The 81,085-nt window shown below is 44.8% G+C and carries 62 protein-coding genes, 2 pseudogenes and 2 riboswitches; of the genes and pseudogenes, 35 read left to right on the top strand and 29 right to left on the bottom strand.

Annotated elements, in window-relative coordinates; genetic code table 11:
• The first annotated feature begins 55 nt into the window (after positions 1-55).
• From QZ076_RS08980 to folE, 14 genes are all read left to right on the top strand, one after another.
• Entirely contained in the window at positions 56-1,405 is a 1,350-nt protein-coding gene (locus QZ076_RS08980) for an FGGY family carbohydrate kinase (protein WP_293712590.1), read from the top strand.
• Between the two features lie 165 nt (positions 1,406-1,570).
• On the top strand, positions 1,571-2,506 hold the full coding sequence (locus QZ076_RS08975) for a DMT family transporter (protein WP_293712589.1): 936 nt from the start codon (positions 1,571-1,573) through the stop codon (positions 2,504-2,506).
• Between the two features lie 392 nt (positions 2,507-2,898).
• Complete coding sequence (locus QZ076_RS08970; RefSeq protein ID WP_293712587.1) at positions 2,899-4,521, top strand: hypothetical protein; 1,623 nt, start codon at positions 2,899-2,901, stop codon at positions 4,519-4,521.
• Positions 4,522-4,718: 197 nt separating this feature from the next.
• Entirely contained in the window at positions 4,719-5,048 is a 330-nt protein-coding gene (locus QZ076_RS08965; protein WP_293712585.1) for a hypothetical protein, read from the top strand.
• Positions 5,049-5,085: 37 nt separating this feature from the next.
• Positions 5,086-6,039: a DUF4848 domain-containing protein gene (locus tag QZ076_RS08960; protein WP_293712583.1), complete on the top strand. Its 954-nt coding sequence runs from the start codon at positions 5,086-5,088 to the stop codon at positions 6,037-6,039.
• A 2-nt stretch (positions 6,040-6,041) separates the two neighbouring features.
• Positions 6,042-6,620, top strand: a complete 579-nt coding sequence (locus tag QZ076_RS08955) for a DUF4827 family protein (RefSeq protein ID WP_293712581.1) — start codon at positions 6,042-6,044, stop codon at positions 6,618-6,620.
• A 101-nt stretch (positions 6,621-6,721) separates the two neighbouring features.
• A complete protein-coding gene (locus QZ076_RS08950) occupies positions 6,722-7,177 on the top strand; it encodes a hypothetical protein (protein WP_293712579.1) in 456 nt (151 codons plus the stop codon).
• Between the two features lie 38 nt (positions 7,178-7,215).
• Positions 7,216-9,312, top strand: a complete 2,097-nt coding sequence (gene recG / locus QZ076_RS08945; protein WP_293712577.1) for an ATP-dependent DNA helicase RecG — start codon at positions 7,216-7,218, stop codon at positions 9,310-9,312.
• 209 nt (positions 9,313-9,521) lie between these two features.
• A complete protein-coding gene (locus QZ076_RS08940; RefSeq protein WP_293712575.1) occupies positions 9,522-10,775 on the top strand; it encodes a peptidoglycan DD-metalloendopeptidase family protein in 1,254 nt (417 codons plus the stop codon).
• Between the two features lie 93 nt (positions 10,776-10,868).
• Complete coding sequence (locus QZ076_RS08935; RefSeq protein WP_028728255.1) at positions 10,869-11,414, top strand: DUF1599 domain-containing protein; 546 nt, start codon at positions 10,869-10,871, stop codon at positions 11,412-11,414.
• 3 nt (positions 11,415-11,417) lie between these two features.
• Positions 11,418-12,695 (top strand): BT_3928 family protein, encoded by a 1,278-nt coding sequence (locus QZ076_RS08930; RefSeq protein ID WP_293712573.1) that lies wholly within the window; start codon positions 11,418-11,420, stop codon positions 12,693-12,695.
• Between the two features lie 39 nt (positions 12,696-12,734).
• Positions 12,735-13,490: a triose-phosphate isomerase gene (gene tpiA, locus QZ076_RS08925; RefSeq protein ID WP_028728257.1), complete on the top strand. Its 756-nt coding sequence runs from the start codon at positions 12,735-12,737 to the stop codon at positions 13,488-13,490.
• Between the two features lie 75 nt (positions 13,491-13,565).
• Positions 13,566-14,069, top strand: a complete 504-nt coding sequence (locus tag QZ076_RS08920) for an SPOR domain-containing protein (protein ID WP_293712570.1) — start codon at positions 13,566-13,568, stop codon at positions 14,067-14,069.
• Positions 14,070-14,086: 17 nt separating this feature from the next.
• On the top strand, positions 14,087-14,680 hold the full coding sequence (gene folE / locus QZ076_RS08915; RefSeq protein WP_129730282.1) for a GTP cyclohydrolase I FolE: 594 nt from the start codon (positions 14,087-14,089) through the stop codon (positions 14,678-14,680).
• Between the two features lie 130 nt (positions 14,681-14,810).
• Here folE and QZ076_RS08910 read toward each other — a convergent pair whose 3' ends face one another.
• From QZ076_RS08910 to QZ076_RS08895, 4 genes are read right to left on the bottom strand one after another with little or no spacing between them, the layout of a single operon-like run.
• Complete coding sequence (locus tag QZ076_RS08910; protein WP_293712568.1) at positions 14,811-16,340, bottom strand: FGGY-family carbohydrate kinase; 1,530 nt, start codon at positions 16,338-16,340, stop codon at positions 14,811-14,813.
• Positions 16,337-17,029 (bottom strand): deoxyribose-phosphate aldolase, encoded by a 693-nt coding sequence (gene deoC, locus QZ076_RS08905; protein WP_293712566.1) that lies wholly within the window; start codon positions 17,027-17,029, stop codon positions 16,337-16,339. Before deoC ends, QZ076_RS08910 begins: the two co-directional genes overlap by 4 nt.
• A gap of 13 nt (positions 17,030-17,042) precedes the next feature.
• Positions 17,043-19,406, bottom strand: a complete 2,364-nt coding sequence (locus QZ076_RS08900) for a hypothetical protein (RefSeq protein WP_293712565.1) — start codon at positions 19,404-19,406, stop codon at positions 17,043-17,045.
• 26 nt (positions 19,407-19,432) lie between these two features.
• The gene (locus tag QZ076_RS08895) at positions 19,433-20,233 is read right to left on the bottom strand and encodes an IclR family transcriptional regulator (RefSeq protein ID WP_293712564.1); all 801 of its coding nucleotides are present in this window, start codon (positions 20,231-20,233) and stop codon (positions 19,433-19,435) included.
• Between the two features lie 183 nt (positions 20,234-20,416).
• Here QZ076_RS08895 and QZ076_RS08890 point away from each other — a divergent pair, with 183 nt between their 5' ends.
• Both QZ076_RS08890 and QZ076_RS08885 read left to right on the top strand, forming a co-directional pair.
• A complete protein-coding gene (locus QZ076_RS08890) occupies positions 20,417-20,905 on the top strand; it encodes a sigma-70 family RNA polymerase sigma factor (protein WP_293712563.1) in 489 nt (162 codons plus the stop codon).
• Positions 20,906-20,919: 14 nt separating this feature from the next.
• Positions 20,920-21,507, top strand: a complete 588-nt coding sequence (locus QZ076_RS08885) for a hypothetical protein (RefSeq protein ID WP_293712562.1) — start codon at positions 20,920-20,922, stop codon at positions 21,505-21,507.
• Here QZ076_RS08885 and QZ076_RS08880 read toward each other — a convergent pair.
• Positions 21,504-21,776: pseudogene (locus tag QZ076_RS08880) on the bottom strand (type II toxin-antitoxin system YafQ family toxin). The gene QZ076_RS08885 and the pseudogene QZ076_RS08880 sit on opposite strands and share 4 nt — an antisense overlap.
• Before the next feature lie 169 nt (positions 21,777-21,945).
• Here QZ076_RS08880 and QZ076_RS08875 point away from each other — a divergent pair.
• A complete protein-coding gene (locus tag QZ076_RS08875) occupies positions 21,946-22,617 on the top strand; it encodes a hypothetical protein (protein WP_293712561.1) in 672 nt (223 codons plus the stop codon).
• Positions 22,618-22,648: 31 nt separating this feature from the next.
• Here QZ076_RS08875 and QZ076_RS08870 read toward each other — a convergent pair whose 3' ends face one another.
• From QZ076_RS08870 to QZ076_RS08850, 5 genes are all read right to left on the bottom strand, one after another.
• On the bottom strand, positions 22,649-23,857 hold the full coding sequence (locus QZ076_RS08870) for a hypothetical protein (protein ID WP_293712560.1): 1,209 nt from the start codon (positions 23,855-23,857) through the stop codon (positions 22,649-22,651).
• A gap of 51 nt (positions 23,858-23,908) precedes the next feature.
• Positions 23,909-25,762, bottom strand: a complete 1,854-nt coding sequence (locus QZ076_RS08865; protein WP_293712559.1) for a DUF349 domain-containing protein — start codon at positions 25,760-25,762, stop codon at positions 23,909-23,911.
• Between the two features lie 225 nt (positions 25,763-25,987).
• Positions 25,988-27,223 (bottom strand): sodium ion-translocating decarboxylase subunit beta, encoded by a 1,236-nt coding sequence (locus QZ076_RS08860; RefSeq protein ID WP_293712558.1) that lies wholly within the window; start codon positions 27,221-27,223, stop codon positions 25,988-25,990.
• Positions 27,223-29,118: a biotin/lipoyl-containing protein gene (locus QZ076_RS08855; protein WP_293712557.1), complete on the bottom strand. Its 1,896-nt coding sequence runs from the start codon at positions 29,116-29,118 to the stop codon at positions 27,223-27,225. The genes QZ076_RS08860 and QZ076_RS08855 overlap by 1 nt, the downstream gene beginning before the upstream one ends.
• A 22-nt stretch (positions 29,119-29,140) precedes the next feature.
• The gene (locus tag QZ076_RS08850; RefSeq protein ID WP_293712556.1) at positions 29,141-29,416 is read right to left on the bottom strand and encodes an OadG family protein; all 276 of its coding nucleotides are present in this window, start codon (positions 29,414-29,416) and stop codon (positions 29,141-29,143) included.
• A 522-nt stretch (positions 29,417-29,938) separates the two neighbouring features.
• Between QZ076_RS08850 and QZ076_RS08845 the strand changes: the two genes are divergently transcribed.
• The 10 genes from QZ076_RS08845 to QZ076_RS08800 all read left to right on the top strand — a co-directional run bounded on the left by QZ076_RS08845 (position 29,939) and on the right by QZ076_RS08800 (position 43,562).
• Entirely contained in the window at positions 29,939-30,904 is a 966-nt protein-coding gene (locus QZ076_RS08845) for a tetratricopeptide repeat protein (RefSeq protein WP_293712555.1), read from the top strand.
• Between the two features lie 167 nt (positions 30,905-31,071).
• A complete protein-coding gene (gene rpmH / locus QZ076_RS08840) occupies positions 31,072-31,224 on the top strand; it encodes a 50S ribosomal protein L34 (protein ID WP_075555701.1) in 153 nt (50 codons plus the stop codon).
• Between the two features lie 123 nt (positions 31,225-31,347).
• Entirely contained in the window at positions 31,348-31,971 is a 624-nt protein-coding gene (locus QZ076_RS08835) for a PASTA domain-containing protein (protein ID WP_293712554.1), read from the top strand.
• Positions 31,972-31,973: 2 nt separating this feature from the next.
• A complete protein-coding gene (locus QZ076_RS08830) occupies positions 31,974-33,050 on the top strand; it encodes an RluA family pseudouridine synthase (RefSeq protein ID WP_293712553.1) in 1,077 nt (358 codons plus the stop codon).
• 2 nt (positions 33,051-33,052) lie between these two features.
• Entirely contained in the window at positions 33,053-34,042 is a 990-nt protein-coding gene (locus tag QZ076_RS08825) for a D-alanine--D-alanine ligase (RefSeq protein WP_293712552.1), read from the top strand.
• A gap of 12 nt (positions 34,043-34,054) precedes the next feature.
• On the top strand, positions 34,055-35,215 hold the full coding sequence (locus QZ076_RS08820) for a 1-acyl-sn-glycerol-3-phosphate acyltransferase (protein ID WP_293712551.1): 1,161 nt from the start codon (positions 34,055-34,057) through the stop codon (positions 35,213-35,215).
• Between the two features lie 259 nt (positions 35,216-35,474).
• Complete coding sequence (locus QZ076_RS08815; protein WP_293712550.1) at positions 35,475-37,409, top strand: hypothetical protein; 1,935 nt, start codon at positions 35,475-35,477, stop codon at positions 37,407-37,409.
• Between the two features lie 110 nt (positions 37,410-37,519).
• Positions 37,520-38,761: a FimB/Mfa2 family fimbrial subunit gene (locus tag QZ076_RS08810; RefSeq protein ID WP_293712549.1), complete on the top strand. Its 1,242-nt coding sequence runs from the start codon at positions 37,520-37,522 to the stop codon at positions 38,759-38,761.
• Complete coding sequence (locus tag QZ076_RS08805) at positions 38,758-40,578, top strand: fimbrial protein (RefSeq protein ID WP_293712548.1); 1,821 nt, start codon at positions 38,758-38,760, stop codon at positions 40,576-40,578. Before QZ076_RS08810 ends, QZ076_RS08805 begins: the two co-directional genes overlap by 4 nt.
• Positions 40,579-40,595: 17 nt before the next feature.
• The gene (locus QZ076_RS08800) at positions 40,596-43,562 is read left to right on the top strand and encodes a hypothetical protein (RefSeq protein ID WP_293712547.1); all 2,967 of its coding nucleotides are present in this window, start codon (positions 40,596-40,598) and stop codon (positions 43,560-43,562) included.
• 26 nt (positions 43,563-43,588) lie between these two features.
• On the opposite strand, the gene QZ076_RS08795 is transcribed toward QZ076_RS08800, so the two are convergent.
• A complete protein-coding gene (locus QZ076_RS08795) occupies positions 43,589-47,548 on the bottom strand; it encodes a hybrid sensor histidine kinase/response regulator transcription factor (RefSeq protein ID WP_293712546.1) in 3,960 nt (1,319 codons plus the stop codon).
• A gap of 226 nt (positions 47,549-47,774) precedes the next feature.
• Here QZ076_RS08795 and QZ076_RS08790 point away from each other — a divergent pair, with 226 nt between their 5' ends.
• The 3 genes from QZ076_RS08790 to rocF all read left to right on the top strand — a co-directional run bounded on the left by QZ076_RS08790 (position 47,775) and on the right by rocF (position 51,359).
• On the top strand, positions 47,775-49,010 hold the full coding sequence (locus QZ076_RS08790; RefSeq protein WP_293712545.1) for an MFS transporter: 1,236 nt from the start codon (positions 47,775-47,777) through the stop codon (positions 49,008-49,010).
• 234 nt (positions 49,011-49,244) lie between these two features.
• Positions 49,245-50,453 (top strand): ornithine--oxo-acid transaminase, encoded by a 1,209-nt coding sequence (gene rocD / locus QZ076_RS08785; protein ID WP_293712544.1) that lies wholly within the window; start codon positions 49,245-49,247, stop codon positions 50,451-50,453.
• Between the two features lie 9 nt (positions 50,454-50,462).
• Positions 50,463-51,359: an arginase gene (gene rocF / locus QZ076_RS08780; protein ID WP_293712543.1), complete on the top strand. Its 897-nt coding sequence runs from the start codon at positions 50,463-50,465 to the stop codon at positions 51,357-51,359.
• 71 nt (positions 51,360-51,430) lie between these two features.
• On the opposite strand, the gene QZ076_RS08775 is transcribed toward rocF, so the two are convergent.
• The 3 genes from QZ076_RS08775 to QZ076_RS08765 are packed head-to-tail and all read right to left on the bottom strand — an operon-like array spanning position 51,431 to position 57,149.
• A complete protein-coding gene (locus tag QZ076_RS08775; RefSeq protein ID WP_293712542.1) occupies positions 51,431-52,801 on the bottom strand; it encodes a TolC family protein in 1,371 nt (456 codons plus the stop codon).
• Positions 52,791-56,018, bottom strand: coding sequence for an efflux RND transporter permease subunit (locus QZ076_RS08770; protein ID WP_293712541.1), 3,228 nt, complete (start codon positions 56,016-56,018; stop codon positions 52,791-52,793). The genes QZ076_RS08775 and QZ076_RS08770 overlap by 11 nt, the downstream gene beginning before the upstream one ends.
• A gap of 15 nt (positions 56,019-56,033) precedes the next feature.
• A complete protein-coding gene (locus QZ076_RS08765; RefSeq protein WP_293712540.1) occupies positions 56,034-57,149 on the bottom strand; it encodes an efflux RND transporter periplasmic adaptor subunit in 1,116 nt (371 codons plus the stop codon).
• Between the two features lie 247 nt (positions 57,150-57,396).
• On the opposite strand from QZ076_RS08765, the gene QZ076_RS08760 reads away from it, so the two are divergent.
• Entirely contained in the window at positions 57,397-58,308 is a 912-nt protein-coding gene (locus QZ076_RS08760) for a helix-turn-helix domain-containing protein (protein ID WP_293712539.1), read from the top strand.
• A gap of 55 nt (positions 58,309-58,363) precedes the next feature.
• Here QZ076_RS08760 and nrdG read toward each other — a convergent pair whose 3' ends face one another.
• From nrdG to QZ076_RS08700, 12 genes are all read right to left on the bottom strand, one after another.
• Positions 58,364-58,864, bottom strand: coding sequence for an anaerobic ribonucleoside-triphosphate reductase activating protein (nrdG, locus tag QZ076_RS08755; protein ID WP_293712538.1), 501 nt, complete (start codon positions 58,862-58,864; stop codon positions 58,364-58,366).
• A gap of 229 nt (positions 58,865-59,093) precedes the next feature.
• Positions 59,094-61,301 carry an anaerobic ribonucleoside triphosphate reductase gene (locus tag QZ076_RS08750; RefSeq protein ID WP_293712537.1) on the bottom strand — a complete coding sequence of 736 codons (2,208 nt, stop codon included), beginning with the start codon at positions 61,299-61,301 and terminating at the stop codon, positions 59,094-59,096.
• Positions 61,302-61,527: 226 nt separating this feature from the next.
• Positions 61,528-62,385 (bottom strand): F0F1 ATP synthase subunit gamma, encoded by an 858-nt coding sequence (locus QZ076_RS08745; protein WP_293712536.1) that lies wholly within the window; start codon positions 62,383-62,385, stop codon positions 61,528-61,530.
• A gap of 16 nt (positions 62,386-62,401) precedes the next feature.
• Positions 62,402-63,991 (bottom strand): F0F1 ATP synthase subunit alpha, encoded by a 1,590-nt coding sequence (atpA, locus tag QZ076_RS08740; RefSeq protein WP_293712535.1) that lies wholly within the window; start codon positions 63,989-63,991, stop codon positions 62,402-62,404.
• A 13-nt stretch (positions 63,992-64,004) separates the two neighbouring features.
• Positions 64,005-64,547: a F0F1 ATP synthase subunit delta gene (locus QZ076_RS08735; protein WP_293712534.1), complete on the bottom strand. Its 543-nt coding sequence runs from the start codon at positions 64,545-64,547 to the stop codon at positions 64,005-64,007.
• A 3-nt stretch (positions 64,548-64,550) separates the two neighbouring features.
• Complete coding sequence (atpF, locus tag QZ076_RS08730) at positions 64,551-65,051, bottom strand: F0F1 ATP synthase subunit B (protein ID WP_293712533.1); 501 nt, start codon at positions 65,049-65,051, stop codon at positions 64,551-64,553.
• Between the two features lie 14 nt (positions 65,052-65,065).
• Positions 65,066-65,320 carry an ATP synthase F0 subunit C gene (gene atpE, locus QZ076_RS08725; RefSeq protein ID WP_007655657.1) on the bottom strand — a complete coding sequence of 85 codons (255 nt, stop codon included), beginning with the start codon at positions 65,318-65,320 and terminating at the stop codon, positions 65,066-65,068.
• 48 nt (positions 65,321-65,368) lie between these two features.
• Entirely contained in the window at positions 65,369-66,427 is a 1,059-nt protein-coding gene (atpB, locus tag QZ076_RS08720; protein WP_293712532.1) for a F0F1 ATP synthase subunit A, read from the bottom strand.
• The gene (locus QZ076_RS08715; RefSeq protein WP_293712531.1) at positions 66,408-66,836 is read right to left on the bottom strand and encodes a hypothetical protein; all 429 of its coding nucleotides are present in this window, start codon (positions 66,834-66,836) and stop codon (positions 66,408-66,410) included. Before QZ076_RS08715 ends, atpB begins: the two co-directional genes overlap by 20 nt.
• Before the next feature lie 11 nt (positions 66,837-66,847).
• Positions 66,848-67,087, bottom strand: coding sequence for a hypothetical protein (locus QZ076_RS08710; protein ID WP_293712530.1), 240 nt, complete (start codon positions 67,085-67,087; stop codon positions 66,848-66,850).
• A gap of 6 nt (positions 67,088-67,093) precedes the next feature.
• Positions 67,094-68,611, bottom strand: a complete 1,518-nt coding sequence (atpD, locus tag QZ076_RS08705) for a F0F1 ATP synthase subunit beta (RefSeq protein ID WP_293712529.1) — start codon at positions 68,609-68,611, stop codon at positions 67,094-67,096.
• A 285-nt stretch (positions 68,612-68,896) separates the two neighbouring features.
• Positions 68,897-70,234, bottom strand: a complete 1,338-nt coding sequence (locus QZ076_RS08700; protein WP_293712528.1) for a threonine/serine exporter family protein — start codon at positions 70,232-70,234, stop codon at positions 68,897-68,899.
• A gap of 44 nt (positions 70,235-70,278) precedes the next feature.
• A riboswitch (cobalamin riboswitch) is annotated at positions 70,279-70,474 on the bottom strand.
• A gap of 60 nt (positions 70,475-70,534) precedes the next feature.
• Positions 70,535-70,739: riboswitch (cobalamin riboswitch) on the top strand.
• A gap of 33 nt (positions 70,740-70,772) precedes the next feature.
• Here QZ076_RS08700 and QZ076_RS08695 point away from each other — a divergent pair.
• From QZ076_RS08695 to QZ076_RS08680, 4 genes and pseudogenes are all read left to right on the top strand, one after another.
• On the top strand, positions 70,773-72,773 hold the full coding sequence (locus QZ076_RS08695; RefSeq protein ID WP_293712527.1) for a TonB-dependent receptor: 2,001 nt from the start codon (positions 70,773-70,775) through the stop codon (positions 72,771-72,773).
• 19 nt (positions 72,774-72,792) lie between these two features.
• Positions 72,793-74,184 (top strand): DUF5074 domain-containing protein, encoded by a 1,392-nt coding sequence (locus tag QZ076_RS08690; RefSeq protein WP_293712526.1) that lies wholly within the window; start codon positions 72,793-72,795, stop codon positions 74,182-74,184.
• 21 nt (positions 74,185-74,205) lie between these two features.
• The gene (locus QZ076_RS08685; protein ID WP_293712525.1) at positions 74,206-75,330 is read left to right on the top strand and encodes an ABC transporter substrate-binding protein; all 1,125 of its coding nucleotides are present in this window, start codon (positions 74,206-74,208) and stop codon (positions 75,328-75,330) included.
• Between the two features lie 409 nt (positions 75,331-75,739).
• A pseudogene (locus tag QZ076_RS08680) lies at positions 75,740-75,850 on the top strand (arginase family protein); the annotation flags it as partial.
• A gap of 106 nt (positions 75,851-75,956) precedes the next feature.
• Here the strand turns inward: QZ076_RS08680 and QZ076_RS08675 are convergent.
• From QZ076_RS08675 to QZ076_RS08665, 3 genes are all read right to left on the bottom strand, one after another.
• Positions 75,957-77,330, bottom strand: coding sequence for an FAD/NAD(P)-binding oxidoreductase (locus QZ076_RS08675; RefSeq protein ID WP_293712524.1), 1,374 nt, complete (start codon positions 77,328-77,330; stop codon positions 75,957-75,959).
• A gap of 205 nt (positions 77,331-77,535) precedes the next feature.
• The gene (locus QZ076_RS08670) at positions 77,536-79,611 is read right to left on the bottom strand and encodes a transcriptional regulator (RefSeq protein WP_293712523.1); all 2,076 of its coding nucleotides are present in this window, start codon (positions 79,609-79,611) and stop codon (positions 77,536-77,538) included.
• An 86-nt stretch (positions 79,612-79,697) separates the two neighbouring features.
• Positions 79,698-81,085, bottom strand: a 1,388-nt coding sequence (locus QZ076_RS08665; RefSeq protein WP_293712522.1) for an ATP-grasp domain-containing protein, incomplete at its 5' end; no start/stop codon positions are given.

Here is an 81,085-nt window from a genome sequence, read left to right as displayed (position 1 = left end):
AAGATAGGGTTTTCCTGAATATACATTTAATGATTAGTAATTAAAGAAATAAAATATGTGCTATATTGGAATAGACATCGGAACCAGTTCTATCAGCAGTGTTGCTTATGATCTGAAAAAGAACAAAATAGAATCACTCACAATCGCCAACGACTCAGTGATTGTTTCGGAGGTTCTTTGGGAGAAAATCCAATCTCCGGACAGAATCATCGGGATTGTGGAAGAAATAATGGAGGATTTCTCTTCCCGTTACCCGGATATTAAGGGAATTGGTGTTACGGGGCAAATGCATGGAATACTTTATTTGAATGAACAAGGCGAAGCGGTCAGTCCGCTTTATACCTGGCAAGATGGAAGAGGTAACCAGTTATATCGTGAGAATAAGACCTATGCAGCTTACTTATCCGAAGAAACAGGCTATGCGCTGGCAACAGGTTTCGGTCTGGTGACGCATTTCTATAACCAGGTAAATGGGCTGGTTCCCGACGATGCAAAACAGATCTGTACGATCATGGACTATGTTGTCATGAAGTTATCCGGACAGAAAACACCTCTTACTGATTATTCGAATGGTGCAAGCATCGGCTTTTTCGATTTGGAAAACCTGTGTTTTGATCATGCCGCTCTGGAAAAGGTGGGGATCGATCTTTCTATTTTACCGGAATTGTCGGAATCTGCCACTTGCTGTGGTTATAATAAGCGGCAGATACCCGTATATTCTGCGATAGGAGATAACCAGGCCGCTTTCCTCGGATCGGTAAAGGATATCCATCATTCTATTCATATAACCGTAGGGACAAGCAGCCAGATCTCTGTCTACTCCGATAAGTTTATAAAAATACCGGAACTGGATACAAGGCCTTTCCCCGGTGGTGGATATATATTGGTGGGAGCCGCTCTTTGTGGCGGTCAGGCATTTGTTATGTTGAAAAACTTTTTTGAGCAGACTCTGCGGGCTTTTCTACCGACGTTATCAGATGAACAGCTCCAGGCCGGCGGTTTGGATCTTTACCAGGTGATGACTTCTGTTTCTTATAAAGAAGACGTTTGTGATCTTCCCATCGTTGAAACTCTATTTGACGGAACCCGTTTTGCTCCGTGGAAACGTGGTCATATTGAAAATATATCTCTTTCCAATTTTACTCCGGAAAATTTGATATTGGGTTTTCTGAAAGGTATCAGTCGTGAACTGCATGGTTTTTATCAAAGGCTACCGGAGAATATCCGTCATGAGAAAGATGTTATTGTTGGTTCGGGGAATGCGCTCAAGAGAAATCCGCTCCTGTGTCAGGCATTTGAAGAATTATTCGGATGTAAGTTATCTTTTTCTTTGTATCAGGAGGAGGCAGCTTTTGGCGCTTGTCTGAGTGCAGTTAAAGGAGGAGACAAATGTAAAATTGCTTAAAGAAAAATGAAGCAGAAGGATCGATTCTTTTAAGAGGAGGAAAAAGTATAAATTGTTGTCAGGATGTTTTTCTGAAAATATCGTTTAATGCTATTGTGTATGTAAAAAGTACATTCTACATTTGCCGGCCATTATCGATATATTAATCAGCAAATATCTACTTATATGAATGCAAAGGTGAAAGGATACATGCTGGGAGCCATAGCGGCTGCCACTTATGGTATGAATCCTCTTTTTGCTCTTCCTCTTTATAAAGCGGGGATGGATCCTGACTCTGTTTTGTTTTTCAGATACCTGTTTGCCATTCCGGTGCTGGGTATTATGTTGAAGGCGAGAGGGCGGAATTTTAAGCTATGCCGGAGAGATTTGGTGCCGTTGATTGTCCTGGGATTTCTGGTAGCTTTCTCTTCGCTTGCTTTGTTCCAAAGTTATAATTACATGGAAGCCGGCATTGCATCGACCTTGTTGTTTGTTTATCCGATCATGGTTGCGTTGATCATGTCGATACTTTTTAAGGAGAAACTGACCTTGCAAACCGTCCTTTGCATAATGCTCGCATTAGGTGGCATAGGGTTGCTTTATCAAACCGGTAGTGGTGCAACGCTCAACACGATTGGTGTCCTTCTGGTCATGGGATCGGCACTCAGTTACGCTATTTATATCGTTGGTGTGAACCGGCCGCGACTGAAGGATATAGCGACTCTTAAACTGACTTTCTATGTCCTGCTTTTCGGTGTTTTGCTCTTCCTGATCCGTGTGGATTTCGGGCATAGCTTGCATATTCCCAACGACTGGTACTTGTGGGGTAATCTGATCGCTTTAGCAATCTTTCCCACTGCCATATCCTTCCTGTGTACCACGCAGGCCATACAATATATCGGTTCTACTCCGACAGCCATACTCGGTGCTCTCGAGCCTTTGACCGCTGTCTTTTTCGGTGTTACCATCTTCGGTGAAGTGCTGACGCCCCGGCTGGGTTGCGGCATTGTGATGATCATTCTGGCTGTCACACTCATTATTGCCGGAAGCAATGTTACGGCTTATCTGATCCGCTTCAGAAAGCTGTTTCCCCGACTTCCACTCAAGAAAAAAAATAGTTGAATGTATTTGTAAATACAGGAAATTTGTATATCTTTCATCTCTCGAAATAGACCTTAGTTATCAGGTGTTTATCCCATTCTGCCTTAAATAATCTCCTATTCAAATTAATGGTTGATAATTGTCAGCCATACGGTCGATAATTATCAACCATACGGCTGACGGTTATCGGCCAATCGGCTGATGGCTATCAACCGTTGATTAGTCGCCGTACTAATTTGAATTAGTACGTATAGTAGTTCAAAATAGATCGGCAGAAAAGTTTAATTTCTTCGGTAGATAATTTAGAGTGGCCACTAGCTGTCAATAATCTTTCAGAGAATCCCCTCTCATAATTTACATACTTATTATTTTTATTTGTATTTTGCACTCCAAACAACACACAAGTATTAATTATGAAAAACGCCGTATTACTATTCCTTCTTTCCTGTTTTGTCTTCGGCTGTAAGAACAACAGTGAAATCACCTTGAAAGTAAAAGACGCAGAGAAACTTCTGCTGTCCGAAAATCCCGATAGTGCTTTTGTTATACTAAAAAGCATCACAAATCCGGATGTTTTGGACAACAAGACTTTTTCCCGCTGGTGTCTGACTTGTGCCGCTGTATGTGAAAAATTGGAAGAGGATATGCCATTTGTCCCTCAGATGGAAAGGGCTAATGAATATTATGAGAAACATGGATCGCTGGATGAGAAGATAAATATTTTGATGTACCTGGGAATGTCTTACGAGGAGGAAACAGACTTCGAATGGGCGATGAAATCGTATTTGCAAGTAGTGGAAATGGCAAAAAAGGAAAAAAAATATTTGTTGTTGGTAGGGAAATTGTATAATAAAATGGCATGTCTGTATAGTTTTGATAATGATTATGATAAGGCTCAATACTTCTATCAATTAAGCGGAGAGTCTTATCTGAAAGGAGGTGATAGCCTGAACTATATTTATTCTATTCGTGATATTGGCTGGATTTATACATTAAAAAAAGAATACGTAGCGGCTTCGGAGTCATTCTTGAAGGCGTATAAGTTTGCTTTAAATCTCAACGACTCTTTATTGTTGAGTTCTCTGACTAACCGTTTAGGGATTAATTATAAAGAAATGAATAATTATTTATTAGCAGAGGAGTATCTGTTGCAATCGATTGTTTATGATAAGGCAGGTAGTGCACCTACTTTTTTAGCATTAGCAGATTTATATACATCCGGAAAAGAATATAAGAAGGCACAAGATTATATAAATATGGCAACTCGGCTTAGTTCGGATAATCAAATGTTTAAAGGGGGATTATTGTATCGACTCTATATTTTGGAGAAAGAGCTTGGGAATTATAATCTTTCATTAAATTATTATGAACAGTATACAAGCTTTGCAGATTCTATTTCAAACCTACAAGAAAGAACGAATATTTTGAAAGTTGAAAAACGATATGAGTATGAGCATTTATTGAATGAAAATAACAAATTGGATATAAAAAATCAATGGATAGTAATTCTATGTTGTTGTTTGGTTATTCTTTGTTTATTGCTAATTGTTCTATATAGACATCGTATTACTAAGAAAGAAAAATATATAATTAAGCAACAACAGATTATTCAAGATAAGCATTCTTTATTTATGGAAAAAGAAATTGATATGAAAGGTTTAAGTTCTATAGTTATGGAAATTCGAGAAAATGTGTTAACAAGTACAGATGTTTATAAAAGGATTATTGAGATTTCTCAATCTATAGAAAAAGCGAAGAATTATCCTTTGACCGATAAAGAATGGATCGCATTAAAAGAATGTGTTAAATCTACCTATGTATTATTCTTTGAAAATTTGCAGAAAAACTTCCCTAATATGACGGAAGAAGATATTCGTTTTTGCTGTTTGCTAAAAATCGGATTGAATAGTCAGCAATTAGCGATCTTATTAAAGATTCAATCTACATCAGTTAGTAGAAGACGTAGTCGTATTATGATAAAAGGTGGATTTGAAAATACAAATACTACATTGGAAAAGATTATTGAAAAGTTGTAATTTGTTTATATAAAATTGAAGTAAAAAGGCTCTTGTACATATGGTTTTGTATGTACATGGCCTTCAATGTTGTCTGTATTAGTTAATTAGCTTATGTGGGCATAAATATTGCTGTACATGCCTTGATATGAAATTATAGCACTCTTCTCAAATGGCTCCTTACCTTTGCAGCAGAAATAATTTAATGATTGTAATTTATGTATAAAGTATTATTGATTGCTATTTTATTCTGTATTGCAGAAACGGGTTTTGCGAAAATGCAAATTGATTTGCAAGCTCAAACTCGATGTCCAATAACTCCAGTAGAAGTTTTTTTTGATAGCCAAACGTTAGACGTTGGTATTTTGAGTCATATTGGAATTATCGATGTCGTTATTGAAGATCATTTTGGAAATGTCGTTTTTAGAACATCTTTAAATGGAACTCCAGGGATTGTTTCACTAGGGATAGGATTGAAAAAAGGTGAATATGTTATTTGGATTAATTCTTTAGGTTATAAGGCTAAAGGTGACTTTTTTATTGAGTAATATTATTAGTATTTATTTTATAAACAAATTTCAACTTATGAAAAGAAAATTAGTAAAGTTTATTAGTGTTGCATTTGTATGCACATTAGTAGCATGTACAAATGAAGAAAGTTTAAAAGATCTTGAAGTGAAAGATCAAAGTGAATCATCGGTTAATCTGTGTGGTGTAAATGTTGAAACAAAAAATGGAACTCTTGTATTTGAAACAGAAGAGCAAATGAAAGAATTGTCTTTACAGTTGTCAGGTGTATCAACTCCTGTATATTTGATGAAGAGTGTTTCTTCGTTTACTAATATGACTCAAATAAATGCATTACGAGAAGCTGGTTTTCGGTCAATGTATGATGTTTTTGTAGAAGCAATGAATGAGGCTGAGTCTTATTATGATAGAGAGGGCGGATATGAAGAGTTTAAAGAAAAATATTCTTCTTTATATTTCCCTGAAGAAGGTGATGATTATTCAGCCTATTTGCCTATTAGTGATAAAGAATTAGCTAAAATTGCTGATAAAAATGGGAATGTTATTGTTGGTGGAAAAACTATCTCGTTGATAGATATTAATTCATACAAAGAGCTAGAAGATTTAGGTCTAACTCCTCCAAGTGAAAATAATCTAAGAGCGACTTCAGGTACAAATAGTATTGCTGAAGAAGAAGTTGGGAAAAATAAAGTATGGGTAAAATGTAAAAATACAAGTGATAAAGGCATACCTATAATTCAAGTTGAAGTTTGTTTTAGAAAGAAAAATTTTGTAGGCATATGGTATAATCATAATTCAGGAACAAGTGCTAAACTTGGTGCAGGATTTGGTGTTGCTGAATATGGAGGAACAATGCTAGAATGCTTTGGATTTTCTTCGCATGATTATAAATATGCAAGAGCATCTAATGGGATTGATAAACTTCCTGTTGCTAGGACTGTGATAATAAGACATAATGGTACAGGAAGAACATTAACTTTGAAACTTGACTATCCTCAAGAACTTTTATAAAAATGAAACGGATAAAAAAATACTTTGATTTGTTGTTACTTTTTTGCGGTTTGATCTTTCTCGTTGCTTCTTGTGAAGCAGAGAAAACAACTTATCAGGATGTTAGGGACAAAGAACAGGCCATAATCGATAAATTTATTGATGAAAACGGATTGGTGGTATTGAAAGAATATCCGAAGGATAGTATTTTCGGAGAAAAGGAGTTTGTACTGCTTGATAATGGTGTTTATCTGCATGTCATTGATTCCGGAAATGGAAATCGTCCGGTTCAGGATACTAAAATCCAGTCTGTTGCAAAAGGGTTGTTTTTAGGAAGAGAAGAAGGTGACGTTTCTTTTGATGGATTTCAGGCTGATGACGAATGGGCGAAATGGCCACTTAAATTTAAGTATAGCGAGACTCAACAAGCTTATCGTGACGAAAATTTCCTTTGTGAAGGATATGTCAGCGTAATGGAATATATTGGTGACAATTCATCAGTGAGTATGATTGTCCCCTTTACATGTGGAAGTGTATACCAACACTCCTCCTATTTACCGATTTATTATGAAAAAGTCGATTTTACTTTTGTGAAAGAGTGATAAAACTTTTTTCGGCAAAATTAATAGAAGTGCTTGCATAATAAGAATACCAGTGTCCCGTTCTATATGAGACACTGGTATTAATTTAAGGAAATATTTTTATGAAAAGCATCTTATTATCGTTGATGATCGTGTTATGTACTGTTGGGAATGCAAAAGGGATCGAGTTGGAACCTCGTATCGGTGTCAGTTATTCGGAAGTTTGGGGACTTCATTTAGGGGCAATGGCGTCTTTTAAGATGTCGGATCTGTTTTATATTCAACCGGGGGCTTTGATTAATACCGTTAGTGGTACTTATAAAAAAACCGGCGATTGGAACTTTGGCTTGGATATCCCTCTGTATGCCTCTCTTCGGATACCTGTAAATAATACCTTGAAAGTTCGTTTGAATGCAGGGCCTTTTATCGGATTTGCTTCTCCTCTAAATTTAGGAACAGCTGTAGAAGGTGGCGTTAAATATCACAAATATTATGTCGGCGTTTCCTGGCTTCAAAACTTTATCAATCAAAATTGTGCCCGTCTGCATTTCTCTATCGGCTATAAATTTGCATTGTGACCATAAAAATAATAAATTCGCTGTCCAAATAGACAGCTATGCTCGATCTCGATAAACGATCCCTCATGTATCTGCCGGGCGTAGGCCCGAAGAAAGCGGAGATATTACGGAAAGAAGCCGGAATATCTTCGTATGAAGATTTGTTGTTTTATTTTCCATATAAATATATTGACCGTAGCCGCTTTTATAAGGTGGCCGAGATAACGGGAAATATGCCTTATATTCAATTGAAAGGGCGTATTTTGTATTATGATACGGTGGGAGAAGGGCGAACCCGCCGTCTGGTGGCTAAGTTTACAGATGGGACCGGGACGATCGACCTGGTTTGGTTCAAGGGACTTAACTATGTGACGGATAAATATAAGACAGGGACCGACTATATTGTTTTCGGTAAGCCCGCCGAGTTCGGACATATCTATAATATTCCCCATCCCGATATCGATCCGGTAGAGCAGGCAGAACAGGTAGCTGGCGGTCTGACACCTTTCTATAATACATCGGAGAAGATGAAAAAGTCGTTCCTCAATTCGAGGGCGATACAGAACCTGCAATATACCTTATTAAGTGCGTTGAACTGGGAGTTACCCGAAACGCTTCCCCCGGATGTGCTATCGCGTATCCGTATGATGCCGTTGAAAGAAGCGATCCGGAATATCCATTTCCCGGAATCGGCGGAGAAATTGAAACAGGCACAGTTGCGCCTGAAGTTCGACGAACTTTTCTTTATACAGTTGAACATTCTCCGTACGGCGAGTCTTCGGAAACTAAAACTGAAAGGAATCGTTTTTCCAACCGTCGGGGACTACTTCAATACATTTTATAAGGAGTATCTTCCTTTCGAACTGACCGGGGCGCAAAAACGAGTCGTCAAGGAAATCCGCGCCGATATGGGAAGTGGACGGCAGATGAACCGCCTTTTGCAGGGTGATGTGGGAAGCGGAAAGACATTGGTCGCATTGCTTTCCATGCTGCTGGCTGTCGATAACCATTGCCAGGCCTGTATGATGGCACCGACCGAAATACTTGCCACCCAGCATTACGCTACTGTCATGGAGTTTCTGAAGGATATGGATATCCGTGTCGCGCTGTTGACTGGTTCGACAAAGAAGAAAGAACGGAATGAACTGCTTCCGGCTATTGCCCGGGGAGAAATACAGATCGTGATAGGGACGCATGCCCTGATCGAAGAGACTGTCGTTTTTTCCTCGCTGGGACTGGCCATCATTGATGAGCAACATCGTTTCGGTGTGGAGCAACGTTCGCGCCTGTGGAAAAAGAATGCTGTTGTTCCGCACGTGCTGGTGATGACGGCAACGCCCATTCCCCGGACATTGGCCATGACTCTATACGGCGATCTGGATGTCTCCGTGATCGATGAGTTGCCTCCCGGACGTAAACCGATCCAGACGATGCACCGGTACGATAACAAGAAAGCTCAGCTGTATGATTTCCTGCGTAAGGAGATCGGATTGGGGCGTCAGGTCTATGTCGTTTATCCGTTGATCGAAGGAAGCGAAAAGCTCGATTACAAGAGTCTGGAAGACGGCTTTGAAACTTTTAAGGAAGTATTTCCGGAGTATAAGGTCTGTATGGTTCATGGAAAGATGAAGGCGGCAGACAAGGAGGCCGAAATGCAGAAGTTCATATCCGGAGAAGCACATATCTTAATGGCAACGACCGTGATCGAAGTAGGTGTGAATGTGCCGAACGCTTCCGTGATGGTGATTGAAAGTGCCGAGCGTTTCGGGCTTTCGCAGTTACATCAGTTGAGGGGACGTGTCGGGCGTGGTGCGGAACAGTCCTATTGTATTCTGGTCTCCTCCTATAAATTGAGCAACGACACCCGTAAACGTCTGGAGATTATGGTAAACAGCAATAACGGTTTCGAAATAGCGGAAGCCGATCTGCACCTTCGCGGGCATGGCGACCTGGAAGGAACCCAACAAAGCGGGGAAGGGCTTGACCTGAAAATAGCCAACCTGGCAGCCGATGGGCAGATCCTTCAATATGCACGCGATATCGCAACGGAAGTTTTGGACAAAGACCCGGAATTGTTGTCCGAACCTAACCGGATTTTGAACGAAAGACTGAAAACGCTCTTTTCCAGAAAGATAAATTGGAGCATGATTAGTTGATATGTTGTGAAACATGTTTCTTTTGAAGCTCTTGTTTTTCAATAAGAATGCAGGCCGCTTTTGAATTTCTTCACTTTCATTGCGGAAATTTTTCCGGATTGTGTTTTGTCAACTTGCTCAAAATAACGAACTTTGGTCGATTTGTAAAAAAATAGGGTCTGTTTCACGACTTATTTTACCCCTGTATTCTATTTCGAAAAATGATAAAAATGAAGATAAGAGCACTACTTTTTATTTGCTGTACCTCCCTGATGGTATCGGCTGTATCGGCCAAAGATCCTGAAGGAAAAGATACACCAAAGCAGACAATCCATATCGTAAAGATGGACAAGCGCGTGTCGGAACTGATGGCTGACCGCGTAACGATCCGGAAAGATATGGGACTGAAAGAATTAGCAGAGATTAATGCGAGAGTGGATGAATCACTTGCCGCAAACGAAGATTTATTGTTCCCGGCAGATGAATTATACGGCTCAAACTGGGATACCCGTTGGGTAGATCCTTTCCGCGGAGGTTCCAAGATCGAGATGCCTGACTCTTGTGCTATCGATTGTTCTGCTTTTACCCTTCCTATCGACAGTCAGATTAAAGTAACTTCCAAATATGGTCCCCGTCGTCGCCGTATGCATAAAGGTATCGACTTGAAAGTTCAGGTAGGTGATACGATCCGTGCAGCATTTGACGGTAAAGTTCGTATCCGTAATTTCGAACGTCGCGGATATGGTAATTATCTGGTGGTTCGCCACCCGAACGGACTGGAAACAGTTTATGGTCACTTATCCAAATCGCTTGTAGATGTAAACGACATTGTACGTGCTGGAGATCCGATCGCATTAGGAGGAAATACCGGACGTTCTACCGGTTCTCACCTCCATTTCGAAACACGCTTTTTAGGTCAGGCTCTCAACCCCGCCGATATTATTGACTTCGAGAACGGAGTTCCCCACCAGGACACTTATGTATTCCATAATATAAAGATTAACGGTCGTAAGAGTAATATTTATACTTCTTCAAGCGACCAGATGGTTTATCACCGTGTGAAATCCGGCGATACATTAGGTAAGATAGCTCGTATGTACGGAACAACAGTGAACGAACTTTGCCGTCTGAATGGTATCAAGAGTACTACCATGCTTCGTCTGGGACAGTCTATCCGTTGCAGTGCCGGCAAAGAAGTAGCTGCAGCTAAGCCTGCTACAAAACAGACTACGGCAAAAACTACGACAACAGCGGCTAAGACTACTAAAACAACTACTGTAGAAGCTGTGACTCCTGTTGCTTCACTGACTGGAAATGCTTCAACAGCTCAGGCAGCAGAACCTGTTTATCACCGTATCAAAAGTGGCGATACGCTGGGAGCTTTAGCTTCTAAATACGGAACAACTGTCAGCAAGTTGTGCGAAATGAACGGAATATCTAAAACAACCGTGTTAAAATTAGGTCGTTCCATCCGTTGTAAATAAGTTATTTTTAAGATAAAGGAAAGGCGCGGATGAAATCATACATCTGTGCCTTTGTTGTTTTTTTACTATCTTTGCGGCATAATAATGTAGGATATGGCTGATACGAAAGAACAGTTTGAGAAAGTGATCTCCCAATGCCGGGAGTTGTTCGAAAAGAAGTTGAAAGATTACGGTCCATCGTGGCGGATCATGCGTCCCCAGTCATTGACCGACCAGATATTTATTAAGGCGAACCGTATCCGCAGCCTCGAGATAAAAGGGGTAAGTATGGTGGATGAAGGGATACGTCCCGAGTTCGTGGCCATCGTTAATTACGGGGTGATCGGATTGATCCAATTGGCGAAAGGTTTTTCGGATACCACCGATATGACGAACGAGGAAGCATTGGCATTGTACGACAAATACATTACAGAGACCAAAGAGTTGATGTATGCCAAGAACCATGATTACGACGAAGCCTGGCGCAGTATGCGTATCAGCTCTTACACCGACCTGATCCTGATGAAGATTTACCGAACGAAGCAGATCGAAAGCCACGGCGGTAAGACCATCGTCTCGGAAGGTGTGGATGCCAACTATATGGATATGATCAATTATGCCCTGTTCGGTTTGATCAAACTGGAATACGGCGAAGAATAATATATGAACTATAAAGAGACTGTAATAAAAATACTGACAGAATGCAGCCGCCTGCTGATCGGGGTAGTGTTTATCTTTTCCGGTTTTGTGAAGGCGGTCGATCCGATGGGAGGAGCCATTAAGATTGGGGATTACCTTACTTCTTTCGGCCTTGATTTCCTGCAGCCTTTTACCGTTCTAGCCTCTTTTGTCCTTTCTGCGGCCGAGTTTGCGATGGGGGTTTGTATGTTGCTCGGCGTATATCGCCGTTACAATTCCTTCCTGGTTTTACTTTTCATGGCATTTATGACGCCGCTGACGTTATATCTGGCCTTGTTCAATCCGGTTTCCGATTGTGGCTGTTTCGGCGATGCCGTCGTTATCTCCAACTGGGAGACCTTCTTCAAGAACCTGGTGTTGTCCGCCGCCGCCATTATGGTGTTTATGAATTCCGGGAAGATGTTTCAGTGCTTTACCTTTAAAGTGTATTGGTTTGTTGCCCTGTTTTCTTACTTCTTCGGTATCGGATTCGCTTACTGGAACTATAACCATCTGCCGGTTATCGATTTCCGTCCGTATAAGATCGGGGCGAATATCCCATCGCTGATGGCTATCCCTGACGGAGCGCCGGAAGACGAATACCGTTATACTTTTGTTTATGAGAAAGACGGTGTCAAGAAAGAATTCTCGCTGGAAGACTATCCGGAGAATGACAGTACCTGGACTTTCGTGGAGTCGAAGACCGAACTCCTGAAGAAGGGATATGAACCGCCGGTGGCCTCTTTCAATATCTATAATGCCGAAGGAGACGATGTCACAGACGATATATTGCATAATCCGGACCCTGTTCTTTTGCTGATCGCCCCGAAGCTGGAAACAGCGGACGACGAACGTATCGACGAGATCAACGGTGTGTATGATTATGCCCTCGAATATGAATTGCCGTTCTATTGTGTCACGGGCTCTTCTCCGGAGATGATCGACGAATGGAGCGATAACACCGGAGCCGAATATCCGTTCCGTATGGCTGATGAAGTGCTGCTGAAAACGATTATCCGCTCCAACCCCGGCCTGGTCTTGCTGAAAGACGGTACGGTACTGGCTAAATGGCATTACAACGACATCCCCGATGAGGAACATATCAAGGCCGAAGTAGAGAAGCATCTCGACGTAAATAAAACAAAAGAAAAAGAAGATGGCTGGCTAATAACCATCTTATTAACTTTTACCGTACCTTTGCTGCTCGTTTGGGTTTACGACTTCTTTCGTTTTCGCCGGAGACGGAAAGACAAGGCAGAATAAAAAGATTTTATAGTATTTATATATTTAATTAATTAAGTCATGAGAAAGAATATTGTTGCAGGAAACTGGAAGATGAACACTACTCTTCAGGAAGGCCTGGAATTAGCAAAAGGATTAAACGAAGCCCTGAAAGGCAAAGCTATCAACTGTGATGTAATCATCGGAACTCCGTTCACTCACCTGGCAAGCATCGCTGCTGCTATCGATACTGATAAGATCGGTGTAGCTGCTGAAAACTGTGCAGATAAGGAAAAAGGTGCTTACACTGGTGAAGTTTCAGCTGCAATGGTTGCTTCAACTGGTGCTAAATATGTGATCCTCGGCCACTCTGAAAGACGTGCTTACTATCACGAAACTCCGGCTATCCTGAAAACTAAAGTTGAACTGGCTCTGGCTAACGGTCTGACTCCGATCTTCTGTATCGGTGAAGTATTGGAAGAAAGAGAAGCCGGCAAACACTTCGAAGTGGTAGACGCTCAGATCAAAGAATCTTTGTTCGATCTTTCTGCTGAAGATTTCGGTAAGATCGTTCTGGCTTACGAACCGGTTTGGGCTATCGGTACTGGCAAGACTGCTTCTGCAGAACAGGCTGAAGAAATCCACGCTCACATCCGTGCTACACTGGCTGCTAAATATGGCAACACAGTAGCTGACGATTGCACAATTCTGTATGGCGGTAGCGCAAATGCAGGTAACGCTAAAGAATTATTCTCTAAACCGAACGTAGACGGTGGTCTGATCGGTGGTGCTTCTCTGGCTGTCGATAAATTCATGCCGATCATCGAAGCATTTTAATGACATTATGAGTAGAGACCGTCCCCGTGTCAAGCACGGGGACAAGTCTCTCTTTTAAACAAAACAACAATCACAATGAAGAATTTCCCTTGTATCATTTTATTATTCATGTTGCTGGCCTGTGTGACCGGAGCGTCTGCACAGACAAGTGTCGACGGATCGGTTCAGACAATCTTCGATGATCTCCAGACCTCGAAGCCGGGTAAAGGAGATGTGATAATCAACCAGCCCCAGGCTCTCCGGGATTTAGTAGGAGTACGCTTGTCGGGTGATAATGTTGAGAAGACGGACAGCACTGCTTTCCTGAAGATACAAGGTTTCCGGACACAGGTTTTCTCCGGTAACAACCAGCGCAAGTCGAAAGACGAAGCGTTTGATAAGGAGAAGAAGGTCAAAGAACTTTTTCCTGATGTTCCGACTTATGTTACCTATACCGCTCCGTTCTGGAGGTTGCGTGTAGGTGATTTCCGTTCGCACGAAGAAGCTTATCACATGCAGCGCCTGCTGATGACAGCTTTCCCTTCGTTCGGAAAGGAAATGTATATTGTTAGAGAAGAAGTAAAGATCCCTCTGAATTAACAGGTGCGAAAACAGAAATGATAGAAGAAATAAACGACAAGACCTTGGCGGCACGTGAAGAACTGGCAGGCCATTACAAAGGAATACTCGGTTTGCTGGGTGAGGATGCCGAACGTGAAGGTTTACTTAAGACGCCGGAACGCGTAGCGAAGGCTATGCAGTTTTTAACTAAAGGATATAACGAAGACCCTGCAAAAGTATTGGCTTCCGCCATGTTTCAGGAAGAAGATTACAAGCAGATGGTAATTGTGAAAGATATCGATTTCTTCTCTCTTTGCGAGCATCATATGCTTCCATTCTTCGGGAAGGCACATGTCGCTTATATTCCTAAGAAATATATTACGGGACTGAGCAAGATTCCCCGCGTAGTGGATATCTTTGCCCGCCGCCTGCAGATACAGGAACGCCTGACGATGCAGATCAAGGATTGTATCCAGCAGACACTCGATCCGCTGGGTGTAATGGTCGTGATCGAAGCACAACACATGTGCATGCAGATGCGTGGTGTGGAAAAGCAAAACTCCCTGACTACTACTTCCGATTTCACAGGCTTCTTCCAGCAGGCAAAGACCCGCGAGGAGTTTATGAACCTTATTAAGAATAACAGATAGTTGTCATACTAAAGACAAAGCTCTGCCATGCCTATGGCACAATCCTGCCATGCTAGTGGCACGACTCTGCCAACCGCATGGCAGAATGCCTTTGAGCGCAAGACGGGGCGGCTTGTTGTCGGTATTCCTGTTACTGCCTGGCGAGTGCCGCTAAAGAAGCAATACTCTCTGCAAGCGCCTTGAAACTCTCGAGGGCTACATGGTAGGTAGCTTGTTGTGCAGGGTCGGGCAGGAACCGGTGTTGTATTCGGTGCAAGTCGTCGATCCGCTCATAATCTTTCCAGATACCCGTTCCTTTCAATGCCAATGCGGCAGCCCCCAAAGAGGCAGCTTCCTGCCCGATATTCGTCTTTTGTATTTCCAGTTCGTAGATGTCTGCGAATAACTGCATCCAGAAATTACTTTTTGTACCTCCTCCCACGAAGAGCATTTCGCTGAATTCGGCATGGTATTTCCTGAACAGGTCGAGGGCAATACGGAGGTTGAGGGCAATGCCTTCCAGGGTGGCACGTATCAGGTCGCCACGGGTGTTGCCAAGTCTTAACCCGGTGAAGGCGCCGGTCATATCGGGGCTGGGCTCGATACTGGAACCTCCTGCCAGGCTGGGGTTAAAAAGAATACCGTTTGCTCCGGCCGGAGAGGCTTCGGCCAGTTTGTTCATGGCTACGTAGGCATCTTCCCCTCCTTCTTTCTCTGCGGCCAACAGGTCGGGGCAGAGAGTATTACGTACCCATTGAAGGCTGCTTCCTGCCGAGAAGATGCAGGTGGCAGATGCATACATGCCTTTGATGACGTGAGCGAATACGTAGGGCTTCTTCTCGTAGTCGAGTATCGGATTGTCTGATATCAGGGCTATCCAGGAAGATGATCCCAGCGAAGTGTAGATGCGGGAGGGTTTGATCCCTTTGCTGCCCAATGCCATGCAAGAGTTGTCTACCCCACCGCAGATCACCTGTACATGTTCCGGCAGGCCGGTTTCGAGGGCTGCTTCGGGAGTGATTGTTCCGGCAAGGGCATCCGATTCGAGTATCTCCGGGAGCATTTCCGGACGGATACCGGATGCCTGTATGTATTCCTCTTTGTATTGCCAGTTTTGCAGGTCGAAGACTCCGCTACCAGAAGCATAGGAGTAATCGGTGCATAACCTTCCGGTGAAACGATAGTTACAATAGTCCTTGGTGCCGATTACCTTGCCGGTTGCTTCGTAACATTCCGGGTGATGCGTTTTATACCACATGATCTTGAAGATAGAATAACATTCCGGCGGAAAACCGTTGCCGGTTGTTTCGTACCAGTCTCTTTGGTCGATGCGGGTAAAAAAGTCCGCCGCTTCATTTACGGCCCGGCGGTCGGACCAGATCGGGGTAGAGGCGAGCAGTAAGCTTCCGTCCTTACCTATCGGTACGACTCCCAGGCTATGGCCGGAGATAGCGAGGGCGACGATTTCGTTTTTATCTATCTTTGTTTCGTCGAGTAATAGACAGGTGGAGCGGATAATGGCTTGCCACCAGTCGTCGGGAGCCTGTTCCTGCCATCCGGGATGCGGATAGGAGGTAGCATAGGGGATGAAGACGGAATGCAGCGTCTGCCCTTCACGGTCGAAGAGGGAGGCCTTTATTCCGCCTGTCCCCAGGTCGTAGGATATTACTTTCTCATTCATGACTTTTCCCGGTTGATACATTCTTCCATTATACTCAGTGCCGATTTGTAACCGATGCCGAAACGGCTGACGCCCATTCGGTACATCTCCAACAGGGTGTCGAGCGTGCGTACTCCTCCCGCAACTTTCAGCCGGATCGCCTCACCCACCGTATCTTTTATCAGGTGGATATGGTGGAGTGTGGTGGCTCCTGCCCATCCGGTTCCGGTCTTGATATAATCGGCTCCGGCTTTCAGAATGATGCTGGAGGCTATCCGGATTTCTTCATCGGTGAGCAGGACTACTTCTATAATCACTTTTAAGGGCAGGGGAGATACGACGGCTTTGATACGGCGTATCTCGTCTGCTACATCATCCGACATACCGGACTTCAGTTTGCCGATATTCAGTACCATATCGATTTCCGTGCAACCGGCTTTCTTCAACTCTTGGGCTTGTGCCAGCTTGCTTTCGGTTGTCTCCCCGCCGGAAGGGAAGCCGACTACGCCTCCGATACCGATTTGCGGGTGACCTTTTAACTTGTCGAAGACAACGGGCAATAGTCCCGGCATCGGAAAGACGCAGATGAAATTGTATTTCAATGCACCTGCAATAATGTCTTCTACATCCTGCCGGGTAGAGTCTGCCCGTACGGCGCTGATATCGATCAGGCGCGCAATCTCTTGTGAGGTAGGGTTAGTGTAATTCATCGTCTTATTGTTTTTACTTGTCGTATACTTTGCCGTGTTCCCCGATGACCGAGCAGTTCTGCTGTTCTATCTTAAGCCTTTCGGCATATTTGCGGAGTTGCGCCTTATGCCGCTCGCAGGGAACAAGGTCTTTTTCGATATCGCCACGCGGCGTAGCTTTCAGGCGCTTCTGTCCGGTCCGGATGATCTCGACAGCACGGGAATACTTTTGTTTATCGTTCCGTATGCCATCCAGGCAAGGGCTGGCTTCCGGACGGTCGAAGGATATTTGCGCGGTCAGTTTTCGTCCGTGGTGGTTCAGATCCCATATGTTTACATTGGTCAGTTGTTTCAGTTCTTCTATTTCCTGATTATAGAGCGGACTTCGTCCCGCCAGTGTCGAGTCGAATGCCGACTCATAAACCGGGTAGTAAACGCCGTTCAGGTCCATCCAGGTATAAAGGATCTCCTTGTCTTTGGTCGATAGCTTTACACCGTGATGGTCGCCGTCGATCACTTTGGTCAGTTTGCTGGCATGCGATCCCCAGGTGTAAGGTTCCTGTATCGGGGCCGGGCCGCCACCTACCAACGTAATTTCTTTCTTGACGTACAAGTTTACGTAAGCAGCATTAAAGAATGGGTTCTTGTCTTTTGCCAGTACGAGCTTGTCGCGGTTCTTCGGATCGAAGTCGTGACAACGGACGCAACTTTTATCCAGGATGGGTTGTACCTGTTCCATGAACGAGAAGTTCTTTGGGGCTTTACCCATCCAGCCGCTCAATTTGACCGGCGCTTTCTTCAGGGCCAACGGGGTCGGTCCCATGTTGCTCGGTATGCTCAGGCGGTCTTCGTGGCAGCCGATACAGCCGTTCACCTCACCCGGCATAAGCATTGTACCGCTTCGCATGGACTGGATCATCTTCTTGTCTTTGTCCAGCAACTGGAAGTAAACGAACGTGCCGGAAGGAACTTCGAAGTTGGCGGAACCGTCGGCTTCTACGGGGACTTCGCCCAGTATCCGCTTGTTCTCGAAGCTATGCCAGTTTACAGCAGGAGCTTGCTCGCCTTGTCCGCCCCAGCCACTTTGTGTCCAGGTTCTTTTCTCCGGTGATTCGATGATTCTCAGATATTTTGCGGTACCGGGCTCTATGCCTTTCATGTGTGTACCTTGATAAACGTTCTGCACATAGAAGGTTCCTTTCTTGTCTGTATAATTCCTGTTCGAAGGAATGGCGTGCGGTTTGGGACGCGGCTCGATGATCATCGGATCGAAGAGGCTCTGGTTGCCTTCAAGGATAAGCTCCTGTGTACCGTCTCGGCCAACCAGATAGATACCCGATTTAGAGTCCAGATGCATCCATCCGCCGGGCTTTGCCCAGATCGTGCGTGAGGTCAGGAAGAAGTTCTCATTGAGTGGATAAGGGTCTTCGAAGAAGTATTCGATCCATTTGAAAGAGTCCAGGTCGCCTTTATCCACCAACTTCAGGCTTTCTTCCGGCCATATTTGCAGGACTGGTTCTACGCCGTCCACTCCCTTTTTGCGATCGATAATAGCCAGTGCACCCCAGGGGCGGTCGTGGCAGGAACCGAAGATGCAGATCACCTGGTCGGTTCCGGGGATTTGCCGGGCATCGATTACTCCGCCGGGCGATTGGGTGTTGTTGCCGTAATAGATGGAATGTTTGGTGCCGTCGGGGTTTACCGTCCATAATCCCTGGGCGTCGCCGAAGTTGCGGTCTACATATTCCCAGCGGTCGTACAATATTCTTCCGTCGCTCAATAGAGAAGAGTGACCTTCGAATAATGTACTGACACCGATCTGTGTGATGTTGGCGCCGTCGGCTTCCATCCGGTAGAGGTTACACATAATATGGCGGTTGCACATACAGTATTTCGGTTGGCGGGTAGAACTGAATATGATTCCTCCATCCGGTAGGTAAAGCGGATCGATATCGGAAATACCTTCTGCAAAAGTGAGCTGTTTCATGCCGCTTCCGTCTACATTCATTTCATAGATATGATAAAAGTCATCTTTGTTCTTCCGCATGGAGAAGATGATCTTTTTCCCGTCGAAAGATAACTCCGGATCGCGGACCACACCATCTTTCAATTCTATCAGTGTCGTGATATTCCCGCTGTCGACATCATAGATACGCATCGCTCCTCCCGGAAAGAAACTGCTCTCGTTGATCTCTCCTTTTTGGAACATAGTGGCCGTGTTGTGGTGATCCGGTGCATACTGTTCCCGCTCTACATAAAGTATTTGCTTGCCGGTCAGTTGCTCTTTTGCTTTTGGGGTCAGTGTAATTCTTTTTGGGGCCATCTGTTCGGCGGAAAGCAACATGCTTCCTCCGCAAATGAAGGCCAGAAGAATAATTAATTGGTTGTAGTTTCTCATGATATGGTTATTTAAAGAGTGACGATTTATTCAGGAATATATCCCAGGTTAGCGGATATCGTATGAGCAGTCCGGATCAGTTCTTTCGAAATCTCCGGGAATTTATCTTTTGACAACCTGCCGGACGGGCCGGAAGTCCATATCGTAGCAGCAATAGTTCCGAATTGGTTGAAGATAGGTGTTGCGATACAATGAACACCCGCCATTTCTTCTTCCAGGTCTACTGCATATCCAACCTTTTTTATATGTGTCATTTCTTTCCTCAACTGTTTCTCGTCGGCAATCGTATGTTTGTTGAAGACCGTATATTGAATACTTTGTATCGCCTTTTCCCGTTCTTCTTCCGGAAGGTAAGTGGTAAATATCTTACCAGGAGCCGAGGCATGCAGGCAGAAACTTGTCCCCGGACGCAGAAGAAAAGTGAAGTTATGCGATCCCAATACCTGTTCCAGTAATACAACCCGATTCTCCATGAATACTCCCAGCATAATACTTTCTTTTATCGTGTCACGCAGGGCACGCATAGGGGCAAGCGACTGTTCTACGATATTCGACTCGCCCAGAGCCGCCAGACCCAGCTTGAGAAATCTTTTGGATAAGGAGAAACGTTGGGTATCGATGTCTTTCGTCAAATATCCCATATTGGATAAAGAATTGAGCAGTCTATATATGGTTGTTTTAGGTGTATCCAATAGGTTGACCATCTCCTGCATAGTTAAACCACTGGGGTAATTGACCAACAACTCCAGGAGCTCGAAGCTTTTTTCAAGCATGGGAATGTTATACTTTTCAACACTTTTATCTTTTATTTCTTCCAGAACTATCATTACATTATAGGTTATATTGTTGTTTCTTATTTGGAACTAAGTTTCTTATTTGGAACAAATGTATGTATTTCTGATAAACGAGCCCTATTTATTTTGTTAATTAATAATATAATTTTTTCTCTCCGTTGTAATTATCCATATTTGTATACGACTGATATAGTAAACAATACGAGAGCAAACTAAATGGATGTACAGCAGCAAGAGAAGGATTTTATAGCACTTGTAGAGAATTATAAGCAGGTGATATATAAGGTATGCTATATTTATGCTACCGATCCGGATAATCTGAACGACTTGTATCAGGAAGTAGTGATCAACCTGTGGAAAGCTTTTCCCCGCTTCCGGGGCGAGTGTAAGGTTTCGACCTGGGTGTATCGTATCGGACTGAATACTTGTATCTCTTTTTTTCGCAAATCCAAGTTCCGACCGGAAGTGGTGCCTATCTCGGTCGACCTGGAAGCTGTAGCTGAGGATGAAGATAAAACGGCGCAACTTCGTGAACTTTACCGGATGATTAACCGGCTGGGACATTTGGAACGTGCACTGATCCTGCTCTGGCTGGAAGAAAAAAGCTACCAGGAGATGGCGGATATTACCGGTATATCCCGCACGAATGTAGCCGTTAAGCTGAATCGTATTAAGGAGAAACTGAGAATCATGTCGAACAGTTAAAATCAAAGAAGAATATGGAATTGGAAGAATTAAAAGCTGGTTGGGGTGTATTGAACGAGCGCTTGGAACAGAATGAGATATTGAATAAGCGGATCATTAAAGAGATGATAACGAAGCGTACGGTTGCGGCTCGAGACCGGTTGGTTCGGTGTTGTGCCGGTGGTATTGTCTTTCTTCTGCTTGTGGGCATTGTTATCCTTATGACAAGGGGAAAGACGATTGTTCGTCCGGAAGCGGAAGTGATTGTTTGGTCTGCCATAATTTTAGCGTTTGTTTATAGTATATTGTCCTATATATTTTTATCCCGATTTGATTTGGAAAGATGCTCGCTTATAGAATTGAAAAAGTGGACAATTAAACTGAAACGGATGTTACGGTTAGAATTTATCTTTACGATTGTTTTTGTTTGCGTAGCGTTTGTCTCAATCTTTTTCATTCACCATCATTACCGGAGTGTTCAGCAAATACTCGTGGATGTTATGCTAATTTTGCTGATAACCGTGGGAGGATACTTGGGATATAAAAATGTAGATAAGAAATCTGTAGATGAGATTGAGAAAGGCCTGGAAGAACTGAAAGAATTCGAGGAAGAAGCGGATTAGAACAAATCCGCATGCGTCCCCGTATCAGTCATAATCAGGATTAATTCCGTGTCATTTTGTTGCCATATCAGAAGCCAGTCGCCTTTGATATGGCATTCCTATAGACCGGCTAGTTTACCGCTGAGTTTGTGGGGACGATATTGGGCAGGTAGTTCTCCTTTTTCTTGAAGAATATCAATTGCTTCCTGAAAAAGTCGCAGATTATAACCTCTTTTTTTGCACCTTTTAAGGTCTTTCTCAAAGCTGTTGGCATATTCTAACTCATACATGCTATCCAAGTATTTGTTTGAACATCTCTTCTGCATTTTTAGCTTTGCGAACTCTTCCTGCTGCACCCGTATAATAAAAAATCCCCTGTAGTCGTCCTAAATATCCCCTGTTGATATACGAAACTCTTTCTGCTGTCGTTTAAATATCATAACAAATTAAATACAAGTTATGAAAAATAAGAGTTGTGTGTGGTTAGTGTGTGCGTTGTTGTGTATTGCGGCAATAGGTAAAGCACAGGTGGTTACGTTGGAAAATGGTTTTGGTATTTCTTCTATGCGATACAAAGGTATTGGTCAAGCGCTGGATAAAATATATCCTTATCATGTTTCATTGGGTTTGCAATATCTGGATAAAGGTTGGTTTAATTTATCAAGTAATGTTGGTTATTTGAGGAGAGGAGAACAGGATAAGGAAGATTCTGGCGTATGGGAGGGTAGTTATCAGGTTATAGGTATAAATCTCCATTATCTGACGGTAAATACAACTTTCGATTTAAAGGAAATGAGTCGTGATGGTTATACCTGTTTTATCGGTATAGGACCCAGAATAGATTTTCTCTTAAAGTCATCAGCAGATCTTTATGGTGGTAATAATAATTATGCTAAACAATCAATAGATGGATACCATTCTGTTCTATTCGGTTTAAAATGTGTAGGAGGTATCCGGAAGGATTTTGGCAATATGCAGATTGGGCTTAATTTTGCTTACTTACCAAGTTTCACTCGTTTGAATCCGGCTACTCGCGACAGAACATTTACTTTTGGCCTATCTTTGGGATATAAACTGGGTGCAGGTAAGGAAAAGGCGGAAACTATACGTTCCGTTCGCCGGCATAAATAATATCAATCAGTTATGTAGGTAGCAAAACTATCTACATAACTAATATATAGGCCCTGTAACGTGTCTCCTTAGTAACCGGGCATAACGATAAATATCCTTCTTTTATTTTTCCGTTCTCTATAATTAAAGGATAAGTTTCTTTCATGAAACGATGGCGTTCATACGTTTCTCCCTCCCGGCTCTCATAGGTGACATGGAAATCTCCGACTGCTGAAGGAGCAAGATATTTCTGGCTGAGGCGCAGGGCCACCATTCCCATCGTATAGCGCATATTGATCTCTATGCAGGGATGAATGGCATAAGCACCTTTGGTCGTTTTATAAACGATCATGTCTACTCCCAGATATCCCCGGTAAGTATTCCCGTAGAAGCTTTTTAATACATCGGTGACGGCCTTCTGTATTTGATCGTACATCTCTTCGTCGACCCGCAGCGTGATCTGTCTGCGTAAATATTCCTGATTACCCAGCATATTGCCGGAATAACTACCCTGTTGCTCCGTGCCGAAAACCGAAATACCTTCGTAGGTAACATTCCCTTCTCCGTCGGAATAGAATTCCATTGCAAAATCCTGTACTTTGTCCAGGCCGCATTCGATACTGACAGTGCCTTGTTTGTTTATCGCCCCTTCTATCCATGTACGGTCTTTGGGTGTCAGTTTGCGTTCGGGTATCCAATGCAGGCCACGTCCGGATGAAGAATAGGGCGTTTTTAATACAAAAGGAGCATTTTGCAGGATAAGGTATTTCTCCACTTCCTTGATTCTCCTGCAGAATTTAGGTGCAACAGGAATCGGTAGATCCGGTAATTGTTGACGGAGCAGTTCGAGACATTCCGCGGCAGTCTGGCGACCGGTCAGCCCGGAATATTCTTCTTTCCAGGAAGGGACGGATAAATTCAGCCGGCAATTCTTCTTTAATTCATCGAACAGATGCAGGCTATGAGGAGACAAACCCCAGGGAGCGGCTGCCATTTCCGGTAAAGAGGCTCCTTTCTGCTTTAGTTCCTTTCTGGAAATAAGCGTAGCAAACGGCCTGAACTCTTTTGGTTGTAAAGAGAAAAAGCGGGGAGAAGTGATCTCTTCCGTAAAAACAAAATCATTACTGTTGGCATACCAAACGGGGAGGCACGATAATTCTTTTATCATCCTCTGTACATTAGTAGGCGGAGTATAGTTTTTCGACCCTAGTAAAACTGCGGTTTCATGTCCCGGATTAAAATAGTGTATTTGAGATATCATAAGTATAGAAACAGCGAAGCCGTCTGTTTGGGAGACGGCTTCGTTTTTTATTTATTCGAGATTTTCATCTATCGCATCGATTTTTTTGATGATGAGCGCCATCTCATCTTTCAGCTTTTCGATCTTACGCTCCATCTCTTTGACAAGACCGCCTCCGCCTTTCGAGGAGATGCTGAGGAAACCGATGTTGTTTTCGTATGTCTGAAGTTCGTTCTTCATCCGTTCAAACATTCTCATCAGCTTTTCACGTTCGCCGTAGAGTTTGCCTTTTCCGCGTTCGCCACCTGCCATGTCGCTGAGGTTGCTGCGGAAACTCTGCATCTTACGGTCGCTTTGGTCTACTTTCAGACGATCGAACTGGCTGTCTACTGCTTCGTGATATTCCTTATAGATCTTATCTTTTTCTTTGAAAGGAACATGACCGATCGCATTCCATTCAGCCATCATCGCTTTCAACTCAACCATCGCATCGTCAGCACCCAGTGTCTCGTCTAAGTTTTTGATCTTTTCGATCAACTCTTTCTTGGCTGCCAGGTTTGTCTGTTCTACGTTCTTTTGAGAAGAAACGTTCTTGTTCTTTTGTTCGAAGAAATAGTCACAGGCAGAGATGAAACGTTTCCAAACGGCATCCGAATGCTTGCGTGCCACTGAACCGATTGTTTTCCATTCCTTCTGAAGTGCGATCATCTTCTCCGTAGTGCTCTTCCATTCTGTACTGTCTTTCAAAGCTTCTGCTTTTTCGCATAACGCTTTTTTCAGTTCCAGATTCTTCTCCATATCTTCCTTGATACTCTTGTAGAAGGCACTTTTCTTATTGAAATAAACGTCACAGGCAGCGCGGAAACGTTCGAATATCTTTACATTCGATTTTTTCGGGGCAAAACCGATTGTTTTCCATTTTTCCTGCAAAGCGATCACTTCTTTGTTCTTGTCTTCCCAGTCTTTGAATGTTTTCAAGGCATCGAAATCAATACCTTCAATTTCTTCGCAGATAGCTGTCTTTGCGATCAGGTTTTCCTGCTCTTTCGATTTCAACGATTCGAAATGCTCCTGATGGCGTTTGTTAATCACTGTTGAAGCCGCTTTGAAACGTGCCCACAGTTCTTCACGTAATTCTTTTGCTACCGGACCTATTTCGCGCCATTGCTGATGCAGCTTCTGTAACTGGTGGAACGCAGATACCACATCCGGTTCTGTTTGCAGTTTTTCAACTGTTTCGCATAAAGCGGTTTTCATTTCCAGATTCTTCTTGAAGTCATAATCGCGGAACTGATTATTGATCTTGATTATGTCGTAGAATCTTTCTGTGTAAGTCTGGTAACTTTTCCACAGTTCATTCGCATGTTCCTGTGGTACGGCTTTAATTTCTTTCCATCTTTGTTGGATGTCTTTAAAGTCGTTGTATAGTTTATTGAAGTCGTCCTGACTTTCAGTCAGGGCTTTTAACTGGTCGATCAATTGGAGTTTTAGTGCGTAGTTAGCAGCTTTCACCCGTTCTTCTTCTGCCAGGATTGCTGCTCTTTTTTCTTTGTAAACAGCCAGCAACTCTTTCAGTTTATTTTCATCTTCGTCTTCGGGAACTACGAAATCCTTTTCTTCTCCTTCATTTTCGAGGAATGTCTTTTTCAATTCTTCTACTTCGGCTCTATGGATTTTATAGAATGCCTGCTTCAACGCTTCCACTTCGTTGCGTGTCGCTTCCGCAGCAGCATTTACCAGTTCGGTCAATTTTTCCAGAATTTCTTCTTTTGATAATTTACCGACTGCATTAGCAGTTGCTTCTTCCACTGTTTCGGTTACTTCAACTTCAGCCGCAGTGTTTTCCGGAGTTACTTCCGGTGCTTTAGTTTCTTCCAATTTGCCGGTTTCTTCAGCAGGCAAATTAGTTTCATGAGTGTCATTCATATTCAATCACATTTAAGAAAAGGATAAAAACATTCCTATATCAAGTCACAAATTAAAGTAATTATTTTTGGATTACAGCATTTGATGGCAATTTATTTATTAGAAAAGGTTAAAATATCCTCGAAAAGGCTGTAATGCCTAATACCTGTAGTCGGTTTCACATATAAAAATCCCTGTAACTGGTTTTAACCGGATTACAGGGATTTTTTATTGTCTATTTATGGGTTATCCCAGGAACGAGATCAATACCCCTGCTGCAACAGCGGAGCCGATCACTCCGGATATGTTGCTGGCCATGCAGTATTGAAGCACATGGTTCTTCGGGTCGTATTTCAGGGCTATATCGTTGGCTACGCGTGAAGCCATCGGTACGGCACTCAGTCCGGTCGCGCCGATAAGCGGGTTGATTTTTTTCTTGGTGAACAGGTTAAACAGTTTCACAAAGAAGATTCCTCCGGCGATGGATAAAGCAAATGCCAGGAATCCGCCTATTACGATACCGATCGTTGTTATGTTGAGGAAGGCTTCGCTGGTCATTGTGGCTCCTACCGATAAACCGAGGAATATCGTAGCTGCATTCATTATGCTGTTAGAGGCAGCGTCGAATAAGCGGAATGTATTAGTTCCGATTTCCTTAACCAGATTACCAAACATCAGCATACCGATCAGGGGCACCGAACTGGGGACGAATAAAGCGACAACTGTAGTTACCACAATCGGGAATATGATTTTAAGTACCCGCATATTTTTGATCTCTACGGTAGACGGATACTTTTTCTCCTGTTCCTTCATGTTGATGCAGAGTTCCTTTTTGGAACATAGCGCCTTAACGACCAGAGGGATAATGACGGGAACCAATGCCATGTAGGAGTAAGCTGCAATTGCAATCGGCCCCAGTAAATGCGGAGCCAGTTTAATTGTCGTAAAGATGGCGGTAGGGCCGTCGGCTCCTCCGATGATACCGAGCGAACCGGCCTCTTTCGGCGTAAATCCCATCAGGATAGCTACTAATAATACGGTGAATATACCCAGTTGGGCAGCCGCACCGAAAATAGACAGGCGCAGATTACGGAGCATCGGGCCGAAGTCGGTCAAAGCTCCCACACCCATAAAGATGATAGGCGGTAAAAACCCGGTCTTGATCAGCATGTAGTAGATGAAGTTCATTATCCCCAGTTCGTGCGCGATGTCGTGCAAAGGCATTTCCCAGATATTTTTCATCACCCCGTGTACATCGATCAATCCGTTTTCGTCAGCCTGGATCACACCCATATCGCCTCCCGGAAAGTTGGCCAGCAACACCCCGAAAGCGATAGGTACGAGCAGCAATGGCTCATATTGTTTCTTGATACCCAGATAGAGCAATATGAAAGCGATTGCATACATAACCAGGAACTGCGGTTCAGCAATAATGTTGCTGAACGCAGTCATATCGTACAGATTTTGAAATATCTCGTTCATTACTGTATTGTCATTAATACGTCATCTTCCGAAACCGCATCACCGGCTGCATAGTTGATAGATGTAACCGTTCCGCTAAATTCGGAACGTACGGCATTGTATGTTTTCATTGCTTCTACATAGCAAAGTACATCACCTTCTTTCACTACATCGCCCACTTTTACGGGGGTGTCGGATGCATTTTTTACAAGGAAGAATTTACCTTCTAGTGGCGAAAGGAGTTCGTTTCCTGCTCCGGCCGGTGCAGATGCGGCTACCGGTTTTGCTGCCGGCTGGGCAGGAGCCGCTGCGGGTGCAGCATTCGCTGTTTCTCCGAAGGCTACGGTTACGCGGTAAGGTTGTCCGTCTACATCTACGGTCAGCACCTGTGGAGTAGTAGGCAGAGCGACGGAGTTTGTTGCGGCAGGTGCTGCCGGTGCACTCTTCTCATGCAGATCCGCTTTCTTTTTAGCCACATCGGCCAGGAATTCAACTTTCGCTTTTCCTGAACGGTAGGCTTCATACTGGGCCGGATGCATGGCATATTCGAATAATTCTTCGTCGTCTTCGCCTGTTTCCCATTGTTTCTCGTTCATCATCTTACGATATTTGTCGAGTGCGTCAGGATAGTTGTCCTGCGGGTTTCCGGTGAAGAATTCGCGTCCTTCGGCTTTCGCTTTTTCGATGATTTCAGGTGCAAGCGCTCCCGGCAGTCTTCCAGCTTTTCCGAGAAGCATATCCCAGATATCATCTGCGATCATACTCCAGCGTGCTTTCCCTTTTTCCATCTGCATCACATTCATCAGGGCCAGATTCTTGACATACTGGCTGAACGGTGTTACCAGTGGGGGATAACCGACGCGAGGCCATACATAAGCCACTTCGTCGAACAACTTGATAAGCAACTGGTCCTGCGACATCAGCGGCTTGTTGTTCTTTATATTGTTTTTGTTGATAGATTCCAGATTCTTTTCCAGGTCAGACATCAGGCTACCCATCATGCCTCCGGGCAGTCCGGGACCGATCAGCAGGGAGTTCATCAAGCGGTTTTTCGGGCTGATATACAGGCCTAAGAAATCATCCATGAATTCCTGGATCATACTGCGCACTTTCATATAGGCTTCCATATTGATCTCCGGCACTTTATAGCCAGCATCTTTCAACATGGCCTGTACGGTCAGCAGGTCGGCATGGCCTGTACCCCATGAAAGAGGTTCCATACCAACGTCGATATAATCGCAACCGGCATTACAAACTTCCAGGATAGATGCTACATTGAATCCGGGGCCTGCATGGCTATGGTATTGGATAGGTATCTCCGGGTGTTTCGCTTTGATGTTGGTAACGATCTGTCCCAGTGAATAAGGACGGCCGATACCTGCCATATCTTTGATACAGATCTCATCTGCTCCCAGCTCGATCAGTTCCATGGCCATTTTTGTGTAATATTCGACCGTATGGATCGGCGAGTGGGTGATACACAAGGAACATTGGGAGATCATTCCGGCCTCTTTCGCATACTTGATGGATGGAGCGATGTTGCGTACGTCGTTCAAACCGCAGAAAGTACGTGTAATATCTGTGCCCTGCGCTTTTTTAACTTTGTAGAAAAGCTGGCGTACGTCTGCAGGAACAGGGCTCATACGAAGTCCGTTCAGTGCACGGTCAAGCATGTGTGTCTGGATACCTGCATCATGGAATGGCTTCGTCCATTCGCGTACGGCTTTATTAGGATTTTCTCCGAATAGTAAATTAACTTGCTCGAATCCTCCACCATTGGTTTCAACACGGGCAAAACAGCCCATCTCTACAATCGCGGGGGCAACTCTGGTTAGTTGGTCTACTCTGGGGACATATTTACCGGCAGACTGCCACATGTCTCTAAAGACCAAACTGAATTTGATTTCTCTTTTCATGATATTTTATGTATAGCTAGTATTATATTTTTTCAATTTTGGTGACCTTTCCCTGTCCGCCGGTTACCATGCTGACTGCTGCTACAATAGCGGTGGTTGTCTTTCCGGGTATACTTCCGGTCTGTGTTGTGGCAGCTTGTGCTGTTGCTACTTGTTTTTTTACGATGACTTCTTCCGGTGCGTATTTGTTTACCAGTGCGATTAATCCTTTGCCCAGGTTGATAACGATCAAAAGAATTGCAAATACCGTGGTCATTCCGACAATCATTAATAAAAGTCCAGTTTCTATGTTTTCCATAATCTAATTTGTGTGTGACTAAGTATCTTTATTATTTTTAGAGAAGCAATCAAAACAATCTCCGCCAAGTTATAAATTGATTGCAAATATAACAAAATATCGTTAGCCTGTATTTTTTTGTTTTATAAAAAATAGTAAAAGATTGAAATGTTTTGCGCTGTATATGTTTTGTTTCGTAAAGTTATTGTGTGGTTTTTATAATAAATGAAAGTTTATATTGTTCATTACTATTGTAATAAGACAGATCTGTACCTGATTGTTTATTCGTAAAATCTGCTTTTTACATTTTGCTTGTATAATCCGTCTTTTTCTGTCAGCATGATGTGTTAAAGAATATTAGTCTTAATACTAATTCAATTTAGTCGCTCTATTAATCCTGATTAGTCGCTATACTAGTAACATTTTGTCACCAGCGAAATTCTTGGGCTGATAGGAGTCCTTTTAACTATGATCCGGAGCGATAGTTTATGACTAATTCAAAATAATCGGTATCTTTGCCCTCCGGAACATAAATAAATAACCATGGGAAATTTCTTTACATCCTTGTTCTCTTCTTCTAAAAAAAAGGAGGATACAGTAGAAGAGAAAGTGAAAAACGATCAGAAAAACTTCGACATATTAAAATATGACGGCGTTCGTGCCCAGAAAATAGGGCAGGTGGCTTATGCTATTAAATGCTTTACCGAAGCGTTGAATATCGAAGAAGATTTTGAAACAATGAATTATCTGGTGTCGGCTTATTCCATGACCAATGAAACCGGAAAGGCATTGGATGTACTGAATCGTATGGTTGAGCTCGAACCGGAACATGTCAATACGTTGTTGGCAAGGGTCAGTGTCCTTTTCATGCTGGATAAGGATCAGGAAGTGATTGCCGATTGTATGCGCGTGATTGAGCTCGACGCCGCGAACCATCTTCCCTGGTTCCTGATGGCGAAAGCTAAAAGAACGACCGGTGATCCGCTGGGTGCTATTGCCGACCTGACAAAAGCGATCGCCCTGAAAGATGATTTTACAGATGCTTACCTCCTTCGTGCAGAGATACTGTTGGATATGATGCAGGGAAAAGAAGCATTGCCCGATATCGAAAAAGCGATCTCGTTGGCTCCTGAAGAGGAAACAACCTATCTGATAAGAGGAAAAATCCATGAATCCCTGGGCGATCTGGAAGCCGCCGCCGATGATTACCAGCAGGCGCTCGACCTGAACCCGTTCAACGAAGATGCCTGTATCCTGAAAGGAACCCTTCTGATCACGAAAGGGCAATTGGATGAAGCCATCGCATTCTTCGACGACGCCATCGATATTAAGTCTGATTTTGCCAAGGCTTATGCCGAACGAGGACGGGCCAAGAACCTGAAAGGGGATAAAGAAGGTGCTTTTGAAGATCTGAAGAAATCGATCGAGCTGAATCCGGAAGGAGAGGAAGCGAAGAAGTTTGAAGGACAGCATGCTAATTTTGAGAATAAAACGTATATGCCTTTTTGATTTGAATGTACATATATATTTAAGGTACGTCATAAAGTTGGCTTTCAGGCTGTGGTAGAGCAACAAAAAGTGAGAAAAAAGGGTTCAACTCTTTGTTTATTAAAAAAAAGCCTCTATCTTTGCAGCCCGAATTGGTATAAGATAATAATAAATAAATATATAGAAAGATGAAAAGAACATTCCAACCTTCAAACAGAAAAAGAAAGAACAAGCATGGTTTCCGTTCAAGAATGGCAACAGCTAATGGTCGCAGAGTATTAGCTTCTCGTCGTGCTAAAGGAAGAGCTAAGTTATCAGTTTCTGACGAATACAACGGATAATCAGCCCGTTTTAAAGAAATTATTCATAAAGAAAGTAGAGGTTTTTGCTAAAAAGCCTTTACTTTCTTTGTTTTAACGGCTTTGTTTTCTACTTTTGATCCCGCCTACAAACACAAAATAGAAATGAATAACTTTTTTGTTAAACTGATAAAGAATCCGTACGTCTTGAACTTGCTGCTGGCAGTCGTCGTGGCATGCGGTTTGATCTATGGCACCCTGATATGGCTCGATAAGTATACGAGGCATAATGAAGCTGTTGTCGTACCGGATGTGAAAGGCCTGAAAGTGGAAGAAGCTGCTGAATTCTTCAAAAATAACAACTTACGTTATAATGTGATCGACTCTGTGTTTTCTAAGGAGGTCAGTCCCGGAGCTATCGTAGAGTTGGTTCCTTCGGCAGGTTCGAAGGTGAAAGAAGGACGGATCGTGTTTATTACGGTAAATGCCATGACTTCCCAAATGGCTACCATACCGGAAGTGGAAGACTTGTCGTTCCGCCAGGCGTATGCATTGCTGCGGGCCCGTGGGTTTGAAAATGTGGAGATCGAATATGTGCCGGGCGATTTTAAAGATCTGGCAGTCTCTGTCGATTTGCGTGGAAGGACTTTGAGTAAAGGTGAACATGTCCCGCTTACGGCTCCTCTGATTCTGAAGGTGAGTAGTGGCGAGGCCGAAATTCTATCTGAAGACTCGCTGTCGACCATGCCTGTCGAATCGTTGGATAGTGAAGAAGAAAACTGGTTTTAACTATGGATGATTTTTTTGACGAAATGGATGATGAACAGGCCGACGGCCTGTTAGGACAGGAAGAGGAGGATGGGACTCCCCGACTGTATGAACATTTCCGCTTCGTTGCCGATCGCGGACAGTCTTTGTTGCGGGTAGACAAGTTCCTGGTAGACCGTATGTTCGGATCGACCCGCAATCGGATACAGCTAGCTGCCGAAGCGGGATGTATCCTGGCTAACGGAAAACCGGTAAAAAGTAATTACCGTGTGAAGCCCGAAGATGTGGTGACGATCGTTATGACGCGTCCGCGTCGTGAACTGGAGATCGTTCAGGAAAATATCCCTCTTAAAATAATATATGAAGATGACGACTTGCTGGTGGTGGATAAACCGGCAGGTTTGGTTGTGCATCCCGGACACGGCAATTATACCGGTACACTGGTAAATGCATTGGCCTGGTATCTGAAAGACGATCCGACCTATGATCCTTCCGATCCGCGATTAGGATTGGTTCACCGTATTGATAAAGATACTTCCGGTCTGTTGGTGGTTGCCAAGAAACCGGAAGCAAAGGCAAATCTCAGCCTGCAGTTTTTTAATAAGACTACCAAGCGCGAATACCGTGCATTAGTCTGGGGAATTGTGCAGGAAGATGAGGGACGCATAGAAGGAAATATCGGACGCGATCCGCGCGACCGGATGCAGATGACGGTCTTTCCCGAAGGAGATCAGGGAAAAACTGCCGTTACCCATTATTCCGTGCTCGAACGTTTGGGCTATGTCTCGCTGGTGAAGTGCCGCCTCGAAACAGGACGTACGCACCAGATACGTGTACACATGAAATATATCGGTCATACCCTCTTTAACGATGAACGGTATGGCGGAAATGAAATTCTTAAAGGAACGACTTTTACCAAGTATAAACAGTTCGTACAGAACTGTTTTGCCATTTGTCCCCGACAGGCACTGCATGCCAAAACGTTGGGATTTGTGCATCCTACTACCGGTGAGGAAATGTTTTTTGATTCCGAAATTCCCGCTGATATGGCACAACTGATAGAGAAGTGGCGGATATATGCAAACACTAAAGAAATATAAAAATGAAAAAGAACATAGCTATTGTAGCCGGGGGAGATTCTTCCGAGATTGTTGTTTCATTAAAAAGTGCAGAAGGAATCTACTCTTTTATTGATAAAGACAAATATAATTTATATATTGCAATCGTTAAGAAAGGCGAATGGGCGGTTAAACTTCCTGGCGGGGAATATACACCAATTGATAAAAATGATTTTAGTTTCCGGGAGAACGGTGAGGTGAAGCATTTCGACTTTGCTTACATTACTATTCATGGTACTCCGGGGGAAGACGGTCGGTTGCAGGGCTATTTTGATATGATCGGGATGCCTTACTCTTCTTGTAGTCAGTTGGTCAGCGCTCTTACCTTCAACAAGTTTGTTTGCAACAACTATTTGCGTAGTTTTGGTATCAATGTGTCCGACTCTATCCGTTTATTCAAAGGACAGACAGTGACAGAAGAAGAGGCGATCACCCGGTTAGGACTGCCGATCTTTGTGAAACCCAACGATGGGGGAAGCAGTTTCGGAGTGACCAAGGTTAAGGACGCTTCACAATTGCAACCGGCTATTGCAAAGGCATTTGCCGAAGGCGACGAGGTCATGCTGGAAAGTTTTATTTCCGGAACGGAGGTGACTTGCGGTTGTTATAAGGTAAAAGGAAAAGAAGTTGTCTTTCCGCTTACCGAAGTGGTTACGAAGAACGAGTTTTTTGATTTCAACGCGAAGTATAACGGCGAGTCCGACGAGATCACTCCCGCCCGTATCTCTCCCGAACTGACGGAGAAAGTACAACGCGAAGCATCAAAGATTTATGATATATTGGGCGCCAAAGGACTCATCCGGGTCGATTTTATTATCGAAGCAAACGGGAAACCGAAAATGCTGGAAGTAAATACGACACCGGGTATGACGGCTACCAGCTTTATCCCGCAGCAAGTTCGGGCTGCCGGATTGGATATCAAGGATGTTATGACAGACATCATTGAAAATGAACTGCAAAAGGTAGGTAAATAATAATAGAAAGATATGGATACAGAAGTTTCCTATAATTTTGACGACATTCGTCCGCTGAATAATGACGAGGTGAAGGATGCTATTGAAGCACTGGTAACCAACGAAGATTTCGAGCGGGCCTTCCGGTATATCAAACCGGATGTGAACTGGGAAGAGTTTTCTGAAACGATGCGTTCGTTCAAGACAAAAGAAGACTTTAAATCGAAGCTGGCTTACGAAGCGGTGATGATGGTTGCCAATAAGACGACCTTTTCATTGACGATCTCCGGACGAAGCCGTCTTCCGAAAGATAAGAAGCCTTGTACATTTATTTCCAATCACCGCGACATTGTACTGGATGCCTCATTCCTGAATGTAATGTTGTATGATGTGGGATATGGTATGACGCAGGTGGCGATAGGTGACAATCTGATGATCCGTCCCTGGATCGAGACGCTGGTTCGCCTGAATAACAGTTTTATCGTAAAACGCGGAGTTTCTGTTCGTCAGATGTTGGATGTAAGTAAGAAGCTTTCGGCTTATATACGCCATACGATCAATGAAACAAAAGAATCTATCTGGATCGCACAACGTGAAGGTCGTGCCAAAGATTCGAACGACCGCACACAGGGTAGCGTCCTGAAAATGTTGAATATGAGCGGGGATAAGGGTATCGTTTCCAATATCATGGATCTGAATATCTTCCCGGTTGCTATCTCTTACGAGTACGATCCGTGCGACTTCCTGAAAGCAAAAGAGTTCCAGATGAAACGAGATGATCCTGACTATGTAAAGAGCCAGCGCGACGACCTGTTGAGCATGGAAACCGGCATCCTGAATAATAAGGGCCGTGTTCATTTTACGCTGACAGAACCGATCAACGATCAATTAGCGACCCTCGACAGAAGTATGGAAAAGAATGAACTGGTTGCCGCTATCGCTTCCATCATCGATAAGGAAATCTACAAACATTACCGTTTTTATCCCTGCAACTATGTTGCTTATGATATGCTGACTGGTACTAAGCGTTTCAGTGGCAATTACGGACTCAGAGATAAGAAACATTTCGAAGAATACCTGCAGGGACAACTGGATAAGATTGTCTTGCCGAACAAAGACGAAGCATTCCTGCGCACGAAGATACTTGAAATGTATACGAATCCTTTGAAGAATCACCTGGCAAACCAGGAATAAGAAAAATAGAATTTGATATGGAAAAGGGGCTGTCTCATTAAAGACAGCCCCTTTTATTTGTACATTTTTATACACAAAATTGACCAAAAAGTACAATGAAATGGCCTCTCGATACAATAAGAGAAAGTTACAATTACTTAATTTTGTCTTACACAATCAAAGTTCTATCGATGACCTTAAAGCTACGGAAAGTAAGAGCTGGAACATGGAGATAGATGTAGAACAAAAAAGGTATAATAACATCTAAAATGAAATGTGTATGAAAAAAATTATTTTTATGACCCTTGCGGTCGTTGCTCTCTTTTCGTGTAAAGAGGATGAAGTAATAGATAATACGGATGACAGCGAATCGCTGGTCGTGTTGAATATTAATGTACAAGGGAGGAATGGAACTCGTGCTGTTGAGCCTGGACATGAGGTCGGAACAGGGACAATTAATCCTACTGTACGTACAGTCACTTTTATGGCGTATGACGGTTATGATAATTTGCTTACATCGATTCTTTTGGATGATGATCAAATGAAAGCTGCTTTGTATGGGGCATATAATAAAGTAGATGGAACTCCTGGGGAGACACAAAAACCTGTAGAAGGAGCTACGATCGGTGTTCCGAAAGGAACTACTAAGGTTGATGTAGTGCTAAATGCTTATTCCAATGATGATAATGTAACTAATATTAATTTTTTCAATTATAAAGATGGAAAAAATGGATCGAATGTTGCTTATCCTACGGGAATGGAATATAGTTATGATCGGGTGCCGTTGGTGTCAAAGACTGGTAAAGTGTCTCTTGCAACTTCGAGTATAAAACCGAATGCAGGGTCTAAAGTTCTTACTTATGTGGTCGATTTTGAGGTTCTTCCTTCATTTGCTCGTTTCGAAGTTCATGGTGCTATTGATGTTAAAACACCTGAAAAGTGGGAGGATTTTTGGGGGAATCATTGGTTTACGATGACACTTGGTGACTTTAGGGCTTTTGTTGATGGTGAGTTAGCGAATGTTAAAATAGGACCTATTGATTCTGATGGAGTTATTAATCTGCATAAGCCAAATGACATGACAAATCCTACCGGCCCTTATGACTATGGATATTGTGGAGCGATTGCTGGTACACTGACTAATGGCTTTGCTGATACAGATGATATCACAGATGATAAAACTATAGTCTATCTTCCTGAATATTTTTATATACATGGTAATACTCATGTTACTCCTACTGTTGGCTCTGCCGGTACTCCCAAGATTGATCCATTGACTAACGTTGTCTTATTAAATGCAGCAGATGCAAATGCTGCTGGCAAATGGCTCAAGAATCCTTATGTTGAGGGTAAGAACATAACTTGGCTGACATGGAATCCGAACGCTTATTATGCAGTTGATGTAGAAGAAATATTTATTAATAATATAAAAGTACGTTCTTCATCAGATCCCGTTTTTCTGATGGCTTGGCCTGGAAGTGAATCTAGTTCGTATTGGCCGAACTGGTATAAAGCTTATCATTTAAATGGTTGGCATACAGCGGGAGTATCTAGTGGACACACTTTTTTGTGTATGGGAAATATGTGGGATAGAATCGCTATAAATGCAACAGGAGATGCCGGATCAATAGATGTTCCGGGAATTGATCTAACAGGGGGATCTTCCGGTCATACGGACAAAATGCCGGTAATAACTAAAAAGGCGGCAGCATTTGCTGGTAAATCTGAGTATTACTCAACAGATCGAAATCTGGGTGTTGCAAAAAATAAAGCAGCCGGTTATCAGATTTTTCCACAATCAACAAACATAACAGACATTGATGCTAATAAGGATCAATTGGGTTCTGTTTTGCCGCATATTATTGTTAAAGTGAAGGCGTATAAGACTGCCGCAGATTATCAGACGAATTCAGATAGCTATGTAAAGGATAAACAATTTGTGACTTTAAAATTGTTTAAGAGTGGTTCTACTAATCATGTAACAAGTTTTGCTATAGGAAATATCTATCGTTTGGATTTATCCACTTTGCTAAGTAGTATGGTTGGTACTACTCCTATCCCTGGTGGAACCCATCAACCAGATCCTACTGATCCAACTAAACCTATCCAACCCAAAGATCCTTTTGACCCGGATCCTGAAATGCCTGGTGCAAATGTGGAGGTGACAATTAATGTGATTCCATGGACGATCCAAAATATCACACCGGATATTTAATTTGGATTTTCTTTTCATAATGAGGTGAAAGTTTCCGGCAAAAAGGATTTTCTCTTGCCGGAAATCATCTTTTCTAAACAATGAACCGATATTTATAAAGAGAAACTGGCATGCGGATAAAAGGTGTTTTTTATTTGTTGGCAACTTGTCTCATAACGGTGATATACAGTTGTATCGACGAGGACATATCCCCATGTCCGCCCAACGGAGTGCAGTTGCAATATGACTATGTATTAAACATGCAATATGGTAATGAGTTTGGCAGGCAAGTTAAGGATTTGAAAACTTTTATTTTCGATGAGGCAGGTGTGTTGCAGGATACCTTATCTCCTCAAATCATGGGTGGAGAGCTGAGTGATAACTGGACAAGGAATGTAGAACTAGCTCCGGGTAAATATACCTTGGTGTCGTGGGCTAACAGTGTATCCTGTGATCAGCATTTTAAGATCACCCATAATAATGATCCGCTAACTCCGTCTTCGACAGGTGTTGTCATAGGGCAAACTAAACTGGATGATCTTCGAACATTTTTACGTTATAATCTCGATCCGGCTGACAACGACCAGGCTACACCACAAACCGATGCTTTTAGTGACCTGTTTTATGGTATTGCGCAAAATGTAGAGGTGAAATCGATGGAGATGACTACAATCCATACTTCTCTCATCAAGGATTCGAAGACAATTCGGGTAAAAGTGATAAACCTATCGGCAATAAGTAAGCCGGCACCTGTTGCTAGACAGTTCACTTTTAAGCTTACCGGTCGTAATGCCCATTATAAATGGAACAATAAGACGGGGGAATCGAGTTATCTGGTGACCTATACTCCCCATACAGTTGCGATAGACCATGATACTTTGCAGGCTGATATTAAGACTTTGCGTTTGCAACCTTATGATGCGGGTAACCTCTTTTCGGCTCCTGTATTGTTGGAAGGAAGTTGTGGTTCGCTGAAGTTTTGTAAAGAATTGGATGTGGTCGATTTGATACTGAAAAGTAAGATACCTTCCCGTGATTCAAGGGGACAGATTCAAAAAGAGGCTGTCGGCGACACTATTTGGGTTTATCCTACTTTGGAATATCTCGATCGACAAGATATTTTTGAGATAACATTCGTGTGTTCAGGTGGTGAAGAACCTGATCCTGGTCCCGGACCAAGCCCTGATCCAGATCCAGATCCCAGTCCTGACCCTGGTCCTGATCCTGGGCCCGCCCCCGACCCTAGTCCAGATCCTGGCCCTAGTCCCGATCCCGATCCAACTCCTGACCCTGATCCGGATTTGAATCCGAAAGTTGTAATTACAATATACGTGAACGGCTGGAAAATACAAGATATTGTTCCGGATTTATGAAGAAAGGCGATATGGCTAAAATAAGGAATAATCGAATCAAATGGATAATCTTGTTATTCGGTTTGGTATCGTTGTTATCAATAGGATGCAGTGAAGAGCAGGCGATTGGTACTCCGACCGTCGATGCCTCAGGAAACGCTGTGATGCGTATCTCGGTGCGTGCGGCCGGCGTTTCCACTGAAGTAGGAAATGTAGCTGAAAACGCTATACGTTCGTTGAGGGTGTTTTTCTTCACTCAAGATAACAGTCTGTTTGCCACTCAATATTATGAGGATAAAGACTTAATGTCCTCATTGCCGACTGATCCTAAAAAAGCATATGATTATTTTATAAAAGATGGAGATTCGTACGTCATATCTAAACTGTTCAAAAAAGAAGTTCCATTGAAAATAATCGTGGTGGCAAACGAACTGAGTTCTCTGACTGGGGTTACTAAGATAGACGATATCAAAGGAACCGTGCTGCGATATTATGATAATTATAATAGCAATGGTAAACTGGATATTAACATTGCAGGCTCCGGTGGTACTAACCGGGGATATATTCCGATGTATTCTGAAACAGGGTTAATGTCTGTTTATGAGTGGGATGCATCAAATGGGAAAGATGTAAAAATGAATTTGGAACGTGCTTTGGCAAAGGTAACTTTGAAAATAAAAAAGGGAGATACATTCTCGGATGTGTCTGGAAAAGGTAAGTTGGAAATTGCTAGTGCATCTATAGTCAATGTTCCCCGACGAGCTTGGCTGGATAGATCGGATTTGGGATATTCCGATACGTATGTTTCTACCTTAGCAAAAAATTTTGGAACGCATCTAGTCATTGAGCCCACTACCACAGGGGATGTAAGTACGGATGTGCTGACTTTCTATATTCCTGAACATAATTTGGTTGAGGCCGCCTTTAATAATGGAATTTATACTTATATCCAGGTGAACGGGGAGTTTACCGAGGCAGATGGTTCTACTAAGACAAATACAAGTTATCAGATTCCCCTAGGAGATGGTGTCTCTGCGTATAATGGAGGTTCTATTGATGTAGGCAATTTGTCTTTGAAAGATTTGCATATATCTAAAAATACCTCTTATCAGGTGGTGGCAAGCGTGGCTACGAAAGGAAAACTGGAACGATTTGAAGTGAAAGTTACACCGAAAGAGTGGGAAAACCCTGAAAATATAGAAGCCAATCTGGGAATCCCTTATTTGAATGTGACGAGTTTGCATGTGGATATGTCGGAGAAAAGGGTTAATGTCTATTTCTGGACAAATCAGGACAAACCTTATATAGGTGAAGATGGTGTCATGAAAGATGAGAATCAATCCGAGAGTCTTATAACTGTGAATACGGTATTTAAGGATCTTTCTTGTTCTTTGGGAAATACGACAACTCATTTTGACTATAAAGCATTATCAAAAGGTGGATATACTGGTTCTATGATTTTTGAATTTGATAATGATGACAGATATGAAAACATAGCGACCTATAAATTGACATTGCATGCCGGGGAACTGACTCGAACAATAGAAGTTAATTCGAATCCAATTATTGGAAAAGTCGTATTTGACGGTAATGGAGGTAAGATTGAATCGGAGGATACTTATATGAAAGAAATCAGATATGCAGATTGGCCAGGAACTACATTTTTTGGAGGAGAGTATGAAATAGCCTCGCCTAGTTATACGTCTCCGGCTGCTGATAAAGAATTTCTTATGTGGGTCTATTCCGGTGATGAGAGACAGGTTGATGTAGATAATGATGGAAAACTGAAGATTATTATTGGTGGATATATTACGGGAATCAAAGCTTTGTGGAAATAAAAAATAAGTAAATGTCTATGAAACGATTCGCTATAATAGTACAGATCACGCTGTTTTTGATGTATTTGTGTACGTCATGTGTGGATGAGACTCTTGTTAAATCAGGAACTTCGGATGTGCAATTTCGGTTTACTATATCGACTGCAGAAGAAGGTGTTGTAGATGTTAAAACGAAAGGGGATACTTCGGCAGATATTAATGATATCTGGGTACTTGTGTTTAAGGGTGATGATAAAAAGATTTCCACTTCTGTAAAGGCTACTTCTGTAGGAAATAATGCTTATTATGCCAATTTGGATAAAAATGATTTGGAGAATTCTGAGTTATTGGTATTGGCTAATATTGAAAGAGTGATGGCTACTAGTGCTGGTTTTGGAACGACTTACGGTGAGCTGCAATCAAAGTTGGTTGTGCAATTAAATAGAAATAAAGAAGGTTTGATTGTACAGGATGCCTCTCCAATATCTATGGTGTCAGATTTGAACTCATATAACGGTCTAAGTCTTGATTTTGAGCTTAATCGTTCTGCTGCAAAAGTGACAGTTGAAGTTGATGCTAGTAATACAAAATATAAACTGTTGGGTATTAATTTGGCACATGTTGCATCAAGAGGTGCTGTGTTTGAGGAGAATACTCTGACGGACTATGGCGTTGGAAATTATGCCGGTATAGTTTCCGGTGATACTTATTCCACAGATGTGATGCTTAGTGAATCGACTGATGGACTAACAACATCACCTCTATATGTGTTTTACACTCCCAAGGATAATCAACCTTCGATTATTGTAAAAGGAGAGTTTGATGGAGTAGAAGGGTATATCCGGTTGGCTCTTTGGAAGGCTAGAGATGATTATTATGACATAACACGTAATCATCAGTATATCGTCAAAATGAAGAGTATATCCATTGCGGGGTATCGCACTGCCGATGAGGCGATAAAAAATGCTCCATCGAACGAATTGGTAGGTGCTGAAATTTCAGTTATTGATCCTAGTGCACATGATATAGTCTCCAATGGTGAACAGTATTTAGGTGTATCTAACAGCTCTCTAATTATTTATAATGGAGGAGAAGTAGATAATCTTTTGGCTACTGTTTGTACCTATACATGTGCAAATGACTGGATAAATAATGGTTCTCAAGGATTTATTAGGGTTACTGGAGATGGATTGACTTTGGCCGATGGTAATAAGGAGAAGCAGTTTGCTTTAAATTCCACCTCTACTAAGGAAGCTACTGAGGATGTGAAAATAAACTGTGATAAAGATTTTCAGACCGGAACGTTGACATTGCATATTGGTAATTTGAGCAAGGTAGTTCATATTGAAAAACGGGATAGTCTATCGGCTACTCCTGATGAATTATTATTTGAAGGAGTGACGGTCGGTGACCAAAAAGAAAGTGCAGTACGTGATGAGATTCAATTTGCTGAAGAATCTGGAAAATATGAGCTGGAAAGACAACAAGGAAATTTGTTTTTTAGCAATACAGGAAAGCTTTATGTTTTGGTTTCTGCTAATGTCGGCTATGGTACAAATTTGCGTGACCGTGAAGGTGAGTTTTTTGTTGCAAGTTCCGAAGACGACGGACGTACTAAGGTTGTCTTTACCCAAAAGAAACTGGATGTATACTCCGAGTTAGCCCAAATCCGTCCTTATACATTTGTCGGAACATTTCATCGTGCGAATGAGACAGCTGAGCGTATCATTCGTATCAAGACAACAGACAAGGTCGGAAGTAAGTGGAGAGCGATAGTCGTGGTGGGACAGGATTTTATTGAATTGGATAAGAATCCTAGTCCAGATCTGGGGATTACCAGATATGCTTATGGGGTAGAAAATATTGATAAGCCGGATGGAAGTGCGAAGGATAAAGCAAATTGGACTACTGCTGCTGAGGTTGAGAATAACTGTCAGTTTAGAGCTGACGAAAAGGGGAAAATACTCATTTCAGGTGAAGTAACGACTGATACTCCCAGTATTTATTTCCGCGTCGGCATGAAAAGTCGGTTGCCAGGAGGTGCCATCGGAGCTCCCCGTTATGGGTTAATAGCTCTTATTCATGCTACAGGTACACATCTGATTTATGTTCGTCAGGGAGAATCTGACGATTATTTATTGCGTCCCAGCGATCCCATACCGGGAGGAGAGGCTCCTGGACAATCTCGTGTGATGGCAAAGAAGATATCACCATTCAATCTGACTTTGACAAAGGATTTGAGAGATAAATTAACAAAATGGTTTGATTTCTCTAATGGCGAAAAGGCCGATTTTACAGATTATCCGTCTCAGGGAGGCTACTTTTTTCAAGCTTATCCATCGCGCGCCTACTATCCGGTAGGGTCTGTAACCGATGTTAATTGGCAAAAAACGTCCAAAGAAGAAGCTAAAGAAGTGTTCCCTGATAAATATCGCCTTCCAAAAGATGGGGTTGATAATAATTTAGGATCAGTAGTTGGCTCTGAAATGCGTCAGTCATTTTGGTTGAATCCATTTAATGGGAAGGAGAGGTCAAGTTATGATAATATGTTACGTGGTTATATAGCAGATGGGTATTATGACAGGAGGCCTATGCGAGTACCTAATACTCAAAATCATCAGAACGAGGGGGCTGCGAATATTTATGAATTTGAGACGGTTGATGGAGTGACTTATAGAATTCCTACATTGGTGGGTGAAGGTGCTGAAATAGGATATGCTGGGATATTATTATATAATCCTTATAATTTTGCGTCTATATTTATTCCTGCCAACGGTTCTCGCTTTGGATCTCTGGAAAATCTAATTTGGGGTCAAGTGCAAGGAACCGGAGCAGAATCTAATCTGTGGTCCGGGACTTATTTCAACTCTAACGCTTGGTATTTAGCAACAGGATATTACAATACGCCTAATGCCTCTTGGGTTTATTCATGGAAATTTGTTTTAGATAACTATAGATCATCTGTAAATGAGGCATTTTCTTTACGTTGTGTAAAAGACAATTAGTCTTTTCCCGAATTTGTTTATGGCACTTACCTGTTCTCCTTCGCATACTTCGACGGGCTCATACCGAACTGTTTGATAAAGGCAGACCAGAAATAAGATTGCGAGCTGAAGCCTACCGCTTCTGAAATTTCGTAAATCTTCATGTTTCCTTGCAGGAGCAGTTCGGCGGCCTTCTTCAGACGGCTGATCTTGATCAGGTCGTTCGGAGTCAGATCCGAGATAGCGCGTATCTTGCGGTATAAGGTCGGGCGGCTCAGGTGCATCAGGTCGGCGATTTTATTGACATCGAGTTCTGGATTACCGATGTTGTCATTGATAATTTCGTTCAGTTTTTCGAGGAAACCTTCGTCGGCCTTTGTATAGGCCATCGACTTCATATTGGCGATCGGCGAATTGAAGTAGAACTTGCGGATATTATCCCGGTTGGAAAGCAGGTTGGATATCTGTGCCATCAGCAGGCTGGTGGAGAACGGTTTTTCGATGTATGCGTCTGCTCCCAGTTCCAACCCTTCCAGCCGGGCCTGCATAGTATTCTTGGCTGTCAGCAGGATGACCGGGATATGGCTGAATTCGATATCTGTCTTTACGCTCTGAAGCAAGGCGAAACCGTCCATGACAGGCATCATCACGTCGCTAATGATCAACTGGATACTTTCCTTCTTAAGTTGTTCCAGCGCTTCGGAGCCATTGCCGGCGATCAATACGTTGTAGCTTTCGTTGACTTCGTCGGCGATGAAAGCACTCATTTCCTTGTTATCTTCGACGATCAGGATGGTGGGGCGGCCTTCTTCCCGGGTATAAGCGATCTTCCTGGATTCGGGTAGCGGCTGGACATCCTCTTCAGCTGTCTTGACGGCGCCGGCCAGTTTGACGGGCAGGGTGATACGGAACAGGGTCTGGTTACCCGAAGTCTCTGCCAACTCGAGCGTGCCGTGATGCATTTCAGCCAATGAGCGTGCCAGCGGTAGACCTAGTCCTGTACCCGGTTTATCTTCATTTCCTTTGATACGGTAGAAAGGTTCGAATATTTTCTCTCTCATTTCTGCCGGAACAGGAGTGCCGTCGTTGATAAAGTCGATCGTGAAAGTCTCGTAGTCGGCAGACGGCTGCAGGCGTACGACAATGCTGCCGGCCGCATATTTAACGGCATTCGAGAAAAGATTGCTCATTATTTTGGTGAGCGCTTCGCGGTCGACAAACACATAAAGTTCCTGGACGGTCAGGTCGAGGTTCAGCAACAGATTGTTTTCTGTAGCTATCTCCTGGAAACGTTTAGCCGTTTCGGTCAGCAGCGAGACGACCTCCGTACGGACAAAGTTCAGGCGGTAACCTTCTATCTCCGTCTTTCTGAAATCGAGTAGCTGGTTGACCAGCGAGAGCAGACGTGATACGTTCTTGTCCATCAGTGTCAGCGAGTTATTCTCTTTCTCACCGATCTTATCCGATCTTAGCAACCGTTCGAGCGGGTTCTTTATCAGCGTCAGCGGCGTGCGTATTTCGTGAGCGATATTGATAAAGAAGTCGATCTTGGCCTGGTAAAGCTCTTTCTCCTTTTTGCTTTCGAATATCTGCATGTTGTAAGCCATGGTACGTTTGTTCTTTCGTCGCCAGTAGAAGATAAGGAAGATAATAACGGCCAGGGCAAAGATAGAATATATAATGTAGGCAGTCGTGGAAACCCACCAGGGCGGAAGTACCGTGATATGCAGGCGGGTGATTTTGTCTTCCCAGTTGTTCGATAAGTTGGCGGCCCTGACTTCGAATGTATAGTCGCCGGGATGCAGCTCGGTGAAATAGACAATGTTACGTTCTCCCAGCGGTATCCAGTCCTTGTCGAGGCTTACCATCCGGTAGGCATATTGTATAGACTTCGGAGCGATGAAGTTGAGAGAAGAGAAATTAATATTGAAGGTCGACTGACCGTGGTTCAGCGTGACCCTTTTTACCTCCGAGGAGGAAGAACTGTTGATGATCCGTCGTCCTCCTATCCCGTTCTGTATGTCGAGCGAACTGATATGCACATCCATCTTTTCGGCTGCCGGTCTTACGTCGCTAGGTTTGAAATGGATAAAGCCTTTTACCGTACCGAAGTAGAGCGTTCCGTCGTCGTCTTTAAATGCCGAGTTGTAATTGAACTGGCGGGTGACAAGGCCGTGCGCCTCGGTATATGTCATGATCTTTTCCGTTTGCGTGTTGAGACAGACCAAACCATTGGCCGTACTGATCCACAGGCAGTTATTTTCGTCCGGCAGGATACGGAAGGCCACGTTACTCGGCATTCCGTTCTTTACGGTATAATGCAACGACTCGCCGGTTTGGAAATCATATTTAATAACGCCCTCGACGGTGGCGAACCACATATTCCCGTCCTTATCTTCGCAGGCATCGTTCACGGTGTTGTGCCGTTGGGTATTGAGTTTGTCGTATTGCAGATACATGCCTGTGTTGCTGGTGTTGTTGAAGTAGTAGCTCCGGTTGAACATGCCGAGCCATATCTTCCCCGCACGGTCTTCGTACAGGCTGTTTACGGCAAAAGGCGGGAACTGGGAGGCATAGACAAAGCGGTCGTTGAGATAGTCGTAGCGAAAAATACCGTCTTCCGTACCGACCAGTATATCTCCCTCGCGCAATACTTTGATACAGCGCACCGTGCTGTTTTTGACGGTATGATTATCTTTCAGCAAATCATAATGCTTGACGACCTTCCTGGTCTTTATGTCCATCAGGTCGATGCCATGTATCACATGTCCGATCCACAGGTTATCGCCCGAAGCGGCCAGTCCGCGTATATTAGTATGGGAAAGGCTTTTCATACCGGGAACAGGCTGGTAGTTGGTAAATGTTTCCGTTTTCTTTTCCATGCAGTTCACACCCGCGTCTTCCGTACCGATCCACCGGTTTCCATAGGCATCGCTACAGATATCGCGTATCACTTCGCCTTTCAGCGAATGTGTCTCGTTCCAGGGATAATACACATTGAAGGGGCGGAAGGGGGAGTAGTAGTTCAACCCGTTCTGATGGAAACAGATCCAGACGCCTTCTTCCCGGTCTTCAAACAGGGCAGAGACGAAATGGCTCGAAAGTGCATACGGGTCGAGCAGGTCTTGCCGGATCCGTTTGCAGGTACCCTGTTGCAGATCATAGATAAACAGGCCCGAGTCTGTCCCTATCCATAGCTCTTCTTTGTCTTTTTCAAGGAAACAATTGATCAGGATGGTCAGTTGGTTTTTCTCCTGGATGTTCAGATCCTGGTATGTTTTAGTAAGTACGTTGAATATTTTCACGTCGTCATGTTCGAATGCTACATATATATTATCCGACGAGGGCGATCGATAAAGCATGGATAGCTTCCGGGAGGTCGTAGCCGGGGAATGTGCGAAGAGATCATATGAGTCGAGCGTGCCGTCTTCCGGATTCAGCAGGGAGATGAAGCCTTCCGAGTCTCCCAGCCAGAGGGAATTGTCGGGCATGATACAGAAAGACGTATAGGTCTGTCCGTTGTTTCCGGCAAAGATGTGAAACTGTCCGTCGGATATATTATATTGTATCAGGGTTCCGTCCATCAGTAGCCATAACAGGTTATTCTTATCGAACTGGAAGAAGTCGATCCCTTTGTTCTTGGTAAAGGGTACGTGAAGGAACGACTCTTTCGTTTCGTTGTACTGATACAGGCCGGAGAGTGTTCCGACCCACAGATTGCCGTCGTTATCGCAGTTGAGGTGGGTGATCCAGTTGTTACCGAGCGACTCGGCATCGTCGGGATCGTTGCGGAATACTTTAAAGGTATACCCGTCGAAACGGTTCAGACCGTCACGCGTCCCGATCCATATATAACCGCTTTTGTCCTGCACGCAGCCCGTCACCATATTATCGCTTAACCCGTTTTCCACCTGGTAATGGCGAAAAAGATAATTGCTTTCGTCGGCAAACAGCCAGAGGGAACAAGACAGGAAAAGTATAGATAAGATCAACTTCAGATAGCTCATAAATAAGTTTGTTGTTTGACACTGCAAGATATATAAAATTGTATTACGGGTTTTCATTTATTGTATCACGGTTTTAAAAAATTGTATCATACCCACTGAGAATAGCGTAGAATGAGATAAATACGGGAATTAATGCAACCGGAACGGACAGACGTTCTCTTGGGGAAGGAGTACTTTTGATCAACGAAATTGGAAAACACGACAAGTAACCTTTTTATTTACTATCATGAGTACACAACATTCTAATACAGGAATCGGAACAAAAGTTCAGCTATGTTTGATGATGTTTCTTCAGTACATGCTGAGTGCCGTCTGGTGGGTGCCGCTGGCAGCCTATCTTTCACACACGCTCAAGCTGGAAGTGTATCAGGTTTCCTTAGTATTAAGTGCAATGGCTATCGGGGCAATGGGCTCTTCGTTTATCGGAGCGATTGCCGACCGCTACTTTGCCGCAGAAAAGATATTGGCAGTTTTGAATATTTTCACGGGAGTCTTCCTGCTGCTGGCCGCCCAGCAGCAGGATTTTCCTCCTCTGATGTTCTTTGTCGTAATGGCTATGCTTTGCCACATGCCGACACAGAGTCTGACAAGTACGATCGCTATGAGCCATGCTCCGTCCGAGCAGTTCCCGCGTATACGTATGTTCGGTTCGGTAGGCTGGGTGGCTTCCGGTATTTTTAGTATCGTAGCGATCCACCTGATGGGTATGGAGGCGTTCGACGATACGAACCTGCCGATGTATTGCGGTGCCGGCGTTTCTTTCGTAGCGGCTTTTGTCAACCTGACGCTTCCGCATACTCCGCCTTCCGTGGCGAAAAGTTCGAAGATATCGGTGATGGATATAACCGGATTTTCCGCCTTCTCGCTGATGAAAGATAAGAATTACCGGGTGTTTATGATCCTTACGTTCCTTTCGATCATCCCGTTTACCCTGTATCATGTATATGGTTCCATGATCCTGGCCGACGAACAGGTTCGTAATATAACGGTGACGATGAACTTCGGCCAGCTGGCTGAAATGTTCTTCCTGGTTATCACTACAACGATCCTTGTGAAGTCGGGGATCAAGAACACGCTGATCTTTGGTATGGTAGCCATGTTGGTTCGTTACGGGGCCTTCTTTTTCGGTGCCGAAACCGGACAGCAATGGTTCTATTATATCGGGATTATCGTACATGGACTGATCTTCGGGTTGTTCTATGTGGGCGGACAGGTGTATACGGATAATGTTGCTCCGAAGGAGATGAAAGCACAGGCACAGGGGTTGCTTTTCTTCCTGGTCTGGGGCGTCGGCTTCCTGATCGGAACGTTATGGAACGGATGGCTGATCGGATTTTTCCGGGATGGTGACAAATGCGACTGGCCGGTATTATTCCTGATTTCTTCGGTTTGCACGGCAGTGCTGCTATTCCTGTTCATCTTCCTGTTCAAGCCGGTGAGCCTGAAGACGACAGATAAATAATACGCATTTAATTCTCAAGACTATATATATTTTTTACGCCAAACATGAAAAAGGGGATGACGAGGGTCATCCCTTTTTTAGTATCCGGATGGCAGTAATCAACCGGAAAGAACCGTTTTCTGTGTTTCTTAACATATATCTTCCGGTGACATACTGTCACTTCAAATTCCTATCTTTGGCTCATTGGCTGTATGAAACGCTTACAGTCTGTCAAACAATTAAATCTGAAATAGTATGAGACCGGAAGATTACATCACCCGTGAGGGGAAGTTTGGTGCACACAACTATCATCCCCTGCCTGTCGTTCTCGAGAAAGGAGAAGGCGTATTTGTTTGGGACGTGGAAGGCAAACGTTACTTTGATTTCCTGTCCGGTTATTCCGCCCTGAGCCAGGGGCATTGCCATCCTAAAATCATCCAGGCATTGACCGACCAGGCGCAGAAGCTGACGCTGGTGTCGCGCGCTTTCCATTCGGACATTTTGGGCGAATACATGGAGTTTACCTGCAAGTTCTTTGGCTACGACAAATTGCTGCCGATGAATACCGGGGCAGAGGCAGTCGAAACCGCCCTCAAACTGGCGCGCCGCTGGGGGTATCGTATCAAAGGCATCGCTTCCGAACGTGCTAAGATCGTTGTTTGCAGCGAGAATTTCCACGGACGTACAATCACGATCATTTCGATGAGTACCGATCCGAGTTCGTATGAAGACTTCGGGCCATACACTCCCGGCTTTATCAAAGTACAATATAATAATGTAGACGCATTGGCTGAGGCATTGAAAGACCCGGATGTTGTAGGCTTCCTGATAGAGCCGATCCAGGGAGAGGCCGGTGTAGTAGTGCCCGACGACGGTTATCTCCGCCGCTGTTACGACCTCTGCAAACAACATAATGTCCTGTTCATTGCCGATGAGATACAGACGGGCATCGGACGCACCGGGAAACTGCTGGCCTGCGATTACGAGAATGTTCATCCCGATATATTGATATTGGGTAAAGCCCTCTCCGGTGGTGTCACTCCTGTCTCTGCCGTACTGGCAAACGATGAGATTATGCTGACGATTGCGCCGGGCGAACATGGCTCTACGTATGGCGGAAATCCGTTGGCTGCTGCTGTCGGTATTGCTGCCCTCGAAGTAGTGAGGGACGAGAAACTTTCGGAGAATGCCTTTGCCATGGGTGAGTTGTTCCGCAGTGAGATGGAAAGGATCGATAATCCGATGATTAAGCAGGTGAGAGGAAAAGGGCTTCTGAATGCCGTAGTCACTGAGCCGCATGACGGGAAGGTTGCCTGGGACATCTGTCTGGCCCTGAAGGAAAACGGACTGATTGCCAAGCCGACACACGATCATATCATCCGCTTCACTCCGCCACTCATTATCACTCATGATCAGATGATGGAGGCGATAGCTATTATAAAGGAAACGTTTGCGCAATTTTAAACGGACAGTATGAAGATTAATGTAATAGGAGTCCCCCTCAACCTCGGTTGCGACCGGGAAGGCGTAGAACGTGCCCCGAACCATCTGCGTGAGCGGGGATTGATGAATTTGATTCGTAAGAACGGGCATCGTGCTTTCGACCTTGGGAATCTGTATGTTCCTCCCGTTTCCGAAACGGATAAATTTGCCAGGGGCAAGAGCATGAAGTATCTGGACGCTATCGTCGAGGTGAATAATAATCTGGCAGAGCTGGTGTATGATACCTTACGTGGCGGGGCATTCCCGCTTGTTATCGGTGGCGATCATTCACTTGGTCTGGGAAGTGCTTCCGGTGTAGGGAAATGTTTCGACGATTTCGGAATCATCTGGTTGGATGCGCATGGCGATATCAACACGAATGAAACATCCCCCAGCGGGAATATCCACGGAATGCCATTGAGTGCTCTGATGGGGATGGGAAGCGAAGAACTTGTCAATATCTATGCTCCCGGCAATAAGGTGAATCCGCAGAATGTGTTCCTCGTTGGAACCCGCAGCCTGGATGAAGGCGAACAGGCTCTTATCGACCGGGAGCACCTGAGTGTTTACACCATGGATACCATCCATCTGAAGGGAATCAATTTCGTGGCCGAAGATATCAAGCGGAAGCTGAAGGAAAGGAAAATACGTAATGTCCATTTCAGTATCGATGTGGACAGTCTCGATCCGCGGTTTGCTCCGGGTACAGGTACGCGAGTGAGCGAAGGACTGACTCCGGAAGAGTTTAAAAATTTTGTCGAACATATGTTGTCGACAAACTTGATAAAGTCAATGGATTTGGTCGAACTGAATCCCGATTTGGATACGAATGATCTGACAACCAATCTCTGTCTGGATATTATCGATTATATAACAGCCAAACTATAATAAAGCTCCGGGCTCCAGTTTTTTTATATACGGTTGTCGTATACGCTCGCATACGGCAACCGTATAAAAAGTTACTCTTCCTGTCCTCCCCCTAATGCATGATAAAGGTTGATAACCCCTTGTATCTCATCGAAACGATCGGCAACCAGCGAGAGTTCCGCCTGCAACAGACCTTGCTGGGCAGTCAGTACCTCCAAATAAGTGGTGTTTCCGTGTTGCATCAGTAACCGGGTGCTTTTTACGGCCTTTTGTAAGGCTGTAATCTGTTGATCGGCCAGTTGGATGCGTCCGCGTGCCGTCTGCCATTGTGTCAAAGCGTTGTTTACTTCGCTTCCGGCATTTAATAGGCTTTGCTGGAAAGCCAGGGAAGCTTCTTCCTGTTGTGCCTTGGCTATTTTCAACTGGGCGATGTTGGCTCCTTTGTTGAATAGCGGTTGTGTCACCGAGCCTATCGCCTGCAACAGCCAGCCGCCCGGATTGGTGATGATCCCCGTTCCGTTATTGGTCCATCCGGTTACACCGCTCAGGGTGATGTTCGGGTAGAAGGCACTACGTGCACCGTTGGTAGTATAGAATGCCTGTGCCAGCGAGTATTCGGCTTGTCTTACATCCGGGCGGTTGCTTAGCAGCGAAAGCGGGACTCCGACAGACAATGTCCGGGGAAACTCCTGTCGGTCGATGTTGCCTCTTTCTATCCGGCCTGGAACTTCTCCGAGCAGGTTCGACAGGCTGTTCTCTACCTCGTTGATCTGCTGGCGCAAGGTCAGGAGGGAGGCTTCCACACTCAGGCAGTTGGCTTCCGACTGGGAAACGGCTGCTTCATTCGTCAGTCCCGCCTTTTTTAATGCATACATCGCCTGCACATTCTCTTTCCAAAGAGAGGCCGTCCGTTCACTGATGACAAACTGTTTGTCGAGCAATAATAAAGTGTAATAGGAATTGGCTATAGTGGCTATTAGCTGTGTCTGGACGGCCTGTTTGTATGACTTGGTTTGTTCGAGGGCTGCCTGTGCGCTTCGTTTTGCATTGGTCAACCGACCGAATATATCGATTTCCCAACTGGCAGAGGCGGCCAGCTGATAACTCTTGGCGGCTTTCGAACCGTCGAAGCTGCTGATCGTACCTTGCGGGGTCAGGTTCAATGCCGGAAGGTAAGCCAGACGTGAAGTCATCAGGGCGGCTTCGGCCTCCTGTACCCTCAAATGGGCGGTGCGCATGTCGGTGTTATTTTCCAATCCCTTATCGATCAGAACTTGCAGCTGCGGGTCGGAGAACAAATCCCGCCAATCGAGGTTGCCGATACTGGTGGTATCTGTAGCCGGCGTATCCTCCCTGAACAGGTTATCGGGAACGGAGGTCTCCGGTTTATAGGATTTGTAAATGCCGCACCCACTCAGTAACGAGAGGGTGGCGACGGATAATAGAATGATATTATTTTTCATCTGATTGATTTCCTTTCTTTTTACTTTCGAGATATTCATTCCGCTCGGCAGTTACTTCTACTACTTCTTCCTGTATCTGCCAGTCACGTGCCGGTTCGAACTGTATCGGACGTACTTTCTCTTGTAGATACTGGAATACGATGAACAGGGAAGGCACGACGAACAGCAGCGCCAGTGTACCGATCAACATACCGCCGACGGCACCTGTACCTAACGAACTGTTACCGTTTGCACCTACGCCGGTCGCTACCACCAGCGGCAGCAGACCGAAAATCATCGTTAATGCCGTCATGAGGATCGGACGGAGACGTACTTTGGCGGCAGACAGTGCGGCAGATGTCAGGCTCATACCAGCGGCGCGGCGTTCGGCGGCATATTCAGTCAGCAGGATGGCTGTCTTAGCCAACAGGCCGATCAGCATGATCAAACCGGTTTGCAGATAAATGTTATTCTCCAGCCCCATGATCTTGGCGAACAGGAAGCTACCCATCAGGCCGAACGGTACGGAAAGGATCACAGCAAACGGGACCAGGAAGCTTTCATAGAGCGCACTCAGGATCAGGTAGATCATCAGGATACAGATCACAAAAATTACAGTTGTCGTATTGCTTTCCTGGTTCTCTTCGCGGGTGATACCGGCAAAGTCGTAGCCATAACCTCTCGGCAGACTGGTTGCCGCTACTTCCTTCACGGCATTGATCGCATCACCGGAACTGTAACCTGGTGCAGGCATGGCGTTTACCCCGATCGAGTTGTACATATTGAAGCGGCTCAATGATTCGGCACCGTATACCTTTGTCAGGTTGACGAACTGGCTTAACGGAGCCATTTCGCCGTTAGCCATACGTACGAAGGTATTATCCAGTGAGGATTCATCCAGACGATAATTGGGCGAAGCCTGTATCATTACTTTATATACTTTCGAGAAACGGTTGAAATTGGATACATACTGTCCTCCGTAATAACCGGACAAGGTGCTCAGTACGGCATCCGGAGTGATACCGGCACGCTTACATTTAGCTGCATCTACCGTCACTTCCCATTGCGGGTAGTTGATGGAGAAGGTTGAATAGGCGGCTGCAATTTCCGGGCGTTCGCGCAAGGCTCCCAGGTATTGTTGTGTCGTATTGAAGAAATCAGTCAGATCGCCTCCCTTTTTATCCTGCATATACATTTCCAATGCGTTACCCATACCGTAACCGGGAATCATACCCGGCGACATGGCGAAGATAGTCGCATCCTTGATATCGGCAGTCCGTCCGTACACCTGGTTGATAACCGATTGTACGTGGTCTTCCTTATCTGTACGTTCATCCCACGGTTTCAATTTGATGATGAACATACCGAATGAGTTCCCTTGTCCGGAGATCAGCCCATAGCCGGATACTTTATTGTATTCCTTTATCTGCGGCAGGTCTTTGATACGGTTTTCTATGTTGGTCATGACGTCGTTGGTCGTTGCCAGCGAGTTACCGGCTGCCGTTGTTACGTTGACAAACAATACACCCTGGTCTTCGTCAGGCACCAGACTGGTCTTTGTCGTTTTCATCAGGAAAAACAGCAGAACAATCGAGCAAGCCAGCATCGACCACATCAGCCATCTGCGTTTGATAAAGAAGAGTACGCCTTTCTTGTATTTCGCGATTAGGACGTCGAAAGCTGTATTGAATGCTTTACGGAAGCGAGAGGCGAAATTGTTCTTTTGCGTACCGTCTTCGTTTATATACGGCTTCAGGATTAGTGCGCATAATGCCGGACTCAGCGTCAATGCATTGATCGCCGAGATACCTACGGCAACCGCCATAGTCAGACCGAACTGTGTATAGAATGTACCGGAAGTTCCGCTTATAAACGATACTGGAATGAACACAGCCATAAACACCAGTGAAGAAGAGATAATGGCGGCACTGATCCCGTTCATGGCATCCATACTCGCCATGTACGAAGATTTATACCCGACGTCGAACCGGGCCTGTACCGCCTCGACGACGACAATGGCATCATCGACCACCGTACCGATTACGAGAACAAGTGCAAACAAAGTAATCAGGTTGATACTGAATCCGGCAATCGACATGAAAGCGAATGTACCGATCAGAGACACGATGATACCGACCAACGGGATCAGTGTCGAACGGATATCCTGCAGGAAAATGTATACCACCAGGATAACCAGCAAGATCGCTTCGATCAATGTCTTTACCACCTCGTGGATGGAGGCGAATAGGAAGTCGTTCGAACTCATCATCTGTACGATCTCAACACCTTTCGGCAGGTCTTTGCGTGCTTCATCGAGGAAAGCGTCGATTTGCTGGTTTACCTCGGTTGCGTTGGAACCGGCTGTCTGGAATACCATACAGGAAACGCCGACATGCCCGGTCAGCTCACCGATGTAGGAGTAGTTTTCACGTCCCAGTTCTATTTCAGCTATATCTTTCAGCATCAGTACTTCGCCGTCTTCGGTCGAACGGATCACGATATCTCCGAATTCTTCCGGCTGTATCAAACGGCCTTTGTACTTCATCGTATATTGGTAGGTCTCCGTAGAGTTCTCGCCGAATGCACCGGTTGCCGATTCTATATTCTGTTCGGCCAGTACGGCAGTCACGTCTGAAGGGATGAGGTTATATTGCGCCATCACATCCGGCTTCATCCAGACACGCATACTGTAATCGCCACCCATTACCATTAGCTCTCCAACGCCTGAGATACGGAGGATTTCCGGCTTCAGGTTAATGCTCAGGTAATTGGCCAGGAAACTTTCATCGTATGAATCGTCAGGGCTGTATATCGAGAAGATCTGTAGCATACTGGTCTGACGCTTGGTGGTTGTGACCCCTACTTGTGTCACTTCTGCCGGCAACTGCCCGGTGGCTTTGGATACACGGTTTTGTACGTTGACGGTTGCCATATCCGGATCTGTCCCCTGTTTGAAGTAGACCATAATGGATACGGTACCTGCATTGGTCGCCGTAGATGTCATATAGGTCATATCTTCTACACCGTTGATGGCTTCTTCCAACGGGGCGATTACACTCTTTTGAAGGGTTTCCGCACTGGCACCGAAGTAGGTTGTACTCACCATAACGGTAGGTGGGGCAATATCGGGATATTGTTCGACGGGCAGACTGGTCAGCCCGATAATGCCCATAAATACTATCACGATAGAGATAACGGCTGATAGTACCGGGCGTTCTATAAAGGTTCTTAATTTCATATTCCGTTCTTCCTATTATTGTTTAACTTGGATCGGAGTTCCTTCGCGCAGCAAACCTACGCCTTCGGCAACGATCACGTCACCGGCTTTCAGACCTTCATTCACGATGTATTCCTGTCCGCCGTTCACACGGGTTATATTCACCGGGGTGGATGTCGCTTTGCCGTCTACCACCTTGTAAGCATATACTTTATCCTGTATTTCGAAAGTGGCTGTTTGTGGGATCACGATACTGCCCGATTTCTCGGTAGAGAGAATAATATTACCGGAGCTGCCGCTGTAAAGGATTTCTTCTTCGTTCGGGAATACGGCGCGTAGACTGACAGTCCCTGTGTTGCGATCGATGACTCCACTGATCGTTTCTACTTTTCCTTTTGCCGGATAAACGGATTTATCATTTAGTTGCAATTCGACTTCCGGCATCATTTCCAAAGCTTTCTGCTTGGAGCCGTATTGGCGGGTGAGAGCCAGCAGTTGATTTTCTGTAAGGGAAAAGTAGACATACATGTTCGAATTATCTGAAACGGTTGTCAGCGGTTTAGGAGAATTGGCACTGACCAACGCTCCGACACGGTAGGGAAGTGTTCCGACTACTCCGTTGGACGGGCTTTTTACCTCTGTGTATGAAAGGTTGTTGTGTGCGTTCAGTTCCAGCGCTTTCATCTGTGCCAGTTGAGCCTTGGCACTGAGCCAGGCGTTTTCAGCAGTTTGCAGGTCGAAAGCTGATACTACATTTTGTGCATGCAGTTCTTTTTTACTGTCGAACGTCAGTTTTGCCGTGTTCAGTGCAGCCTGTGCCGCTTCTACATTGGCAATTGCTGTTTGCAGTGCCGCCTGGTAAGGGACCTGGTCGATGACAAACAATAGTTGGCCTTTTCGTACGGCCTGTCCTTCTTCTACGCATAATTGGGTGATGAATCCTGATACCTGGGGATAGATGTCGATATCCTGCCGTCCGCGTATGGTGGCGGAATAAAGGCTACTCAGGGTTTTGTCGGTTGTAGATACTTTCAGTACTTTGTACTCGTTGTTTACCATCATGGCGGGTTGTTCCTTACATGAGCTGGCAACAAGGCAAAGAAGCCCTACCCCGATGCCGCTCAGGCATCGGACAATTAAATTTGTCTTCATTTCTTCGTAATTGTTTTATTTATATCCCGGCAGCGGATTGTTCCAAAATCAAAACATCAATAGGGTGATATTCAAATGGGAATAGTTTGTTACTCTTTGATATTTACTGCCTTAACTAATAACCGGTGCAAATGTCCGACTTTTCGCCCGATAGCGTGTGGTTGAAAATTGAATATTGTTGTTCCAAAATTGAACAGGATCGGTTTAAGATATATTTGTTATCTTTGCCGACTCACAAAAGGTATTCATGGAACAATCTGTATTACAACTCAGTATTGAGGATTTGCTGCGCTATAATTTGATTTTTAAGTCCTATCAGGATAAGTTGATCATTTCTATGATAAATGGCGAAGGTCATGAAAATCCGGGATTTAAGGAAGGTGTTTCCATTCGCTTGGATGCATTTTCTATTTTTCTGGTGCGTCAGGGTAAGATAGAGATTACCATTGATGATTTTACCTATTATCTGGCGGATAATGTGCTGCTGGATATTATGGATATGCATGCGGTAAAGGATTTCCGTTTATCTTCGGATTTCAGAGGATACCATCTGATTATCGAAAGGAACCTGTTTGCCGAAATCATGCTGAACAGTCGCCGTATGCCCGCCGCTTATATCGCTTCGCGTCATAGCCGCCCGATTCAGAAACTGAATGAAGAAGAAGGCGCCCTGCTGGAAAATTGTTTGTTGCGAATCGAACGGAACATGGAACGTACCGATCATGCCTGGCAACGGGATATCGTCTTGAACGAACTACGAGGCTTTCTGCTGGAAATGAATAATATCATTTACCAGGCCAATCGGGGAAAAGTAAGCCCGAACCCGCCCAGCAAAGATGTGCTTCTGTTTCTTTTCATCCAATTGCTGAATAAACATTGCCGTACGGAACACTCCGTCTCTTTCTATGCCGGCGAACTCTGTATCACCCCTGAATACCTGTCGCGTATAATGAAAAGTTTCAGTGGAAAAACTGTCAACCAATGGATCAGCGAGGCCTTGATGCGTGAAGCAGAAATGACTTTGCGTAACCCGGAACTGACTATTCAGCAAGTTGCCGATATGCTGAACTTCTCCGATCAGTCGTCGTTTGGGAAGTTCTTTAAGAAGCATCGGGGAATGTCACCTTTGGCTTTCAAAAAACAGTTTGTAAGGGAGTAGAACCGGACTGATTGGTTTCTACGGCTATTCTCCCATGAGAAATACATGCAGATCGCTAAATAAACGGGTTGTATTTATAGAAAACGACTTGTTTCTCTTTGAGTGATTTTTTCACATCGATCAATCGCTGATTACTGCTGCCACGGAACAGAAGACTTTCGTCGCGGAGGGCTTGTTTGAATTTTCCGTCTACCAGGACATCGATGTATTGGAGCAAGGCTGCCTGTTTAGGGTTTTCCAATAATTTCTCGAACTGATATCCGGTGTAACACCAGATATTCTTTTGGCTTTTCTCTTTGATCGCACGCGCCAGTTCTGTGAAACCTTCGGGTTGATACATCGGATCGCCGCCACTGAAAGTAACGTCGGCAAACTCGTCTTCGAGCACCTTTTCCAGAATATCTTCGGTCGGAGTGGGGCGTCCTTTCTTTATATCCCACGATTCCGGATTATGGCAGCCCGGGCACTGGTTCGGACAACCAGCAGCGTAGATTGCAGTCCGGAAGCCCGGACCATCTACTGTTGTATCTTCAATAATGTCAATAATAGATAACATTGTTTTTAACTATTCGAATTCGATATTTGACAGATTAATAATTATCAGCATCTTTTGTCCCTATCATCATCAGGACATTTTGACATATCTTCTATGATTCTTTTGTCATACCTGGGTGTAAATAAATTTAGACGTACCTCTAAATGAATTTACACCTACCTCTAAATCGATTTAGACGTACTTCTAAATAAAAAGACATCAGGTACGTTTTCCCAATAGTTCAGCTATTCTAATTATGAATAATACGATCATTCAACTCTGCCAACTTGGCATTATTCCAACGGTCAGTAGTGCCGACCAGGTAACCGGTGATGCGCTGTAGTTTATCCAGGTGTTGGCTACCGCATTTCGGGCAGGTTTCCAGGTTGGTATCAGCATTTTCGTAGCCGCAATCCAAGCAACGGTTGCGGTTATGGTTTACCGAGCCGTAACCGATATTATATTTATCCATCATATCGACCACTTTCATGATTACTTCCGGATTATGGGTTGCATCGCCGTCTATTTCGACATAGAAAATATGACCGCCACCGGTCAATGCGTGGTAAGGCGCTTCGACTTCTGCCTTATGGCGGGCGCTGCATTTGTAATATACCGGAACATGGTTGGAGTTCGTATAATAGTCGCGGTCGCAGATACCGGGTAACGGGCCGAATTTCTTACGGTCTCTTCCTGTGAATTTGCCGGAAAGACCTTCAGCCGGAGTTGCCAGCACGCTGTAATTATGCTGATATTGCTCCGAAAACTTATTTACACGGTCGCGCATATAAGTTACGATCTTCAAACCTAATTCCTGTGAGTCTGCATCTTCACCATGATGTTTACCGGTAAGGGCGACCAGGCATTCTGCCAGCCCAATAAATCCGATACCCAATGTGCCCTGGTTGATAACCGGAGCGATCGTGTCTGTCGGTTTCAGCTTTTCGCTACCCAGCCAGAGTGAAGACATCAGCAGCGGGAACTGTTTTGCATACGCCGTTTTCTGGAACTCCATACGTTCGTGCAGCTGACGGGCTGTTATTTCCAGCATTTCGTCCAGTTTGGCAAAGAAACGGGCAATACGTACATCCTTATCTTCAATATCCATACATTCGATAGCCAGTCGTACGATGTTGATGGTAGAGAAAGACAGGTTTCCGCGTCCGATAGATGTTTTCGGCCCGAAACGGTTTTCGAATACACGCGTGCGGCATCCCATCGTTGCCACTTCGTGCATATAACGCTGCGGATCATTGGCTTTCCAATCCTCATGCTGGTTGAAAGTTGCATCCAGATTCAGGAAGTTCGGAAAAAAACGGCGTGCCGATACTTTGCAGGATAATACATACAGGTCATAGTTCCGGTCTTCCGGCAGATAGCTTACGCCCCGTTTCTTTTTCCATATCTGGATCGGGAAAATAGCCGTTTCGCCGTTACCGACACCGCGGTAGGTACTTTTCAATATTTCGCGGATGATGCAACGACCTTCCGCCGAAGTATCCGTACCGTAGTTGATGGAGCTGAATACCACCTGATTGCCGCCACGTGAGTGAATGGTATTCATATTATGGATAAAAGCTTCCATCGACTGGTGAACACGGCTGGCAGTTTTATTGATCGCGTGTTGTATGATCCGTTGGTCGCCTGTCAGACCATTCAGCGGACTGTTTACATAGTCGGCTATTTCTACCTGATAGAGATGTGAATAATCGGCTCCGTTCAACTCTTCAAGCGTTTTTAGCTCTTCAATAAAGCTGTTGCGCACGTAAGGAGCCAGATAGAAGTCAAAAGCCGGAATCGCTTGTCCGCCGTGCATTTCATTCTGGGCAGTTTCCAATGAGATACATCCCAGGATGCTGGCCGTTTCGATACGTTTGGCCGGGCGCGATTCGCCATGTCCGGCGGAGAAGCCGTATTTTAGAATGCGATCCAGCGGATGCTGTACGCAGGTCAGGCTCTTGGTCGGGTAATAATCCTTATCATGGATATGGAGGTAATTGTTGGAAATAGCTTCCTTCACCTCTTCACTTAACAGATAGTCGTCGACAAACGGTTTGGTTGTTTCGCTGGAGAATTTCATCATCATACCTGCGGGGGTATCTGCGTTCATATTCGCGTTCTCGCGGGTAATGTCGTTTGATTTGATGTTGATGATTTCCAGGAACATGTCACGCGTTTTTGCTTTGCGGGCAACACTGCGCTGATTGCGGTAGGCAATATATTTTTGTGCTACGTCTTTGCGGCTGCTGTTCATCAGTTCCAGTTCGACTGCATCCTGAATCGCTTCCACTGTCATTTGTGGTTCCCCTTTGAATGAAATGTGGTCGACGATCTGGCGAATTAGCTGCAAATCGTCTCCTATTTCTGTGTGTAGCATGGCTTTTCTGATTGCCGTCACGATTTTCTCCTCATTAAATCCGACGATACGACCATCCCGTTTGATAACTGTCTGAATCATGATAATTGTATTGGTATATTACGTTTTATTTCTTCACAAAGGTAAAGTCATTTGTGATATGGTTTTCTTTTTGGGAAACTTTTAACCAGTTAAAATATGTCAATCGGTTGATTGCCAGGTGTTGTATTTGCAAAAATGGAAAACTTTATTATTTGCAAGAACAATAAAGTTTTCCGTTTTGATTTTTGTATCAGAGGTGTAATGTGAAAATTATCAATAGCTTATGTTATTGTCCAGCACCTCCCATTATATCCAGCAATTCGTTGGTGATGGCCTGCTGGCGGGTTTTGTTGTATTGCAAGGTCAGTTCCTGGATCAGGTCGTTGGCATTGTCGTTGGCCGTCTGCATGGCGAGCATGCGGGCGGCATGTTCGGCTGTTGCATTGTCGAGCATTGTCGTGTAGATATGCAAATGGAGTACTTTCGGCAGCAGTAGCGCCAACAGATGTTCGGACGACGGCTCCAGGATGTAATTGGCCGAGAAGCTCTCCGGATCTCTCTCCGGCAGGGTGACGGGCAGGAATATCTTTTCGGTCAAAATCTGCTCTGCCATGTTCTTGAAATGATGGTAAAGCAGTTCCACCCGGTCGGCTTCTCCCGAAGTATAAAGCGTCATTAGCGCGGTAGCCAGTTGGCTGGCATCCTCGTATTTCAGCTTGTCTGCGATCAGCAGAAAACTGTCGTCTGTCTGATAACCGGCTTTATACAGTTCGTCGGCTACCTTTTTGCCGACAGGGTAAAGGCGTACAGCTATACCATCCGCCTCATACCGGTGAAGGCGGGCGGACAACTCTTTCCATATGTTGGCATTGAAAGCGCCGCACAGACCTGTACTGGACGAAAAGGCAACGATAGCCACCTGCTTCACCTTCCGCTGTGCCGTATAAGGTGAATTAAGATCGCTTTCGGCGGCCAGGACACCGTTCAACAGGACGCTAAGCTTACTTTCGTATGCGAGCATATGTTCGACAATCGTCTGCGTATGATGCAGTTTGGCGGAAGAAACCATCTTCATGGCGGAGGTGATCTTCTGCGTATTCCTGATCGACGCAAGACGGATTTTTATCTCTTTCAGTGATGCCATAATCTCCTTTCTATATTCAACCTGCTTTGTATGCTCCGCTTACCTGGTGAGCCGTTTCTTCCAGTACGCGGGTTATTTCGTCGTTTATCACTCCCGATTTCAACACGTCGAGGACATCCCGCTGATGGTTGGTAATCAATGTCTGAAGATATGCTTTTTCAAAGTCATGCACTTTGTCGAGCGGTACTTCCTTCAGCAGTCCTTTTGTTCCGCAATAGAGGATCGCGATCTGAAGTTCCACGGGCATCGGGCTGTACTGGGGTTGTATCAACAGTCGGCTATTCTTCTGTCCTTTATCGATCGTAAAGGCAGTTACCGCATCCATTTCGCCGCCGAATTTAGTGAACGATTCGAGCTCGCGGAACTGCGCCTGATCGATTTTCAGCGTACCGGCCACTTTCTTCATCGCCTTCAACTGGGCGTTGCCACCTACACGGGATACCGAGATACCTACGTTGATAGCCGGGCGGTTCCCCTGGTTGAACAGGTCGGTTTCGAGGAATATCTGTCCGTCGGTGATAGAGATCACGTTGGTCGGGATATAAGCCGATACGTCGCCCGCCTGCGTTTCGATAATCGGCAGGGCTGTCAGCGAGCCGCCTCCTTTTACCAGTTCTTTCATGCTTTCCGGCAGGTCGTTCATTTCGCGGGCTACTTCCTGTTGGTTGATGATCTTGGCCGCACGTTCCAGCAAACGGGAGTGCAGGTAGAAGATATCGCCCGGATAAGCCTCTCGACCCGAAGGACGACGAAGGATCAGGGATACTTCGCGGTAGGCAACCGCCTGTTTCGACAAGTCATCGTAGACCACCAGGGCATGACGTCCGCTGTCGCGGAAATATTCGCCGATAGCCGCTCCGGCAAAAGGAGCGAAATATTGCATAGCAGCCGGGTCGGAAGCGGTGGCACTGACAACGATCGTGTAGTCCATAGCCCCTTTCTCCTGAAGCGTATTGACCAAAGAGGCTACGGTGGAACCTTTCTGTCCGATCGCTACATAGATGCAGTAAACGGGATTGCCCGCTTCGTAATTGCTGCGCTGGTTGATAATGGCGTCGATGGCGATGGAAGTCTTACCGGTCTGGCGGTCGCCGATGATTAGCTCGCGCTGTCCGCGTCCGATTGGGATCATGGCGTCTACGGCTTTGATTCCTGTCTGCAACGGTTCGTTGACCGGCTGGCGGAAAATGACGCCCGGCGCTTTCCGCTCCAGCGGCATCTGGTATTTTTTACCTGTGATCTCGCCTTTGCCGTCGATCGGGTTACCCAGCGGGTCGATCACACGACCGACCATGTTTTCGCTTACGTTGATGGAAGCGATGCGGCGGGTACGTTTCACTGTGTCGCCTTCCTTTACTTGGTCGGTCGGGCCGAGCAATACGGCACCCACATTGTCTTCTTCCAGGTTCATGACGATGGCTTCCATGCCGTTGTCGAAAGCCAGCAGTTCGTTGGCTTCGGCATTATCCAGTCCATAGATGCGTGCAACCCCGTCGCTTACCTGAAGCACGGTACCCACTTCTTCCAGATGGATGCTGGTGTTGATACCTTCCAGTTGTTCGCGTAATATGGCGGAAACTTCACTTACTTTTATCTGGTCTGTCATACGTTTTTCTTTTTTAATTTCTTTCGATCAGCTTGTTTTTTATCTCCCGGAGCTGTCTGGAGTAGCTGGCGTCGATTCGGATGTTGCCGATCCGGAGTACAAATCCCCCGATCAGTTCCGGCCGGAGCACTCCCGTAAACTCGATGGTGTTGCCGGTTTCTTCCTGCAACCGTCTCTTCAGATGCTCCTGGGTCGCTTCGTCTACCGGCACCGGTGTCTTAAACAATACCCGCGTGATCTTTTTATCCTTCCGGTACATGTGGATATAGATGTGTGTCATGAGCAGAAGCAGGCTCTCTCTTTTGTGCTGCAATACCAGGCGGATAAAGCGGGTGAACAACTCGCTTACTTCCAGGCCGGCGGCGGTAGTCAGCAACTTTACTTTCTCTTCTGGGGGAAAGATCGGGTTGTCGAGCACTGCTTTCAGTCCCGGTTCCTGTTCGAAACTGGTGGCCAGCATCTTCATATCATCATATACCCGTGTCTCCTGCTTTTTCTCCTTTGCAAGTGAAAAGAGCGCTTTGACGTAGCGGGAAGAGATTGTACCTACATCCATATATTATGATTTACTAAACGATACACTGTCGAGCAGCCCGTTGATGATCTTTTCCTGTTCATCGCTGCGGCTGATTTTCTCTTTCATTACTTTCTCTGCAATGGCGACAGACAGATCGGCGATCTCGGTACGGACTTCGCGGATCGCTTTCTCCTTTTCTTCCCGTATATGCCGGGTTGCCTCTTCTACCTGCAGATGTGCGTTGGCTGAAGCTTTCTTATGTGCTTCGCTGATGATCTGTTCTTTTTCAACCAGGGCTTGTTTCAGGATCTCGTTCTGCTGCTCTCTTGCCTGGGCAAGGATCTTTTCGCTTTCGGCCTGTATGCCGGTAAGCTGTTCGTTTGCCTGACGGGCCGACTCGAGGGATTGATCGATGTATTCTTTCCGTTGTTCCACCGCCTTGATAATGACCGGGAACCCGTATTTGGAAAGAATGGCAAAGACAATTCCGAAAGAAAGGATCATCCAGAATAAAAGCCCTGCGTCTGGTGTGAGCAATGACATAGTTTACTTTTATTTTATTGGAATAACCCTAAGAAACATACCACGATCGCAAACAGGGCAACCCCTTCTACCAACGCACCCATGATAAGCATGGAAGTACGGATATCGCCGGCTGCCGACGGTTGACGGCTGATTCCTTCAACTGCACCTTTTCCGATAAGTCCGATACCGATACCTGCACCGATAGCTGCTAATCCTGCTCCGACTGTTGCACCTAGTTTAGCTATGCCTGCACCGGCTGCTGCTTGTAATAAAATTGCTGATAACATAGTTTTTAATCTTTTAATTAGTAACCTTCTTTTAATAATTATGTTTGTTTACTCTCTTACTTTAGCCAGTCCGATATAATTGGCCGACAGCAGGGTGAATATGTAGGCCTGCAGACATGCCACCAATAATTCGAGACAGTTCATAAACACGGTGAACAGTACTGAAACGACTGTCATCGTCCCGTTTATGGCTACCCCCATCGAGGCGGTGATGAATATCAGGCAAGTCAGTGCCAGGATGATCGTATGTCCGGCCATGATATTGGCAAACAGACGGATCATCAGGGCGAATGGCTTGGTGAGTATGCCGAAAAACTCCACGAATGGCATGATCGGCAACGGTAGTTTAAGGAAAATAGGGGCGTGGGGCCAGAATATTTCCCTCCAGTATGCCTTGGTGGCAAACAGGTTCACTGCCAGGAATGTGCATAAGGCCAATACGGCTGTAATAGTAATGTTGCCGGTGATATTGGCTCCTCCCGGGAAGATCGGAATAATACCGATCAGGTTGTTGATCAGAATAAAGAAGAAAACGGTCAGCAGATAGGAAGAGAAAGGCTTGTATTCCTTGCCGATACCTTCTTTCACTACTCCTTCATGTATGAACATGACAGCCATTTCCATCAATCCGGTGAAGCCTCCGGGGGCTTGGTTGGGGTGCTTCTTATACCAGCGGGCAGTCCGCAGCACGATGAAAAGCAGTAACCCGCAACTGAGTAACAGCCCGCATACGTTTTTGGTAAGCGACAGATCCCAGGGTTTTACTTCTTCGCCTCTGCTGTTTTTTTCGACCACCTTTCCTGCATGTTCGCCTTCACCGGCAATGTAATAGTTGTGATGCACATTACCGTGGTGCAGGTGCGAGGAGAGGAACAGGTCCCATCCGCGTTCTTCGCTTTTCAGCAGGACGGGCAGCGGGATGGAAATCTCTTTTCCGTTCCACTCCGTGATATGCCATGTATAGGCGTCCTTGATGTGGGAGAATACGATATCCTGCACGTCTACTCCGCCTTGCTTATCCTCCGTGGAGGCATTTACCGGAATGCTGATGCAAGCCAGTAATAAGAAGGTAAACCAAAACAGGCAGTTATTTTTTATTCTGTTCATCTTTTTCTCTTTTCTCACTTTTCATTCTTTTTTTCTCAAACAGATACAATGAATATGTCTCCAGTACGAGATAAATGAAATAGAACAACATCATCGTGAAGCCGAAGGCTTTCAGGTTCTGACCGACCAAAGCGGCATAAAGCCACAGGAAAACCAGGGCGAGTGTGAATTTGCACAGGCGGACAACCATATAAGTAACGACCGTAACGTCTCCGCGTTTCCGTTTTACATGATCCAGAAAGTAGATCATCAACATACTGCTTAACCAGTAGAATATCGGTATCGACGGATACCATTCGTAATAATGCGAAGGCCAGATGGTGTATAGTAAGCCTCCCAGTGCGACGCCGATAACTACATTGATAAAGGTTGTCAGCCCCATTAGCTTCATTCTTAATCTACCGCTCATGATCGTATAATTTATTCGATGCATACGGACAGGATATCGTTTTTTATTTCAACGAATCCGCTCTGTATCTTTATTTCTTGTTGTTCTTCCTTTTCTTTTGTCTGATACCGGATAACACCTTCTTCCAGTGCGGCTATCATGGAGGCGTGATGAGGCAATACGTCGAACGATCCGGCGATACCCGGAAAAGAGACGTAATCTGTTTCGCCTTTGAATAAGATGCCCGCCGGGGATATGATTTCCAGTTCCATACGTTATTAATTTGCTTGTTCTGCCAGTTTCTTTCCTTTTTCAATCACATCTTCGATCGTTCCGACATTCAGGAAGGCCTGTTCGGGGATATCGTCTGTTTCTCCGTCCATAATCATGTTGAACCCGCGGATGGTGTCTTCGATAGAGACCATTACACCCGGTACGCCGGTGAACTGTTCCGCCACGGCGAAAGGCTGCGACAGGAAACGTTGTACGCGGCGGGCACGGTTTACGGTCTGCCGATCTTCGTCCGAAAGTTCTTCCATACCCAGGATAGAGATAATATCCTGCAATTCCTTGTTGCGCTGAAGGATCTGTTTCACGCGCTGTGCCGTTTCGTAATGCTCTTTCCCCACTACCAGCGGATCGAGAATTCGCGAAGTCGATTCCAGCGGGTCGACAGCCGGATAGATACCCAGCTCGGTGATCTTACGGCTCAACACAGTGGTGGCATCCAGGTGTGTAAAAGTGGTTGCCGGTGCCGGGTCGGTCAAGTCGTCGGCCGGTACGTAAACTGCCTGAACTGAGGTGATAGATCCTTTCTTGGTCGAAGTAATACGTTCCTGCATAGCTCCCATCTCGGTTGCCAGTGTCGGTTGGTAGCCAACGGCCGAAGGCATACGTCCCAACAGGGCGGATACTTCGGAACCTGCCTGGGTGAAACGGAATATATTATCGATAAAGAACAGGATGTCGCGCGTTTCTCCTTCGGGTGCCAGGTCGCGGAACGACTCGGCGATGGTCAGTCCGGACAGGGCTACCGACGAACGGGCGCCCGGCGGTTCGTTCATCTGCCCGAACACCAGCGTTGCCTGCGATTTAGCCAGTTCCTCATGATCTATCTTCGACAGATCCCAATGTCCGGCTTCCATACTTTCTTTAAATTCTTTGCCGTAACGGATTACGTTCGACTGTATCATCTCACGCAACAGGTCGTTCCCTTCGCGGGTACGTTCGCCTACGCCGGCAAACACGGAAAAACCGTTGTTCTTTTTAGCGATGTTGTTGATAAGTTCCATGATAAGAACCGTCTTACCGACTCCGGCTCCTCCGAAAAGTCCGATCTTTCCCCCTTTGGAATAAGGTTCCAGCAGGTCGATCACTTTTATACCTGTGTAAAGAACATCTTTACTGGTTGTTAAGTCTTCGAACTTCGGTGGTTCGCGGTGGATAGGGAGAGCTCCTTTTTTATCCAGTTCTTCCATCCCGTCGATCGAATTACCGGTGACATTCATCAAACGCCCTTTTACCTGATCGCCGACCGGCATGGTAATGGGCGAGCCGCATGAAACGGCTTCCATTCCTCTCTGCAATCCGTCTGTCGTGTCCATTGCGACTGTACGGACTGTGTTTTCCCCGATGTGTTGTTGTACTTCTACGATCAGTACTTTTCCATTGGAGCGGGTTATCTCCATGGCGTCATGGATACGGGGAAGTGCAATTTTTACCTCTTTTTCATTATCGAAGTGAATATCCACTACCGGCCCGATAACCTGCGAAACATAACCTTTTGTTTCTCCCATACGTTTCTAATTAACCTTTTCAATCTGTTTTCAAGGTTGCAATATTACGAAAACAACCCGCCGGAATTCAGAACATATTACTTTTTGGGCTTTTTTGCATTTAGTTAAACTTTAAACTATTTTTGGATGTGTACCTAAATGAACCAATAACTTTTGGATATGGAACAATTTGGATCAACATTCCTGCCGAATGTTGATCCGTAACTGATTTTTTTTGGTTTTAATCTAATATTGGACGGATTTGGTTATTGTGTTTTTCTTTGTTAAAAAATAGACTTGTTTATGTTACCATTCCAGAAATTTTCCACGTTGCCGGCGCTTCTCCAATTCTTCCTGCAGATACCGTTTGCGGTCTTTGGCGATGTATTGGCGGGCAAAGATATTCGGAAAGGCAACCCCCAGGGAGATACAGAGAATGATGAGTGCCGAATTGATTCCGTTGGCAAAGGCATTGGTAACTTCGCCGATAACTCCGTGCATATTGATAAACGCCAGTAAGGAGCGGTACATCAGAACTCCCGGAACCATCGGAATGACTGAAGGAATCGTCAACACATGGTTGGGTACATGAAACCAGTGGACTGCCTTTACTGCAAGCAAGCTGACTACGAAACTGCCCATGAACGAACCGATCACAGGACCGTAACCCAGTTCGAAATTGACAAAGTTACGGGTACACACGGCGATGATACCTCCCAGGGCGACTACCCAGAGCAGACGCCGTTGTATATTGAATATCATGGAAAAACCCATTGCAGAAATTGCTGCGGCGATGGCATAAACAAAATACGTGTCGTGGGGAACCATGCTTAACTCGCTGAATTTATGGTCGATCGATATGTCGTTCATAACAAGCAGGCGCATGGCGAAAGCGATACCAAAGGTCATTGCCATTACCATCATGGCAGTATTGGCAGCACGGGTCATTCCGACAAGCAGGTGGTTATCGAGCATATCGTCCACGAAATTGATCAGCGGAACCCCCGGTACAATAAACAGAGCACAGGCCAGTAATGGCTGGTAAGGTGTTTCGGACAATCCTGTAAAAGAAGATGCATAAGCAACGCAGGTGGAAGCGAAAGCGGCAAGTGCAATACTCATATAGACATTTAAGCCGGCCTCGATACAGCGGGCGCGTACCCGGAAACCAATAAACGCACTGATAGAAGCAAACAGGAAAGCGATCCAGTCGCAGCCGAATAATTTACAGAAACCTCCGCAGGCGAATCCTGCTCCGATAGCAACGATGTAAGGTAAATAGTTACGGGGTTTACAGGCTATCTTTTCCAACTCTTCCTCATACCGGTCGAGTGAATAATCATCTTCGATGGCATGCCATGAGAGATCGCTTATCTGCGAGATCATGGTCATATTGATACCATGTTTCTCACATTTCTGGAATTTGGAGAATGAGTTCCTTTCGTCACTTACATTTACCATGATCATTGTCCACCGGATATCGATATGTAATTTCTCTTCCGGAATACCCATAAATGCTGCAACCCGTTTCATGTTTCGTTCGATACGGTTCGTGTCGGCAGCACTTTCCATCAATAACTTGCCAGTACGGAGCAAAAGGTCGAGTTTGCGTCGTAATAACAATACATCCTTGTCTGTCATCATTTTTTATATATTCTAAAATGTTACACTTATCCTAACCCACGAGGATATGAGCCTGAACGAATGGCAGGTCTTCTGACTGACTCCTATCCTAATGCCTTCCCGACGAATGTCAGTGGCGTAAGTAGTATTAGGCTGTTAACGGAGCTTCACAGCAGCGGGACTGTCCGGGATTTACACCCGATTCCCTTTTAATCCGTATTCCTGAACAGGATATACGGAACCAATTCGGGCGCGAAGGTACTGATTTTTTCCGATTATCAAAATGATATTAGTATAGAGACTATTCCAATATATTTCGTATTTTTGCCATCGAATTATGGTGTAGCGGTTTGGCTTTCGCTGACCGTTAGTAAAAGGGAATCCGGTGCAAGTCCGGAACTGTACCCGTAGCTGTAAGTTCTGTAACCCCGGCAAATCTTGTTGCCACTGAGTCTTTATGACTTCGGGAAGGCGGCCGATCATGGGAGAACAAGTCAGAAAACCTGCCATCATTCTGTATGCAATACCTCGGGTAAGGTGTTGATAGACCGAAAGATATATGCGTGATTTATACATAATGAGAATGTTATGCCTGTTGGGTATATGGTTGCATGCGTCAGTGTTTGCGATTGCACAACAGATAGATACTACGACTTATCACCAACTGAAGGGGGTGGAAGTGGTGGAGAAGGCGCGTCCGTCCACTACCCGCGAAGCTACTCCTTTGCAGGTGATGGATCGTACCGGTATCGAACGACTGGGGATACAGGATCTGTCGGAAGCGGTAAAACGTTTCTCCGGTGCTACCGTAAAGGATTACGGTGGGATAGGAGGATTGAAGACTGTTTCGGTGCGAAGCCTGGGAGCGCAACATACGGCTGTCAGTTATGACGGCGTGACGATCACCGATGCCCAAAGTGGACAGGTGGATATCAGCCGCTTCTCCCTGGATAATGTGGAAATGGTTTCATTGTCGATCGGACAGGCGGATGATATTTTCCAGACGGCACGGATGTATGCATCGGCGGGGGCGTTGAGTGTGAAGTCGCTACGTCCTGACTTTCTGGTAAAACCGTTGCATCTGAAAGCGCAGGTAAAGACAGGTTCCTTCGGTATGGTCAATCCTTATATCCGGTATGAACAAAAGTTGGGGAATAAATGGGTTGCCTCCCTGGATGGCGACTACCTGCGAGCTGATGGTAATTATCCTTTTACATTGACTAACGTATCGCAAACAGAAAAGTTAAAACGACATAACAGTGATATCGAATCGTGGCGTACGGAACTAAACCTCTGGGGAGATCTGGGACGTGGCGGAACATTGTCGGTGAAAGGATATTATTTTGACTCTGAACGCGGACTACCCGGCTCTGTCGTTTTATACAACGATTATGCAGGTGAACGTTTGTGGGATAAGAATGCTTTTATGCAAGCCCACTATAAGAATCAGTTAAGTAAGAAATTCGCTTTGCAGGCGCAGGCTAAGTTCAATTATGCGTGGAACCGGTATAAGGATGTAAATAATAAATATGAGAATGGTGTACAGATCGATAATTATACCCAACGTGAGTATTATGCTTCTGTATCCGGTTTATACACCTTGTCGGATCGTTTTTCCTTCTCCCTTATCGAAGATTTCTTCGTCAATACGTTGGATAATACATTGCCGAAATGTCCGTTTCCAACCCGCTACTCGTCATTGACTTATCTGGCGGGACAATACCGCGACAACCGGTTGACCGTTACCGCCAGTTTGCTGGGTACTTATATGACTGAACGGGTAGAAACCGGTGACCGGCCGGCCGACCGGAAACGTTTATCCCCCGCTGTCAGCGCCTCCTGGCGTATTTTGCCGGAAGAGAATCTGCGTGTCCGTGTTTCTTATAAAGATATTTTCCGTGTCCCGACATTCAATGACCTTTATTATCTGCGGATGGGGAATACGAATCTGAAGCCGGAGAAAGCAACCCAATATAATGCAGGGCTGACCTGGAGCGGCGATTTTTCCGTTTTCAGCTTCTTAAGTCTTTCGGCAGATGGGTATTATAACCGCGTGAAGGATAAGATTGTAGCCATTCCTACCATGTTTGTCTGGAAGATGATGAATATGGGAGAGGTTTCTATCGGAGGAGCGGATGTGAACTTTTGGGCAGATATTCCTCTATTTGAGAAAATAGAAGCACAGGTGCAGGCAAATTATACTTTCCAGAAGGCGATAGATATCACGGACGAGTCGGCAAAAACCTATCGTCATCAGATACCATATACTCCCAAACATTCGGGTATGGTGGCTTTATCTATGCAAAATCCCTGGGTGAATGCCGGTTATTCTGTAACGCTGGTAGGTGATCGTTATGCCTTGCCACAGAATATCGATGATAACCGTATCGACCGGTATGCCGAACATACGATTTCATTGAACCGTGAGTTTAATGTCCGGAACTGCAAATTCCGTTTGCAGGGAGAAATAGTAAATTTGACAAATAAAATGTATGATGTCATACAATACTATCCCATGCCTGGACGGTCGTGGCGAATAACTTTGAGTGTAAATTATTAATATTTTAAACCGACAAACAATGAAGACGAGAAACTATCTTTTTCTTTCTGCACTATGTGCATTGATGTCTTTTTCATTCGTTGCCTGTGATGACGACGATGATAACAAACAAGAAGGTGTTCCCACAAGTGTGGTGACTGACGTGAAATTTACAGATACCGATAAGAATGCATCGAAAATTGCAGGTACGGTAAATTGGACAGCTCCCTCTTCTGTAAAAGATATTACTAAATACGTGATCTATCTCTCTTCCGATGGAGAAGGAAAAGATACGAAATTAGGTGAAGTAGAAGTAGGAACAAACAGCTATACAATTCCGGAAAATACAGACTTTGCTTCGTATATACTTGTAATTGCTGCTAATTTAAAAGGCGAATCGAATGCGATAGCTAAAGTACAGGTAACGGATTTCACAGAAGAACCTGTTCCTGTAATACCGGGTGTATATTTTATGAACTCAGGAAAATGGGGATCAAACAATGCAACATTGGATTATTATGATCCGAATACAAAAGAACTTAAAACAAAAGTCTTTGCTTCTGTTAACGGTCGTGGTCTGGGTGATACTGCCAACGATATCATGGTTTACGGTTCTAAAATGTATATTGCAGTCAGCGAATCCAATACGATCGAAATTACCGATCTGAATGCCAAATCATTGAAGGCTTTGGCACCGAAGGATGACTCCGGCCAGCCTCAATCTCCCCGTTATCTGGCTGCCTATGCAGGAAAAGTATATGTAACTCTGTTTGACGGTCATCTGGCAGAGATCGATACGACTTCAATGGAGATTACTCAAAAAACAAAAGTAGGCCCTAACCCTTATCAGGTTCGCGAAGTAGGCGGAAAGCTGTATGTGGCTAATTCCGGAGGATATAATCCGGTACAGGACTCTACTTTGTCGGTTGTCGATCCTGTTTCATTTACTGAAGAAAAGAAGATTGTTGTCGGCCTGAACCCGATGTATATGGGGGCAGACAGCGACGGAGAAATGTATGTCGTATGTGGTGGGAATTTCGGGGATGTGAAGGCTTCCTTGCAGCGTGTCGACTTAAAAGCCGAAACTTCTACATCTATCTATACAGACGACAACATCCTGATGGGTATGGCTGCCGATAAATTATATGTTATTCATTCGCAGAATGATGCCAACTGGCAGCCTGTCAATACTCAATTTGTTTCTTATGATACAAAAAGCGATACTGAAACTTCGAAGAACTTTATTACCGATGGTACAGTGGTAGAAAAAGCTTATAGCCTGACTGTAAATCCATCTAACGGTGATATTTATATAGGTACATCCGATTATACCAGCACTGGTGATATGTTCATTTTCTCTGCTAAAGGAAAGAAACTTAACCAGTTGGAAGTATCCGGTATCAACCCGATGGGTGTAGGCTTTCTAAAATAAGGAAAGTAAAAGGTTGGAATAATGAATTTTTGTAAAGTCTTAATAGGTCTGGTGCTCTGTTTCACATTCGGTTGTAATGTGAAACAGGGTTCTACAGACCATCAATCCCTCTCTACCGACTCCATCAGCTACGCCAGTGGTTTCACCGTACAGCATTTCGAAGACTATACCTCCGTTGAGGTACGTGATCCCTGGGACAGCACACGTATCCTTCAACGTTATCTTCTGGTGGATCGCGATCTGTCTGCTGTGCCGGGTAACCTCCCTAAAGGAACGGTTGTGCGGACCCCTATTCGTAATATTGTCGTTTATACTTCTGTGCATGCCGCCATTATCGATCAGTTGAATGAAGCCGATAAGGTGATCGGTGTATGCGAGCCCCGATATATGGATACCCCTTCCATCCAGGAAGGTCTGCGTGCCGGAAAAATTGCCGATCTGGGTGAAGCAACCTCTCCGAATATCGAAAAGATCATCGATATTGGAGCGGAGATCATCATTGCTTCCCCGTTCCAGAATGCAGGATACGGGCCTGCTGAGAAACTGGGTATTCCTATCATCGAAGCGGCCGACTACATGGAGTCGTTGCCTTTGGGGCGAACCGAGTGGATACGTTTCTACGGCCTCTTGTTCAATAAAGCTGCGATGGCAGACTCTATTTTCCGCGAGACGGAACAGCGCTATCTGGCTTTAAAGGAGCTGACCAAGACGGTTACCAGCCGTCCGACCGTTATCTCCGAAAAGAAATTCGGCTCTTCCTGGTATATGCCGGCCGGCGACAGTTATGTGGCTCATCTGTATAAAGATGCCGGAGCTGATTATGTCTTTAAAGATCTTCCCGGAGCCGGCAGTACACCCCTGGCATTCGAAACCGTACTTGACAAAGCGATCCATTCCGATATATGGCTGATCAAATATAATCAGGCGAACGATATGACATACAAAGACCTTCGTACCGAGTATACCCCTTACGAGAACTTCGATGCCTTCAAGAACCGTCGGATCTATACATGTAATACAGGTGTAGTTCCTTATTATGAAGAGTTTCCAATCCACCCGGACTACTTGTTGAAAGACCTGGTGTGGGTATTTCATCCCGAACTACTGCCCGATTATACGCCGCGTTATTACCGGAAGATGGAATAACGCCATATATACACAAAGTTTTCAAGAAACGTCTGCCATCTGTCACGCTGTGGTGTAATATACAGGTTTACAGGAGATAAAATGTGGCAGACGCTTCTTTTTATCTGCAACTGCATCTATCACATCTGCCACTTCCTTTGTAGTAACTATCTCTTGCCTGCCTACTTTTTAGTTCAAAGCATACTAGCAACTAGGAGAAAACTCCTTACCTTCTATTTCTACCCTGTACACCGTAGTAGACTATCCTGTACACCCTGGCTGATTACCCTGTACAGACTGTTCGATTATCCTGTACACCCTGGTTTTAAGAAGTAAGGAGTTTTGTGTTAGTTACTCGGGAGTTTTATACTAATTAGTAGTAAGCAAAGTGATAGTAGTTATGTAGACCGATTCATTCTATATCGAAAGGGATATCGCTGCCGAATATGATTTAGTGGGACTTACCGTAGCTGACCCCATGCCGCGTATCGCCATTAAGATCAGAAATATGCTGGATCAATTGCCTTTGTTGAAAGAATAGGCCTGCTGCAGAGGGCAGAAGAACAAAATCCCCGGTCTCAAGGAGTTGAGCCGGGGATTTTCTGTAGTTTGGCATTTGAATTATAGGGAGTTGTTATTTTGGTCCGTTATGCGTAACCGTTCAGCATTCCATAGAAATACATCGGTTTCAACATATAAACTTTTAGTAACCAGGCCGCCCATTGTTCCTTCGATGTGTCCAGCATACTGAACGGGAACGAGTGAACCGGTTTTTTATCATAATCGAACTCGCACAAAAGTACGTGTCCGTAGTCTGTTACGATCGGGCAGGCAGCGTATCCGTTGTATTTTTCAACGGGTTCTTTGCCTTCCATCAGCGAGATCAGGTTCTTTGCTGCGATCGGCACCTGCATACGTACGGCAGCAGATGTCTTACTGGTCGGTATTCCGGCGACATCTCCCAGGGAGACAATGTTCGGATACGTCTTATGTACCAGTGTCGCTTTGTCGACCATCACCCAGGCTTCGGCAGCCAGCTTGCCTTCTGTCCATCCCAGCCCTGCTTCGCGAACGAAATCGGGAGCCGACATTGGCGGTGCGAAGTGAAGGAAATCGTAATCTTCCACGAAAGGAGTGTATACTTTTTCTTCTCCAACTGTTTCAACCTTTTCAAAATGTACTTGTTTGGCTGCTGTATCGACACCTTTTACACGCACATTGAGGTTGATAGGGATATTTCTTTCCTTATAGATCTCCAACAGGCGGGGAGTATAAAAAGGAATATCATACAACTCTTTAGCGGCTGTGAAGTAATCCAGTTTAACGTTGTCCCGTGTCCCGTGCTGGCGGGTGTAATGCTCTGTCAGCAAACAAATCTTTTTTGGTGCTCCTCCGCATTTGTGTTTCGTGTATGTATCGGTGTAGATACCACGGCCACCTGTTTTAGAGAATTCCTGGAGCGCTTTCCAGGTTTTTTGTGCACCTTCGAAATCATATATACTGTGAGCGTTTCCTGCTCCTAATGTATCATGTGTAATACCTTCGACCTTTTCCCAGTTTGTTTGTACCCCTGGTGTCAATACCAGAAAATCGTATGGTATCTTTTCGTTGTTGGTTGTTGTAACCTGGTTCATCACCGGGTCGACTGCTGCAACTGAATCTTTAATCCATTTCACACCATCCGGAATACAACTCTCCTGTTTCTTCCAAACATCCTCCGGTTGGTAAACTCCTGAAGCAATTAGCGTAAAACCGGGTTGATAATATTGACGGTCGCTTGGATCGATCAATGTAATATCCGGGTTGTCCAACCAGTGCATCAGACGTGCTGCCATACTGATTCCGGCTGCCCCTCCACCGATAACTACGATTTTTCCTTTTGCATCACTTGAGAATGCATGAACTTTTTGTGTACCTACAGCTGTTATAATACCAGCGGCTGTTAATATTTTCAGGAAATGGCGGCGACTGATGCCCTGCCTTTCCAACTCTTCAAGTTGTTCTTCCAGCTCGTGTTTCATCGTGTCTTAGAAATTAAGATTCATTTGCACTGGCAAAGGAAGCATATTTAAAAGTATGTCGGCTAAAAAGTACTACTACACTACTTGCACAATTAATTTGTGAGGTGAAAAATAATGCTACAATACTTTCTCATATCCACTATTTGTGTTGGTATATTGTTGATAAACAGAAGTTTGGAGATATGTAAAAAATAGAAAATATTTTCTAGTAATTCATGAGGAAATCGATGAGATTAGTGTCTCCATCCAGTGAAAGACGTTTTCTTAAACGGTATCTTCGTAACTCGATGGCACGTACGGACACATTTAAAAGTGATGCAATTTCTTTTGTAGAGAGATTCATTCGCAACAGACAGCAGATCCGTAAATCGCCTGTTGTGATATCTGAGTATTGCTGACGCAGACGCTCGATGAAATTCTGGTGTGCACTGTTAAAGTGGCTTTCAAATAGCAGCCAGTCTGCCTGGTCGTTCAGAGATTCTTCCATCAGGTTTTTCATCCGCATATATAATTTATTCGGATAACGGTCGGCCAGTGTTTCTTTTTGGCGTTCCAGTTCGTCGAGCAGTGCTTGTATGGCTTGATTCCTTTTTACGAGTGCTGAGGTCTGCAGGCTCAGCTCATTATTTTTGTTTTGCAACTCGGCTTCCAGCATTTTACTTTTCATTTGCTGGATTTTTTGCTCTTCTGCCTGCCTTTCGGCTTCTTGCCGGGCAAGTTCTTCCTTGCGCAGGTTTCTCAAATGATAACCGAGTATGAATTTTACTATTAATCCGGTAAGAATGATATAAGCCAACCATGCCCAGATGGTATTGTACCAGGGCGGACGGACGGTAATTGGAATTGCTATTTCCACATATGGGCCTCTGACTACATACTTCCTGATTTTCAGGGTGTATTTACCTTCCGGTAACTGGAGGAAAGATATCTGACCGTCTTTTTGCCACGGAGACCAGTCGGACGATACTCCTTCTATCATATAACTGATCAGATGATTCGGCGTGAAGATCGTACTCCCTACATAAATAGATAGCTCCTGAAAATTATGAGGCAAGATGATCTTTTCCGAGTTGACAGGCAGGTTGTGCTCGCCATGTTTGTCCACATATTCTATTTCCGATATTTGCAGGGGAGTTGCGCCTCCCAGGCTACTGCCTATCAGGTCGCGTATATTGACCAGCAATACGCCTTGCATGGCAGAGATCAGGTGTAAAGAATCGCTAAGCGGAAACATTCTTCTGTCTCTGCTGACCATATTCATATTGTAGTTGTCGAGCAGAATCCTGCATTTTAGTGTCCCATTCCCGTTTTCATTATGGAACAGTCCGGCTTCGTTTTTTATGCAGAGCCAATAGAGGTTATTCCCGATCGGGTAAATCTGATCGGCAGCGGCAAAATTACCCAATGCCTCGTGATTATTGAACAGGGTATTAACCTGTAAGGTATCGTAAGCGATTGTCTGCGGCGGAAAATAGAATAGCTCCTTGCTTATATCGACAGGTTCGAAACTGTCGCCGCCTTTTAATGTCCTTTTGAAATAGCCGGTATTGGTCTGGATATACAACGTGTCGTTGCGCAGAAACGCATTTTTGAGCTTTCCTATCTCGCTTCGTTTTCCAAGTCTGACGAGGGAAGGTTCGAATGAGATCTGTGACAGTCCGTTGTCGAAAGCAACCCATATCTGCTGTGCGTCCTGTATGCAGATAGCCCGTACGATATTGTCGGGCAGCGATTGGTCTTGCGTCGACAGATGATGCAGAATAGTCCCGTCTGGGCTTGTGATATATAGTCCGCGGTTCTGTGTTCCGATGAAATACATATCGTCTATCGTCATAAAAACAGATGGCTGTGCATGAAGTATTTCGTCGGGAAGAACGAAGGGAATGGATGCCGGTGGTTCCTTGAATTTTACTTCGGCCGGTATCTTGTTGAGTTTGTGATAGCGCATTACACCGAGGTTATCGCGTGTCCATCCTCCGAAAGAACCTTCGCTGATGGTGTAGATCGTATCGTTCAGGAATGTGACGCCATTGATGGCAGCCTTGTCCGGTGTTTCATAGTGTTTCCAGGTGTTTCCGTCAAACGTCAGCAAGCCCATATTGTTGGCTACATAAAGAACGCCGTCGGAGGCCACCGATAAACCCCAGTTCTGGCAACTGGCTTTATAATCGTCGACAGTAAAATTTTTGATGAAGATATTGGGTACTTCTACCGATGATGCACCATGCGCCGCCAGGATGGAGAGCATGAAGGTTAGCAATAATATCGGTAGTCTATACATAAGCATGAATATGAATTAAACGTATAGAGACAGGATTTTGTCCTGTCTCTATATATTGTGGTTACAAATATAATAAAAATATTTGCTTATTTATAATCCTGCCAATCTTTGATCTGGATATCTTTCACATCCATTGTACAGAATGCTTCGATAAACGCGCTTGCCAGACGGGCGTTGGTGATCAACGGAATGTTGTGGTCGATCGCTGCACGGCGTATCTTGTAACCGTTGGTCAGTTCACGTTTGCTATGGTCTTTCGGAATGTTTACAACCAGTTCGAATACGTGGTTGCTGAACATTTCCATAATGTTCAGGTCGCCCTGTTCATCCGGCCAGCATACGGCAGTCGTATTGATGCCGTTTTCATTCAGGAACTTAGCAGTACCGGCAGTGCCGTAAATCTGGTATCCTTTTTCGCTTAGTAAGCGGCAAGGTTCCAGCAAATCTACTTTACTCTTGGCTGCACCTGAAGAAACCAGGACATTCTTTTTAGGAATGTTGTTACCTACGGCGATCATGGCAGACAGCAATGCTTCGTTGAAGTCGTCGCCGATGCAACCTACTTCACCGGTAGAACTCATATCCACACCCAGTACAGGATCCGCTTTATGCAGACGGGCGAATGAGAACTGAGAGGCTTTTACACCGATCCAATCGATATCGAAAGCACTCTTGTCCGGTTTTGTATAAGGAGCGTCCAACATGATGCGGGTTGCCGTTTCGATGAAATTGCGTTTCAGTACTTTTGAAACGAACGGGAAACTACGTGATGCACGCAGGTTACATTCGATTACCTTCACGTCGTTGTTCTTAGCCAGGAACTGGATATTGAACGGTCCGCTGATGTTTAATTCTTTGGCGATCATCTTGCTAACCTTCTTGATGCGGCGTGCTGTTTCGAAGTAAATCTTCTGAGCCGGGAATACCAATGTAGCGTCACCAGAGTGAACACCGGCAAACTCGATATGTTCGGAGATTGCATATTCAACCACTTCGCCGTTCATGGCCACTGCGTCGAATTCAATTTCTTTTGCTCCCTGCAGGAACTCGGATACAACCACCGGATATTCTTTAGAAACCTTAGCTGCCAGATCCAGGAATTCGATCATCTGTTCTTTGTTGTGGCAAACGTTCATGGCTGCACCTGAAAGTACATAAGAAGGACGGATCAGGATCGGGAAGCCTACCTTTTCGATGAAGCCGTCGATCTCTTCCATACTGGTTAACTCTGCCCATGCCGGCTGGTCGATACCCAGTGTATCCAACATGGCTGAGAATTTATGGCGGTTTTCAGCGCGGTCGATCGACAGCGGAGAAGTACCCAATACCGGAACATTCTGGCGATACAACTTCATTGCCAGGTTATTAGGTATCTGACCGCCTACGGATACGATCACACCTTTCGGCATTTCCAGATCCATTACGTCGAGTACACGTTCGAAAGAAAGTTCGTCGAAGTACAGACGGTCGCACA

The sequence above is a fragment of the uncultured Parabacteroides sp. genome, from assembly GCF_905196875.1.
In the GTDB taxonomy this organism is placed as follows: domain Bacteria; phylum Bacteroidota; class Bacteroidia; order Bacteroidales; family Tannerellaceae; genus Parabacteroides.
This window is presented reverse-complemented; position numbering and strand designations above follow the sequence as displayed.

What these genes read in the sequence shown, in the direction of transcription:
- QZ076_RS08750 (WP_293712537.1), bottom strand. Translation starts at nt 61,301, where the DNA reads ATGATTCAGACAGTTATCAAACGGGATGGTCGTATCGTCGGATTTAAT.
- QZ076_RS08700 (WP_293712528.1), bottom strand. Translation starts at nt 70,234, where the DNA reads ATGATGACAGACAAGGATGTATTGTTATTACGACGCAAACTCGACCTT.
- QZ076_RS08940 (WP_293712575.1), top strand. Translation starts at nt 9,522, where the DNA reads ATGAAGATAAGAGCACTACTTTTTATTTGCTGTACCTCCCTGATGGTA.
- folE (WP_129730282.1), top strand. Translation starts at nt 14,087, where the DNA reads ATGATAGAAGAAATAAACGACAAGACCTTGGCGGCACGTGAAGAACTG.
- QZ076_RS08815 (WP_293712550.1), top strand. Translation starts at nt 35,475, where the DNA reads ATGAAAAAAATTATTTTTATGACCCTTGCGGTCGTTGCTCTCTTTTCG.
- rpmH (WP_075555701.1), top strand. Translation starts at nt 31,072, where the DNA reads ATGAAAAGAACATTCCAACCTTCAAACAGAAAAAGAAAGAACAAGCAT.
- QZ076_RS08765 (WP_293712540.1), bottom strand. Translation starts at nt 57,149, where the DNA reads ATGAAGACAAATTTAATTGTCCGATGCCTGAGCGGCATCGGGGTAGGG.
- QZ076_RS08895 (WP_293712564.1), bottom strand. Translation starts at nt 20,233, where the DNA reads ATGATAGTTCTGGAAGAAATAAAAGATAAAAGTGTTGAAAAGTATAAC.
- QZ076_RS08770 (WP_293712541.1), bottom strand. Translation starts at nt 56,018, where the DNA reads ATGAAATTAAGAACCTTTATAGAACGCCCGGTACTATCAGCCGTTATC.
- QZ076_RS08950 (WP_293712579.1), top strand. Translation starts at nt 6,722, where the DNA reads ATGAAAAGCATCTTATTATCGTTGATGATCGTGTTATGTACTGTTGGG.
- QZ076_RS08870 (WP_293712560.1), bottom strand. Translation starts at nt 23,857, where the DNA reads ATGATATCTCAAATACACTATTTTAATCCGGGACATGAAACCGCAGTT.
- QZ076_RS08670 (WP_293712523.1), bottom strand. Translation starts at nt 79,611, where the DNA reads ATGTATAGACTACCGATATTATTGCTAACCTTCATGCTCTCCATCCTG.
- QZ076_RS08875 (WP_293712561.1), top strand. Translation starts at nt 21,946, where the DNA reads ATGAAAAATAAGAGTTGTGTGTGGTTAGTGTGTGCGTTGTTGTGTATT.
- QZ076_RS08865 (WP_293712559.1), bottom strand. Translation starts at nt 25,762, where the DNA reads ATGAATGACACTCATGAAACTAATTTGCCTGCTGAAGAAACCGGCAAA.
- rocF (WP_293712543.1), top strand. Translation starts at nt 50,463, where the DNA reads ATGAAGATTAATGTAATAGGAGTCCCCCTCAACCTCGGTTGCGACCGG.
- QZ076_RS08805 (WP_293712548.1), top strand. Translation starts at nt 38,758, where the DNA reads ATGAAGAAAGGCGATATGGCTAAAATAAGGAATAATCGAATCAAATGG.
- QZ076_RS08685 (WP_293712525.1), top strand. Translation starts at nt 74,206, where the DNA reads ATGAATTTTTGTAAAGTCTTAATAGGTCTGGTGCTCTGTTTCACATTC.
- QZ076_RS08910 (WP_293712568.1), bottom strand. Translation starts at nt 16,340, where the DNA reads ATGAATGAGAAAGTAATATCCTACGACCTGGGGACAGGCGGAATAAAG.
- QZ076_RS08885 (WP_293712562.1), top strand. Translation starts at nt 20,920, where the DNA reads ATGGAATTGGAAGAATTAAAAGCTGGTTGGGGTGTATTGAACGAGCGC.
- atpE (WP_007655657.1), bottom strand. Translation starts at nt 65,320, where the DNA reads ATGTTATCAGCAATTTTATTACAAGCAGCAGCCGGTGCAGGCATAGCT.
- QZ076_RS08830 (WP_293712553.1), top strand. Translation starts at nt 31,974, where the DNA reads ATGGATGATTTTTTTGACGAAATGGATGATGAACAGGCCGACGGCCTG.
- QZ076_RS08735 (WP_293712534.1), bottom strand. Translation starts at nt 64,547, where the DNA reads ATGGATGTAGGTACAATCTCTTCCCGCTACGTCAAAGCGCTCTTTTCA.
- QZ076_RS08860 (WP_293712558.1), bottom strand. Translation starts at nt 27,223, where the DNA reads ATGAACGAGATATTTCAAAATCTGTACGATATGACTGCGTTCAGCAAC.
- rocD (WP_293712544.1), top strand. Translation starts at nt 49,245, where the DNA reads ATGAGACCGGAAGATTACATCACCCGTGAGGGGAAGTTTGGTGCACAC.
- QZ076_RS08960 (WP_293712583.1), top strand. Translation starts at nt 5,086, where the DNA reads ATGAAAAGAAAATTAGTAAAGTTTATTAGTGTTGCATTTGTATGCACA.
- QZ076_RS08965 (WP_293712585.1), top strand. Translation starts at nt 4,719, where the DNA reads ATGTATAAAGTATTATTGATTGCTATTTTATTCTGTATTGCAGAAACG.
- atpF (WP_293712533.1), bottom strand. Translation starts at nt 65,051, where the DNA reads ATGTCATTGCTCACACCAGACGCAGGGCTTTTATTCTGGATGATCCTT.
- QZ076_RS08775 (WP_293712542.1), bottom strand. Translation starts at nt 52,801, where the DNA reads ATGAAAAATAATATCATTCTATTATCCGTCGCCACCCTCTCGTTACTG.
- QZ076_RS08795 (WP_293712546.1), bottom strand. Translation starts at nt 47,548, where the DNA reads ATGAGCTATCTGAAGTTGATCTTATCTATACTTTTCCTGTCTTGTTCC.
- QZ076_RS08970 (WP_293712587.1), top strand. Translation starts at nt 2,899, where the DNA reads ATGAAAAACGCCGTATTACTATTCCTTCTTTCCTGTTTTGTCTTCGGC.
- QZ076_RS08820 (WP_293712551.1), top strand. Translation starts at nt 34,055, where the DNA reads ATGGATACAGAAGTTTCCTATAATTTTGACGACATTCGTCCGCTGAAT.
- QZ076_RS08980 (WP_293712590.1), top strand. Translation starts at nt 56, where the DNA reads ATGTGCTATATTGGAATAGACATCGGAACCAGTTCTATCAGCAGTGTT.
- QZ076_RS08810 (WP_293712549.1), top strand. Translation starts at nt 37,520, where the DNA reads ATGCGGATAAAAGGTGTTTTTTATTTGTTGGCAACTTGTCTCATAACG.
- QZ076_RS08695 (WP_293712527.1), top strand. Translation starts at nt 70,773, where the DNA reads ATGCGTGATTTATACATAATGAGAATGTTATGCCTGTTGGGTATATGG.
- nrdG (WP_293712538.1), bottom strand. Translation starts at nt 58,864, where the DNA reads ATGTTATCTATTATTGACATTATTGAAGATACAACAGTAGATGGTCCG.
- QZ076_RS08800 (WP_293712547.1), top strand. Translation starts at nt 40,596, where the DNA reads ATGAAACGATTCGCTATAATAGTACAGATCACGCTGTTTTTGATGTAT.
- QZ076_RS08690 (WP_293712526.1), top strand. Translation starts at nt 72,793, where the DNA reads ATGAAGACGAGAAACTATCTTTTTCTTTCTGCACTATGTGCATTGATG.
- QZ076_RS08955 (WP_293712581.1), top strand. Translation starts at nt 6,042, where the DNA reads ATGAAACGGATAAAAAAATACTTTGATTTGTTGTTACTTTTTTGCGGT.
- atpB (WP_293712532.1), bottom strand. Translation starts at nt 66,427, where the DNA reads ATGAACAGAATAAAAAATAACTGCCTGTTTTGGTTTACCTTCTTATTA.
- QZ076_RS08850 (WP_293712556.1), bottom strand. Translation starts at nt 29,416, where the DNA reads ATGGAAAACATAGAAACTGGACTTTTATTAATGATTGTCGGAATGACC.
- QZ076_RS08745 (WP_293712536.1), bottom strand. Translation starts at nt 62,385, where the DNA reads ATGGCATCACTGAAAGAGATAAAAATCCGTCTTGCGTCGATCAGGAAT.
- deoC (WP_293712566.1), bottom strand. Translation starts at nt 17,029, where the DNA reads ATGAATTACACTAACCCTACCTCACAAGAGATTGCGCGCCTGATCGAT.
- QZ076_RS08760 (WP_293712539.1), top strand. Translation starts at nt 57,397, where the DNA reads ATGGAACAATCTGTATTACAACTCAGTATTGAGGATTTGCTGCGCTAT.
- QZ076_RS08890 (WP_293712563.1), top strand. Translation starts at nt 20,417, where the DNA reads ATGGATGTACAGCAGCAAGAGAAGGATTTTATAGCACTTGTAGAGAAT.
- QZ076_RS08835 (WP_293712554.1), top strand. Translation starts at nt 31,348, where the DNA reads ATGAATAACTTTTTTGTTAAACTGATAAAGAATCCGTACGTCTTGAAC.
- QZ076_RS08845 (WP_293712555.1), top strand. Translation starts at nt 29,939, where the DNA reads ATGGGAAATTTCTTTACATCCTTGTTCTCTTCTTCTAAAAAAAAGGAG.
- QZ076_RS08675 (WP_293712524.1), bottom strand. Translation starts at nt 77,330, where the DNA reads ATGAAACACGAGCTGGAAGAACAACTTGAAGAGTTGGAAAGGCAGGGC.
- QZ076_RS08935 (WP_028728255.1), top strand. Translation starts at nt 10,869, where the DNA reads ATGGCTGATACGAAAGAACAGTTTGAGAAAGTGATCTCCCAATGCCGG.
- atpA (WP_293712535.1), bottom strand. Translation starts at nt 63,991, where the DNA reads ATGACAGACCAGATAAAAGTAAGTGAAGTTTCCGCCATATTACGCGAA.
- recG (WP_293712577.1), top strand. Translation starts at nt 7,216, where the DNA reads ATGCTCGATCTCGATAAACGATCCCTCATGTATCTGCCGGGCGTAGGC.
- QZ076_RS08900 (WP_293712565.1), bottom strand. Translation starts at nt 19,406, where the DNA reads ATGAGAAACTACAACCAATTAATTATTCTTCTGGCCTTCATTTGCGGA.
- QZ076_RS08930 (WP_293712573.1), top strand. Translation starts at nt 11,418, where the DNA reads ATGAACTATAAAGAGACTGTAATAAAAATACTGACAGAATGCAGCCGC.
- QZ076_RS08855 (WP_293712557.1), bottom strand. Translation starts at nt 29,118, where the DNA reads ATGAAAAGAGAAATCAAATTCAGTTTGGTCTTTAGAGACATGTGGCAG.
- tpiA (WP_028728257.1), top strand. Translation starts at nt 12,735, where the DNA reads ATGAGAAAGAATATTGTTGCAGGAAACTGGAAGATGAACACTACTCTT.
- QZ076_RS08715 (WP_293712531.1), bottom strand. Translation starts at nt 66,836, where the DNA reads ATGAGCGGTAGATTAAGAATGAAGCTAATGGGGCTGACAACCTTTATC.
- QZ076_RS08825 (WP_293712552.1), top strand. Translation starts at nt 33,053, where the DNA reads ATGAAAAAGAACATAGCTATTGTAGCCGGGGGAGATTCTTCCGAGATT.
- atpD (WP_293712529.1), bottom strand. Translation starts at nt 68,611, where the DNA reads ATGGGAGAAACAAAAGGTTATGTTTCGCAGGTTATCGGGCCGGTAGTG.
- QZ076_RS08710 (WP_293712530.1), bottom strand. Translation starts at nt 67,087, where the DNA reads ATGGAACTGGAAATCATATCCCCGGCGGGCATCTTATTCAAAGGCGAA.
- QZ076_RS08975 (WP_293712589.1), top strand. Translation starts at nt 1,571, where the DNA reads ATGAATGCAAAGGTGAAAGGATACATGCTGGGAGCCATAGCGGCTGCC.
- QZ076_RS08920 (WP_293712570.1), top strand. Translation starts at nt 13,566, where the DNA reads ATGAAGAATTTCCCTTGTATCATTTTATTATTCATGTTGCTGGCCTGT.
- QZ076_RS08790 (WP_293712545.1), top strand. Translation starts at nt 47,775, where the DNA reads ATGAGTACACAACATTCTAATACAGGAATCGGAACAAAAGTTCAGCTA.